This window comes from Mesorhizobium sp. W050, assembly GCF_054719535.1.
Window position 1 is genome coordinate 510451 of record NZ_JBTTIH010000001.1, and the last position, 112856, is coordinate 623306.

The 112856-nt window shown below is 58.9% G+C and carries 106 protein-coding genes and 1 pseudogene (1 of these 107 running past the window's edge); 70 read left to right on the forward strand and 37 right to left on the reverse strand.

The window, feature by feature from the left end; genetic code table 11:
- On the reverse strand, positions 1-68 hold the 5' end (the start) of the coding sequence (locus ACYG9Y_RS02395; RefSeq protein WP_023737703.1) for a VpsF family polysaccharide biosynthesis protein. The gene continues 1192 nt to the left of window position 1, outside the view; the window shows 68 of its 1260 coding nt (coding positions 1-68); it begins with the start codon at positions 66-68; the stop codon falls past the left edge of the window.
- 256 nt (positions 69-324) lie between these two features.
- On the opposite strand from ACYG9Y_RS02395, the gene ACYG9Y_RS02400 reads away from it, so the two are divergent.
- On the forward strand, positions 325-1428 hold the full coding sequence (locus ACYG9Y_RS02400) for an acyltransferase family protein (protein ID WP_196814872.1): 1104 nt from the start codon (positions 325-327) through the stop codon (positions 1426-1428).
- 42 nt (positions 1429-1470) lie between these two features.
- Here the strand turns inward: ACYG9Y_RS02400 and ACYG9Y_RS02405 are convergent, their stop codons facing one another.
- Entirely contained in the window at positions 1471-2511 is a 1041-nt protein-coding gene (locus tag ACYG9Y_RS02405; RefSeq protein WP_023686303.1) for a glucosamine inositolphosphorylceramide transferase family protein, read from the reverse strand.
- Positions 2512-3120: 609 nt separating this feature from the next.
- Between ACYG9Y_RS02405 and wecB (ACYG9Y_RS02410) the strand changes: the two genes are divergently transcribed.
- The 3 genes from wecB (ACYG9Y_RS02410) to ACYG9Y_RS02420 all read left to right on the forward strand — a co-directional run bounded on the left by wecB (ACYG9Y_RS02410) (position 3121) and on the right by ACYG9Y_RS02420 (position 6405).
- Entirely contained in the window at positions 3121-4275 is a 1155-nt protein-coding gene (wecB, locus tag ACYG9Y_RS02410; RefSeq protein WP_023737705.1) for a non-hydrolyzing UDP-N-acetylglucosamine 2-epimerase, read from the forward strand.
- Complete coding sequence (gene wecC / locus ACYG9Y_RS02415; RefSeq protein WP_023686301.1) at positions 4268-5605, forward strand: UDP-N-acetyl-D-mannosamine dehydrogenase; 1338 nt, start codon at positions 4268-4270, stop codon at positions 5603-5605. The genes wecB (ACYG9Y_RS02410) and wecC overlap by 8 nt, the downstream gene beginning before the upstream one ends.
- 86 nt (positions 5606-5691) lie before the next feature.
- Positions 5692-6405 carry a WecB/TagA/CpsF family glycosyltransferase gene (locus tag ACYG9Y_RS02420; protein WP_245260360.1) on the forward strand — a complete coding sequence of 238 codons (714 nt, stop codon included), beginning with the start codon at positions 5692-5694 and terminating at the stop codon, positions 6403-6405.
- Positions 6406-6445: 40 nt separating this feature from the next.
- Here ACYG9Y_RS02420 and ACYG9Y_RS02425 read toward each other — a convergent pair whose 3' ends face one another.
- Positions 6446-7885 carry a lipopolysaccharide biosynthesis protein gene (locus ACYG9Y_RS02425; protein ID WP_023737706.1) on the reverse strand — a complete coding sequence of 480 codons (1440 nt, stop codon included), beginning with the start codon at positions 7883-7885 and terminating at the stop codon, positions 6446-6448.
- Positions 7886-8052: 167 nt separating this feature from the next.
- Between ACYG9Y_RS02425 and ACYG9Y_RS02430 the strand changes: the two genes are divergently transcribed.
- Positions 8053-9171, forward strand: a complete 1119-nt coding sequence (locus tag ACYG9Y_RS02430; RefSeq protein WP_023737707.1) for a glycosyltransferase family 4 protein — start codon at positions 8053-8055, stop codon at positions 9169-9171.
- Positions 9172-9189: 18 nt separating this feature from the next.
- On the opposite strand, the gene asnB is transcribed toward ACYG9Y_RS02430, so the two are convergent.
- Positions 9190-11079, reverse strand: a complete 1890-nt coding sequence (asnB, locus tag ACYG9Y_RS02435) for an asparagine synthase (glutamine-hydrolyzing) (RefSeq protein WP_023737708.1) — start codon at positions 11077-11079, stop codon at positions 9190-9192.
- Between the two features lie 222 nt (positions 11080-11301).
- Positions 11302-12543, reverse strand: a complete 1242-nt coding sequence (locus ACYG9Y_RS02440) for a glycoside hydrolase family 5 protein (protein WP_031253214.1) — start codon at positions 12541-12543, stop codon at positions 11302-11304.
- Positions 12544-12559: 16 nt separating this feature from the next.
- Here ACYG9Y_RS02440 and ACYG9Y_RS02445 point away from each other — a divergent pair, with 16 nt between their 5' ends.
- From ACYG9Y_RS02445 to ACYG9Y_RS02455, 3 genes are all read left to right on the forward strand, one after another.
- Positions 12560-14566, forward strand: a complete 2007-nt coding sequence (locus tag ACYG9Y_RS02445; RefSeq protein WP_023737710.1) for a heparinase II/III family protein — start codon at positions 12560-12562, stop codon at positions 14564-14566.
- A 203-nt stretch (positions 14567-14769) separates the two neighbouring features.
- Positions 14770-15762 carry a sterol desaturase family protein gene (locus ACYG9Y_RS02450; protein ID WP_023737711.1) on the forward strand — a complete coding sequence of 331 codons (993 nt, stop codon included), beginning with the start codon at positions 14770-14772 and terminating at the stop codon, positions 15760-15762.
- Positions 15759-16913, forward strand: coding sequence for a GNAT family N-acetyltransferase (locus ACYG9Y_RS02455; RefSeq protein ID WP_023737712.1), 1155 nt, complete (start codon positions 15759-15761; stop codon positions 16911-16913). Before ACYG9Y_RS02450 ends, ACYG9Y_RS02455 begins: the two co-directional genes overlap by 4 nt.
- A 390-nt stretch (positions 16914-17303) precedes the next feature.
- Here the strand turns inward: ACYG9Y_RS02455 and ACYG9Y_RS02460 are convergent, their stop codons facing one another.
- On the reverse strand, positions 17304-18530 hold the full coding sequence (locus tag ACYG9Y_RS02460; protein ID WP_023737713.1) for a tyrosine-type recombinase/integrase: 1227 nt from the start codon (positions 18528-18530) through the stop codon (positions 17304-17306).
- A gap of 3 nt (positions 18531-18533) precedes the next feature.
- A complete protein-coding gene (locus tag ACYG9Y_RS02465) occupies positions 18534-19139 on the reverse strand; it encodes an Arc family DNA-binding protein (RefSeq protein ID WP_023737714.1) in 606 nt (201 codons plus the stop codon).
- Between the two features lie 110 nt (positions 19140-19249).
- On the opposite strand from ACYG9Y_RS02465, the gene ACYG9Y_RS02470 reads away from it, so the two are divergent.
- The 4 genes from ACYG9Y_RS02470 to ACYG9Y_RS02485 all read left to right on the forward strand — a co-directional run bounded on the left by ACYG9Y_RS02470 (position 19250) and on the right by ACYG9Y_RS02485 (position 21795).
- Complete coding sequence (locus tag ACYG9Y_RS02470) at positions 19250-19438, forward strand: hypothetical protein (RefSeq protein ID WP_023737715.1); 189 nt, start codon at positions 19250-19252, stop codon at positions 19436-19438.
- Positions 19435-19632, forward strand: a complete 198-nt coding sequence (locus ACYG9Y_RS02475; protein WP_031195418.1) for a hypothetical protein — start codon at positions 19435-19437, stop codon at positions 19630-19632. Before ACYG9Y_RS02470 ends, ACYG9Y_RS02475 begins: the two co-directional genes overlap by 4 nt.
- The gene (locus ACYG9Y_RS02480) at positions 19629-19964 is read left to right on the forward strand and encodes a hypothetical protein (protein ID WP_023737717.1); all 336 of its coding nucleotides are present in this window, start codon (positions 19629-19631) and stop codon (positions 19962-19964) included. Before ACYG9Y_RS02475 ends, ACYG9Y_RS02480 begins: the two co-directional genes overlap by 4 nt.
- Before the next feature lie 1342 nt (positions 19965-21306).
- Positions 21307-21795 (forward strand): terminase small subunit, encoded by a 489-nt coding sequence (locus ACYG9Y_RS02485; protein WP_460223100.1) that lies wholly within the window; start codon positions 21307-21309, stop codon positions 21793-21795.
- Positions 21796-21972: 177 nt separating this feature from the next.
- On the opposite strand, the gene ACYG9Y_RS02490 is transcribed toward ACYG9Y_RS02485, so the two are convergent.
- Positions 21973-22176: a hypothetical protein gene (locus tag ACYG9Y_RS02490; RefSeq protein ID WP_023707890.1), complete on the reverse strand. Its 204-nt coding sequence runs from the start codon at positions 22174-22176 to the stop codon at positions 21973-21975.
- A 141-nt stretch (positions 22177-22317) separates the two neighbouring features.
- Here ACYG9Y_RS02490 and ACYG9Y_RS02495 point away from each other — a divergent pair, with 141 nt between their 5' ends.
- Positions 22318-23919, forward strand: a complete 1602-nt coding sequence (locus tag ACYG9Y_RS02495) for a winged helix-turn-helix domain-containing tetratricopeptide repeat protein (protein WP_023737719.1) — start codon at positions 22318-22320, stop codon at positions 23917-23919.
- Positions 23920-24606: 687 nt separating this feature from the next.
- Here the strand turns inward: ACYG9Y_RS02495 and ACYG9Y_RS02500 are convergent.
- Positions 24607-24885 (reverse strand): DUF1127 domain-containing protein, encoded by a 279-nt coding sequence (locus tag ACYG9Y_RS02500; protein ID WP_023749096.1) that lies wholly within the window; start codon positions 24883-24885, stop codon positions 24607-24609.
- Between the two features lie 153 nt (positions 24886-25038).
- Between ACYG9Y_RS02500 and ACYG9Y_RS02505 the strand changes: the two genes are divergently transcribed.
- From ACYG9Y_RS02505 to ACYG9Y_RS02515, 3 genes are all read left to right on the forward strand, one after another.
- Entirely contained in the window at positions 25039-25746 is a 708-nt protein-coding gene (locus tag ACYG9Y_RS02505) for a winged helix-turn-helix transcriptional regulator (RefSeq protein WP_198018612.1), read from the forward strand.
- Between the two features lie 968 nt (positions 25747-26714).
- Positions 26715-28649, forward strand: a complete 1935-nt coding sequence (locus ACYG9Y_RS02510; protein WP_023737723.1) for a P-loop NTPase fold protein — start codon at positions 26715-26717, stop codon at positions 28647-28649.
- 512 nt (positions 28650-29161) lie between these two features.
- Positions 29162-29728 carry a recombinase family protein gene (locus ACYG9Y_RS02515; protein ID WP_023737724.1) on the forward strand — a complete coding sequence of 189 codons (567 nt, stop codon included), beginning with the start codon at positions 29162-29164 and terminating at the stop codon, positions 29726-29728.
- 47 nt (positions 29729-29775) lie between these two features.
- On the opposite strand, the gene ACYG9Y_RS02520 is transcribed toward ACYG9Y_RS02515, so the two are convergent.
- Positions 29776-30027 (reverse strand): helix-turn-helix domain-containing protein, encoded by a 252-nt coding sequence (locus ACYG9Y_RS02520; RefSeq protein WP_023737725.1) that lies wholly within the window; start codon positions 30025-30027, stop codon positions 29776-29778.
- Between the two features lie 286 nt (positions 30028-30313).
- Here ACYG9Y_RS02520 and ACYG9Y_RS02525 point away from each other — a divergent pair, with 286 nt between their 5' ends.
- Both ACYG9Y_RS02525 and ACYG9Y_RS02530 read left to right on the forward strand, forming a co-directional pair.
- Positions 30314-30649: a hypothetical protein gene (locus ACYG9Y_RS02525; protein WP_023737726.1), complete on the forward strand. Its 336-nt coding sequence runs from the start codon at positions 30314-30316 to the stop codon at positions 30647-30649.
- A 142-nt stretch (positions 30650-30791) separates the two neighbouring features.
- Entirely contained in the window at positions 30792-31244 is a 453-nt protein-coding gene (locus ACYG9Y_RS02530) for a hypothetical protein (RefSeq protein ID WP_023737727.1), read from the forward strand.
- 226 nt (positions 31245-31470) lie between these two features.
- Here the strand turns inward: ACYG9Y_RS02530 and ACYG9Y_RS02535 are convergent, their stop codons facing one another.
- Positions 31471-31947 (reverse strand): Lrp/AsnC family transcriptional regulator, encoded by a 477-nt coding sequence (locus ACYG9Y_RS02535; RefSeq protein ID WP_023715356.1) that lies wholly within the window; start codon positions 31945-31947, stop codon positions 31471-31473.
- Positions 31948-32080: 133 nt separating this feature from the next.
- On the opposite strand from ACYG9Y_RS02535, the gene ACYG9Y_RS02540 reads away from it, so the two are divergent.
- The 17 genes and pseudogenes from ACYG9Y_RS02540 (at position 32081) to ACYG9Y_RS02620 (ending at position 46991) form a co-directional block, all read left to right on the forward strand.
- Positions 32081-33568, forward strand: a complete 1488-nt coding sequence (locus tag ACYG9Y_RS02540; protein ID WP_023737728.1) for an NAD-dependent succinate-semialdehyde dehydrogenase — start codon at positions 32081-32083, stop codon at positions 33566-33568.
- A 12-nt stretch (positions 33569-33580) separates the two neighbouring features.
- Positions 33581-34981: an aspartate aminotransferase family protein gene (locus ACYG9Y_RS02545; RefSeq protein WP_023737729.1), complete on the forward strand. Its 1401-nt coding sequence runs from the start codon at positions 33581-33583 to the stop codon at positions 34979-34981.
- Position 34982: 1 nt separating this feature from the next.
- Positions 34983-35783: an amino acid ABC transporter ATP-binding protein gene (locus ACYG9Y_RS02550; RefSeq protein WP_031253221.1), complete on the forward strand. Its 801-nt coding sequence runs from the start codon at positions 34983-34985 to the stop codon at positions 35781-35783.
- 43 nt (positions 35784-35826) lie between these two features.
- Positions 35827-36645, forward strand: coding sequence for a transporter substrate-binding domain-containing protein (locus ACYG9Y_RS02555; protein ID WP_023737731.1), 819 nt, complete (start codon positions 35827-35829; stop codon positions 36643-36645).
- 80 nt (positions 36646-36725) lie between these two features.
- Positions 36726-37415 (forward strand): ABC transporter permease subunit, encoded by a 690-nt coding sequence (locus tag ACYG9Y_RS02560; protein ID WP_031253223.1) that lies wholly within the window; start codon positions 36726-36728, stop codon positions 37413-37415.
- Position 37416: 1 nt separating this feature from the next.
- Positions 37417-38097, forward strand: a complete 681-nt coding sequence (locus ACYG9Y_RS02565; protein ID WP_023737733.1) for an ABC transporter permease — start codon at positions 37417-37419, stop codon at positions 38095-38097.
- Positions 38098-38120: 23 nt separating this feature from the next.
- Positions 38121-38474, forward strand: coding sequence for a cupin domain-containing protein (locus ACYG9Y_RS02570; RefSeq protein WP_023737734.1), 354 nt, complete (start codon positions 38121-38123; stop codon positions 38472-38474).
- Positions 38475-38517: 43 nt separating this feature from the next.
- The gene (locus ACYG9Y_RS02575) at positions 38518-39837 is read left to right on the forward strand and encodes an NAD(P)/FAD-dependent oxidoreductase (RefSeq protein ID WP_023737735.1); all 1320 of its coding nucleotides are present in this window, start codon (positions 38518-38520) and stop codon (positions 39835-39837) included.
- Positions 39838-39843: 6 nt separating this feature from the next.
- Entirely contained in the window at positions 39844-40794 is a 951-nt protein-coding gene (locus ACYG9Y_RS02580) for a 2-hydroxyacid dehydrogenase (protein ID WP_023737736.1), read from the forward strand.
- Positions 40795-40810: 16 nt separating this feature from the next.
- On the forward strand, positions 40811-42283 hold the full coding sequence (locus tag ACYG9Y_RS02585; RefSeq protein ID WP_023737737.1) for an NAD-dependent succinate-semialdehyde dehydrogenase: 1473 nt from the start codon (positions 40811-40813) through the stop codon (positions 42281-42283).
- 145 nt (positions 42284-42428) lie between these two features.
- Positions 42429-43403, forward strand: a complete 975-nt coding sequence (gene eutB / locus ACYG9Y_RS02590; protein WP_031253225.1) for a hydroxyectoine utilization dehydratase EutB — start codon at positions 42429-42431, stop codon at positions 43401-43403.
- The gene (eutC, locus tag ACYG9Y_RS02595) at positions 43400-44401 is read left to right on the forward strand and encodes an ectoine utilization protein EutC (protein ID WP_031253226.1); all 1002 of its coding nucleotides are present in this window, start codon (positions 43400-43402) and stop codon (positions 44399-44401) included. Before eutB ends, eutC begins: the two co-directional genes overlap by 4 nt.
- Before the next feature lie 455 nt (positions 44402-44856).
- Positions 44857-45225 (forward strand): hypothetical protein, encoded by a 369-nt coding sequence (locus tag ACYG9Y_RS02600; RefSeq protein ID WP_156929736.1) that lies wholly within the window; start codon positions 44857-44859, stop codon positions 45223-45225.
- A gap of 195 nt (positions 45226-45420) precedes the next feature.
- Positions 45421-46296: pseudogene (locus ACYG9Y_RS02605) on the forward strand (ATP-dependent DNA ligase).
- Positions 46283-46519, forward strand: coding sequence for a hypothetical protein (locus ACYG9Y_RS02610; protein ID WP_023737743.1), 237 nt, complete (start codon positions 46283-46285; stop codon positions 46517-46519). Before ACYG9Y_RS02605 ends, ACYG9Y_RS02610 begins: the two are co-directional and overlap by 14 nt.
- A gap of 23 nt (positions 46520-46542) precedes the next feature.
- Positions 46543-46764: a DUF768 domain-containing protein gene (locus ACYG9Y_RS02615; protein WP_023737744.1), complete on the forward strand. Its 222-nt coding sequence runs from the start codon at positions 46543-46545 to the stop codon at positions 46762-46764.
- On the forward strand, positions 46761-46991 hold the full coding sequence (locus ACYG9Y_RS02620) for a DUF768 domain-containing protein (RefSeq protein WP_023737745.1): 231 nt from the start codon (positions 46761-46763) through the stop codon (positions 46989-46991). Before ACYG9Y_RS02615 ends, ACYG9Y_RS02620 begins: the two co-directional genes overlap by 4 nt.
- A gap of 2271 nt (positions 46992-49262) precedes the next feature.
- On the opposite strand, the gene ACYG9Y_RS02625 is transcribed toward ACYG9Y_RS02620, so the two are convergent.
- Positions 49263-49487, reverse strand: a complete 225-nt coding sequence (locus ACYG9Y_RS02625) for a hypothetical protein (protein WP_023737748.1) — start codon at positions 49485-49487, stop codon at positions 49263-49265.
- A gap of 85 nt (positions 49488-49572) precedes the next feature.
- Between ACYG9Y_RS02625 and ACYG9Y_RS02630 the strand changes: the two genes are divergently transcribed.
- A complete protein-coding gene (locus tag ACYG9Y_RS02630; RefSeq protein ID WP_023737749.1) occupies positions 49573-49785 on the forward strand; it encodes a hypothetical protein in 213 nt (70 codons plus the stop codon).
- Between the two features lie 110 nt (positions 49786-49895).
- Here ACYG9Y_RS02630 and ACYG9Y_RS02635 read toward each other — a convergent pair whose 3' ends face one another.
- Positions 49896-50429, reverse strand: a complete 534-nt coding sequence (locus tag ACYG9Y_RS02635) for a J domain-containing protein (RefSeq protein ID WP_023749100.1) — start codon at positions 50427-50429, stop codon at positions 49896-49898.
- Between the two features lie 313 nt (positions 50430-50742).
- On the opposite strand from ACYG9Y_RS02635, the gene ACYG9Y_RS02640 reads away from it, so the two are divergent.
- On the forward strand, positions 50743-51603 hold the full coding sequence (locus ACYG9Y_RS02640) for an ATP-dependent DNA ligase (protein ID WP_023737750.1): 861 nt from the start codon (positions 50743-50745) through the stop codon (positions 51601-51603).
- Here ACYG9Y_RS02640 and ACYG9Y_RS02645 read toward each other — a convergent pair.
- Entirely contained in the window at positions 51574-51843 is a 270-nt protein-coding gene (locus ACYG9Y_RS02645) for a hypothetical protein (RefSeq protein ID WP_245260362.1), read from the reverse strand. The two genes, ACYG9Y_RS02640 and ACYG9Y_RS02645, sit on opposite strands and share 30 nt — an antisense overlap.
- Positions 51844-52925: 1082 nt before the next feature.
- Between ACYG9Y_RS02645 and ACYG9Y_RS02650 the strand changes: the two genes are divergently transcribed.
- Genes ACYG9Y_RS02650 through wecB (ACYG9Y_RS02670) form a run of 5 tightly spaced genes read left to right on the forward strand, consistent with a single transcriptional unit; the run spans position 52926 to position 59260 of the window.
- Entirely contained in the window at positions 52926-54929 is a 2004-nt protein-coding gene (locus ACYG9Y_RS02650) for a polysaccharide biosynthesis protein (RefSeq protein WP_156929737.1), read from the forward strand.
- A complete protein-coding gene (locus ACYG9Y_RS02655; RefSeq protein WP_050593094.1) occupies positions 54926-56221 on the forward strand; it encodes a glycosyltransferase family 4 protein in 1296 nt (431 codons plus the stop codon). The genes ACYG9Y_RS02650 and ACYG9Y_RS02655 overlap by 4 nt, the downstream gene beginning before the upstream one ends.
- 17 nt (positions 56222-56238) lie before the next feature.
- A complete protein-coding gene (locus ACYG9Y_RS02660; protein WP_023737753.1) occupies positions 56239-57111 on the forward strand; it encodes a dTDP-4-dehydrorhamnose reductase family protein in 873 nt (290 codons plus the stop codon).
- Between the two features lie 21 nt (positions 57112-57132).
- Positions 57133-58143 (forward strand): polysaccharide biosynthesis protein, encoded by a 1011-nt coding sequence (locus tag ACYG9Y_RS02665; RefSeq protein WP_023737754.1) that lies wholly within the window; start codon positions 57133-57135, stop codon positions 58141-58143.
- On the forward strand, positions 58136-59260 hold the full coding sequence (wecB, locus tag ACYG9Y_RS02670) for a non-hydrolyzing UDP-N-acetylglucosamine 2-epimerase (protein WP_023737755.1): 1125 nt from the start codon (positions 58136-58138) through the stop codon (positions 59258-59260). The genes ACYG9Y_RS02665 and wecB (ACYG9Y_RS02670) overlap by 8 nt, the downstream gene beginning before the upstream one ends.
- A 54-nt stretch (positions 59261-59314) precedes the next feature.
- Here wecB (ACYG9Y_RS02670) and ACYG9Y_RS02675 read toward each other — a convergent pair whose 3' ends face one another.
- Positions 59315-60685, reverse strand: coding sequence for a hypothetical protein (locus tag ACYG9Y_RS02675; protein ID WP_023749101.1), 1371 nt, complete (start codon positions 60683-60685; stop codon positions 59315-59317).
- 322 nt (positions 60686-61007) lie between these two features.
- On the opposite strand from ACYG9Y_RS02675, the gene ACYG9Y_RS02680 reads away from it, so the two are divergent.
- The 3 genes from ACYG9Y_RS02680 to ACYG9Y_RS02690 all read left to right on the forward strand — a co-directional run bounded on the left by ACYG9Y_RS02680 (position 61008) and on the right by ACYG9Y_RS02690 (position 64068).
- Entirely contained in the window at positions 61008-61964 is a 957-nt protein-coding gene (locus tag ACYG9Y_RS02680) for an NAD-dependent epimerase/dehydratase family protein (protein ID WP_023749102.1), read from the forward strand.
- A complete protein-coding gene (locus ACYG9Y_RS02685) occupies positions 61961-63085 on the forward strand; it encodes a glycosyltransferase (protein WP_023737758.1) in 1125 nt (374 codons plus the stop codon). Before ACYG9Y_RS02680 ends, ACYG9Y_RS02685 begins: the two co-directional genes overlap by 4 nt.
- Before the next feature lie 65 nt (positions 63086-63150).
- Positions 63151-64068 carry a glycosyltransferase gene (locus ACYG9Y_RS02690; protein ID WP_023749104.1) on the forward strand — a complete coding sequence of 306 codons (918 nt, stop codon included), beginning with the start codon at positions 63151-63153 and terminating at the stop codon, positions 64066-64068.
- A gap of 10 nt (positions 64069-64078) precedes the next feature.
- Here the strand turns inward: ACYG9Y_RS02690 and ACYG9Y_RS02695 are convergent, their stop codons facing one another.
- Entirely contained in the window at positions 64079-64588 is a 510-nt protein-coding gene (locus tag ACYG9Y_RS02695; RefSeq protein WP_023737760.1) for a heme-degrading domain-containing protein, read from the reverse strand.
- A gap of 425 nt (positions 64589-65013) precedes the next feature.
- On the opposite strand from ACYG9Y_RS02695, the gene ACYG9Y_RS02700 reads away from it, so the two are divergent.
- Complete coding sequence (locus ACYG9Y_RS02700; protein WP_156929738.1) at positions 65014-65526, forward strand: hypothetical protein; 513 nt, start codon at positions 65014-65016, stop codon at positions 65524-65526.
- A gap of 433 nt (positions 65527-65959) precedes the next feature.
- Positions 65960-67021, forward strand: a complete 1062-nt coding sequence (locus tag ACYG9Y_RS02705; protein WP_156929739.1) for a lipopolysaccharide biosynthesis protein — start codon at positions 65960-65962, stop codon at positions 67019-67021.
- 1237 nt (positions 67022-68258) lie between these two features.
- Here the strand turns inward: ACYG9Y_RS02705 and darG are convergent.
- From darG to ACYG9Y_RS02745, 8 genes are all read right to left on the reverse strand, one after another.
- Positions 68259-69362: a type II toxin-antitoxin system antitoxin DNA ADP-ribosyl glycohydrolase DarG gene (darG, locus tag ACYG9Y_RS02710; protein WP_023737765.1), complete on the reverse strand. Its 1104-nt coding sequence runs from the start codon at positions 69360-69362 to the stop codon at positions 68259-68261.
- A gap of 10 nt (positions 69363-69372) precedes the next feature.
- On the reverse strand, positions 69373-70020 hold the full coding sequence (gene darT, locus ACYG9Y_RS02715) for a type II toxin-antitoxin system toxin DNA ADP-ribosyl transferase DarT (protein ID WP_023737766.1): 648 nt from the start codon (positions 70018-70020) through the stop codon (positions 69373-69375).
- Positions 70021-70445: 425 nt separating this feature from the next.
- Positions 70446-70808, reverse strand: coding sequence for an AraC family ligand binding domain-containing protein (locus ACYG9Y_RS02720; RefSeq protein WP_023671808.1), 363 nt, complete (start codon positions 70806-70808; stop codon positions 70446-70448).
- Between the two features lie 3 nt (positions 70809-70811).
- A complete protein-coding gene (locus ACYG9Y_RS02725) occupies positions 70812-72245 on the reverse strand; it encodes an NAD(P)/FAD-dependent oxidoreductase (protein WP_023804774.1) in 1434 nt (477 codons plus the stop codon).
- The gene (locus tag ACYG9Y_RS02730) at positions 72245-73423 is read right to left on the reverse strand and encodes a M20 aminoacylase family protein (RefSeq protein WP_023713984.1); all 1179 of its coding nucleotides are present in this window, start codon (positions 73421-73423) and stop codon (positions 72245-72247) included. The genes ACYG9Y_RS02725 and ACYG9Y_RS02730 overlap by 1 nt, the downstream gene beginning before the upstream one ends.
- On the reverse strand, positions 73420-74229 hold the full coding sequence (locus ACYG9Y_RS02735) for an ABC transporter permease (RefSeq protein WP_050588874.1): 810 nt from the start codon (positions 74227-74229) through the stop codon (positions 73420-73422). The genes ACYG9Y_RS02730 and ACYG9Y_RS02735 overlap by 4 nt, the downstream gene beginning before the upstream one ends.
- Positions 74226-75425, reverse strand: a complete 1200-nt coding sequence (locus ACYG9Y_RS02740; protein ID WP_023686279.1) for an ABC transporter permease — start codon at positions 75423-75425, stop codon at positions 74226-74228. Before ACYG9Y_RS02740 ends, ACYG9Y_RS02735 begins: the two co-directional genes overlap by 4 nt.
- A gap of 31 nt (positions 75426-75456) precedes the next feature.
- Positions 75457-76512 carry an ABC transporter substrate-binding protein gene (locus ACYG9Y_RS02745; protein WP_023696855.1) on the reverse strand — a complete coding sequence of 352 codons (1056 nt, stop codon included), beginning with the start codon at positions 76510-76512 and terminating at the stop codon, positions 75457-75459.
- Between the two features lie 121 nt (positions 76513-76633).
- Between ACYG9Y_RS02745 and ACYG9Y_RS02750 the strand changes: the two genes are divergently transcribed.
- From ACYG9Y_RS02750 to ACYG9Y_RS02775, 6 genes are all read left to right on the forward strand, one after another.
- Positions 76634-77968: an aspartate aminotransferase family protein gene (locus ACYG9Y_RS02750; protein WP_023713980.1), complete on the forward strand. Its 1335-nt coding sequence runs from the start codon at positions 76634-76636 to the stop codon at positions 77966-77968.
- The gene (locus ACYG9Y_RS02755) at positions 77968-78705 is read left to right on the forward strand and encodes a GntR family transcriptional regulator (RefSeq protein ID WP_023713979.1); all 738 of its coding nucleotides are present in this window, start codon (positions 77968-77970) and stop codon (positions 78703-78705) included. Before ACYG9Y_RS02750 ends, ACYG9Y_RS02755 begins: the two co-directional genes overlap by 1 nt.
- 77 nt (positions 78706-78782) lie before the next feature.
- Positions 78783-79811 (forward strand): ABC transporter ATP-binding protein, encoded by a 1029-nt coding sequence (locus ACYG9Y_RS02760; RefSeq protein WP_023713978.1) that lies wholly within the window; start codon positions 78783-78785, stop codon positions 79809-79811.
- Positions 79812-79842: 31 nt separating this feature from the next.
- Positions 79843-80778 (forward strand): beta-keto acid cleavage family enzyme, encoded by a 936-nt coding sequence (locus tag ACYG9Y_RS02765; RefSeq protein WP_023713977.1) that lies wholly within the window; start codon positions 79843-79845, stop codon positions 80776-80778.
- Positions 80775-81224, forward strand: a complete 450-nt coding sequence (locus tag ACYG9Y_RS02770; RefSeq protein ID WP_023669863.1) for an acyl-CoA thioesterase — start codon at positions 80775-80777, stop codon at positions 81222-81224. The genes ACYG9Y_RS02765 and ACYG9Y_RS02770 overlap by 4 nt, the downstream gene beginning before the upstream one ends.
- Complete coding sequence (locus ACYG9Y_RS02775; protein ID WP_050592897.1) at positions 81221-81658, forward strand: oligopeptide/dipeptide ABC transporter ATP-binding protein; 438 nt, start codon at positions 81221-81223, stop codon at positions 81656-81658. The genes ACYG9Y_RS02770 and ACYG9Y_RS02775 overlap by 4 nt, the downstream gene beginning before the upstream one ends.
- A gap of 277 nt (positions 81659-81935) precedes the next feature.
- On the opposite strand, the gene ACYG9Y_RS02780 is transcribed toward ACYG9Y_RS02775, so the two are convergent.
- The 8 genes from ACYG9Y_RS02780 to ACYG9Y_RS02815 all read right to left on the reverse strand — a co-directional run bounded on the left by ACYG9Y_RS02780 (position 81936) and on the right by ACYG9Y_RS02815 (position 88556).
- A complete protein-coding gene (locus ACYG9Y_RS02780; protein WP_023669865.1) occupies positions 81936-82628 on the reverse strand; it encodes an amino acid ABC transporter permease in 693 nt (230 codons plus the stop codon).
- Positions 82629-82645: 17 nt separating this feature from the next.
- Positions 82646-83362, reverse strand: coding sequence for an amino acid ABC transporter permease (locus ACYG9Y_RS02785; protein ID WP_023669866.1), 717 nt, complete (start codon positions 83360-83362; stop codon positions 82646-82648).
- A gap of 67 nt (positions 83363-83429) precedes the next feature.
- A complete protein-coding gene (locus ACYG9Y_RS02790) occupies positions 83430-84257 on the reverse strand; it encodes a transporter substrate-binding domain-containing protein (protein ID WP_023669867.1) in 828 nt (275 codons plus the stop codon).
- Positions 84258-84281: 24 nt separating this feature from the next.
- Entirely contained in the window at positions 84282-85022 is a 741-nt protein-coding gene (locus ACYG9Y_RS02795) for an amino acid ABC transporter ATP-binding protein (RefSeq protein WP_023669868.1), read from the reverse strand.
- Positions 85023-85079: 57 nt separating this feature from the next.
- A complete protein-coding gene (locus ACYG9Y_RS02800; RefSeq protein ID WP_023669869.1) occupies positions 85080-85643 on the reverse strand; it encodes a peroxidase-related enzyme in 564 nt (187 codons plus the stop codon).
- A complete protein-coding gene (locus tag ACYG9Y_RS02805) occupies positions 85640-86122 on the reverse strand; it encodes a CMD domain-containing protein (protein WP_023669870.1) in 483 nt (160 codons plus the stop codon). Before ACYG9Y_RS02805 ends, ACYG9Y_RS02800 begins: the two co-directional genes overlap by 4 nt.
- Complete coding sequence (locus tag ACYG9Y_RS02810) at positions 86119-87588, reverse strand: NAD(P)-binding domain-containing protein (protein ID WP_023804775.1); 1470 nt, start codon at positions 87586-87588, stop codon at positions 86119-86121. Before ACYG9Y_RS02810 ends, ACYG9Y_RS02805 begins: the two co-directional genes overlap by 4 nt.
- Positions 87585-88556 (reverse strand): LysR family transcriptional regulator, encoded by a 972-nt coding sequence (locus ACYG9Y_RS02815; protein WP_023669872.1) that lies wholly within the window; start codon positions 88554-88556, stop codon positions 87585-87587. The genes ACYG9Y_RS02810 and ACYG9Y_RS02815 overlap by 4 nt, the downstream gene beginning before the upstream one ends.
- A 231-nt stretch (positions 88557-88787) precedes the next feature.
- Between ACYG9Y_RS02815 and ACYG9Y_RS02820 the strand changes: the two genes are divergently transcribed.
- From ACYG9Y_RS02820 to ACYG9Y_RS02840, 5 genes are all read left to right on the forward strand, one after another.
- Positions 88788-89858, forward strand: a complete 1071-nt coding sequence (locus ACYG9Y_RS02820) for an NAD/NADP octopine/nopaline dehydrogenase family protein (RefSeq protein WP_031197587.1) — start codon at positions 88788-88790, stop codon at positions 89856-89858.
- Positions 89859-90027: 169 nt separating this feature from the next.
- On the forward strand, positions 90028-91839 hold the full coding sequence (gene uidA, locus ACYG9Y_RS02825) for a beta-glucuronidase (RefSeq protein WP_257825605.1): 1812 nt from the start codon (positions 90028-90030) through the stop codon (positions 91837-91839).
- 19 nt (positions 91840-91858) lie between these two features.
- The gene (sacB, locus tag ACYG9Y_RS02830) at positions 91859-93280 is read left to right on the forward strand and encodes a levansucrase (protein WP_001022105.1); all 1422 of its coding nucleotides are present in this window, start codon (positions 91859-91861) and stop codon (positions 93278-93280) included.
- A 178-nt stretch (positions 93281-93458) separates the two neighbouring features.
- Complete coding sequence (locus ACYG9Y_RS02835) at positions 93459-94253, forward strand: aminoglycoside O-phosphotransferase APH(3')-IIa (protein WP_000572405.1); 795 nt, start codon at positions 93459-93461, stop codon at positions 94251-94253.
- Between the two features lie 1251 nt (positions 94254-95504).
- On the forward strand, positions 95505-95897 hold the full coding sequence (locus ACYG9Y_RS02840) for an NAD/NADP octopine/nopaline dehydrogenase family protein (protein ID WP_460223147.1): 393 nt from the start codon (positions 95505-95507) through the stop codon (positions 95895-95897).
- Between the two features lie 210 nt (positions 95898-96107).
- On the opposite strand, the gene ACYG9Y_RS02845 is transcribed toward ACYG9Y_RS02840, so the two are convergent.
- From ACYG9Y_RS02845 to ACYG9Y_RS02855, 3 genes are read right to left on the reverse strand one after another with little or no spacing between them, the layout of a single operon-like run.
- Positions 96108-96755, reverse strand: coding sequence for a hypothetical protein (locus ACYG9Y_RS02845; RefSeq protein WP_023669873.1), 648 nt, complete (start codon positions 96753-96755; stop codon positions 96108-96110).
- Positions 96756-96790: 35 nt separating this feature from the next.
- Entirely contained in the window at positions 96791-97525 is a 735-nt protein-coding gene (locus tag ACYG9Y_RS02850; RefSeq protein ID WP_023713974.1) for a HupE/UreJ family protein, read from the reverse strand.
- Between the two features lie 48 nt (positions 97526-97573).
- A complete protein-coding gene (locus ACYG9Y_RS02855) occupies positions 97574-97963 on the reverse strand; it encodes a hypothetical protein (RefSeq protein ID WP_023696825.1) in 390 nt (129 codons plus the stop codon).
- 104 nt (positions 97964-98067) lie between these two features.
- Between ACYG9Y_RS02855 and ACYG9Y_RS02860 the strand changes: the two genes are divergently transcribed.
- From ACYG9Y_RS02860 to ACYG9Y_RS02900, 9 genes are all read left to right on the forward strand, one after another.
- Positions 98068-98349, forward strand: coding sequence for a metal-sensing transcriptional repressor (locus ACYG9Y_RS02860; protein ID WP_023669876.1), 282 nt, complete (start codon positions 98068-98070; stop codon positions 98347-98349).
- Between the two features lie 8 nt (positions 98350-98357).
- Complete coding sequence (locus ACYG9Y_RS02865; protein ID WP_023713973.1) at positions 98358-99698, forward strand: cation diffusion facilitator family transporter; 1341 nt, start codon at positions 98358-98360, stop codon at positions 99696-99698.
- Positions 99699-99762: 64 nt separating this feature from the next.
- The gene (locus ACYG9Y_RS02870; RefSeq protein WP_023804776.1) at positions 99763-101085 is read left to right on the forward strand and encodes an MFS transporter; all 1323 of its coding nucleotides are present in this window, start codon (positions 99763-99765) and stop codon (positions 101083-101085) included.
- Positions 101086-101094: 9 nt separating this feature from the next.
- The gene (locus ACYG9Y_RS02875; RefSeq protein ID WP_031197584.1) at positions 101095-101535 is read left to right on the forward strand and encodes a YqaA family protein; all 441 of its coding nucleotides are present in this window, start codon (positions 101095-101097) and stop codon (positions 101533-101535) included.
- Positions 101536-101665: 130 nt separating this feature from the next.
- Positions 101666-103228, forward strand: a complete 1563-nt coding sequence (locus ACYG9Y_RS02880; RefSeq protein ID WP_023804777.1) for an ABC transporter substrate-binding protein — start codon at positions 101666-101668, stop codon at positions 103226-103228.
- A 28-nt stretch (positions 103229-103256) separates the two neighbouring features.
- On the forward strand, positions 103257-104198 hold the full coding sequence (locus tag ACYG9Y_RS02885) for an ABC transporter permease (protein WP_023669881.1): 942 nt from the start codon (positions 103257-103259) through the stop codon (positions 104196-104198).
- Between the two features lie 4 nt (positions 104199-104202).
- Positions 104203-105114 carry an ABC transporter permease gene (locus ACYG9Y_RS02890; RefSeq protein ID WP_023669882.1) on the forward strand — a complete coding sequence of 304 codons (912 nt, stop codon included), beginning with the start codon at positions 104203-104205 and terminating at the stop codon, positions 105112-105114.
- Positions 105111-106121 carry an ABC transporter ATP-binding protein gene (locus tag ACYG9Y_RS02895; protein WP_023669883.1) on the forward strand — a complete coding sequence of 337 codons (1011 nt, stop codon included), beginning with the start codon at positions 105111-105113 and terminating at the stop codon, positions 106119-106121. The genes ACYG9Y_RS02890 and ACYG9Y_RS02895 overlap by 4 nt, the downstream gene beginning before the upstream one ends.
- On the forward strand, positions 106114-107097 hold the full coding sequence (locus ACYG9Y_RS02900) for an oligopeptide/dipeptide ABC transporter ATP-binding protein (protein WP_023804778.1): 984 nt from the start codon (positions 106114-106116) through the stop codon (positions 107095-107097). Before ACYG9Y_RS02895 ends, ACYG9Y_RS02900 begins: the two co-directional genes overlap by 8 nt.
- A 34-nt stretch (positions 107098-107131) precedes the next feature.
- Here the strand turns inward: ACYG9Y_RS02900 and ACYG9Y_RS02905 are convergent, their stop codons facing one another.
- Complete coding sequence (locus tag ACYG9Y_RS02905) at positions 107132-107602, reverse strand: chromate resistance protein ChrB domain-containing protein (protein ID WP_023669885.1); 471 nt, start codon at positions 107600-107602, stop codon at positions 107132-107134.
- Positions 107599-108573 carry a Fe-Mn family superoxide dismutase gene (locus tag ACYG9Y_RS02910; RefSeq protein WP_023804779.1) on the reverse strand — a complete coding sequence of 325 codons (975 nt, stop codon included), beginning with the start codon at positions 108571-108573 and terminating at the stop codon, positions 107599-107601. The genes ACYG9Y_RS02905 and ACYG9Y_RS02910 overlap by 4 nt, the downstream gene beginning before the upstream one ends.
- A 569-nt stretch (positions 108574-109142) precedes the next feature.
- On the opposite strand from ACYG9Y_RS02910, the gene ACYG9Y_RS02915 reads away from it, so the two are divergent.
- From ACYG9Y_RS02915 to ACYG9Y_RS02925, 3 genes are all read left to right on the forward strand, one after another.
- Positions 109143-110120 (forward strand): chromate resistance protein ChrB domain-containing protein, encoded by a 978-nt coding sequence (locus tag ACYG9Y_RS02915; protein ID WP_023669887.1) that lies wholly within the window; start codon positions 109143-109145, stop codon positions 110118-110120.
- Between the two features lie 17 nt (positions 110121-110137).
- Positions 110138-111553: a chromate efflux transporter gene (gene chrA / locus ACYG9Y_RS02920; protein WP_031197581.1), complete on the forward strand. Its 1416-nt coding sequence runs from the start codon at positions 110138-110140 to the stop codon at positions 111551-111553.
- 86 nt (positions 111554-111639) lie between these two features.
- Positions 111640-112677, forward strand: coding sequence for a Cj0069 family protein (locus ACYG9Y_RS02925; RefSeq protein WP_031201381.1), 1038 nt, complete (start codon positions 111640-111642; stop codon positions 112675-112677).
- The last annotated feature ends 179 nt before the right edge of the window (positions 112678-112856 follow it).

Genomic DNA, 112856 nt, shown 5'->3' on the forward strand with positions numbered 1-112856 from the left:
AAAGCGAAGGCCGCGAGGAGAAAGAACAGGAGTGTGAGGGCGTCTTGGCGGCTGGCCTGCGCGGTCACGAACTGTTGCTCTGTGGGGGTGACACTCACGATTATCTGACCAGCGTTGCGGCTTGCGATTGAGATGGCAGGGGACGAACGCATCCCCGGGTACATTTTCCTGCAAGAACGTAAAGGAATATGGATAACCCGATCTTAACAGTGGCGATGCCCGGCATGGGCTATTTCATGAAGTCGGTAACCCACACTTAATTGGCCGGTCGTATTGATGGCGATGCTTTGCACGGCGCCCGACGCGCTGCCTGTGGACGGCACAATGGCATCAGGCGCCGGCAAAGCGCAGGAGATCAAGGTGAAGAAGTTCTATTCGATTCAGTATCTTCGCGCCTGCGCCGCCTTGCTGGTTCTGTTCGCACACGCCTTTTCCTATCAGATTGGCGTGGACAATCTGATTATTGTGACGGCGGGCCGCCTGGGCGTCGTTCTGTTCTTTGTCATCAGCGGTTTCATAATGGTCCATATTACGGGAGATGGTCCGTTTTCCGCTGCCACCTTCCTGAAACGCCGAGCAATCCGGATCATCCCCCTTTACTGGCTTTTCACCAGCCTCGCCGCGGTTCTGGCGGCGCTCGCGCCAAGTCTCTTCCAGAAGACCGTCTTTACGTGGCCCCACTATCTTCAGTCGCTCCTCTTCATTGTTCACGAAGCGCCTGGACGGGATAGCGCCAGTCCAATCCTCTCACTCGGCTGGACGCTCAATTACGAGGTATTTTTCTATATCGCTTTTGCGGTGTTCGCATTCCTGTCCGTGACCTCGCGCGTATTTGTGCTGACGGTCTTTTTCATTGCGATGTGGATAGCCGGGCTGTGGCTGGCTCCCACCAACCCTGTTATCCAGTTCTATCTCAACCCTTCTCCGGTGGCATTCGTCATCGGTATGTGGATAGGGCGGCGCTATTTGGACGGTGATTTCACTTCCGACATACGCCATGCTTGGATATTCGGCGTAATGACCGCTGCGGGCGGGGTGCTTTCATTCGTCGATGACGGTACGCCGCTCTTGGGTCAGATCAGCTTCGCGGGACAAGCAATGTGGGCGGCGGGCCTACTTCATCTCAGCCTCATTCTGGAGCCGAAACTCAAGCACTGGAGCCTTCTCGAGCAGTTGGGCGACGCTTCCTACGCGCTTTATCTGTCGCATATCTTCGTGATCGGCGCTGTGGCGTACCTGGCCAGACGCACCGTCGGATACGAGCATCCGACAACGGTATTGTTGGTGTCGGTGGTCAGCATCGTGGCAGCCTGCCTCGTCAGTCTGGTGATTTACGAGATGATCGAGAAGCCGATTCTTCAGACCCTGAACGGCAAAAGGAAGACGAGAAACACACCGCTTCCTCATATTGCCACGGAGAACAAATAAGCAGGCCAAGCAACGGGACGGTCACGGCTTTCAGCGCTTCAGTCAGCCCGCGCTGTCCACGACCTCGACATTGCCGGCGCGGTTAAGCGTATGAATGCCCGTGCGTGCCCATGCCGGACCCGCGCCGATCGGCCGGGGCGAGGCAAAACGGACATCGGACGCGTCGAGTCGCTCAAGCCGCATCAGCCCCAGACCACCGCCATAGGCCCTCGATCCGTTCTGCACCGGCAGCACCAGGGCATCGTCGTGGCGGATAAAGGCGCCGCCCGGCCGGGTGGCCGAATGATCGACGGCAATGGGATTGAGCGGATGGGCGACCCATGGCCCGCGCAGCGAGGGTGCGCAATAGACCGCCATCGTGTCCGACGCGCTGCCGTAGCCGAACCGCTCCGTTCCAACCAGCCAGAAGCGACCGTCGGATTCGAGCAGCGTCGCGTCGTTGAAATCCCTGTCCGCCATCAGCACCGTGTCGCGGACCCAGCGGTCGGGAAACTGCGCGGCGCGATAGAGCACAAGTTCGCGAGCCGAACCACTTTCGGGGATCATGAAAATCTCGCCATCGTGTGCGAACACCTGCGGATAAGACAGGTGGTGCGCTTCCTCCAATACAACCCTTGGAACACCGAAAGTGCCATCGTCACCGAGCTCGGCGACGGAAATCACGCCGCGACTCGTCGCGTAGGGGAATTCCTCGACAAACAGATGATGGCGGCGGTCGGCCTCGAAGACGAACGGGTCGGCATAGAAGCGTTGGCCATCGTCCGGCAGGACTGTGAACGGTTTGCCGTCGAGTTGCCCGGTTTCGGCGATGCCTGGTCCGTCGATCACCCGATAGGCAACCTGCCAATAGAAGGGGCGTCGTCCCCGCCTGATTTTTTGCACGGCGCGATCGATCAAAGCCCTGCCGAAAAAGGGCACATAGTGTCGAACAAAACTGTCGTTCTTCAGGATCGGCACCGGGTTGTCGCTTACCGGCACAAGCTTGCCCGCAAAGAAGCGGGCGACGGTTTGCATGATCAGCGACATGGCGCCGGCGAGCAGGTCGTTGCAGCTTCGAGATAGCCAGAGCCTGTCTGCCAGCATCGGTCTAGCCTGGGCCACGACAACGCCATCGAGGCGAGCGCCAAGTTCAGGCAATTGTCCGCTCGCCAACATTGCGGCAACGCCGGCTGGAAAGCTGTTGCGACCGCAAAATTCGAGCCTCAGGACTGGCGCGTCTTGCCCCGTTGCGCTGGCAGTGAGATCTATGACGAGGTCCGGAGGGCCGCGATCGATGGGCGGCAACGGCTCGGACCGGCCCGCCAGCGAGGGACCGAAACGCCGGCTCTCGATCGCCAAGACAGTGTCCAGCCCCCGAGCGGTTGGCGCCGGCGCCGGCGCGTGGCAACTCGAGACCACATAACCTGCCGCACCCAACCGCATGAAAAGCTCATTTTCCCAGCGCCGGGATGCGACGGCGTGGCCGATGATTAAAATATTAGTCAACCCAAGTTATTCTCGTTAAAGCAAAAAATGGCTTTGCTCTGGTATCTTTCCCCACAGTTCCTGGCAAGGGTTGCCCAAGGGGGGCTGCGGACTCTAGCGTTAATCATACGTTAATTTTTTTGAATACGAAGGCGGTTCAGGGCGCTATTGTTAGGCTGAAAGCACATGTCAGCCGGGCGCCCACGCTTTCGGTGACCAGGGTCAACCATGAACGCCGTTTCACATCCGAACTTGCCCTCAAGGCGAAAACTGCTGATCGTGTTCGGCACGAGGCCGGAGGCGCTCAAATGTTTTCCGGTGGCGCGGGCCGCGCTCGCCCATCCAGGCTTCACCACGGAAATATGTGTGACGGGCCAGCATCGCGAGATGGTCAATCAGGTCATCGAACTGACGGGCCTGCCGGTGCACTACGATCTCAACATCATGCAGCCAGGTCAGACGTTGTTCGACGTGACCTCGCGCGTGCTCCTCGGAATGGCGGGGGTGCTGGAGAAGGCGAAGCCGGACATCGTCATCGTCCAGGGCGACACAACCACCGCGATGACCGCGGCTCTAGCTGCCTTCTACAAGCGCATTCCGGTTGCCCATATCGAGGCGGGATTGCGCAGCCACAACATCAACTCTCCCTTTCCGGAGGAACTGAACCGCAAGATTGCCGGCAACATCGCCACCTGGCATTTTGCGCCGACCACCGAGGCGCGCGACAATCTCATCGCCGAAGGAAAGGCTGCGAACACCATCTTCGTAACCGGCAATACCGTGATCGACACGCTGCTGCATTTCTCCAGCGAGATCGATGCCGACAAGTTGATGAACGCCAAGCTCGCCGCTCGTTTCCCCTTCATCGATCCGACCAAGAAAATGATACTCGTCACCGGTCATCGCCGTGAGAATTTCGATGGCGGCATCCAGAGAATCTGCACCGCGCTGAAGGCATTGTCGGCGCGCAGGGATGTGCAGATCATCTACCCGGTCCATCCCAACCCGAATGTGCGCTCCGTGGTCGAGGCCGAAATCGGGACGGTGCCGAACATCCACCTGATCGACCCGCAGGACTATTTGCCGTTCCTGTACCTGCAGAAACAGAGCTACCTGGTGTTGACCGACAGCGGCGGCGTGCAGGAAGAGGCGCCTTCACTCGGCAAGCCGGTGCTGGTGATGCGGGAAAACACGGAGCGACCCGAAGGGATCGCCGCTGGTACTGCCCGGCTGGTCGGCACCGATATCGAAAAAATTCTGGCCAATGCCAATAGCCTGCTCGATGATGAGAGCGTCTATCGCGGCATGGCGGAGAGGCACAATCCATACGGCAATGGCCAAGCTGCGAGCCGGATCGTTGAGGAATTGCTGAATCATGGCTGAAATCAAAACCGTTTCTGTTATCGGCATGGGCTATATCGGCCTGCCGACCTGTGCCATTTTTGCCAGCCGCGGACTCGATGTCATCGGTGTCGATATCAACGAGGCGGTGGTCGCGAAGGTCAACCGCGGCGAAATCCACATCATCGAACCGGACCTGGATGGTTTGATCCAGAAAGTTGTCGCCAATGGCAAGCTCAAGGCATTCAGCACGCCTCAGCCGGCCGATGCCTATATTATCGCCGTTCCAACTCCGATCACCCCGGACCGCAAGCCGGATGTCAGCTACGTGCTTGCGGCAGCGCGAAGCATCGCTCCGGTGCTAAAACGGGACGACCTGGTGGTGCTGGAATCAACATCGCCGGTCGGTACGACGCGTGTCATGACAGCGCTGCTCGCGGAACTGCGACCCGATCTCAAATTTCCCGTTGCGCATGGCGAGGAAGCTGACGTCCTGGTCGCCTACTCTCCCGAGCGCGTGCTGCCGGGAAAGGTGCTGACCGAGCTGATCAACAATGATCGCTCGATCGGCGGACTGTCCCGAAAGTCTTCGGAGCGGACAGCGGCACTCTATTCAAGCTTCGTCGCCGGCGACCTGTTCATAACCCAGGCCGAAAGCGCGGAACTGGTTAAGCTGACTGAAAATGCGTTCCGCGATGTCAATATCGCCTTCGCCAATGAGCTTGCGGCGGTGTGCCAGGATCTGTCGCTCAACGTCTGGGAGGTAATCGATCTCGCCAACCGGCATCCTCGCGTGAACATCCTGCAGCCGAGCCCGGGCGTGGGCGGCCACTGCATTGCGATCGATCCGTATTTTATCATCGACGCCGCACCGAACAATACGCGGCTGATCAGTTCGGCACGGCGCATCAATTCCGAGCGACCCTTGTCGGTGGTCAGGGACATCGAGGCATTGCTCGACCCGACCCGCAAGCAGACGATCGCCTGTCTTGGCCTCAGCTTCAAACCCAATATCGACGATATGCGCGAGAGCCCCGCTGTCGAGGTTGTTAAGCTTCTGTCCAAGATTCCCAATATCAAGATCGTCGCTGCCGAGCCCAATGCGCGTCAGTTGCCACACGAGCTCGAGGGCAGCGGCGTCATGTTCACCGATGCACTTTCCGCTATTGACCAATCCGATATCGTCGTCCTGCTGGTCGACCATCGACAATTCAATCTGATCGATCCCGAAGCGCTCAAGGACAAGAAGCTCGTCGACACACGGGGCCTGTGGACCTGGCGCAAGGCGCGCAAGCCCGACGCCCGCATCGAAGGCAAGAAATCCGAAATGGAACGCTCGCAGTCTCTCGCTCGCACCGGAGAAGCGGCATGAACTCGCATGACCCGGCATGGGCGCAACACTCTCTATTGGCATCACGCCGCCGCGAGTTTCTCGGTGCGACCATCCATGCGCTGACCATGGCCGAGACGCTGGCCATCGCAGACGAGGCGATGGCGACGCGGCGACCGCTTCATCATGTTGTCGTGAACGTCGCCAAGCTTGTGAACATGCGCAAGAATGCCGAACTGCGCGAGGATGTCGTCGGGGCGGATATGGTCAATGTCGACGGCAAAGGCGTGCTTTGGGGCGCGCGGCTCTGCGGCGTCGAGTTGCCGGAGCGTGTGACCGGCGTCGACGTCATGATCAACCTGCTTGCGCTGTGCGCCAAGCGTGGCTATCGCCCCTACCTTTTGGGCGCTGAACAGCACATTCTCGACGCTGTTGAAAGCCGACTTGCCAGAGATCATCCGAGCCTGGCCATTGCCGGCCGGCGCAATGGGTATTTCAAGGCGGAGGAAGAGGCCGCGATCGTCGAGGCCATCAACGCTTCAGGTGCCGACTGCCTGTTTGTGGCGATGCCGACGCCGAGCAAGGAGCGCTTTCTCAAGCGCTATCGCGACGTACTCGCTCCGAGTTTCGTCATGGGCGTGGGCGGCAGCTTCGACGTCTATGGTGGAAAGGTCGCCCGGGCACCGAAACTGGTTCAGGCGGCCGGCCTGGAGTGGCTGTTCCGCGTGGCGCAGGAGCCGCGACGCTTGTGGCGCCGCTACTACGATACCAACACCGCCTATGCACTGCTGCTGTGGCGTGAGTTCTGGTCTCGCCGGGGACGCCGAAACGTCAATCCGTAAGCTCGCGACTTTCAGACAAGCATGCCTCATAGCGCGGGATTTATGCGATCCGGAGCCGTGCCCTTAGCTTGCCGATGAACTGCGTCACGGCCGCGGGGTGAAACAACCAGGTCAGTCCCAGGAAAGCCGCAGCGCCGGCGACGCCGCCCGCCGCGAGCGGAAAGATCGCCGGCATATAGCCCAGCGCAGTGCTGGCGAGGCTGGCGGCCAATCCGGTGCAGATAGAAATTATGATTGAGACAGCGATGTCGCGCCAGGGCACCGGCACCGGCGTGAGCCTCTCGGCGATGACGATGCAGGCTGCAAGACCTGCCAGCGATCCGCCCGCCAACGCCAACGCCGCGCCAACCTCCGCCATGGTGGGAATCAATAGAAAAGACAGTGAAATCGTTGCCACCGAGCCGAAGGAATTGGCGATGATCAGCAACCACGGCCGCTTATGTGCGTGCACCACGACGCCATAAACGAAGCTTGTGAGATTGGCACAAAGAACGCTGAAGGCGATGATCGGGAACAGCAGGCCGAAGCGACCATGATATTCCGCGGGCAGCAGGAGTCGCGTGATGTCGCCGCTGAGCGCGATAAGCATTGCTGCGACCGGCAGGCAAAGGCGTATCATCAAGGCCATGAGTTGCGACAACAACCGCCCGGACGCCTCGGATCCCTCTTCGTCGAAGCGGCTGACCACTTCTGGAAATGCGCCCATGTTGATTGCGTTGGCGACCATATCGATCGGCTGCCGAGCCAATGCGTAGGCGGCTGCGAAGACGGCCACCGCGCCGGCATCGTAGTAGAGCTTGAGGAAGACGCGTTCAGCGCTGTTGAGACCGAAACCGACCAGCGCCATGATGACCAGGGGCACGCCGAGGGCAAAAAACTCCTTGTGGGTGAAGCGCGGCGGGCCGCCAATAACGCGCCCGGATGCCACCACGCACGCCACGATGCCGGCAATCAGCACGGCGAGGCTCGAGCCGAGCGATACCGTCAGAAACGAGCGTTGGAAGATAAGGATGGCGGCGATCGGCAAGGCGAGTTGCAGCAGGCCGCGCAGATATTCAAGCATCGAATAGAGGGAATGACGCTGCTGCATTTGCAGCACCGTCAACGCGAACCGGCTGATGGAGCCGGCAATCAGATAGCTGCAGACGGCGATTGCAAATTCGATCCAGCGCTCCGGCACGATCACCGCCGAGGCGATCACGGATATGATCAGGGCCAGCACCGTGGTGGCAAGCAATACCTGTCCGGCAAGCATCAGGCTGCCACGGCTGACGTCGCCTTTTCCACCAAGCCGCAGCAAGGCAATGCGCAGCCAGTTGGTAACGGCAACATCCGTCATTTCGCCCACGGTGACCACCAGGGTCAGCAGGCCATACTCGGTCTGGTCGATCAACCGCGTCATGACGACCAGCAGGAGCAGAGCGGAAACCCGCGTCAGCAGAATAGCTGGGCCATAGATGAGCGTGGAACGGAGCAGCAAAGGGTTGTCCCGGAAAATTTGCCGTCGATTAACCGTTGACCGACAGGAATTCCAGCATGATGACGGCAAAGGGTGAACGGATACAGTTTGAACCAAAAGATTTGTCGTAAACCTTTTTTGGAACCTTTGCTTTACGGTCACCCGGCATCCGCAATCCAAACGGTGTCATGTTGCAGCGTCTCGCCCACAATAGAAAAATACATGTCCTGGTCGCAACGCCCTCGGGCGTTTCGGGACAAGGCGGCATCGACCGGATCATGGGGGCGCTGAAGCAGGAGTTCGAACGGCAAGAGATCGCCGACATCGATCTGCGCTTTCTTTCCAGCCGTGGCCCGGGACATGTCGGGCTTTCGATCTTCTACATGCTTGGTTTTTGCGCGCGGATGGTTGCGGCCCGCCTCGACAGACGCGCCGACGTCATTCACATCAATATATCGGTCTCCGGCAGCACCTATCGCAAGATGATTATCGCCGCCTGCGCCAGGCTGTTGTCGATACCGTATGTCCTTCATCTGCATGGGGCGCAGTATCAGACATTCTGGAAAGATGATCATAGTTTCATGAGCCGCCGTATCAGGGCTCTGTTCGAGCATGCCGGCCGGGTGATTGTCCTGGGGGGGCTTTGGCGCGATTTCGTCGCCAGCCGGGCACCGGCGAGTGGCGGCAATATTGTCATCGTTCCCAACGCCACGGCAGTTCCTTCCCTGGCGCATGTCGGCGGAGGCGATCACGTGCACATCCTGTTCCTCGGCCGCATCGGCGAGCGAAAGGGCGTGCCGCAGTTGGGCGAGGCGCTGGAGCGGATGAAACATCTCAGGGGTTGGCGTGCCACGATCGCCGGCGATGGTGAGGTCGAGCCGGCACGAGCGAGGTCGGTCGCTCTAGGGATTGCCGACCGTGTTGCTTTTCCGGGCTGGGTGGGACCTGACGAGGTCGCATCACTGATCGCTTCGGCCGATATTCTGGTGCTCCCCTCGTTCGCCGAAAATCTGCCAATGTCGGTGATCGAAGGCATGGCGGCCGGCCTGGCTGTCGTGGCCACCCCGGTGGGCGCGGTCGAGGACATCATCACCCATGAACAATCCGGTCTGTTGGTGCCGCCCGGCGATGTGGCGGCGTTGACCGAGGCGTTAACTCGGCTGGTCGAGGATACGGCGCTGCGCGCGCGGCTTGGCGCCGCCGCCATGGCGGTGCACCGGGAAAGGCTTGAGCTTGCACCGTTTGTCGACGCGATCTGCGATGTCTGGAGATCGGTCGCGTCCGAGGCGCGATCGGTCAAGCGCTGACGCTGTCCTTCATTGTCGTCACTGCGGCGGGCCAAGCGCGAATTCGCGGTGGAATATCTCCAGGTTCAAAAGCGCCCATATCAGTTTTTCGTGGTCCGCGGCGCGCTCGGCGTGCTCCCTGACAATCTGGTCCAGCTTCTTGGCGCTCAAATAGCTACGGATGACCGAATGGGACGAACACAGATGGTCCCGTACATAATCGCTCATCGGCCCGCGGAACCATTCGGCGACGGGCACCTTGAAGCCGATCTTTGGGCGGTTGAGGACCTCGTCGGGAACCATGCCGGCCATGCAGTCGCGCAGGATCTGTTTGCTGTGCAGGAGGCCCAGCCTGTAACGATCGGGCAGTTGGCTGACGAAGGAAACCAGATCGCGATCGAGGAATGGCATTCGCCCCTCGATTGAACCGGCCATCATCACTCGGTCGCCCCGTTCCAAGAGGTTGTCGGGCAACCACGATGTCTGATCAAAAAACAACACACGGCGCAGATGAGATTCCGTCACACTCGAAGAGAACGGGAAATCATTGCGGTCATGGCCGCAAGTGGCCAATCCACCGAGGAGCGAATCGCGTTCCCGCGCCGTCATGGCTCCAAACCAGGAGATCATCCGGGTGGCAAAGTCCCGTTCACCCGCGCTTCGGGCAAATATGTCGAACTTGGCCGATGCGCCGGGCAATGCGCGCATCAAAGGGGCGAGGAGATTGTTGTGAAGCGACGCTGGAACAAGTGACCGGTAGACACCCGCCAGAGACTCTGCGCGATGTTTGGGGTAGCCGCCGAGAATCTCGTCCGCCCCTTCGCCCGTAAGCACCATCTTGACGTCCCGCGAGGCTCGAACCGACATCAGGTAAATTGGAATGTCCGTACTTTGTGAAACAGGTGCCCCCCGATGGCGGACCATCTTGGGCAGATGATTCATCAGGTCATCCGCCTGGATGACGATTTCGCAATGATCGGTCTTGAAATGATCGGCGACGCGCCGGGCGAATGGAAGCTCGCTGTAAGCCTGTTCGCTGAAACCGACCGAAAACGTACGAATGGGGTTGTCGCTGTGCCTGGTCATCAGGGCAACGATTGCCGACGAGTCGAGCCCCCCGGACAGAAAGGCGCCAAACGGCGCATCACTGCGCATCCTGATCTCGACAGAACGGTCGAGCAATTCCAGAAATCGTCGCTTGGCGGTTCCTGGATCGATATCCGCTGTCAGATCGGTCTGATCCGGGGGCGCATAATAGCGCGTTTCCGTTACTTCCCCTTGCGACCACACAGCGTAGCTTCCCGGGTTGAGCTTGCGGATCTGTTTAAAAAGCGTCCGCGGTCCAGGCACGTACCGCCAGGTCAGATACTCGCGCACTCCATCCAGATCGAGCTGCTGGCCATCTGGCTGCGCAGACAACAACGCGCTGATCTCCGAGGCAAACGACAGCAAATTTCTGCCTTGCATGAGGTAAAGGGGTTTTTTTCCAAAGGGGTCGCGGGCGAGGATCAATTCGCGCCGTTGAGCGTCCCACAGCGCAAAAGCGAACATCCCGCTCAACCGGTCGAACATGGCCAGGCGCCACTGGTCATAAGCCCTGAGCAGCACTTCCGTGTCGGAGCGTGTGCGAAAACGGTGACCGAGACCGATCAACTCCTCACGCAGCTCGATGTAGTTGTATATTTCGCCGTTGAAAATAATCCGGAGCCGTCCGTCCTCGGTCTGCATCGGCTGATTTGAATCGGCGTTTAAGTCAATAATCGCCAGGCGGCGATGCACCAATGCCAACTGGTCCTCGCCTGTATTCAGGTCCAAGAGTTCGATGCCTTCGGCATCGGGACCACGATGCTGCAAGGCATTCGACATCCCGGCGACCCGATCTTGTGGCTTCTCGACCCTGCGCCCAATCCAGCCGGCAATTCCGCACATTCTTTCCCTTGGCCCTCTTTCCCTTGTTTGCGTATGATTGAGGACACCAATCTACAGCGAATATATTAAATAGCTGCTCGGTGGAGTGATTTTAAAACTGAGCCTGATTTGGTTCGATCAGGCTCTCTCGGCTGCAACTGGAGACGACAGTCCTTGGGTTTCACGCGATTGATCGCCAGCAACCACGCAGACCGCTCGAGCCGATCCTGACGCGATGACGAGTTATGGCAGGCCCAGTGCCCGCAACATCTCCCGGTCCGGGATCGCAGGCCCCTTGGGTTGGATAACACTCATTCCGTAAGGATTGGAGAATTCCCAGGCCGACCACGGCATCGCGAAGCGTTCCGCCTCTCTGCGCACTGCCATGAGATAGCGCAGGCGATCAGCATCGAAAGCTCCCATGCGGCCATCCGCAGACATCAAGATAACGCCGAATTCGCCCACGAACAGGCGTCGGCTCGCTATGCCATGGGCTTCAGCCCAGTCGACCGCCTGACGGAAACCCGCTTCGAGCTGGCTCTGCCCCCAATTCTGCTCAAAGTATCGGGCGATCGTTTCACGCGCCGAGGCCATGTTCATCACCTCTTCGATCTGGCTCAAGCCGGCGGCGTCCATCTGCGCCTTGAGGGTTTCGGCGACCACTTCGGGCGTGCTGGCGTCGGCAGGCCAGGGAAGGCCGGAGGAGAAAGCGTTCTTGTCATCGGCCCGCTGGTGCGTGAAGCTGTGCGGATCATACATGTGGAAGCTGTAATAGACGTTGGGGTCGTCGAAGTTGGGGTCCAGGTTGACCAGTCCCGCGATGCTCCCGCCGCAGGCGCCGGTCGCGACGATGGTGAGTTCGCCGCTGACGGCGCGAATATCGCGAACCGTGCCTGCCATGATCCGCTGCCAGTCATCGCTGCCGCTTGAATCGCACGGGTAGTAGGCGGGCTCGTTATAGGGCTCGAGGGCGACCTTGTCGGCGCCAATTTTGATCAGCATGGCAGCCACCGCCACTACCATTTTGCGATAGCGGGCAACACCCTCGCTGTCGGCCCCGCCATAGATCATTTCCATGCTGTAGGCCGGAACCTGGCTGACGCCATGCAGATCGAAAACCACCTTGAGCCCGCTTGAAACGACCCGCTGCACCGCAGCGGCAAGCATGTCCAGCGCCTGTTGTCGTTTGGCGCCCTCGCTGGCAAGCAGAGGGCCAGGGTCGACACTCAGCCGGACAAAGTCGAAGCCCATGGATCGAATGCGATCAAACTGGTCGCCGTCCGGCCAATCGGTGAGCGGCCTGCCGCCCGCAAGCCATTCCTTCTCGCTGCGATAGGGCGGCCATTTGTAGGAACCATCTTTCTCCACCGGCGACCAGTTGAGCCATTCATGGACGCCGACGCCGCGCTCAAGCGGGATCGGCGCCGCCTCGGCTGACATAGCCATGCCAAGTGCGCACGCTATGACGTAGACAACTTTTCTCATCGCAAAACTCCGCGTCATGGCCGAAGATATTAACCGCGGGAACGGAAAAGAGGATGCCGCCACACGCTTTTTCGACGGGATGGTGTATGAGGATCAAAATCTTGGCGGAGCGCGGATGAGGGTCGGGTGGTATTTCAACCGATTGCGCAGCATGGAGTTGGCCGAGATATTGCATCGGTTGGACGAGCAGCGCCGGAGGACCGTTTCGCGCCGCCGCGACAACGGCTGGCAGCGCTATGCGTCGCCGCAGTTGCACCCGGTGCTGCACGGATTGCGGAATGCTGTGCCGGCCGCTGCGACACCAGCCCAGCGGCAAGCTATCGAGGCGGCTGCGCAAAACGCTCTTCGAGGCCAGTTTTCAGCACTTGGGCAGACCTGGCCACAGCGAGACCCCTATACTCTCTTTCCACCCGAGCTCTGGCGCCTTGATCCGGTGACCGGCCGGCTTTGGCCGGGCCCCAAGACCCATACTTTCGATATCGATTTTCGCCATGCCACCGGCCGTGGCGATGTAAAATATGTTTGGGAAATCAACCGGCTGCAGCAACTGCCGCCACTGGCTGCCCATCTGCTTCTCACCGGCGATGATCAATCCCGTGCGGCGATCGAGGCGGCGATCGAGAGCTGGCATTTCGCCAACCCACCATTTCGGGGCGTTGGCTGGGCCTCGGGCATCGAGGTCGCGCTACGAGCCATCAGCCTGATTGTCACGCTCGACCTCGTCGGCGAGCGGCTTGGCGCGGCGACGCGAGAAAAAGTCGGTGAAATACTGGCGGCAAGCGCCTATTGGCTGCCGCGGTTTCCCTCCCGTTTTTCGTCCGCCAACAACCATCTCGTCGCGGAACTGGCTGGCGAATATCTGATCGGTCTGGCTTTCGGGGCCGAGGTGGCTCGCGAGTCGCTCCTGGCTGAGGTGCTCAAACAGATCCTGGCCGATGGCGCCGGGGCCGAGCAGACCCCGACCTACGCCGCCTTCAGTGCCGAGCTTTTCCTGCTGTGCGCTGCGGCGGCGCGCCAGGCCGGACTGCCTTTTCCCCAGCCCGTCGAAGCGCGTTTGGCCGCTTTCGCCAATTTCGCAGGCTGGTTCCCGCCGAAAGCCAGCGGCTTCGGCGACAATGATGAAGGCCGCGTGATCACGCTGGGGGGCGAAACCGATTATGTCGGATCGGTCGCGGCCGCCATCCGTGGTTTTCTACGGATGGCGGGCAGCGCACCGGAGCCTGGCGATTTTCGTGCGCTTTTCTTCGGCGCGCCACCGCGGCCGGCGCCGGTGCCGAATGGATTGCATACATTCACGCAAGGCGGGCTCTCCGTCTGGCGCGGCGAGATGAATGGTCGCAACGTCCATCTGACATACGACCATGGCCCGCTGGGCTACCTTTCGATAGCGGCGCACGGTCATGCCGACGCGCTGTCGCTCACCCTGTGCATTGACGGCGATCCGGTGCTGGTCGACCCCGGCACATGGCTCTATGGTTCGGGGGGAGGCTGGCGCGACTGGTTCCGCTCGACGCCGGCGCACAACACGCTGAACCTAGAGGGTAAAAGCCAAAGCATCATCTCCGGGGCGTTCAACTGGTCGCACAAGGCGGTTGCGACATTGGTGGAGAGCGAGCCGGGGCCGCACTGGAGGCTGTGTGCCCGACATGACGGGTACAAAGGCCGCTTCGGCGTTGTGCATCAACGCGCCGTGACACGCGATGGCGACGGCATCCTCGTGACCGACCAACTGCTCGGCGGCAGCCGCGTCGCTGAGATCGTCTTCCAACTCGCCGCCGACCTCCAGGCCAACAGGGATGGAAACATTGTCACGATATTGCGCGGCGCTGAACCTTTGATGACTATCCACTTTCCAGACGCAGCGATCGACATCCGTTCCGGCGGCGACACACCGGGCCAAGGCGGCTGGGTTTCGCCGCGTTTTGGTGCAAGGCAGCCAGCCGAACGCCTCGCATGGCGTGGCCAAGTAGGCGAAAAGGGAGTAGTCATCCGGCTCGCGCCAAGTCCGCCGCAGACCCGATAACGGGCAGGTTGCAGGCGCAGTGTTCGACATTAATTACGTTCAGATATTTAGCGGTTTTGACACTGTTGATCTGCTAATTTGGCCATGATTGTTTTGCCAGTCGCACCCCGATACACAGTTGCCGGCAGCATATGATGGGCTTGGCAATATGTGCTTCGCGACGAGCCGGATCGCCATTTCACCACCTAGGAGCCACTGCATCGATGTTTTCGGAATTCGCCAGAGTGATCGTGGAAAAACTCTCACACATCGATCTGCTGACACTCGGTCTCCTGTTGCTCACGGCGCTGGGGAGCGCGGTGGTCGCCTACTGGCGAACGGTCGAACAGAAATCCTTCCGGGACTTTTTCGACTTCGCCTTTCCCGCGGAAGTCATCATGCACCCATCCGCGCGAGCGGACGCATTGTTCTGGATCACGAAAAGACTGGTGATGCCCTTCCTGCTCATTCCCGCCGGTGTCACCTTCGTTGCCGCCACGGGATATGCAACAAACCAGGCAGTCGGCTGGCTCTTCAGCATCTCGCAACCGCTGATACCCGGCCCCGCCGGCCCAGTGACGATCATCCTCTTCACCGCAACCATGCTCGTTGCTTACGATATCTCCTACTACCTATATCACGTTGCCCAGCACCGTTTTCCGTTCCTGTGGGAATTGCACAAGGTGCATCATTCGGCCGAAGTGATGGTTGGGATCACCAAGGACCGGGTTCACCCCCTGGACGATCTGATGAACCGGATCTGGGACGGCGTCATACCGGGGATCAGTTTCGGCTTGTGGAGCCTGATTGCGCTTAATCCGGTCGAGATCGCCATATTTGGCATCAACGTCTATGTCATTCGCAACATTCTCATGATGGACTTTGTTCGCCACACGCATCTGAAGATTTCCTTCGGCCGGTTGAACGGCGTCATCTTGTGTCCGCACTGGCACCAGGTGCATCACAGTGTCGACCCTCGCCACTACGACAAGAATTTCGGGCTGCTTTTTTCATTCTGGGATCGCATATTCGGAACGCAGTTCATCCCGGATCCGGACGAAGACCTCAAGTTTGGACTGATAGATCGCGACGTACGCGACTATCAGTCGCTTTTTGGACTTTACGTGCTGCCGCTCAGGAAAATGGCAAACCATATCGTGCGACTTTTTCAAAAGCGCATCGATGTCGCGCGGCCGCAGGACCGTCTCCAACCATGAACAAAATGGCTTCGATTGACGCTGTTGGTGCGGAGCGACTGGAAATCGTCAGTTCGACGGATCGCCTGGCCGCCATCGAAGCCGAATGGGTAGACCTATGGCATCGTACCCATGCACTGATCTTTCAGAGCCATGCCTGGGTTTCGGCATGGTGGAGCACCGTGTTCGACCGCGACCGGCGCTCGCTGCGGATCGGCCTGGTATGGCGCGATGACAGGCTGGTCGCTGTCATTCCCCTGGCGATCGGCAGACGAAAAGGACTTCGGCTCCTCGAATGGGCCGCCAATAGCTATACGGACTATGGTGATATTCTTGTCGCGCCGGAATGCTCCCTATCGGCCCTCCAGAACCTCTGGAACCGGATCTGTTCGGCGGGTGGCTTCGATCTTGCTTTTATCAATCGTCTGTCGCCGGATGCGGCAGCCCGCAGGATTTTTACACCGGGCTCTTCCAGCGGCGTCAAGCTTCGCGCCAATCACCGGGAGGAAGTCAGTTATCGCGTCGGTGGACAGTGGGCCAGCGGAGCAGCGTGGCTGGCGGACCAGTCGAAAAAGATGCGCCAGAACTATCGGCGCGGCATCAAGATACTGGAAGAAACAGGCGAAGTGAAATTCCGCCTCCTGTCGGCCGACGAGCCGCTGCAGCCATTGCTGGAGCGACTGTCGGCGCTGAAGCGCAGATGGCTGGAAAAGCACACGCGTGAATCCGACCTTTTCGAAGAGGGCGAGCCGGCTTTTGCCGCCCTGGTGGACGCGCTGTCACGCGCCGGTGTGCTGCGCATTTTCGTACTTGAATGCAATGGTGCGATGGTCGCGGTTTCCATCAACATCGTCCAGCACAACGTCATGATGGCATTCGTTACCACCTACGACCCTGATTTTAGCCGAGCGTCGCCGGGTGCGGTCCTGATTACGGAGTATATACAGTGGTCGTTTGATCACGGCTTGGGATTGGTCGATTTCCTCTGTGGCGGAGAGGCCTTCAAACATAGGTTTGCAACACAGGCCGTTACCCTCCAATCCGTTCTCGGGGCACGCACTGTGCAGGGCGCGCTCGCTTCTCTCGCTGATCGTATCTGTCAGACGATCCGCGTACGCTCACGCGGATTGGCGTCGGCGAATCCAGAGCGCCCGCCCGATGAGACTGCTTAATTTAGCTGGATAACTCGGGCAGAAGCCGCCGAGCGTCAGGGGCTTGGCGGGCGACACGGGCGCGCCATTCGAAAATCCGCGTCGATTGCGCCTCGGAATCGGGACCGAATGGGTCCGCAGGTGGAGACTTTCGAGGCGCAGTTTGTTGTCTGCGAAGCGTCGCAACACGTTCGTTGGCGTCACAATGGCAGCAGGCTAGGTCCTAAAATCATTGAAGACTTTTTCGGACAGGGCGCCTACCATAGGTCCGCGTCTTTGCTATTATTTCAATAGCTTAAGGTGGGCTGGTAGCGGGAGAGGGACTTGAACCCCCGACCCCAGGATTATGATGCTTGGTCCTGATGTTGATTTCGTTGCTGAAATCGTTCGTTTGTCACATCTATGTTGCGTTCAACCCAAAAGAGCCCGCTCTGCTGCGGCCATTTCGTCTGCATCATCGCCGCGCGGGAACAGGTGCCCGTAGACGTCCATGGTCATCACGATCGAGCTATGTCCGAGCCGTTCCTGGATGACTTTCGGAGGGAGACCGAGACCACCGTCCTGTGGCCGATTGATCAGCCATGACGCATAGAAGTGGCGGAGAGAATGCATCCCGCCATACTTGGCCAGCATGATGATGCTCCCGTTCTCGTCGGTCGCAACCGATACTCCGGCCGCAACTTGGGTCGGTAGGAAGCCTCGCTTGGTCATGTTCGAGCGGCTTTCAATGTTGCCGTTTCCGGTCGGGAATACATAGTGCAATTCCCTGATCGGATTGCCGTCGGGGTCATTGCCGGTCGTGCGACGCGGGCAGGCGAGCTTCCATTCGCGCAACGCACTGATCACCGCCGGCGGAACCGGAATCGTTCTCTCGCCGGCCTCGGACTTCGGACGACCGATTTCCCCATAGTCGTCGGCGCGCTGCTGGACGCTGATCAGAGCCCGCTCAAAATCGACGTCCTGCCATCGCAGCCCCCGCAGTTCGGACGAACGCATGCCAGTGAAGATCGCCGTTGTCAGGAGCGGACGCCAGCGGCCGGTCGCGGCGCGGACCATGGCCTTGATCTCCTCCCGGGTCGGTATGTCGACGCCCAACTTCAATTTGCCTTTCTGGCGCTTGTCCGCTTGCCGGTCCTTGCCCCTGCGGCGAGTGCCGCGCAGATCCTTGACCGGGTTGCGTGAAGCCAAGCCGCGTTCTTGGGAGTCAGACAGAAGGGCGCCGAGCGAACCGAGCACTTTTCGGATCATGGCTTGCGAGCGTCCATGCTCCCGCAACTTGTCGGAAAACTCGCGTACGGCAGGCACGGTGAGCTGCGAAAGGAGAGTTGTTCCGATGAACGGCTCGATGTGCAGTTTCAGATGGCGCTTGCGCTGATCGACCGATGAGCGCTCGAGCCCTTCATTTTCACCGGTCGCTATCCAGAAGGCTCCCGCTGTCTTCACTGTAACGCTGGCGGTGTCGGCAACGTGCGAGCCTTCCCGGACCTCGACCCTGGCCGTGGCCGCGAACTGGTCGGCATCCTTCTTTTTGCCGAAGGTCTTCAGGCGGCGGACGCCCTTGCCGTCGGGGTAGTCGACAACCCAGGCGGTCTTCTTCTCGCCCTTGCCGTTGGTCCATGTGCGCTTGCGGATGGACATAGGTCACGGCTCCCATTCGGGGAGCGGAAAATCCGATGACTTCGACTGCTCCCCCGTTTCATTTTCGCGTAAAAGCTGTTCCTTGATGTGGCGATCTTGCTCTTCTTCAGACATCTCGCCCCACTCTTTGCGACGAGGTGGCGGCAAGGCAAACTTCTCCGACCGTCCCGTCAACTCCAATGATCGTTGCTCCTCGTCGTCGTATTCCGTCATCGCCTCTTGGGCTGCTTCGTAGTTCTTCTCGTCCTCGCGTGAGCGATATGCTTGCCACATTCCCATGATGCTCTCGCGCGTCTCCAAATCCACGCCAGTGACACGCCCGGACACAATTCCTTCAACCGTCTCTTCGAATTTCGAAACGACCTCGTCGATGCGCGAGTCGGACGCCCCCGCCGAAAGAATCGCCATCATCTCTGCAAGGTCATTCAACCGCGTTTCTACAGGCCATTGCTCTGGAAACTCGCGCTCAAGGACGCGCACAATCTCCGTGTTCATGGATCGGCCATGGCGCTCGGCATACGCCTTGATCCTGTCTCGGAGGCCAACCGGCAACCGGACCTGAAAACGCTCGGCAAGTTGGCTCGGGTATTTCTGTTCATCGTCATCCATTCGCTATGGATGCGACTTGCACCCAACAAATGCAAGGGTGCAACTTGCACCTATCGAGTAGCCCATATATTGTGGGTGCGAGTTGCACCTATCGGAGCGAAGGACAGTGCATGGAAGCGATAACGGCAATCGATCTCGTGTGGGGCGCCGTAGAAATCGGAAAAGAGATCAAACGGAAGCCCAGGCAGACATTCCACATGCTGGAAAAGGGTCTCCTGCCGGCCAAGAAGGTCGGCAACCAATGGGTGGCTGAGCGGGGCAAACTGAGGGCGTTCTTCCTGAAGGATGAAGCCGCATGACCGCCGCCGACTTGACGCCGGCCGAGCACGAGCACTCGGCCGCCGTGGACCAAGCAATCGAGTGGTACGCGGCCAACTATGGCGCCTGCGAAAGGCCGATCGTGCCAGCGCTTCGGCGCCGATTCTTGCTGACGTCGCACCAGGCGATCATCGTCATACGTGAGATCACGTTGCGCCGGGCGCGCGCGGCATGAACGGCTTGCGCGGAGGCGATCGGCAACAATTCGAGGGAAGCATGAGCGATCGATACTTTGACGATCAGCTTGGCGCCTGGGTGACGGTCTGCCCGCTTGGGAAGGCATCGGCTGCCGACAATATCAAGAATCGGGGCTTCCCCCACAAAAAGGGCCTAGCTGGCTCCAATGGCTGGAAGGAGAGGCTCGTTGAAGAAAAGTGGACCGGGCGAACCCCGAGACGCCAGCCGCGCCAAAAGGCAACGCTGTCAATCGGGAATATTGGCAAGGGCAAAAGCAAGCGCCGACGCCCCGGAAAGAAACAACGCATGAAGTCTCGCGCCGCTTCCTGAGCGCAATCTAGCCCATAGGCCCAGCCCGTCCGTCGGGATACCGGAAGCGGCTAATACCGCATCAACGGTGAGGCACAATACACCTGGACCCTGGGCCACGAGCACCAGGAGCCCCTTCAATGTCTGTGGCATTGGCATTGCCGGGGTACCGCCAAAGAAGATGCAGTAGCGCCGACAGTATGACCCCGGCACGCCCGACCATTGGCAAAGCCTCTCCCGTCGGAATCTGCAAATGCCACTGTGTTGGGCTCCATACGCCGGCTCCATACCGTGCAAGCCTCACGCTTCACCCGGCTAGGGTGAAGTGTGTCCCACCACCGCCCCACCAACCATGCAAACCCCAAACCCTCCCCGACAGAAGTGAAGAGAAATGCGGAGGGCCGCCGTCAAGGCGGAAGGCAACGCTGATACAGCCCGCCGACGCTGGAGGTTGAGCACTACATCAGGCCGCTGAACCGAAATCTCTCCGTACATCGTGCATACATATTTGTACGCACCGTACATACGGTTCCGACGCATCCGGGGCGCGTCCGCGGCCGCGCTATCCGAAGGGCAGGGGAACTGCTCAAGCACATATCTCCGCATCAGGCGAGGCGATCCGCTTAGCCAATATTCCCACTGCCGATATCGAGCGCCAAGTCGAAAGCGGCAAGACCATCGGGTTGCCATGGACGAGAATGCGCCGCCAATCCTGGATTGCAGTGCGCAACGTGAACGCCCGTTCAAAGCGGCTCGGAAAATTTGAGCACCTGTCGCTAGCAGACCGGCATTTGCTTGGAAATTGGAATGAGGTCTGCGAACCCTTCTGCGATCCTTCTTCCAGAATGCAGCGCTCTTCGATCTCTGCCATGACCCGCAGCAGATTTCAGAAGGCGCCGCAGGCCAGCTATTCAATCCATTAGGCTGTGGCCACCGGCCTCTTTCGGCATCTTTGACATACTCTTCATGTCGGCGCGCGATTGGTTCGGCCTACAACTTCTTTCCCGCTGAATCATTGGGCACGTGTCGACGCCAATCAGCAACTAATTGTCGCGCGGTGGCTTCACCATCCTACTCGTTGCCGCGGCGCTCTGCAGCCCGTTCAGAATTTATGGGGCAGAATATGTGTACGTGGGTTCGTTTGGAGATCGGGAAACCATGAGCGACCAGGAAGCAAAGTTAGATCCCTCAAGCTTTGCATCACCCAAAAGGTGGAACGCACTTGGGCGGCCGTCCCGCACGGTCGCAAATGGTCATTGCCTACGCCGCTTCGCTTGGAAGCGGGTTTTCAGATTGAGCGGGAGGAGGTCGCGGGATGCCACCTTTAGCTCAGCGACGTGGCTGATTTGCCTGAGGAAATGCAATGAGAGCACCACTTAGAAATCCGCGTCACGAAGCGTTCGTGCGAGGCTACGTGGAAGGCCTGCCCGCCTATAAGGCATACCTCGAAGCGGGCTACAAATGTACTATCCGAGCAGCTGCTGTCGAGTCCTCAAAACTCCTGACAAAGCCTGACATCCAGAATCGGCGGCGGCATCTGCTCGAAGGTCTTGCGGAAAGTCTCATGGTCAGCAAGGAATCACTTTGCGCAGAGCTCGAACAAGCCCGTGCCTTGGCTCATGAGCATGGCCAGTCAGCGGCGGCGACCGCCGCCAGCATAGCCAAAGCGCGTCTGCTCGGGATCGAAGCTCCGAAGGAGCTCAACGTCAATCTCACTGCGACGGTCAACCAGATGACAAACTCGGAGCTTCATTTCGAGATCGCTGCCATGATCAATGAAATAAGGGCAGCGAAGGGGATACGCCCGGTGCCCGCACAAGAGGGCGCAGATTGCAACGAGATGGAGCACTGATGGAGAGGCCGGCTGCGATAAGCGGGCAATGCCGGACCCATCCAAAGCTCTCCGAATTCCGGCGGGTCGAGCACTTCTTGGCCAAGGCGACTTGACGTGGCTGCTTTGCGCCTCAACTCCGGCCGCAAGAGATCAGTTTGCGACTTCCCGAAAGCAGACCTTCGTCCCTAATGCCCTTTACCAATTCGGATCGCGACGCTGAAGATCAGATGGGTCCGCGAGAGGTGGCCGGCGCGCAATAGCAATGGTCTCATAAGGCATCACGTACGCCATCTCGAAGGCTCCGCCCAGAACCTTGGTCATTGCAAGCAGTGCGGTGCCGAAACCGAGTTTGGGAAGCAGTCTTGAATGGGTGACTCGGTGGGTGGCGATATCGACCATGGCGTCCTCCTGTAGCCACGAGCTTCGCCTAGGTTTACGCACAGGTCCTTGGCGCGAACCTGAAAAATCCTGAACAACACTGAAGTTCGCTTTCGCCGTCGCTTCAGCTAAGCTGCTGTCCTCGGACGGGGCACCTCTCGAATGGATATCCACTTCGGACATTACCGGCTGAAACGCGCGAAACGGCAATTGCTCGGCCCGAACGGACTGGTAGAGCTTCCAGCGCGTTGCTTCGATATCCTCGGCACTTTGCTGAACAAGGCTGAATCTGTGGTCGGGAAGACCGAGCTCTTCGACAGCGTCTGGCCAGACATGGTGGTAGGGGACAATACCCTGCAGGTACAAGTGTCTGCGCTGCGCAAGGCGCTTGACCCCGGCATGATAGTGACCGTTCATGGCCGGGGCTACAAATATGCCGGGCCGCGGCCTGTGGAGGTTGATACCGATGACTTCGATGGATCTGAGCTGCATGGGAGCCTGACCACCGACATTCGGCCTGCCGACCGCAAGACCACAATTGCCGTACTCTCGTTCAGCAACATGAGTGGTGATCCGGATCAGGAATATTTCAGTGACGGGATCACCGAGGATCTAATCACCGAATTGTCGCGATACCGTCCCCTTGCCGTCGTCTCGCGCCACTCCTCTGCCTGCTTCAAGGGGACAACAGTCGACATCAAGGAGATCGGGAGCAGGCTCGGAGCGCACTACGTCGTTGAGGGCAGCGTGCGCAAGATAGGCGCAAGCGTCAGGGTAACTGCCCAGCTTATCGAAACCGTGACCGCCAGGCACGTTTGGGCAGAACGATATGACAGGATGGCTCAGGATTTCTTTGCCGTGAACGACGAGTTGGTCCGAAGGCTTGTCAGCGCCATAGTTGGACAAGTGGAGCAACACACGGAAACCCGGGCGAAGACAAAACGAACTGAAAGCCTTGATGCATATGATCTCTGGTTGCGCGCGATGCATGGGTCCGATGTCTGGACACTCGATGGCAACGCTGCCTGCGAGCGGTTGCTCGAAGAGGCGATAAATAAGGATCCGATGTTCGCGCGAGCGCATGCAAGCCTGGCCTTTTGCCACATACGCACCTCTCAGATGTCACCGGGTTCTCCAAACATCCGCAAAATCGAGGAGGCAGCGCTTCGAAGCGCGGAACAGGCTGTCCGGCTCGATGCAGCGGAGGCGCGAGCACACCATGCGCTGGGATGGAGTCACCTCTATCTTGGTGAGTTCGAACGCGCCCGGTCGAGGTTCGCCATATCAGCTTCGCTCAATCCGAACGACGCAAGCCTCTGTATCGATCGTGCGCTCGCACTGGCGTTTCTCGGCGAGCAAAACGCGGCTGATGAAGCAGCCGAGATCGCTTCGATTCTGCATCCTCTCGGCGGCGATTGGTTCTCCGCCGTGCGAGCAATTGTTCACGTCACTGCCAGGCGTTACGACGCCGCTGAAGAGTACTTCGCATTGGCGCCGAGAACCTGGCCTGACATCCTGGCATTTCATGCCGCGAACCTGACCTACCTCGGCGATCGGCAACGGGCTTCGGAACTCATGCGCCAGGCTCTCGAGAGATTTGACCTGCTGTGGTGCGGATCCTCGCCAGCTGTGCAATACGAAGATTTCATCGGCTGGTTCTTCCACGTCAACATGTTCCGGCGTCGGGAAGATCGAGAGCATGTCGACGCAGGCCTGCCGAAGGCGTATCTAATTGCAGCCGCCAGGCACGATGCGCAAGGTTAGCTACAAAGCAGCCGCCCGCCCACAGTCCCATGCCGGGCGATCGCCGCGCGGCGAGGCGGTAGGTCGACGCGCAAGCGTGCGGGGAATTGCCCGGCAAATGGACGATGGGTGGCCCCGATGTGCGCCGAATGGACAGGATCGCAAAACGCTGATGTCCAAGAGCAGCCAGATGCCTGATGGCCGCCAGCGCCCCGCTCCTGCCTTCTATCCGGATAGAATTGACGTCCGGACCGGCATCGCTCTCGAGGATGACGAAGGGCAGCCGCCGGCAAACGCGTGGCCGAAAAACCCATCTGTGACTGGTCACCCGCCATGACCGATCGGCGCTCCACTGAGGGAGAAGACGCAAGCACGCCGGGCAGCCCGCTCGCTTCCATCGCGCCATGCTCTTCAAATATCAGGCCGGAGCCGACCACGAGATCACGCACCGTCCGGGACACGATGATCACGCCCGACCTTTGCACCTTGTTCTACAACCAGTCGATCAGCTTTCGGCTCAAAAAATCTACCGGTCAGCAATGCGCCTTAACTCGACCAGAGAGTTCAATTTTGCTGCGGATGGAGACATCGCCGGCAACCACGCCGGACGCCGCGGTTGCGCCTCAAAATCGTTGTTAAAAAATGGGCCCTAATTCGGCTGATCAATTGCCGCCCTCAAGCGGCCTCAGCCCGCGGGGCTTTCCCTTCTCACCAATTTCCCGTCTGGTTCTGCGCTGCACTCTTAAGCGCGAGAGAGGCGGATGTATCGAAACTGTCGGCGCAGGCCGCCTCGACGTCTGCTTTGGTCAAGCCAACGTCGCGCAGAAGGAAGTTGGACAGGTGACCAAGCCCACGCTTTATGTTGCGGCGGGTCCGCCACTCACGGACAAGGGCCAGCAGCCGTTCGAGCGGAGGGTCAAGAAAAGTGCCCGGCAAGCGCCGTGCGGTCTGGCCTGGTGTCGTTTGCGTCATGTTACGCCAAGTCATGGTGAACCTCCGTTGATCGGGAATGCGAATGACGATCACGTGACGGCAGAAGGCGAGAAGGCACCAGGGTAACTTCGGAAGCGTTCCGCTTCAGATTGTGAACTGGCCTCAGACCTCCGAAAGGCCTAACCTGCGGCAAAGGAGCGGTCAGCCATGACGCGACGGCCTTACGGACTGGTCTGCCCGATCTCGCACGCCTGCGAGTTCCTGGAGCCACGCTGGACAATTCAAATCCTGACCGAGCTCTGGAACGGCTCGACCCGCTTTAATGACATTCGCAAGGGGGTGGGCAACGTCTCGTCCGCCCTCTTGTCGAGGCGGCTCAAGGAAATGGAAGCGTTGGGCCTGGTCGAGCGCGTTGAGGACGAGGCGACGGGCACCATCAGCTATTTCCGTACCGAAAAGTCGATAAGGCTCGAGCCGGCGATGAACGCGCTGGCGGAATGGGCGCAATGCAACATCGAGGCGGAGATCGCGCTCGGCGACGTGGATGTTTCGACCCTCATGTGGGCTGTGCGGCGAAAGATTGACCTCGCTGAACTGCCGCGGCGGCGCGCCGTCATCCGCTTTCATTTCCGCGACGATCCCCCACCGAAGTGTCCCCATTACTGGTTTGTGGTCGAGCCAGGCGCGGACTTGCCCGAGCTCTGCTCGCTCGACCCCCGCCGGGACGTCGATCTTTACGTTGAGACCGGCGTTGTTTCACTGGGAGCCATCCTGGAGGGCCGCTCCAGCATTGAGCGTGAGAAAGAAAGGGGCGGCCTTTTCCTCAGCGGCGACCCCGGCCTTGCCCGCAGTATGGATCGTTGGCTGCGAACCTCGGTCTATGCGGCGCTTGAAGGAATCGTCCAGCTTTCTTGAAAGCCATGTTTGGAGTGCAGCCTTACGCAACCCGGCCCGAAAGAGAAAGCCGTTTGGGCTTGCCTCAAAAGCTATAACGCTATCATCCGTTGTTTATTGCTGTGCACTGAAAGCCGCCAGTCCGCATTCGGCCCCCATTCTAGACCTTTCCTGGCGTCCGCTTTGCGCCCCATTTCGGTCGCTCATTTGCGCTGCTGCCGCACCCGAAAGCTGCCTCTACGGTTTCGCTTTTGCACGGATTAGCGCATGGCACTCTCATTCGTGACTTGGCGACCCCAGAAAACGAAAGCGTCGTGGAGCACTTGTTCCATATCGGTGATTGATCCATTTGAGTGTTGGATAATTGCACGAGCGACCAATTGCTTACCGGGTCCGCGCTCGTTCGGATCTGGCGTGTCCATCTCGGTGCGCATGGACTTGTCGGATATGACGTGTTTGGATCCGTTACAAATCGATCTGCAGATCGAGAGTGATGGGCACTCTCTCTCCGCCCAGTCTTGAATATCGCCACGTTCCATCGGACGGCCGACAATCCCTAGAAATGCTTTTATGTTCGTGCTGTTCCGGTCGAAAGTAGCTATGCCCGTCCATACCCATTCGCACATGTGCCAAGCGGTGACAGCTCCGTTAATTGCTGCGTCCCTTCGGTCATCAGTCGACGTCGCGTTGCGATACCTCTGATAGTCACGATAAAGTTTGTGCGCCATCGCCGCAGCGGTATTGAGTCCAAAACTGGAGGAAGCACCCCAGATCGTAGTGTGAATCGCTGTCATGATGCCATTTTACATAGATCGAGATTGACCGCCATGCGCGCTCAATCGGGCGTAGAGGCTCCGGAATGGATTCCGCGAAAGCAGACACCTCACTCTCGAATTGAAGCCAAGTCGCCGCAAGAACCTTCGGTATAGGGAGCGCGCTGGACAAGCTTTTCGAAGCCGATCTTACTGTAGGAAAAGGAGACGCCCGACTTGAAGAACGAACACGCGACCGCAGTCATAGATGCCTACCTTGAAGCGGACGTCCACCCGGTTCCCCATGCGATATTGGTCGAAGGTCCCTGGGGAAGCGGCAAGACCTATTTCCTCGAGAAGATCTACGAAGTCGACCGGCAGGCGAGCGCCAAAGCGAGGCGGTTCTATAAGGCGCCCTTTCTCTTCGTGAGCCTCTTTGGCGTAAAGACGGCCGCCGATGTCGAGAAGCGGATGCACCGTGCGGCGAGCCCTGGCGAGGTCGCGGTCGGCAAGACTGTTGGGACACTCATCTCAGGCGTTCTGGAAGCCCTTAAAATAAAGGACGCTACCAAGACGACTTTCGACGCCGTCGAGAAGCGTGCTGCACGGCGACACGTCGACTACATCCTCGTCTTCGACGATCTCGAACGCGTCGAGAAGGGCGCCTTCGGCGAGATCATGGGCCTCGTAAACACCCTGATCACGACGGGAGAACGCCGTGTCATTCTGGTCGGAGACGAAGCGAAGCTGCTTGAGATCCATATAGATGCGAACTGGGACGAGCAGAACGAGAAGATCGTCGGTCGAAGAGCCCGCATCGAGGCAGACGTCGAAAGCCTGGTCCGACGTTCGGTCGAGGAAGTCTCCGATGGCCCTACGAAGTCGTTCATGAAGGAACGTGTTGACGTCCTGATCGATCTTGCCGGCCGTTCTCATGTCGAGAACCTCCGCAATCATTCCTGGGCCATCGTCAACGGTGCGCGGTTCGTCCGCAGCCTACTTACCGATCCCGAGATACCTGCAGATCACGTTGCCAGAACCATGCTTGTCGTGGTGGCGACGACCCTCTGGTATCGGTCCAAGAAGCTGAGCGCAGAGGCCTTGAACAAATTACCCAGCCTGTCCATGACGCTCGCGGTCCGTTCCATGGGCCGGCATGAACAGAAGGAGCAAGAGGATCCGAAGACGACGGCCGCGAAGCAGTTCTCGGAAACCTTCGCGGACGTAGCAGTAGAGTCGCCGCCTCTGGAATATGGACGCATCATCGACTTCGAAGCCAGCGGCATCCTGAACGACGCCGAGTTCACAATGTGGACCAAGTCTCAGTTCGGCTTCGGCGAAGGGCGATCCGAGCCATCGTGGCGGCGGTTGTGGCACAGCTACGAGAGGCCGATGGCTGACACCGATATGGCTGTGGAGGAGCTGAAGGAAGAGCTTGCCAAGCGCGTACATAATAAGCGCGGGCAGATCCTTCATGCCGCCGGTCTGGCCATCAAACATGGCAGGGCGGGGGACACTCGTCTGACAAACGGTGCGGAAACGGTGTCGTTCTTCAAGTCCTACGTTGATGATTTGGTCGCAAACGGATCACTTGAAGCAAACGAGATTGACACCCTGTCAATCGAATACGAGTCGGCTAATGGGCTGGGGTTCAACTCGAAGGACACTCCGGAGTTCGAGGAAATCTACCGATACCTGACCGCCAAGCAGGCGGATGTTGGAAAGGTTGACTTGGAGAATCGCGCCGACGAGATAGTCAAGGAAGCCGAGGCCGGCGATCTTGACGCACTCCATAAGCTCAACATGATAAACGATGATCTGTCGAGGAACCCAGTACTACTCGGCATCGACGTCGACAGGATGGCAAACCTGATAGCAAGCGACGTTCCCGCACTAAACGTGGGCTCGAGACTTCTGGCTTACCGTTATAGTCACGGGAGGCATGGGGAGCCGCTCATGACAGAGATACCTTGGGCCCGGAAGGTCTATCAAGCCGTGATCGGCAAGGTCGACCAGTGGCACGAGCCGCACCGCTCCATGTCGAAAGAGACGATGCTGGGATTGATTCGCCACTACGAGAGGGGACGCGATCCAAAAGATCGGATCTTACCTACACAGGAAGGCTGGGAAGTCGATGCCGGGGAAGCAGACGGATCAGCAAAGACAGCCTAAACAGCCGGCCGCTTGAGCACCGATCTGTCGACGCGTCTCGACCGGGCCAATTTGCGCTTGTACGCTTCTTTCTCGTCCGCCACGGGTCATGTAGTCGGGCCGCATGGCGCGCTGAACCGGACCAGTTTGAATGTCCGCTTTCACGAGCGCCGTCCAGGCCGCGAACGTCGAAGAAGAGTCAGATGGTGACCGGCATATTTCCCCCACCTTTCCCCGTAACCGGACTGACGGCTGTCGGCCCCAAAGAAGGAATGCCTGCACCGCGCCTCAATGCCGTCGGACAGTGAGATCCTCCGATCATCCTGAAACCCGCAAACTGTTCATCGGGTCGACCCGCTGGCCGAGCGCCGTGCGCGATCCCAGGATTTATTAGAAAGCTCGCAACACGTCCATATGGGCAGGGTCTACCGGACGCCCTGCAACAAGCCCTAGCGCCGTCCAATAAGGTTCCTATTGACTTTTGGACGGCTCTGACTCAAAAGCTTAGAGGCTACTGGACATGGGAGAGTTGGATGCAGGTCGGCTACGCACGAACTTCAACAGAAGAGCAGGTCGCGGGACTCGAGGCCCAGATACGTGATCTCAAAGCCGCCGGTTGCGAGGAAGTCTTTTCGGAGCAGGTCTCAGCCCTGGGGGATCGGCAGGAGCTCGATCGTACGCTCAAGTTTCTGCGCAAGGGCGATACGTTGGTGATCACCAAGATCGATCGCCTGGCGCGTAATACGCGGACCCTAGGTGATATTGTCGATGGCCTGCATGGACGTGGTGTAGGTCTGAAGGTCTTACAGTTCGGTAGGGAGACGCTGGACACGACCGGAGCGTTCGGTCGGCTTATGCTGAACATGTTCGCCGCTTTCGCGGAGTTCGAGCGGGGCCTGATGAAGGAGCGACAGAAGGAAGGCATCGCGAAGGCGAAGGCAGACAAGAAATACAAGGGGCGGAAGCCTACGGCGCGAGCAAAGGCCGGTGAAGCAGTCGTCTTGTTTCAGCAACAGAAGTCCGTGTCAGAGATCGCCGCGTCCCTCGGCATCGGTCGGGGGTCAGTCTACCGAGCGCTTACGGCTGCTGGCCTCAGGTAGCTCACGGTCTGCAAGCGTGTCGCGGAACTTCCGGGGCCTAGTAACTGCTAATCCGTCAGCGGATCGACGGCCTCGATCTGTTGCAAGACTTCATATGGATCGAACCCTACGACCTTCGCCAGATCGAGGAATTCAATGAGATCCACGCGACGATCGGCGTTTTCTATGTTGGCAATGAAAGGTTGATGTCGATCGAGAGCTTTGGCGACAGCTGCCTGCGTCAATCCTGCCTGCTTTCGCTTCTCGGTCAGCAGCTGAGCAAGTCGCCGATGGCGGTCCGAATGCAGTGTTTTGGCCATCCGCTCGTCGAGCAAGTTTCGCTTCGACCTTGCGGTAATCCGATTTTCGTATTATCCAAAAAGTGGATTTTCTTCTTTTTCTTTGAATTGGATCGGGGACGGTATATCCGGCCAGAGGCAAAGCTAACTGCACTTAACCAACCCGCCTCGGCATAGGGCTGACTTGTTCGGCTTTTGAGTTGATACGCGGCTTGGGGCCCTGCCGAAATCCGTTTGGCGCAGCTGGGTAGGCGATGATCGACTGACGGCTGATTTCTTCCAAGAATGATCACGAAATGGGATCGTTATGAAAGCTCTGATCATTGCTCCCGCCACCGCAATTCTCGCCGCAATCATCCCCGGGCCAGCATTGGCGGGGTGCGCCAATTACACGGACGGCTCGCTCGATGTATTAGCGCCCGAGGCAACGATCTGCTTCCGGCGAGTATGTGAAAAAACCACCGTCGAGTTTGATTGCGCCAACATTCACGGGTCTCAGAAGGGTTACGCTAACGGGTGGCGGGTGTACGTTGACGCCGATCATAAGCCCGCCGTCGTTCATGTCTTCCGGCCCGTGCTCATCCCAAAACCCGACCTGGGCAAAATTACCTGTGAGGGAGACTGCTTCACACTTCCGCAATGATCCGTGCTCGTCGTGATTGTATTTCTGGACCAGTGTCCCTGAGTTGCGGCTTCGCTCGCGCAAGTGTTCAATCGAACAATAGCGGCGATCCTAGATTTAAAGATGAGGGGCTCGGGCCTCGAACCGCGCGAAAGGTGTATGGATGCCCCGCCTGACTCCGCAGCAAAGGATTGCACTGGCTCGGACGCTTGAGGCTCGCGCTGCGACCGGGGAAGGACTGACCCCAGAGAAAAGAATAGAGCTTAGCCGCGCGGCGAAGAACCTGCTCGCGTTGAACGCTATGGAAGAGCGAAGGAACCAGTCGAAGTCCTCGGCCGATGGTCTCGCACGCATATTCGATCAAGCTGCAGAGCTACGCTGGTCGGAGGACCTGCGCGAGGAGCTCGGCTATCGTCATATGATTCACTTGGCTGACGTGTTCGAGGGTTGGTCTTTCGACAGCCGCATGACGCCTGAATGGACAGCAAAGCTTTCGGGATGGGCAGGGTCAATGCGCACCTTGGCGGAGGAAGTCGGGGCGACATGGGATCCGCCAAGGCCAGCGGGTAAAATCTCCCTTGTCGGATTTATTGGTCGTAGCCTGATGGACGAGTAGAGTAACCGGTTCAAACGTATGCCTTCGGCCTGCCTGGTAGCGGCAGAGGTTCCGTGGCTGCTTTGCGCCTCATGGCAGTCATTCCTGCGCTCAATCCACTAACCAAAAGCCGACATAGAATGCCCAACGCACATACAGCTTCGCGCTCAAAGTTGCCATTGCTGCCAGCTGCCGCTCCCTACGTTTCGACTCGCTAATTTCGAGGCAGAAGGCCTTTGATTTGACATCATGAGAAATCAGCAGCGTCGATCGGCACTGAGAAGCCGACCTTGACGCGGTCCATGATCACCATTGTCTTGAAACCTTTAATGTCAGGGTTCTCGTAGAAGAATTTTCGCGTAAAAACTTCGTAGTCCTCCATGCTCCGGGCTGTCACGATCAGCACGAAGTCCGCATCCCCTGTCACATAGTATCCGTTCATAACCTCCGCCGTCTGGCGGATGGACTGCTTGAAGCGGTCTACGATATCCACCCGCTCGCGTTCCAGGGACACCGAAACCAGCATGGCGATTGGCCGGCCGATGGCCTTCGGCTTCACGACGGAGATGTCGGCCTCGATCACCCCCTCGTCTCGCAAGCGCTTGACGCGCCTCTGTACCGCGGTGGCGGAAAGGCCGACCATCTCACCGAGTTCTTCGCTCGTGTGGCGGTTGTGCGCCTGCACGATGCTCAGCAGACGCGCGTCTAATCGATCAAGCCGCATAAGGCTTCCCGCATAATTTCTTTGATCTGGTCAAAATAAGACAGGAATCCTGCGTCTATGCAATCGTTTCATCACAAAATCTGCTGACTTGCTCCATTAGGCTTCGTTGAAATAACAACGGCAAGGGGCCGATATGTTGAACACGATCATGACGGCACGGCAGGCCCTCGCTGGTCTCAGCGATACGGAGTTGCTGCGTGCAGGGTCCTATGTCGACGGCGAATGGCAAGCGCATAGCAGTGTTAGCGCGGTCACCGATCCGGCGACTGGCGATGTCATAGCCCATGTAGGAGACTGTGACGCGGCGCTCGTCAATCGGGCGATCGATGCCGCCGATACCGCCTTTGGCGGTTGGCGCGACAGGCTCGCACGCGATCGCGGAAAAATACTCTTGTCGTGGGCGGAGCTGATCAGACGCCATAGCCATGACCTTTCCATCATCCTGACGGCCGAGCAGGGCAAGCCTTTGGCCGAAGCCGAGGCCGAGATTCTTTATGGCGTCGGCTTTATCGAATGGTTTGCCGCCGAAGGCGAGCGTGCCTACGGCGAGACGATACCCGGGCACAAGCCGGGGAGCCGCCTGTTCGTTTCCATGCAGCCGATCGGCGTCAGCGCCGCGGTCACCCCGTGGAATTTTCCGAGCGCCATGATCGCCCGGAAGGCAGCCGCCGCCCTTGCAGCTGGCTGCCCGGTCATCGTCAAGCCGGCCGTTGAAACGCCGCTCTCAGCCCTCGCCTTGGCGGAACTGGCGCATCGCGCAGGCCTGCCACGGGGCGTCTTCCAGGTCCTAACCGGCGACCCGACACGTCTGACGGACAGCCTGCTCGCCGATGAACGGGTGCGTGCGTTCTCCTTCACGGGTTCCACCGAGGTCGGCAGGCTTCTGCTCGCCAAGGCCGCGGTAGCGATCAAGAAGGTTTCTATGGAGCTCGGCGGGCACGCACCCTTCATCGTGTTCGACGATGCCGACCTGGACGAGGCGTTGGAAGGCTGCGTCGCCGCCAAATTCACCACCTCGGGCCAGGACTGCCTTGCTGCCAACCGGATCTATGTCCAGGAAGGCATCCACGATGTCTTCGTGGCAAGACTGAAGACTCGGATCGAAGCGCTGCGCGTGGGCTCCGGCTTCCAGCATGGGGTTGACATCGGGCCGATGACGAAGACGACCGTCGTCGAGAAGTGCCGCGCCCACATGGCAGACGCAGTCAGCAAAGGTGCCCGATTGCTGATGGGTTCGATACCAGGCCCGGAGGCCGGAAACTTCGTCGCGCCCGCTCTTCTGGTCGATGTCCGCCACGACATGCTTATTACCTCGGAAGAGACTTTCGGTCCGGTCGCGCCCGTCCTGCGCTTCGTCGATGAGGACGACGTGCGCACCGCGGCCAACGCCAGCGAGATGGGCCTGGCCGCCTATGTCTATACCCGGGACCTGAAGCGCGCGATGCGCCTTTCGGATGCGCTCGAATACGGCATGGTCGGGATCAACACGGCGTCGTTTACGGGTGCGCCTATCCCCTTCGGCGGGTGGAAGCAGTCGGGGCTCGGGCGGGAAGGATCGCGCCACGGGCTGCAGGAATTTATGGAACTTAAGTATGTCTGCTTCGGCGGCTTGGCCGCGTAAGGGCGAACGAAGATGGTAAATATTGCTGAAATCGCGGAGATGGACCGCAGGACGGTCCTTCATCCCTTCACCTATTTGAAGGATTATGCATCCGGCAACGTTGATCCGACGATCGTCGAGACGGGAAAGGGCGTCAGGATTCAAGACGCTACCGGCCGGGAATATATCGATGGCTTTGCCGGCCTTTACTGCGTCAACATAGGTTATGGCCGTACCGAGGTTGCAGAGGCTATCGCGCGACAGGCCTACAAACTCGCCTATTATCATTCCTATGCTGCACACACGACGGAAGAACTCGCGCGTCTTTCGGACCGGCTCGTCCGAATGGCACCGGGCAAGATGTCAAAAGTCTTCTATGGCCTGTCAGGGTCGGACGCCAACGAGACCCAAGCGAAGATCGTCTGGTACTACAACAACCTGAGGGGCAAGACGCGTAAGAAGAAGATAATCGCGCGCGAGCGCGGATATCATGGATGTTCCGTGGTTTCCGGCTCAATGACAGGCATGAGTTTCTATCACGACCACATGGATCTGCCGGTCTCTGGCATTCTCCGTACCGGCGTCCCGCATTTCTATCGCGGTGCGCATCCGGGAGAAACCGAGCAGGACTTTTCGGTGCGGCGCGCCGATGAACTGGAGGCGCTCATCCTGAGTGAAGGCCCCGATACCGTGGGCGCGTTCATCGCCGAACCCGTGCTGGGCACCGGCGGCATAACGCCACCGCCGATCGGATACTGGCCGAAGATCCAGGCTGTGCTTCGCAAATACGATGTCTTGTTGATCGCCGACGAGGTAATCTGCGGCTTCGGGCGCACCGGCGCCATGTTCGGATCGGACCTCTACGGCATCGAGCCCGACCTGGTAACCGTCGCCAAGGGCCTGACATCGGGTTATGCGCCTCTTTCGGCGGCTATTGTGTCACAGAAAGTCTACGAGGTAATGGAGGAAGCGACGCCACGCGTCGGCTCCTTCTCACATGGCTATACCTATTCTGGACATCCTATCAGCGCGGCAGCGGCGAACGCCGTCCTCGACATCGTCGAACGCGAGGATCTTGCCGGTCAGTCCGCCAGGAAAGGTGCTTACCTTCTTGCCCGGTTGAAGGCGGAATTCGCACAGAATCCTATCGTTGGCGAGGTTCGCGGCATAGGTATGCTGGCAGCCTTGGAGTTCGTCGCCGACCGCGGAACAAAGGCCAGTTTCGATCCAGACCTAAAGGTTGGCGCACGCATCTCGCAGGCAGCCCGCGACCGAGGACTCATTGCCCGCGCCATGCCGCATGGAGACATTCTGGGGTTCGCGCCGCCGCTGGTGATGACCGAGGCGGAGATCGATGAGATGGTCGGTATTGCCAAGGCGGCTGTAGATAGCGTGCTCGCAGACATGGATGCGCAAGGCGCGGTGGCCGGTTAGCATGCAGCATAGCAAGATCTCACGCCCGGCCGAAGTCCTGAAGGTCAAAGATCTCGCAAAGGTGTTCGGCTCCACCAAGGTGCTGGACGGAGTTAGCTTCAGCGTTAGGCAGGGCGAGGTCGTCTCGCTGATCGGATCGTCGGGGTGCGGGAAAAGCACCGCGCTTCGCTGCACTAACTTTTTGGAGACGCCGACTTCCGGGCAGATTGAATTCATGGGAGAGGCCATCTCGGTAACCACCGACGCGCGCGGAGAGCCGAAGATTGTCAACGCAGCTGCGGTCAGAGAGCTTCGACGCCACGTCGGAATGGTATTCCAGAACTTCAATCTCTGGCCGCATCGCACCGTTCTCGGCAACGTGACCGAGGCGCTCGTTTACGTGCTCAAGCAGTCTCGGAAAGAGGCAGAAGAGATTGCGGTGTGGGCGTTGTCGAAGGTCGGCATGGAAACCTTCCGCGACCGCTACCCGCAGCAGCTTTCGGGCGGTCAGCAGCAACGTGTCGCCTTCGCGCGTGTCCTGGCAATGCGCCCGAAATTGATGCTGTGCGATGAACCGACCTCCGCACTCGATCCGGAACTGGTCGGAGAGGTCTTGAAGATCATACGCAAACTCGCAGAGGAAGGTGCGACAATCCTCCTCGTGACGCACGAAATGCGGTTCGCAAGGGAGCTGTCGAACCGAATGTTATTCCTGCAAAGGGGCCGCCTCGAGCAGGATGATACGCCGGAAGAACTGTTTCGAAACCCCGCGAGCGAAGCGGTAAAGCGGTTTCTTTCGAGCGTGATGCCGGCCAATGCCTGAAGGCAGGCACTGGACAATCAAGAACCAAACAAGGGGAACTGAGATGAAAATCAGCAAGCTAATCAAGTCCGCATTCGCATCCGGCCTGCTCGTTGCCGGGGCGGCGAACATGGCCTCGGCCGAGGAAGGTGTTTTGCGAATCGGCACCGAAGGCGACGCGCCAAAATTCAGCATGGCCGACCCAAGCGGCAACGTCACCGGCTTCGACGCTGACATCGCCAATGGGATCTGCGCCGAAATGAAGGTCCAGTGTAAGTTCGTCGTCCAGACGTTCAGTTCGCTTGTGCCCTCAATGGACAGCAACCGATTTGACGTCATCATCTCAGGTCTTGGCATTACGGCCGAGCGAGAAAAAAAGATCGACTATTCGATCCCTTACGCAACTACACCTCTTTACTTCGTCGTTGCAAAGGATTCGCCGCTGGCCGGCCTGAAAAGCCTTGACGAAATCAAGAAGGCGATCGTGGGCAAGAGTGTCGGTGTCCCCACAGGCACTACTTATGCCAGGTTCATAGAGAAGCGGATGACGGGCGTCGATCTGAAAACGTACGACGCCGTCACCCAGTTGACGGCCGATCTCGCTAGCGGTCGCATCGACGTAGCTTTCGGAGATTCACCGACGTGGGTCGATTTCCTGGCAACGCCGGACGGCGCGAACTTCGCGAAAGTCGACGTCAAGATAATTTCCACGGATGACCCGGAAGTCCTCGGCCGAGGCATGGGCGTCGGGATGCGCAAAGGCAACACCGATCTCAAGGCGAAGATCGACGCGGCCCTGTGCAAGATGATCAACGACGGCACGGTCAAAAAAGCTTCCATGCAGTGGTTCCAGGACGACTACACCATTCCCTGCAAGCAGTGATCCTTCGATAGTAGCGGCCTGCCTTGGCGTTGCCCAAGGCAGGCGGATGGGAGGCGTCTATGCAGGATTTCTGGGTTCTGATGGTGGAGCATGGCTGGGCGCTGGCTCTCCTGCGCGGCAGCGCAGTGACAATTGTGATCGGGTTGCTCGGCATGCTGCTCGGTTTCGTGGTGGCGACGCCACTGGCCATCCTGCGCTGGCAGAAGGTGGTGGTCGTCTCACAGATGGTGGATGCTTACAGCATCCTGATCCGCGGAATTCCGGGACTGCTGGTGATTTACCTGCTGTTCTACGGCTCCTTGGACTGGGTAAGAACCGTTGCTGGCACGTTCGGCTACGAGCAGGCTGCCGAGAATGCCTATCCGATGATCGTCGGCGTCATAGCGATTGCCGCGATATCCTGCGCCTACTCGATCGAGGTGATCCGCGGCGCTCTCCAAGCCGTGCCCCTCGGCATGCTCGAAGCCGCCCGCTCCTTGGCACTCCCGAGAATGGTGACATTCTTTCGCATTACCTTTCCGCTCGCCTTGCGGCTCGCACTCGGCGGCATCAACAATGTGTGGCAGATGACGATCAAGGATACGTCGCTGATCTCCGTCGTTGGCCTGCAGGAACTGATGCGGACCGCGGCGATCGCCGCCGGCATTACGAGGTCGCCGCTGTTTTTCTACTGCATTGCCGCATCCTTGTTCTTCGCCATGACGCTCGCCAGCCAAACCGCATTCTCGAGGATCGAACGGGTCCTCAATCGCGGCTTCGGAGGGATGTGACATGGATTTGGGCATCGTGGCGTATGCGTTCCCGTTTCTGCTTGAGGGCGTCAAGATCACGCTTCTCATCGCAGTCTTCGGCATTGTTCTGGGTCTGCCGCTGGGAGTCCTGGTCGGCCTTGCGCGCGGATCGAAGAACCCGGTGCTTCGCGGTTTTTGCGACGCCTATTGCGCGATATTTCGTGGCACGCCAATGCTGGTGCAGATCTTCGTGATCTACTACGGCTTGGCCCAGGTGAGTTTCATACGCCACAACCCGGTTCTGTGGTGGATGATCGGCGATGGGCTTCATGCAGCCATCCTCGCCGTCGTACTGAACTCCGGCGCTTACACCGCAGAGACATTCCGATCGGCTTTCAAGTCGCTGCCCAAGGGCTTGATCGAAGCCGCCGAAGCTTGCGGCATGAAGCCATGGCACATCTTCCTTCGTATCAAGTTCCCGCTCGCGCTGCGACAGGCACTTCCCGCCTACAGCAGCGAGGTGGCCATCATTGTCAAGGAATCGAGCTTGGCTTCCGCGATCACGGTCCTAGAGATCACCGGCTACGCCAAGCGCCTGATGAGCGAAACCTTCGCGGTGATGGATATCTTCCTCATAACCGCCGCCTTTTACCTCGTGATCAGCGTCATTGCGCTGATGGCGATGAAACTTCTTGAACGCCGTTTAGCCATCCCGGCTTGAAACCAGTCCTGAAAGGAAAGACCATGTCCAACCTCACTTTCATCGACCAGAATAACCTGCCCAAACCCCGCGAAGGCAAGCCTGCTCCAGACAGGCTGATCGAAGGCGATCCGCGCTTTCTTAGTTGGGACATCGCACAGACGGCCGACGGAATAGTTCAGTCCGGCGTGTGGGAGGCGACGCCTGGAGCCTATCGCTCGATAAGGGGCAAGACTTTCGAGGTCTGCGTTATCCTGTCAGGAGTATCCGAACTGATAGAGGACGGGAAGGAGCCGCGTCGCATCACGGCCGGCGACGCCTTTGTCATGCATCCGGGTTTCACCGGCGTCTGGAAGGTCATCGAAACCACACGCAAGCTCTGGGTTAGTCGCGACTAGTGGCGTCCCAGCTTTCCTTGCAACCCAGCAGCAGTATCGCCCCATGACACAGACGCTTTCCATATCGATCAAATCGACACCATACTGGTGGGAGGACTGCGCCTTTCCGCCTTTGCCCGTCAGCAAGCTCGATGGGAGCTGCGACGTGGTGATCGTTGGCGGCGGCTATACGGGCCTTTCCGCCGCGATTGAGCTGGCGCGGGCCGGCAAGCACGTCCAGCTGTTCGACCGCCAGTCGCTCGGCCAGGCTGCTTCCAGCCGTAACGGTGGTATGGCGAGCGGCAGCATCAGGCCTAGCCGCAAGGAACTGATCCGCCGCTTCGGTCTGGACAGGGCGAACGGCATCCTCCTGGAAGGCCAGGCCGCGCGGCAGGACCTTTGGCGGTTCCTCGAGGCGGAGAATGTTGACGCCAACTTCTTGCTGTCCGGCTTGTTCGAGGGAGCGATGACAGTCGAGGAGACGGAAGAGCTTCGGCGTCATGCCGGATTTCTGGGTGACAGCCTTGGCATCGAGACCTTCGCCGTCAAGGGATCGGACGTCCGAAAATATATCGGAACCGACCTCTATGTTGGTGGCATGGTCCGTATGGATATTGGCGGTCTACAGCCCGCGAAGCTGCTGGCCGGCATGATCCGCGTCGCGCGCGCGACCAACGCCGTTCTTCACGAGAACACCGCGGTCCTGCGATCGGCCAGCGATAAGGCAGGCGTGCGGGTCACCACCGAGCGCGGCGACGTTACGGCGAAGAAACTCCTTGTATGCACCGACGGATACACCGACGGGTTTGATCCATGGCTACGCCGCCGCCTGGTGCCGGTTCGCAGCCGGATCATAGCCACCGAACCGCTGGAAAAGCAGGTCATGGACCGGCTGATGCCCGCGCGCATGATGTATGGCGACATGCGTAGACTGAGCTACTACTACCGCCCGACGCCCGACGGGTCGCGTATCCTGTTCGGCGGGCGCGACGGTACGACCGCCGGCGATCCGCTCACGCCGACCGTCCATTTGCGAACGGAACTCGCCAGACTTTTCCCGGAACTGAACAATATCGGCATCACGCATAGCTGGTTCGGGAATGTCGCCATGCACCGGGATATGATCCCGCGCATCTTTTCGCGGGGCAACACCACTTACGCGACCGGCTATTGCGGTTCCGGCATCGTGTGGGCGCGGTGGCTCGGCAAGAAGGCGGCGCTCAAGATCCTCGAAGACACGGAGCAGCCACGCTCGGCTTTCGATTTCGATCAGGCTCCCAAGGCCGTACCGTTTTTCCGCGGTCGTCCATGGTTCATTCCGCTCGTGTACTGGATGTATGAGCACCATGATCGGAAGACGCTGCGCCGTCGCAAGGATGCATGAGGCGGCATGACGTTCCTGTTCCTCTGTGACGCGACGCGAGGGACCGTGTTCGCCGAGGTGTTCTCAAGGCACCTGCCGGACGTTCGGTTCTGCATGGAACCGGAGGCCGTCGACGACGACGACATCCGCTTCATCATGACCTGGAACGTGCCGGAAAACCTTCGGCGATATCCCAACCTTGAGGCTGTGTTCTGCATCGGCGCGGGAGTCGATCAGTTTGCCGGGGCCACGATTCCTCCAGGTGTGAAGCTCATTCGCATGGTGGATCAGGGCATTACCGGGATGGTCGTCGAATATGTCGCTATGGCTGTCCTTTCGCTTCATCGAAACCTGCATCTCTACATCGATCAGCAGCGGCGTAGAGTCTGGGAGGAGTTGGAGCAACATCCGCAGGCCGTCGACCGCAGGGTGTCCGTTCTGGGTATGGGCGTGCTGGGTGAAGCCGCCCTTCGCGGGCTGCAGCCCTTCGGTTTCCAACTCTCGGGATGGAGCCGGTCGCTGCGATTCATAGGCGGCGTGACTTGCCATAGGGGCGAAGCCGGGTTGCGGGAGATGCTTGCAAGGACGGACATACTTGTCTGCTTGTTGCCGCTAACTCGGAATACGATCGGAATTCTGAACGATGACCTGTTCAGCGCCCTTCCGCACGGGGCCTGCCTCGTTCACGCCGGCAGGGGACGTCAGCTCGATGCCGACGCGCTGGTGTCGTCGTTGGATAGCGGCAGGCTGTCGGGCGCGTTCCTCGACGTGACCGATCCCGAGCCGCTGCCACCAGAGCATCCTCTGTGGGCGCATCCGCGGTTGGTCATCACACCGCATATCGCGGCAAGCACGCAGGCGGAAAGCGCGGCGTTAACGACCGTGCAGAACGTCAAGCGTCTTCTCGTCGGCGCTGATCCAACGGGACTGGTGGATCTCGCGGAACTCTCCGAATCCAATTTCTCCGATCAAAGATAACGAAAGGCTGGCGGACATGAACGTTGCCGCAAAATTCTCTTCGCCCCTAGACGTCGCTTCTCTACCCACCGGCCTTTTCATTGACGGACAATGGAGACGCGGTACGGAGGGGAAGACCATAGACGTCATTGATCCATCCAACGGAAACGTCATCGTGTCCGTTGCGGATGCGAGTGTCGACGACGCGATGGAGGCGATTGCCAGCGCCGACAGAGCAGCGAAGAACTGGGCGGCCACCGCTCCGCGCAAGCGTTCAGAGATCCTGCGCCGCTGCTTCGAGCTGATGATCGAAAACAGGGATATGTTGGCCGAACTCATCAGCCTGGAAAACGGCAAGACCTTGAACGACGCGCAGGGAGAGGTGGCCTACGCGGCGGAGTTCTTTCGCTGGTTTGCGGAGGAGGCCGTTCGTCTCAATGGCGAGATATCGACAGCGCCGGGCGGTGCAAACAAGATCATCGTTCAACACCAGCCAATCGGGATCGCTGTTCTCGTCACCCCTTGGAATTTTCCGGCTGCCATGGCCACGCGCAAGATTGGACCGGCGCTGGCGGCGGGCTGCACATGCGTCTTGAAGCCTGCTACGGAGACGCCGCTGACCGCGCTCGTGCTGGCCAACCTTTACAAGCAAGCCGGAGTGCCTGACGGCGTGGTCAATGTCGTAACCACCTCGCAGTCCGGCCCAGTCGTCAGCGCCATGCTGAACGATCCCCGTGTGCGCAAGCTTTCATTCACGGGTTCGACCGAGGTCGGCCGGACACTGCTGTGTGCAGCAGCTGGAACCGTCGTGTCGTGCTCTATGGAACTTGGCGGAAATGCCCCCTTCATCATTTTCGACGATGCCGACCTGGATGCGGCCATCGAGGGCGCAATGGTGGCGAAAATGCGCAACGGCGGGGAGGCCTGTACGGCGGCGAACCGCTTCTACGTCCAGTCCGGGATCGCCGAAGCATTTTCCGCCGGGCTAGTCGAGCAGATGAAGTTGATGGAGGTCGGGGCCGGTTACGATCCCAAATCGCAATGCGGTCCGTTGATCAACTGGAAGGCCGTCGAGCGCCTCACTGAATTGGTAACCGACGCCACAGCGAGAGGCGCCAAGGTGCTTGTCGGCGGCGGACCGCTCGACGGTCAAGGATACTTCTTTGCTCCAACCGTGTTGTCCGGCGTCTTGCCGGACTCGAGGATTTCGGCTGAGGAGATTTTCGGCCCGGTTGCCGCACTCACAACTTTCGATACCGAAGACGAGGTTATCGAACTGGCCAATGCCACGGAATACGGTCTCATATCGTATGTCTACACCCGAGATTTGGCGCGCGGGATGCGCGTCTCGGAACAAATGGACTGTGGCATGGTCGGGCTGAATCGCGGTCTTGTATCTGACCCCGCAGCGCCATTCGGCGGAATGAAGCAGAGCGGGCTCGGCCGCGAGGGCGCCCACCTTGGGATTCTCGAGTTCTGCGAGACCAAATACATCGCGGTTAGCTGGTAGGGCGATCGATCTGCGTGGGGCTGGGGACTGCCAGGTGTCCACGTCGGACAGACCTCGGACCACAGTCATTGATGAGCTTGGGTTATGGATCTCTCAAATACCGCAGGCGAATCCGCTGCATCGATGTCGATCAAGGTACGGTTGAATGGTTGATTTAGAAGACATCGAAAGGGCCCGCGATCGGATCGGCGGCTGCATTTTTCCGACCCCGCTCATGCCGTCGCGTTCGCTATCGGAACTCTGTGGTGTGCCCGTCCACCACAAGTTCGAACATCATCAGGCTACGGGAAGCTTTAAGCTGCGAGGCGCCTTCAACGCGCTTCTTCAATTGACCGACGAGGAGCGCGCGCGAGGCGTCATCGCTGCTTCTACAGGCAATCATGGAAGAGCGTTGTCATTCGCAGCGCAAGCGTGTGGCGTGAAGGCGACGATATGTATGTCGAGCCTGGTGCCGGACAACAAGATTGTCGAGATTCGCCGCCTTGGCGCCGATGTCCACATTGTAGGACGGTCACAGGATGAGGCGCAGGAAGAGGCCGAGCGGCTCGTCTTGAGCGAGGGATTTAATCCGATTCCGCCCTTCGATCATCCAGCGGTCATTGCCGGCCAAGGGACGTTAGGTTTGGAAATCATCGATGCCCTGCCGGATGTCGCGACCGTACTCATTCAGCTCTCCGGTGGTGGCCTCGCCTCGGGTGTCGCACGCGCGATCAAATCCAAGCGGCCCGAAGCGCGCGTTATTGGGGTCACGATGGAGCGTGGCGCGGCGATGAAAGCCAGCCTGGATGCTGGTCACCCGATCCAAGTGGAAGAATTCGAGAGCCTCGCGGATTCCCTGGGTGGCGGCATTGGTCTTCGCAACAGGCTGACCTTTGCCATGTGCGGAGATCTCCTGGACGATGTCGTTGTCTTGAGCGAGGCCGAGATCGCCGTCGGTATCCGACACGCTTACCTGCAAGAGCACGAGATTGTCGAAGGCGCTGGTGCCGTTGGGATAGCAGCTTTATTGGCGAACAAGGTCAGCAGCCTGCGAGGTCCCACCGTGACGGTTCTGTCAGGCCGCAACATAGATATGCAACTGCATCGCCGTATCATAACAGACGAAGCGAGCCCCAAATGAATTTCGCAAAACCGAAGATCTTGACCGAGCCTCAACTGAGGGGCTTGGTGAAGTTAGATCTCGACATCGTCCGCTGCGTGGAGGAGGCATTTCGCACCTTGGCCGCGGGAAAGGTTGTCATGCCGCCCATCCTGCGGCTCGATATTCCCGAGCATCGCGGGGAAGTCGACGTCAAGACGGCGTATGTGCCAGGCCTGGACGGCTTCGCCATCAAGATCAGTCCGGGTTTCTTCGGCAATCCCGAGATCGGCTTGGCGAGCACAAATGGCTTGATGATATTGCTCTCTAGCACGACGGGTTTGGTGCAGGCGCTTCTGCTGGACAACGGTTATCTGACCGATCTGCGCACGGCCGCCGCCGGCGCGGTCGCCGCCAAGTACCTCGCCCGCAAAGACGCCTCGATTGCCGCCATCCTGGGCGCGGGACTGCAAGCCCGTCTTCAGTTGCAAGCACTCATGCTTGTCCGCCCGATCCGTTCGGCCCGAATATGGGCACGCGGGGGAGTCAAAGCCCACCTTGCCGCGCGAGAACTGTCCGACGAGTTGGAGATCGACGTTGTCGCTTGCCCGACCCAGGAGGAGGCTGTTGCAGGCGCGCATATCATTGTCACGACGACGCCGGCTGTGAGCCCGATCTTTTTATCGCGCTGGCTTGCACCCGGACAGCACATAACAGCAATGGGCTCAGATGCTGAACACAAGAATGAGATCGAGCCTCAGGTGATCGCCATTGCCGACATCTATGTGGCCGACAGCCTGGCACAAACGAGACGTCTCGGCGAACTGCATCACGCCATCAATGCGGGTGTCGTTGACGAGAACGCGCGCTTTGCCGAACTCGGACAGATCATTGCCGGTGAGATGGCGGGGCGCACCAGTGCCGACCAGATTACGATCGCGGATCTCACCGGAACAGGGATTCAAGACACCGCTATCGCTAACTTCGCATTCGCGCGGTCACGTCAACTGACAGAAGGAACGACCAACGAGCCCTGGTAGCCTTCGTTCGATCAACGTGTTCCTACTTGAGGAGACGCTAACCGACGGCCTGCTGTCCATTATCGGGAGCTAAGAACACCCCTCGGAAATTGGCAGAGCAGAATGAAGCCGAGTTCCGTTCTTAGTCTAAGTTGGCTGTTTGCCCGATGCTTCGGGTTCGAGACCGTCAAGGACTGGCGCAAAGTTTTCCAGGAGCACATCCGCTCACGCGGGTAGGACGTTGTCTGCAGCGCCCCACATGCTGAAATTCCCTGAACCACTCTGAATCTAGCTTGCTCCTAAACGGCAGCTTGCTGACAGAACTCTGCCTTAGCGGACAGTCCCCTCTCGGCCCCAAATCAGACGCTAGACCATTGAGGGCAGGGGGCAGTTCAGGGCGCAAATGAGAATAGAGGCTCCGACGAGTTATCGATTTGGTTGCACGCCACTCGCGCTTGGCAACCAGGGCGCAAACGGTGACCGGGCTTGAGTGGGCTGACGATTATAACCCTGAAGGCCCGGCAGCGGGCTTTTTTATCTCGATAAAGCGCACGGTATTGCTCGCTGACGTGCTTTTTCTGTCATTGATCATTCAGTTCGTTGAAATCGCATGCTTTGCAGCGGTACGCATGATTCGGCTCATCTTCGGGACGGAGAATCCTGACAGTGCCGCGTTCCACCCAACAGATTGGGCAAGTGAAATTGCCTCCATAGTGCGGCCGGTACATTTTCAGGCGCCCGTCCGCAAGATCTGCGGCCTTGAGTATTTCGGACATCTCAGCCAGGCTTTTGTAGGCTTCGGCGATTTGGTTTCGCAGGGTTTCCCGCTCGTGCACTTGTGCTAGCGCTTGTTCCTTCGCGCGAAGAGTGAGTTTCTTGGCAAACCGCTCCATCGGCTCGGCGCCGTGTCGCTTAACCGGGACGGGCGGGCCGGGGTCTGATAGCTTCGACATCGCTATCGAACAATTTCCAGTCGATTAAAATGTTCCGGAACTATTTTCAGCTCATGCTAATTGAATCGCCGGGTGGTGGGTCAGTGCATGCGTTTGAAGTTTGTCGAACCGTTGATGCCGACTCTCGTGGAGAAGCCTCCCGAGGGCGATGGCTGGTCGCACGAGGTGAAGTTCGACGGCTACCGCCCTCAGATGATAATCGACGAGGACGGTACGCGCATCTACACCCGCCGCGGGCTCGACTGGACAGCCAACTATCGCGACCTCGTCAAAGAGGCTGCCAAGCTCGGCGCCGAGAGTGCGATCATCGATGGCGAGATCATCGTGCTCAACGATGCCGGTCTGTCCGACTTCGGCGAACTGCGCTCGGCGATCACCCTGCCGGCAGCACGGCCTTTATTTCGTCGCCTTTGATTTGCTGCACCTCAACGGCCACGATTTGCGCGATATGGCGTTGGAAGAGCGTCGCGAGATCCTGGCCAGCATGATCGAGCCGGGTAGCCGTATGCAGTTCAGCGAGCCTCTGCCTGGGGAAGCGAAGGCCATCTTTCACCTCGTCGACAAGGCTGACCTCGAGGGCATCGTCTCGAAGCGCCGAGACAGCAAATATCGCAGCGGCCGATCGACGGCATGGCTGAAGATCAAGAGCTACATGGTGGACGAATTCGACCTGCTCGCGTCGAGCGAGAGCCGGGCAAGCCAGCCTTCGCCCTGATGGCCGATCGGGCCACCGGGCAATATGTGGGCTCGGCTTTCATCAACTCGCGCGGTGCGATCCGCGACCGATTATGGAAGCGGGTCCAGGAACACGGTGGGCCGGCACCCAAGGGCATGAAGCGGCCGGCGACACAATGGGTCAAGCCGGGACTGATCGGACGAGTGAAGCACTTGCGCGGCGAGGAAGATTTGCGGCACGCCTCTCTGCAAGATTTTCGAGAGGACGACACAGATGGCCGTGGCTAAGAAGGATCAGGAGCGTGCCACCTATGCGTGGATGTACGGTGCTCAAGCGCAGAAGGATGGCAAGGAGCGCGCGGTGCCGCCTTACTGGGAAGAGCATGCCGACGTGTGGCTGCAAGGCTTCGACGGTGTGCCCATGGCCGGCATGGGTAAGACTAGGGCTGTCAACGACGAGATGGAAGCCGAGGTCGACGAAGCCGCCGTCGAGCGCCCTGCTGGAACCTAAGCGCTAGATCGAGCTTAGGCTTCATGAGCACACGCGGCGTCAACTTTCTCGATCGCTGGATCGGCAACAATCTCCCCGAAACGGCTAAGACCGACGCCGTTTCGATAAGTGAGTACACACACAAATTGTATGCCGACGCTAAAGCCCTGAGGATCAAGCGCGAAGAGATCGACGAAGAAGTTGACAGCCTATATCGGACGCTGGTCGATGCCGTCGTGCACTTTGCCCCAGGTGTTCCCGAATGAGCAAGCCGGCCGTTCTCTTCTTGAACCAATGGATAAAAAAACACGATCTGTCCGACGCTGGTGCGCCGAAAGAGCGAGCGGAGATCGAGCAGCTCGCAAAACGCCTAGTCGCCGACGCGGAGGCAGAGGGGATCGCGGAAAGCGAGCTGACCGAGGCGTTCGATGACAAGGAGGTCGACAGCCTTTATCGTACGCTCCTCGATGCTAATTCTGGGCTACCGGAATGAGTGTTCGCGGCCTGAAGTTTCTGGACAGATGGGTGGCCGAGCAACTCCCCTTTGTGGCGCGGGGCGATCCCATCGCGGCCAATTGACGACAGCGGCCGAGAAGGCGGACATCCCTGCCGACGAAATCAACGGTAGGTCGAAAGCGTCTTCGAAGCCTAGAGGTGATGCGGCGGCGAGAGGTGCGCGAAGCTTCGCATTAGCCCGGAGGCTTCTCCGCGGCTGTGCCGATCCTGTCCCGTTCCATTAGATGAACTGCGCCTTCTGGCCGGTGATGGTCTCAATCGACTTCAACAGGGGTCCATGGACCTCACGCAGAGCTTGGTAGTGCTCGCTGTGGTACGCCAGGAGCAGCCCGAACGATGCTCTTGTGCAGCGCTCCGTTCTGATGGGATCGCCGCAACGAGGACTTTAATCCTACATGTCAAGCCGCGTGGCAAGCGCGTCGCTGGCCTTAACCCGAAGGAAGAGGTAGGCCACGGCGCCAAGCGCAGCCATCAGGAGCAAACACCTGCAAAGATTAGCAACGGCAGGCCCGGCGACCTCCTTTGGACACACACAACGGGGACGGAAAGGAGGGCGTCGAGCCTTACCGGCGTTGCTTTGTGAGGGAGACGACGCCGGATGCGGTGAGAATATGCGATCATGCTAATCTCCGCGAACCATGCGAATGAAGGAAAGCCGTGTGGCAGCCGCCATCAGCGATGTTGAAGCAAAGTCGGCGGTGCGCTAGCTCGTACCATGATGACGGGCTGACGGGCCTGCACGTGGTGGTGTCTACCGTGCTACCGCCTCGCTTTGCGCCAGCCGGCGGCCCATGCCTCCGCCTCGCTGCAGAACCAGCGCTCGCCGTACTACAACCGCCGCCGCTTGGCGTTCTTGCGCCAGCGGTCGGCCTGGTTAGCCCCTCCATGACGCTGGACTTTGCCCACGCCCTCTCTCCCCCGTGCAAAGAATGCGTCCATTCCACGCTTGAGTCCATACATCAGGAGCCGCTAAACTTCGGGTGTTGTTCACGATCCGGGCTAGGCCATGAAAATACTTCGACCGAGATCCAAGCCTAAGAAGGCTTACCCGAACAGCGATAGGTTCGGTGACGACGGGCGGCGAATTTACAGCGCATACGCGGGTGCGGACGGGAAGAAGCCTGCCAATCGGCGCAAACAGCACCGCCGCCTCATGCTCCTAGCCGGGGCATCAGTCGCTGCGGTTCTTAGCGCATTGTTTTACCTGATCGGGGCCGGCTAACCCGCGATTGCCATTCCAAAGCCAACACCCAGGCCTATAGCGAGGCCTAGGAACAGCTTCCCGGCAAGATCGAGGGCGAAGGCGCGGACAGGGCGCCACGCGTCCTGGCGGGGCTCTCTCAGGGCTTGGGAGAGATCGTCAAAGATCGTTTCCATCGGTCGAGTCTAGATCGAAGCGCCGAATCTGTGAATCCCCTGTTTGTTCCGCCAAAGTCTAACGATCAGGGAAGCGCAATGGAAAGCACGTGCAGTAACGGTTGATTCAACCATTGCTGGTAAATTGTGGAATGTGGGTGGCGGCTCCGACAGTTCGGGGTGGAACTCGATGCCAGAGCCGCCTGCGCAGCCAAGGTTGGGGTTTGACCGCGCCGTCCTATTCTGGGACAGCGCGGTCAACGATTCGTTAAAACGCGCCGGAACTAATTAAGCACGCGCTAATTGACTCGCGGTCTCGGGAGTCAGTGCATGCGTGAAGTTCATTCCTCCGATGATGAAGCCGATTTTGGCGGGACAAGCCTCCCGAGCGTCACGTACCGGCCGCCTTCTTCGTCTTCCCTCTTCCTAGAGATCGGCCATTCGTTGGGCGAGTGGGTTGTTCGCATCGTAGGCAGGAACGGTGAAACGTATTCCCGAGCATTCGAAAATGAGGCAGATGCCGTCGCTTTCGCTGGCGATCAGTCTTCTCGTCTAGGTTTGGAAGCTCCCCCGAAGCGAGCAACTTGCCGCCCTTCGCTGAACATCAAAAGCGCGAATCTGTGAATCCCCCTGGAACATCGTCGCCTCGAAACACTTCGGGCGGTCGCACTGTTCCCATATCAGTGTCTCCCAAAACTGCCTACTACCTCAACGGTTGGTGGGCTTTTTTGTGCATAAGCGGAACCTGAAATTTGGGGGCTTGTTGATAAAACGGCAGCGAGTGGGTGATCGCTGCTGGTCGAGGTCCCGCAAGACTCGGCCGGGCTCGCATCACCTGCCCGGTCGGTGCGAGCCCACCGTCGCGCCGAAGCGAACTTCCCTGTGTCGGTGTCTATTTGATACTTGGGGACGGTGGTTTCACCATCACGCGCAGTTGCATCTGGTCGATTGTTGCGACGATGGCAGCAACCAGCGCTTCCGCCTCATCCATGAGCCCCGGCCCATAGAGACCGTTCACAGCTTCCTCGCTGGGCAGCACGCCGGGCGGGCAGTGGTCCTCGATTGTGCGCCGGATGAGCGTCAACGCTGCCCGGCATTCAGCGGCTTCGATCTTCATAAAATTGAAACATTCACTTTAGCTAAAATGTTCCGGAACCGATTTCAGGTTGGCGGCTTGAGACTGTGAGGGAAGAACACTAGTCATGCCCATCAGACGAAAAGCCGTGGATGCCGGGATTTTTAAGCCTGCCGAATTGGCCTTGCTAGGGCGCGTTTTCGAGCAGCTTAAACTGGTCGACGACCAATCACCTGATGGGCAGAGCCGGTTGGCTTCTCGGATCATTGCCAACTACATGGCCGGGATAAAAGATGAGGCCGAACTTCTCTCGCTTTCGAAGCAGCCGTTAGGGCGGTAAGGTCGGGAAAGCTAGACCTTCACCAGCCGCACAACATCAGGCGCGACCGTCACCACCGGGCCACCCAGGCTGACCGTTACGGCGTCCTTCTCGACCCGTGTGACGGCTTTCTAGTCTCTACTCAGGAGCCGAGTGCTGGTATCGCGACGCAGTTCGGAATCGGCGCGATCGACGCCTTCAACCGTGATCGCGATTGTCCCGTTCTCAATTCTTGCAATCCACCCCTTTGCCTTCATGTACCAGAGATGAAACTCCAGATGCTCTGGTGGACAGCCTAACAACCGTTCGATTTCGACGTCGCCAATGCCCGGATTGCCGACATCCTGGCGGCGCTTCACATAGAGCAGCGAAAGCAGTTTGGCCTGGACCAAAGCGTCCTTCTCGACCCCTTTGGGGTCGCTTGCCTCCTCGACCAATTTAAGCCGCTCACCGGCATGCTCTCGATAGGAGATATCGTACTGGGCGCGCTTAACGGGATCCCTCAAGACGTTGTGTGCTTCTACTATTTCGCTGAAGCGGGCTTCGTTTCCAGTTTGCTGATTGTCGGGATGATAGCGCATCGCAAAGTAGCGGAATATTCGCTCAAGTGTCTCCGAGTTGGCGTTTGGGCTGATCTCCAAGAGTTCGTAGTAATCAACGAACAATGCGCTGCTCCCTCAAACATCGCTCGACAGCCGCGGGGGCCGGCCACCTACATGGCGATGCAGTGCCCTCACTCGTCGAGTTCATATACGGACAATACATTGCACCCGGGGTCAAGATGAGCGGGAGCTAATGGACGTCAGCCAAGGCGGCTCCCGCGCGGGGTGCAATGAAAAGGCCGGCGCCGAAGTGGGAGGTTGCCTGACCGGCATTCGTCGGCTTCAATCTTCATAACTCTTCAAACATGCAATTCGTCTAAAATGTTCCGGAACCGATTTCGGGCTCGCGGCTTAAATCGCCGGGTGGGGTCAGTGCATGCGTTTGAAGTTCATCGAGCCTTTGATGCCGATCTTGGTGGAGAAGCCTCCCGAGGGCGATGGATGGACTCACGAGGTGAAGTTTGACGGCTACCGTTCCCAGATGGTCATCGATGAGGACGGGACGCGGATCTACACCCGCCGCGGGCTCGACTGGACAACCAAATACCGCGACATCGTGGCCGCAAGCGCAGAGCTCGGAGCCGAGAGCGCAATCTTAGACGGAGAAATGATCGTCCTGAACGAAGCCGGCCTTTCCGACTTCGCCGCGCTGCGCAAGGCGATCACACGCCGGCAGCACGACCTCTATTTCGTTGCCTTTGATCTCCTTCACCTCAACGGCCACGATCTGCGCGACATGGCCCTGGAGGAACGGCGTGAGATCCTTGAAAGCATGATCCCCGCCAACATTCGCATCCAATTCAGCCAGGCGCTGCCCGGCGACGCTAAAGCCATATTCCACCTGATCGATGAAGCCGGCCTTGAAGGCATGGTTTCGAAGCGCCGCGACAGCAAGTACCGCAGCGGCCGGTCGACAGCCTGGCTGAAGACCAAGAGCTACATGGTGGAGGAATACGACCTGCTCGGCGTCGAGCGGGAGCCGGGCAAGCCTGCCTTCGCTCTGATGGCCGATCGGAAGACCGGGCAGTATGTCGGGTCGGCGTTCATCAACTCCAGCCGGCCGATCCGCGAACGTCTATGGGAGCGGGTCCAGGAGCACGCTGGGCCGGCGCCAAAGGGCATGAAGCGACCGGCCACGCAATGGGTCAAGCCGGGCCTGATCGGCCGTGTGAAGCACCTGCGCGGCGAGGAGGACCTCCGCCACGCCTCACTGCAGGACTTCCGCGAGGAGAACTAGCCCGGCGGCTTCTCCCGCGGCTGTGCCGGCCCTGTCATGTTCGGCTGGATGAATGGCGCCCTCTTGCCGGTAATCAATCGACTTCAACAGCGGTCCGTGGACATCACGTAGAGATTGGTAGTGTTCGCTGTGGTACGCGAGGAGCGGCCCGACGATGCTCTTGTGCAGCACTTCGGCTGCCGCCAGGAAGCGCTCAATTTCAGCCCGGGAAAGCTGTTCGGAAGGTTTGGTTCTGGCCATTTGGCGATCTCCGTTTTGATGGGACCGCCGCAACGAGGACTATAATCCTACATGCCGGACTGCCTGACAAGAGGGCTCGCTGGCCTTGCCCGAAGAAAGCAGTAGGGCCACGGCGCCGAGCCCAGCCGTCAGGAGCAACCGCAAGATGAGCAATGGTCGGGTAGGCTTGGCTAGGACGCTAGCGCCAGACAATCCGGGCTAATCATGCCGTCGTCAGGTGCGCTGTCGGTGAATTTCCGTAGGTGCAAGAGCGTTCAAAAGCAATTGGCCAACGCCGCCCGATCGTTCCACAACGTGTTGCTAATATGCAGCACCGACTGAATCTCCGATCAGCGGCACTTGTAGTTGGTTCCAACAGATGCACGGTGACGGCAAGATGCCAATGCCAACGGCCTAGGCGTGATAGCGTCGAGCCGAATATGGCAGGTGCAGTTGCACAACCGCCGAAATGCTTCATCTCTTCCAATTGAACGAACCCTGACCACGCTGGGCCAACGCCACGGTTTGGTTTTCGGCAAGCTTTTAAAGGCGCGTGGCTTCGGAGATCGCTTCCTGATAATAACTTTGACGAAGCCGATCGGCACACCGCCTCGTTTCAGTTTTTGCGCGAGCTCGAAAGCGCTGGCCTTGGAAGTTTGATGCCGACCTTCGCGTAGACTCCCGAGCCTTCCCACCCTCTGAGCCCTCGCAGTTTCGCTCGCCACGTGATAGCGGCCCTTAAGACTGCTCATTCAGATGGACGTTCCAGGGAGGATTGTCGCGTCAAACGCAGCTTCACAGAAACAAAATTGTGCCGGTGATGCTCCTGCCATTGTGGCGAACGTCGGGAATTAAGTATTGGATGACCACGTCATTTGCGGTACAGAATCAGAGCATCTGCTTTGGTGCCAAACTTACGTGTCGCTAAGAAGAAAATACTAGGACAAATTGCTTACGATGGAACCGCCCCATTTGACGCTTTCCTTTTTTTGGCCGCAGCAGCCAACGTCTCAGGCACCGCTGCCGGCCCGGACACAGCGTGAGCGATCGAGCTTGAGATCAATCGACAGAGCTCGCAACTTGAGCCTTCAGGAAGTGATCTAGTGCATCGCCCTGTTCTCGACGGGATTGAAGCTGCCTCTTCAGGTACGAGATCCAAGACCTCTCACGTGATCTCGCGGCTGTTGACGTTGCGAGGACTGGCCCTGCTGCACGACGGCTTGATGGGGGCAGCCGCGTTGTTGCTTTCATTCGCGTTGAGGCTGGATATTACCGGATTTTCGGCAAACGTTTGGAGCTTCGTCGCTGCTGCCGCCCTGTTTGGATGCGTAGTCAGCACCACTGGATTTTTCCTTGGATTGAATCGCGGTATATGGCGTTACGCGTCGCTTTCAGATTTCCTGGCAATTGCGGGTGTCGCCACCGCATCTATCGCCATCTTCTCGGTCCTAGAGTTTTTGGTGAACCGACTGAATTCAATTCCGCGTTCCTCGATTCTCATTGCATGGGCCTTTACAATCGTGCTTCTGGCCGGACCGCGCGCTGTGTACCGAGCCTATCGGAATCAGCACGACGTAAGAAGGGGAAAGGTTGCGAAGGGAAGCGCTAAAAACGTTCTACTCATCGGAGCAACGGATAACGCCGAAGCTTTCATAAGAACAAACAATGAGAGGCAACGTGCCTCTTTCCAGGTACTAGCAATTCTCGATGAACGCGGCCGAAGAACTGGTAGGGCCATACGTGGTGTCCCAGTGGTGGGCCCGTTAGAAAAGCTGCCGCAAATATTGGAGCGGTTCGAGGCGCGGGGCCGCCGGGTTGAATCGATAATCCTTACTCGATCACGAGATGAATATCAGCAATACGCCAAACTAGAGGAGTTGGTAGACGTCGCGGCGCAGCATAAGATTGAGTTGCTGACACTCCCTAACATGCTCGACATGAAAAGCATCGACGCAGAAATCGAACTCAGGCCTATAAAGTTGGAGGATCTTCTGCAGCGGGCGCCCGTCGGGTCAGACACGCAAAAAATCGCCGCCATGATAGGTGGCTTAAACGTGATGATCACTGGAGCCGGGGGTTCAATAGGGTCAGAGTTAGCGCGGCAGGTAGCCGATCTCGCCCCGCTAAACCTCGTACTTGTGGATGCCAATGAATACGCGCTCTACTGCATCAAATCCGAGCTGAGCCAAAAACATCCCGCTTCACGAATCCATGCAGTACTCTGCAATGTACGTGAGAGGGAGGCTACAAGCAGCGTTGTTGAAGCCCATGCCCCCAATCTTATCTTTCATGCTGCTGCTTTGAAGCACGTACCGATGGTTGAGGCTCAACCGATCGAGGGCATTTATACCAACGTCATCGGTACGCGGAACGTGGCCGATGCGGCGCTGCGCTGGAACGTCTCTAAGATGATCATGGTCTCGACGGACAAGGCGGTGAACCCTGCGAACGTTATGGGTGCCACCAAGCGCATGGCGGAAATGTATTGCCAGGCGATGGACCTCGCCCAGGCGACCTTATCCACCCGTTTCATGACTGTGCGATTCGGCAATGTCTTGGGATCGGCTGGGTCGGTCGTCCCTCTGTTTGAACAGCAGATAAAAGCCGGCGGGCCTTTAACCGTAACTCATCCGGAGATCGTGCGCTTCTTCATGACCATCCCGGAAGCATGCATGCTGGTGCTGCAAGCGGCCGCAGCTCATGAACCGGACATAATTCACGAGCGCGGCAGAATCTTTGTGCTCGACATGGGCTCACCAGTGAAAATTGCCGACTTAGCAAAGAACCTGATCCGTCTGTCTGGGCGGCGTCCAGATGTCGACATTCAAATTGCTTACACCGGGCTACGTCCTGGGGAAAAACTCTACGAGGAGTTATTCGACTGCAATGAAAAGTTGAGTGAGACGGGCTCGCCAGGAATCTTGGCCGCGTCTGCGCGATCGATCGAGCGGGCCGTGATCGAGCGCATTTTCGATGAGATGCAACGCATGATAAATGACCTGAATGTAGAGGGCGCGCTGCGTCTTCTCCAATCAACGGTACCAGAGTTCACTCCGGGATCCGAAATTCAAGCGACAATGAGCAGCGTCCGCTCGCTTCGGCAATGAAGCACGCCCAGCTGGTACCAGAGGATGTTGAGATAGCAGGTGGCGGGCTTGGTAAAGGCCTGCGCGTGCTGGTCGTCAGCCAACACTATTGGCCCGAGAACTTCAGAATCAACGAGGTGGTGGATTCACTACGCTCCGAAGGCTGCGACGTTGAAGTTCTGTCTGGGCAGCCGAACTACCCCCATGGCATGATATTTAAAGGGTACAGTGCTTTCGGATTGGGCACCGAACTGCACCCATCGGGTTATATGATTCACAGGGTTCCGTTGGTGCTTCGAGGCCGCGGAGGAGGATTTCGGCGCATTTGGAACTACCTCTCGTTCGTGATGTTTGGAGTGGTGCTGGGCCCATATCTCACACGAGGGAGGCCGTGCGACGTTGTGTTTGTTTACGCGATCTCGCCCATCCTGCAAGGGTTGGTAGGGGCCGTTTTCCGCCAAATCAAAGGTGCAGCGCATGTCATTTGGGTACAAGATTTGTGGCCGGAGAGTCTTGAAGTAACGGGCTTTGTCAGAAACAGGTTGGCGCTAGCGGCGGTTGAGCGGCTCACAAGCTTCATATACCGGCGAGCCGACCTTCTTTTGGTGCAATCTCGCGGGTTTATAGGGAAAATCAAGGCCGTTGCGGGAGACAACATCCCAATCGCGTATCATCCAAATCCGGGCGATCTGCCGCCGGTGCGAGGTGATATCGAGGAAATCCCTCCGTTGAGCCTGCCAGCAGGGTTTAATATCGTATTCGCGGGTAACTTAGGCGCAGCCCAGGCCTTGGAAACCGTGCTAGACGCAGCCAGTCACGTTCAAGATCCAGATATACGGGTAGTTTTCGTCGGGAGTGGCATCCGGTCTGAATGGCTTAGACAGCAGATCGAGAAACGTCGGTTGACTAACGTGGTGTTGGCCGGGCGATTTCCCTCTGCGGTGATGCCGAGCATCTTCGCCCAGGCATCTGCCCTGCTTGTTACACTCAATCGGTCGAAAGCCCTCAGCCTGACGATACCAAGCAAAATTCCGACCTATCTTGGCGCGGGGCGCCCAATCCTGGCCTGTTTAGATGGTGAGGCCGCAGAGCTCATTCAGGACTCCAACGCGGGCCTTGCGGTTCCCGCGGAAGATTCTATCGGACTTGCAGAGGCGATGGTGCGGCTAAAAAACATGCCGGAGGAAGCAAGGGAATGCATGGGAAAGGCCGGACGCCATTATTACGACGCGCACCTAGCTCCGGCACCCCTTGCACGTGAACTCATTAACCACTTTCGGTATGCAGTTGACCGGCGTACCCGCTTGCGGTGACGAAGTAGGAATAGGCGATGGACAAGCGAAATCCTCTCAAAGTGCTAGTGCTTGGCGCCTCGGGTATGCTCGGCAATGCGGTCTTCAGGTTTTTCTTAAGCAGCCCTGGTTACCGGGCTTTTGGCTCAACCCGCTCGCAATCGCATCACCGCCTATTTGCGGAGGAAACCAGAGGAAATTTAGTTACTCTCCCCGATGCCGAAAACCACGACGCACTCGCTAAACTGTTCGCTGAGGTCGGCCCTGATGTCGTGGTAAACTGCATTGGTGTAGTCAAGCAGCTTTCCTCCGCGAGCGACCCTTTGGCGGCGATACCCATAAACTCGATCTTTCCCCATCGGGTGGCGCGCCTCTGTCAGATCGCAGGAGCTCGTCTCGTTCACGTAAGCACCGACTGTGTGTTTGATGGCGCAGACGGAAGTTACAGTGAGAACTCCCGCCCCAATGCATATGACCTCTATGGAAAGAGCAAGCTTCTCGGAGAGGTGGACTACGTTAACGCCGTCACGTTGCGGACCTCGATTATCGGCCGCGAGCTAGGTAGCGCACATAGCCTGATCGATTGGTTTCTCGCTCAGGAAGGAACTGTTAGAGGCTTTACGCGAGCAATCTTCTCTGGTCTGCCCACGGTGGAGCTCGCCAGAATCATCCGGGATTTCGTTGTTCCGCGTCCTGACCTCAGAGGCCTCTACCATGTCTCCGCGCAAGCAATCAGCAAGTACGATCTCCTCAGGCTAGTGGCCGAAATTTACGCCAAGCAAATTCGGATCGAGCCTGATGAGGGATTGTCAATTGATCGATCGCTTAACTCATCGCGGTTCCGCAAGGCCACGGGCTACGATCCCCCGGAATGGCCTGAACTTATTCGGGCAATGCATGAATTCGGCTAATCCAAATTGAGAACAAAGAGTATGTTTTCTAACAAAACGCTGCTCATAACCGGAGGCACTGGTTCTTTCGGAAACGCGGTGCTTTCAAGGTTTCTGGCGAGTGATTTCGCGGAAATCCGCATATTCAGCCGCGATGAGAAGAAGCAGGAGGATATGCGGTTGGCGCTCAGAGACGATCGCCTCAAGTTCTACATTGGAGATGTTCGCGACTATCATGCCGTCGACGATGCAGTCCGCGGTGCTGATTACATCTTTCATGCCGCAGCGCTGAAGCAAGTTCCTTCCTGCGAGTTCTATCCGATGGAAGCGATCAAAACGAACGTCCACGGGGCGGAGAATGTGCTGCGTGCAGCGGTAAGCCATGGTGTGCAGAGGTGTGTTGTTCTTAGCACCGATAAAGCGGTGTATCCGGTCAATGCTATGGGCATGTCCAAGGCTCTGATGGAAAAAGTTATGATCGCCAAATCCCGGCTCAGCGAATCCGTCGGAACGGTCGTCTGCGCTACCCGCTACGGGAACGTTATGGCTTCCCGCGGGTCGGTTATCCCTCTGTTCTTGGATCAACTGCTGCGCGGTCAACCACTCACAGTGACCGATCCGAACATGACTCGTTTCCTGATGTCTCTGAGCGAATCCGTGGACCTGGTACTCTATGCCTTCGAGCATGCTCGGTCTGGCGACACCTTCGTTCAGAAGGCGCCGGCATCCACCGTCGGGATTTTGGCCAACGCGATGCGAGAAGTCCTTGGGCGCGACAATCCCATCAAGATCATCGGCACGCGGCATGGGGAAAAATTGTTCGAGTCTCTTGTGTCTCGAGAAGAAATGGTTCGGGCGGAAGACCTCGGCAGTTACTACAGAATCCCAGCCGACTCACGGGATTTGAACTACGACAAATATTTTGTCGAGGGGGAAAAAGAGCTGTCGACACTGGAAGATTACACATCTCACAACACCGAGCGTTTGAATATTGAGCAGGTAAAGAAACTGTTGAGCCAGCTTGACCTCATAAAGGAGGCCATCAGTGCTTAAAGTGATGACAGTCGTTGGGACACGCCCCGAAATCATAAGGCTGTCGCGAGTTATCGCCAAGTTTGATACGAATTTCGAGCACACGTTGGTACATACAGGACAAAACTACGACCACGAACTGAATGAAGTGTTCTTCTCGGAGCTTGGTATCCGAACACCAGATAGTTTCCTCAATGCAGCCGGCAGATCAGCCGCCGAAACGATAGGTCAGGTGATTATTGCCGCTGACGAAGCCCTGGTTAAACACAATTCGGATGCGTTGCTGATCCTAGGCGACACGAATAGCTGTCTTGCTGCGATCGCAGCGAAACGACGCAAAATCCCAGTGTTCCACATGGAAGCGGGGAACCGGTGTTTCGATTTCCGGGTGCCCGAGGAGATCAATCGCCGAATCGTTGATCACATTTCCGATATCAATTTGCCGTATAGCCAAATTGCTCGCGACTACCTGTTGCGGGAAGGGATTCCACCTGACCAGATAATCGTCACCGGAAGTCCGATGCGTGAAGTTCTGGAGTACTATCATGCGGCGATCGACAGCTCGAATGTGCTCAGCCGCCTTGGGCTTACCGGGGGGAATTTCTTCGTCGTCAGCGCACATCGCGAAGAGAACGTTGACGATCCGGAACGGCTAGAACGACTTCTAGAGATCATCAACGGCATTGCGGAACGGTACGATGTACCCGTGATAGTGTCGACCCACCCCCGAACGAGAAAGCGACTTGATGCGCTTGGTGGCGATCGCAATCCGAAGGCCAGATTTGAAAAGCCTTTTGGTTTCCTTGATTACGTGAAACTCCAAAGCTCTGCGCGCGCTGTGTTATCGGATAGCGGGACCATTACGGAAGAGAGCGCGATCCTCAACTTCGCCGCTCTGAATCTGCGAGAAGTGCATGAACGTCCGGAAGGTTTCGAAGAAGCCTCTGTTATGATGGTGGGGCTGGAACTCGAGCGGGTTTATGACGGACTTCGCATCCTCGAAACCCAGCCGCGCGGTGCGGATCGGCTATTGCGTTTGCCAAGCGATTACCAACCCGACAACGTGTCTGACAAGGTGATGCGAATTGTCCTAAGCTATACCGGTTTCGTAAATAGACGAGTTTGGAGAAAACAATAGCGGCTAGGTTGGTGTTTTCGGGGTTTCAACTCATTGCAGCGCACGCGCGCGCTCTCAACCTGACCTAGCTGACGTCAGCCCTCTTGTGACCCACCACACGACCCCAACGAACGTAACCGAAAGGAGGAGTTCGATGGCATAAATCAGTAACGTCCACGGGAACCCCATCTGGACGGTTAGATATGCCAGTGACACTCCTGTCACAGCCGCGGTTGCCAGATTTTGAGTCAAGCGAGCAGCTACCCATTCGATCAAGTGGCCCAACAGCGTCAGTGCAAACAAAAATGCCATCACAATCAGCGGCGATCCAGACAGGCTTCCTATACCGATAGGGCCAGGAAGGGTCAGGAACGTGTAGTACTCGACTTTTCCGTAACGATCTCCGGACATCTTTTGGTAGATTGCGTGAGAGCCCGCAGCGGGATCCTCAGACATGACTTTCAAGAACAAGTCGAAGCTGAGTTGCTCAGGATTTGCCGCTGCTGTCATAACGCCTTCCAGCCCGACCCATCTCATGACCGCTAGGTTGCGGAGTTGGTGAAATAAACCTTGGAGGGCAAAGCGGTCCCTTGTGACGGCCTCCACCTTGTCGCTCAATGATGTCGTTTGGGATGCCAGCGGGGGAGCGAGGGATTGTAGGGCCGGGGGTGCGGACTGGAACGAGGGCGCAGTCTGCCCAAAATCGAACGTGCGCTCGAAACTGACCACCGCAAGTGAGCCTGCAAAAACAATCGCGGCCAAACACATCGCCAGGGCAATCGCGATCCAGTCCCGAACTTGCTGGCGGCGGAACACGATGACTGCAACTGCAGCTAGGACGTAGAGGAGAAGCTGGATTCGGCTGCCCATCGACAACGCGGCAAGCACACCAAGAAACGTGGCCGTAGCTACCAAGGAAGCATACGGCCATCTTCTGAGCTCTATGAGCCAGAGGACTGCGGTAAGTCCGCCGACAAGGGCACCCCACGTGATGATGAAGGCGGCGACCGCATAGACCCGAGCATCTATGCCGATGCCGAGGGGGTAGCCGATTCGGAGGATATGGAACGAGTAATTGGCCCAATATACGACGATCGAGATGACTAGGAGGGACGCAAAAGCAACGAGGACGCAGTTAGCGAGACGAGCAGGTCCCGAAGCCATCGACGTGTTGGAGAAAGAGGGAAAAAGAGCGGCCAGAAGGTTGGCCAAGCACACGCCCGACAAGCCGCTGGCGGCAAAAGTCAGAGCCTGATCCCACTGCGAAGTGAAAGTGCTAATGGGCTCTATTAGCGCAACGCCATATACGAAGTTTGCAATTGCCTTGGCTATGAACCCTACGAAGAGGAACAAAGACAATAAGAAAACGAAAAAAGAGGAGGGGAATGCAAGCGATACGACGAGAGCGGCGCAACCGGAAGCATAGAACCACAGGATGATAGGCACCGAGGGACCGGGATTGCTCGCTAAAAGCAATGAGCACAGAGGGAGGGCTACGATTGCTCCTGTCGCCAGTGCGAAACCTACGATCCTAGAGGATTGGAATTTTGGCAGAGACTCAGTCATGCTCATGTTTATAGGCTGAAATAAACGTGCGGCCCAAGAGAGACTTTCCTTTTCCCCAATTGGCTTAATGGGCGCGCTGCGGCCCTCGTTGCGCAAAGCGTCAGCCTTATGCTATTGGCCATATGCGGATTGGCTTGGTTGCCGTAACCGGACACAATCAACGCGATGACACTCGCACATCAAATCCTGAAGAAGCCCCTTCATGAAGGACGACCGATTCGAAGACGAGCCACGCGTGGTCGTGCTCGGAGGGACTGGTTTCGTCGGTGAGGCATTTGCTAGGTGTTGGACTGAGTCATCCGCGGCTCGTCCCAGCCGATATCTTTTGCACAGGTCGCGGCCAAAATGGCTCGGCTTGCGGGGGATTGAACTAAACGACGTCAATCTTGCTAACCCAGCTCAAGTGCTGAGCGCGCTTCGCGGCCATGATGTTCTGGTGAACCTTCTGCGCCCCGATGGCAGCGGCTGGTATCGCGGTGCGATGGAAAGCCTGAAGTCGGTCTTTCGGGAATCCGGGATCTATCGCTGCATCCACGCGAGCAGCATTGATGTCTATGCGGGCGTAAAAGACCACTTCATTGACGAGAGTACGAATCCCCAGCCGCTGTCGCCTTATGAGACCGAACATATTGCTGTGGAATCGGTGATAAGGGGGTCATTCCCCGAGACAATCGTGTTGCGATTGGGGGCGGTGTTTGGCCGCGGTGGCCGCAATCTGGTCAGCTTGGCCGAAGAAATGAGCCAGGCGCCGCAGTGGAAAATCGCGCTTCGCCGCTCACTCTATGGCACCAGACGAATGCACCTTGTGAGCGTCGAGACTGTAGCCCGGACACTGGTTCAATTGTCGCTTGACCAAAAGCGCCTTGGCCCTCAAGTGGTGCTCGTTACGGACGACCACGACCCTAAAAACAATTTTGCCTTCGTTCAGGATAGTCTTGCGGCGGCGTTTCATCGTGACCTACCCAAGATTGGCGCTACAGCGCCGAGATCGTTACTGAGGTTGCTCCTTCGTATGCGAGGCCTGCCGGATCGGAACATTGACCGGCGTTTTTCACACAGAAAGGCCTCCGAGCTCGGGTTGCCTTCCGAGGCATTCGCGGACCGATTGGAGCAATATGCTCAGCATCTGGCCGGCGAGATCGGAAGGCGCGCCGAATGAACATACTTCTCACCACCATATCCCTCGATTCCCAAAAAGGCGGAGGAACCGCAGAACGAACGCGGCGCCTGGCGGCTCACTTAGCGGCGAAGGGATGTCGGTGTGAGATCGCTACCATGCAGGACGGTGACTTGGCGGAAAACCTTCGCCAGCGCGGCATCCGGGTATACGCGACGGGTTCAGTTCGCCTGCGTTTCACGGTGCCGTTTATCAACCCTCTTCGGCTCGCCCAAAGCGTGCGCCGAGCAGATGCTGTACACATTCTTGGCTATTGGAACCTTCTTTCGGTCGCCACCGCGTTTTTGGCATCGCAGTTCGGCAAGCCCTACGCATTCTCCGCTGCTGGCGAGTTCGTTGGCCTCGAGCACCCGCGCCCGATAGCGCGTCTTTTTCACATCCTCTTTGGAAAGCGGGTAATTCGCCATGCCAGCTTGCTGGTTGCGGTTACTCCGCTAGAGCGAGGCCAAATTCTTGAACGATTTCGGCTTGCAGAAGACCGTGTAGCCGTCGTCCCCAACGGGGTGGAGGAGGATGCCGAGGCAGTCTCCCATTCGCCTTCTAGACTGGAAGCACCTTACATCCTGTTCATGGGACGTCTTGCCGAGGTGAAGGGCCCAGACCTACTTGTCCAAGCCTTCGCAGATGTGGCGTCGGAATACGGCGATGTACGGTTGGTGATAGCAGGACCTGACTTTGGAATGCGCTCCAGCCTGGAGACCTTCGTCAGCGAGAGGCGACTTGGTGATCGGGTCGTCTTCACGGGGTACCTGGGCGAGATTGAACGAAGCGAACTTTATAGGCGAGCTCTGTTGCTTGCCGTGCCATCGCGCGCCGAGGCTATGTCGCTTGTCGCGCTGGAGGCTGGTGTTGCTGGAACGCCGGTGTTGCTTACCGATCAATGTGGGTTTGACGAAGTTGAGCGCATCGGTGGTGGCCTCGTCGTACCGGCGACTGTGGAGGGGCTCCGAGGTGGCCTCCGGTCGATGTTGGCGGATCGTCATTCTCTAGACGAGAAGGGACGAAGCCTTCAAACCTACGTTCGCGGAGAGTTTACGTGGCCATTGATCGTGGATCGCCTAATTTCACACTTCCGAAGCATGCTCGCGAATCTCCTAGATTAGGAATTTTCTCGTCGGGGCATGACAACGCTTAGAGAAGAAGAAGAAACGAAAAGCAATTTCTTAAAATGAGCACACCAAGACAGAATCTCTATACAACGCCCCGCGTTTCTTTAGTGGTCCCGGCGTACAATGCGATGGGATATATCGGGGAGACCATCGAAAGTCTCTTGATCCAAGACTACCCGAACTTTGAGATCATCGTGGTGGATGACGGCTCCACTGACGGCACAAGCGATGTCGTGGCCAGCTTCGGCGCGAAAGTGAAATCGCACAGGCAAGCCAACGCTGGCCAGAGTGCAGCCATGACGGAAGGATGGGCGATGAGCACCGGGGAGGTGCTTGGCTATGTTAGCGCAGACGACCGTCTTCTCCCTGCCGCTATTCGGCGATGTGTCGAGGAGTTGATGGCACGTCCTGAAATCGTGCTCGTTTACCCTGACTTTCACATCATAGACGAACGTTCGGTGTTTCGCTCGACGCTGCGACCTCCAGATTATTCGCGACGCGCTCTCTACGCGAGGCTCCATTGCCTGCCCGGCCCTGGTGCGCTCTTTCGGCGCCGCGCCTATGAAAGAGCTGGAGCTTGGCGTTCGGATCTACGTCAGATACCCGATCTCGATTTTTTCCTCCGGATGGGGTTGGAAGGCAGCTTCTATCATCTTCCGGAGGTGCTCGCTGAATTTAGAATGCATAGCGCATCAACGACCTACAGTTCTGTTTCATTCGAGAGAGGAAACGAACCTCAACTGATGATTGATGCCTTCTTTCTGCGGAAAGACTTACCCGACGACATTCGGAGGTGGGAGCGCGAGACCAGGGCAAACGCCAGTCTTCTTTCAGCAGCGATCCATGGCCGTTCCGGTCGAACAGGAGTTGCCCTGCGCCGGCTCGCCGCGGCTTCCTTGCATCCACCGACGCTGGCGTCGCTGAAGGCACTGAAACATATCTTGTTAATAGCGCGCGGCGCGTTTTCCGCGAAGTAAATCCTGTCGCCTATTCAGGATCTAGCGCCAACGAACTCCTTTCCTTACCGAGATGTGCGCCGAGAGCAGACACTGCACACTCGTGGTCGGCGCGTTGACTTAGACCTGAGACTGAAATGGCGCCGATCACGCCCACCGCTCGGACACGAATCGGAAAAGCTCCGCCGGCCAAAACATAGTCAGCCGGATCAAGGCCATATCCTGGCGGAAAGGTCCGGTCGGCACGCTGTTGCTCAAGAGCTAAGCGATACGAACTCTTGTGAAACATTCTGACGCTATTGAGCTTGCGTCGCGCCCATTCCGCAGTGAATTGGGCTGCCCCCGGAAGAGCGGCATAGAACAAACCCCGGTCCCACAATCGGAGCTCCACGACGATGGGTTGCTTCTCGACAAGAGCGTCGGCTCGGATTGCGCAGCCGATCTCAAACGCAATAATTTCGTCGAAACGTTCGAAAATAAGAGCCGTTTCCTGGTCGACGATTCTTGCGATGTCCCGTGCAACTCCTGGATCTGGTTCCATAGCCTCATCTCCATCCAATGCAACTCGCCGTTATTTGACATCATTCCGATGCACAATGCCCGCTACAAACGCACGGCCTCGCGACACCTTCATATATTTGAAGCTTGCAGACATTTGTGGGTAAAGCCACGCGACCCCTTTGACTGTCAATGAGGCTGTTAAAAGCCCATGGCGATTGCTAAACGTTGTTAAAGATCGACCGCATCATAAATTCGAATCGCACGGCGATGGGCACCCAAACATTCTTTGCAATAGTTTTCGTTGGCAGACAGGGTTCCAGCTATTTGCAGGGCCTAATCGACTCTCACCCGGACGCAACTTGCGAGGGTGAGTTATTCTCTCCCACCGTTCGCTTGCTAGCGGATTTGGTAAGGCGTCGCACGATATCGTATAGAAATTCTCGACAACGAGACGTCGCGGCATATTTGAGTCGAAAGCTGCACAAGAAAAAAAGCGCCGCAATCGGCTTCAAAATGCCGTATCTGTCACTGGTCGAGCATCCTGAAGCGAGAGAAGCGTTTGAGGCGTTTGGGTACAAAGTTATCCGCCTCTCACGAGACAATCTCTTGGACCAATACATATCATTCAAGCTAGCACAGATTAACAACGCCTGGAGGTCCGACCGCGGTTCAATGAAGATCACCCATTTTGCGGCCGAACCGGAAGATGTGGCGGAAGCGTTTCAAAAATGGACAGAGTGGGATTCGAGACTCGCGCAGTTAGTAGAGACTCTGCCCAACCTGCATGTTACCTACGAAGAGTTGGTCGACGGGTCGGGTGTGTTTCGCTCGCTGGAGTTCCTCAATTTGCGCAAAGTTCCGCTGCATAGCCCTTTCAGGAGGCAGCGTTCCGGTTCTCAATCCGATATCCTCGAGAACTACGCGGAGTTGAAGGACCATTTCGCCCGGACGCAATGGGCTAGGTTTTTCGTTGGATGATCGCTGTTCCGAATTGGAGTACCGAACCCTGCATTGTGTGCCAAGGTCTGCCGCTACGGACGTCGGGTCACTCTTTTCCGCTAACGATTTCACCCTGTCAATTTTGCATCGTTTCAGGCCATGTGGCAACTGAATGAACGGCCGGCAGACCGACCCAATCTCTGCCCCGCTTAGAAGAGCAAATTTGCCTTCCATGTTGAGGGCCAGTGGGGCCGCGGCTGCAGGCCGCGTAGCAATACTGGCGGCAGGGCTAGGCAGTTCGCTTCTTCTCCCCCTCGGCCTATCGCAAGACAAGGTCGGCATATACTTCATCGCTCAGATTCTCACATCTGGGTTCGCAATTCTGGCGATGATGGGTCTTACGTTTACGGCCCCAGCACTCGTTTCAGCCGCTGCAGCTCAAGGCGATTTTGGGCGTGCGCGAGACGTCATCATGAAGATCCAAGGCATCGTAGGCGGATTTGGCCTCCTGGTCGCATGCGCTTTTTGGCTTGCCGATCCATGGATTGCATTCGGGAAAGACGCCGCGATTTGGCACGGGGTCCTGGCGATAGTTGCGTTGCAGGTCCCATGCGCCGCACTTGGAGCTGTGCAAGTGGAATTGCTCAGAGCAGTTCATTCGATCAGGAGTTCAGCCTTTCTTATGGCGTTTCCGAGCACGGTGGTCGCTCTCTTCCTGGCTTTCGCCCTAACGACTCGCCTGCAACCAGATTTGCATCAGGTGCTCCTGTGCAGCCTTGCCGGATATGCGATTGCTGCGGGAGTTGGAGCCTTCAGCATTTCTTCGTCTTGCCGACGTTGGAGCGAGTCAGCCAAAGAACCCATTGGCGCGGGAGCAATCATCCACCGGACCCTGCCCAATCTAGCGACCACCTTAGTGTTGTTTGGGCTGTCTCAGGTGGACATGATCCTATTGGCGCTGTTCAGCAGTCTTCAGGAGATCGCGCAATACGGCATCGCCCTGCGGATTTCGACAGTGCTCATCATGCCGTTGAGCATCGCCAATTCGGCCTTTGCACCCACAGCCGTTCACCTCTGGACGCTTAACGATCACACGGGTCTCCAGAAAGCGCTGCGGCCCTTGGTTTCAGTGGCGACCCTACTAACTTTTCTAATGTATGCCGGCCTTGCAACTCTTGGCTACACCCTGGTCCATCTTTGGAATCCACATTATGAAAATTCTCTCTGGCTCGCACTGATACTAGGCGCCGGCCAACTCGGGCACGTTCTCGGCGGTTCCTCAGGTATTTTGCTAATGGTCCTGGGCGACGAAAGGGTCGCCTTTCGCATCACCCTTGTCACGGGTGTCGCAACTGTTGCTCTATGTTGCCTGGGCATTTTGGCTGGAGGCCCTTTTTGGCTCGCCGCTGCAGCGGCGGTGTGCAACGTGCTCCAAGTCTATTTCTTCGCCAAGCGGGTTCGGGAAAGGTTCAACGTGGACGCTACAGTCTTGGCGCTGTTGCGCACGAAACCTGTTCCGCACCCACACACATAGGCAATATGAACCTTAAGCCGAGAGAACCAAAGCGTCATCTTCATCGCCGATGTTCATCTTCGGACGGCAGTTCATTGAAGCGATGAGCGCCCGGCTCATCGCCGACGTGACTCAAACTCGCCAAGAGAACGACTGCTAAGCCGATCACGATAACAAAGCCCAGTATAACCAATAACATCCCATTACATCCCCACCCCCGAACGTATTACTGGGCCGCTGACAAACTGGCAAGCCGAATACCAACTTGGGGTCGAGCCGACGGTTCCGTTGCGGACTTGGTCAAGCCAGAAGAGAGGCATGCAGTTGACTTGCAGTCACTGTTGGCGCTGGCCCGCCCGTACGTCGATGCTGCGGTCGGCCGACATCAAACGATGTCACAAGCCCTCCCCAACGAGAGACGCGCGCCGGCCGAGACTGTTGCCCAAATCCTGGTCTATTCCCGCGTCAGCGCTGCCCCGCTGGGCCGAATAGAGTCCCGCCGGTCTAGCGCCAGTACGCACCAAAGCAACACGAAAATCGGTCCGAAGCCGCGGCCGTTTGCACCTCGAATGAACTCGACTGATCGGTGGGCTATTCGACAAATGTGATAGTCTCTGCTAGTGTCGGCCATGGGGCTGACTATCATTCTCTGGGCGCTCGGCGCCGTCCTGCTGATCCTGTTCTTCGGAATGCTGCTCAGTGCGCCACGAGGCATCAGCGCACTGGTAGAACACGGTCTTCGTCGGAAACCGCCCGAATCCCCGCTAGCCCGCCTCGTTGAAGAACACCGACGTCATCGCGATCCCCGCGGATCCTGAAGCGTCTGTCCGCTCTCGAACAACGTGCGCAGCCCCGCCTCAGGGTAGCTGATGCGCGGCCGGCGGTCGGCAGCCGACCGTGTACGCTGCACCGCGTTCGGCCCTGTCATGATACCAGCCATAATATAAGAAAGCCCATTTCTACATCCCCCTAGATTAGCATCGCGCAACTAGAGGGCACGCGCAAGCGGGCTCCCTGGCGAGAGAAACCAAGCAAAGCCCGAGCCACTTTGAGCACGCTGCCGTGGCAGGTCGAAGATACTGGCGACGATTGCGAGGGCGACGACGAGCGGGAAGCCATCGACGAGCGCGAGTTCGACCATTGCGACTATAATCACCCGGGCTTAATATCGTCCGGGCAAGGGCTCTAATCATTCCGCGCGCGAAACGCATAATAGCCCGCTGCCCTATGGTGGCGGGCTTTCGTCGCGCCTAGAGATTTAACTCGATAAACGAGGCCCCGCTTTCGGGGTGGAGATGCTGCGTGGGACGATCAACGGCGGCATCTTGGCATTCAGCCACCCGCGCTCGATCAACGTCCGATATGCCAGTTTAATCTCTTCGGATGCAAATTGGCGCTTCCGCTCGCTCCATCCATGAACCGCATCACGGACCTCACTGAAGTTACTAGCTCCCTCGCGCTGCGCTGCCCAATAGACGGTAGCCAGAAGCTCCATTCCATAAGGCGTTTCGAATCCGTCGATCAGCTTCGCAACACGATCAAATCGCTCCCTAGTCGCAGCATCACTGACGACGACGCGCGCTGCTTCTTCATAGGCGCCTGGAATAATGCTCAGCGCCTTCGTAGGATTATCCCCGCCGTCGCCATACCCAGCAATCAGATGACCTTCCACCTCGTTCAGAACGTGCCGAAGGTTTTCCGCATACGGACCATAAGTTGCCTTACGGAACATCAGGCGCAAGGGCTGCCCGGCTTCCTGCATGAAGAACAAAAGTTTATGGGCCTCGAGCAGCGTCACGAACGGATCCATCAGTCCGTTCAGATATCGCTGGAGAAGGACGACAAGCGCGGCTCGCCCTTCGGTCATCTTGGGGACTGGGCGGTTGCGAGCTAACGTAGCGGAGTCTCGAGTGCCAGCAGGTTCATAGATAATCGACCTAACGTCGGGCAGTGGGGCAACGGCTGCTACAATGAGCGGGCGAACGTCAGACCAGAGCAGGCCGCCCAGACCAGAACCAAGAGGAGGTATCGCGACCGACTTAATCATACGAGAGCGTAGGACGTCGACGAAATCGATCAAGCCGCTTTCGATGTCTTCGATGCGGCTTTTTCCTCGCCAGTGGCGCTTGGTCGGGAAGTTTATGATGAATCGCGGCGATAGGCGTCCAGTCTCGACAACGAACATCTGCCCGGGTTTGACAAGCCCGCGGTTGCACGCAGCCTCATAGGCCTTGAAGTTGTCTGGGTAGGCGTTCTTGAACTGGAGGGCAATGCCACGGCCCATCACACCCACGCAATTGACGGTATTCACCAATGCGTCGACGTCTGCGTCAAGGATATTGCCGGTGCGGAATTCGACCATTCTCCCCTCCTCAGTAGTACCAGTTCGTCTCTATAGCGACCGTTGGCTTGTGCGCGGCTTGCGCAAGCGCATTCGTAGCGGCATTGAACGTGGCCTGATTCTGCACCCCAACTCGATCCACAAGACGCCAAGGAAATTTCTTATACACTAGGAATTCGGCCTGTTTGGCGTTCATCACCGTAGGTTCCTGCCAATATTTAGCACCAATGTGACCCCATTCGATCTGATTGAGCTTGCTGGCATCATTCCAGAAGCTCGAATAGACCGCTCCGGCATTCGATGCACTGAAAGCCCAGCTGTGCTTCACCTTGTCCAACTCCGCAATGACTTTGTTCAAGTCACACTGCAGATGAATGATCGACCCCTGGCCGCCCTTATAGGCCAACTCAGGGTTGTTTGCCTTGTGGATCACATAGAGCATCACTGAACGCGGGCAAAAGTAGAAGGGTACGAACTCGCCAACCTTAGCCTTCGAATAGCACTTCACAGGAAGCTCAAGGCGCCTAGCCTTGATAGCGCCCATACCGATAGTAGTCCCCGGGAGGTCGCGTTTGACGATCTCGGAGTCACTGAGAAGTCCGCCGGTTTTGACTATCGACGCCAATCGGTCGACATTCACGATATGGTAGATTTTTGGGCTGGGGGGCGGCTTCGCCATCGGCGCATTATCACTTCTACTGAGGGCCGGGCGATGAGGCGACGCATGTCGCATCCCATGTCGCACGGACCTGCCGATAGTCGCAGGAAACCCTTGGAAATCAACGGTAGTGGTTTGCAACATGCCGCAACAAGAAATCAGCCACTCAGATGCCAACGATTGCACCTAAGTTGCTGAGTTAGTGTGGATAAATTTGGTAGCGGGAGAGCGCTACCGCCTTTCCGCCCACTCGTCGAACTACCGGTTCCTGCTTAGGTGCTGCGGCTGAGCTGTGTCGCTGCAATCTCCCGCCAGACATGCGCGCCAGCATGACATATGATGAACGTGACAACCCAAGGAGTGTGAGCCGGAGTCGATGTCTGGACGCCCCGGGTTCGGAACTGCGCTGCGGATGGCCAACGCATGGAAAAGGAGTGCCTGTCAGTTCAGGGTTCTACCGTTCCCTGCCGCGCTGCCCAGTCGAACGGGTAAAGGCAATAGAAATAGCCGGTACGCTCGGTGGCGATGTATTTCAGGTGGGTGGCGTTTGGCAGCCAGACGATATCGCCGGGATTGCACTCATGGCGACCGTCGTCCAGTTCGATCGTCAAGGTGCCCTCGTGGATGAACAGCACCTCGTCGTAGGTCACGGTCCAGTCGATCGAGGCGTTCTCGAGATACTCGATGCCGCCGCCCATGGTCCGACTTATATCGGCATTGATGACGCGGGCAATCGAGGATGTGCCAGTCGGTGTGACCGACGGCTTCAGGGTCAATTCGCTGTGCTTGAAGATCTTGGCCTTGGACACCGTTTATCCTTTCCTTGCGCGGAGGTTGGCTTTCGAAGGGGTGACGCCGGACGGGGCCAGTCCCGCGAGCCATCTGGTCAAGAGGTCGGGTTTTCGGCCGGCATGTTCGAGATCGTCGCGCCGCCGCACCGCGCCACGAACGAAATGCGCGCCGACGAACCGGAATGGTTCGGATGGGAAGCCTCGCGTCACTGGGCGCACGAGCGCCGAATGGGTGAGCTCGGATTCGCCGCCGGTCAACAGGCCGGTCAGGATCTTGCCGCCGAGATAGGCCATCGTCGTGCCGTTGCCGGAGAAGCCGTAGCCGTAGACGATGTCGCGGTTGGCGGGCAGGGCGCCGAACAGTGGCACGCCGCTGACGGTCCGATCGATCGGGCCGTTCCATGATGTATCGAGCGGAAAGTCGGCGAGCGCCGGGTGACCATCCCGCAACGCGCGGCGCATGTCGGCGACCCGTGGCGATAGACCATGAAACCGCCTGTCGACGATGCCGCCGAGGCCGATGACGCCGCCACTGACGCCGACAGACAGCCGACCATCGCGCGTCGGCGACCAACCGCCGACGAAAACGCGGGAATCGATCATCAGCGGCGCGCGGCGGTAGCCGATCTTGTCGAGAAGGTCTGGAATGGGTTTTGACATGGCGTCGTCGCTGGAGATGTTGAAGATTGCCGGCGCCAGTTCTCGAATGGCGCCGGACCATGCATTCATGGCAAGCACAATCTTGCCGCAGGACACAGTGCCTCTCCCCGTCTCCACCTTGAGCGTGCCGTCGCGCGAAAACCGCGTCATCGGCGACTTTTCATAGATGCGCACGCCGCGTGTTAGTGCTGCCCGGCGCAGGCCGCGCACGAGGAAACCGGGATGCACGGTTGCCGACGACGCATCGAACGCGCCGCCGAGGTGGCTCGTCGTGCCGGCTATCGCTGCGATCTCGTCGCGCGAAACTCGTCGCGCCGGCACGTAGCCATGCGCCGCCAGCTTGTTCAACGCGTCGTCCCAGGCGCCAAGCTGGGCTTCGCACGTCGCACCCCAGATCCAGCCGATGCGATCAAACCAGCTGTCTATTCCCTCGGCCTTGCAGAAAGCCTCGATGCCGCGGATTGCGGCTTCGGATGCCTTGATGATCGAAAGTGCATCGTTTCCGTCGCGCAGCGCGGCGAGCGCGCTGTATTTCGTCCATGCCGAGAGCACCATGCCGGAGTTGCGGCCGCTCGGGCCACCGCCGCAAATGTCGCGCTCGACGATGACAACATCGAAGGCGGGATTGTGCTCCTTGAGGCGTATAGCGGTCCACAGGCCCAGATAGCCGCCGCCGACGATGCAGATGTCAGCCTGCGTCGCCTCTTCGAGCGGAGGCGCAAGGTCTGGGTCCTCGGGCAGGGCCTGCCGCAGCCAATGGCTTCGCCAGACGATGTCCTTTTCCGTCAGTTGCATCACGATGCGCCTCTGGCTGATAGGCGGCGCTCCACGAGCCTGACCCAAAGGCTCGCGCCAATCGGCAGGATTGCGTCGTTGAAATCGTAGTTGGTGTCGTGAGCCGCGGCCTGGTGCGCATCGTCGGCCTGGCCGAGCAGGAAATAGCAGCCGGGCCGCTGTTCCAGCATGTAGCAGAAATCTTCAGAACCCATCTCGGGAGGCGGATCGATGACGAGACTTGCCGGTCCCATCACCTCGTTCACAATCGCGATCATCGCGTCGGCTTGCGCCGCAGTGTTTATCGTCGGTGCGAAGGGCGTTTCGTAGCGGAGGTCGACGCCGGCGCCAAAAGCTTCAGCTTCGTTTTTCGCGATGCGGCGGATTGCCGTCTCCAGCGCCTTTTGAACCTGGTGGTCGAAGGTGCGCACGGTGCCGGTCAGAAACGCCGTATCGGGGATGGTGTTGAAGGCTTCGCCTGCGCGCAGGCTGCCAACGGTGACGATTGCGGGAGAATGCACATCGGTGACGCGGCCGGGCAGGGCTTCGATTGCCAGCAGGATGCGCGCGGCGATGGGGAGTGGATTGATCGCCAGATGCGGCATCGCCGCATGGCCGCCCCTTCCGTGGACGACGATCTCGAAGCGATCGGCCCCCGCGGCCACCGTTCCGCGGTGGACGGCGATCTCGCCGAGCGGCCGTTCGCAATTGTGCAGCGCGTAGACTTCATCGCAGGGGAAACGCTCGAAAAGGCCCTCGTTCAGCATGGCAAGCGCCCCACCTCGACCCTCCTCGGCCGGCTGGAAGATGAAATGCACCGTGCCGGCGAAGTCGGGCGAGCGAACAAGCGCCGAGGCTGCGCCGAGCAGCATAGTGGTATGGCCGTCATGGCCGCAGCCATGCATCCGCCCGGGGGTGCGGGACGCATGCGCCAGCGGCCGTGCCTCAGTCATCGGCAGGGCATCCATGTCGGCGCGGATGCCAAGGCTGCGACCAGCGCCAAGCCTGCCCCTGAGCGTGCCGACGACACCTGTGCGTCCGACGCCTTCGGTCGTCTCGATGCCCCACGCGCGCAGTTTGTCCGCCACGAAACGGGCCGTCTCGAACTCTTCGAAACCGAGCTCGGGATTGGCATGGAGATGCCGCCGCCACGCCGTCATCTCGGTCTCGAGTTGCTGCACCGGCGGAACCAGTTTCATGCCGATGCCTTTGCGCGGAGAGCTTGCGAGCGGCTCTGCAGGATAGCGATGAGCCCAAGCAGGATCGCCGAGAAAGCCATCAGCAGCACGGCGACAGCCGCGATGGCAGGGCTGATGGACTCGCGCACCCCGGAGAATATCATGCGGGGCAAGGTTCGCTCCGCGCCCGTCGAGAGGAAGCTTGCGACGACGACTTCGTCGAAAGAAATGATGAAGGCGATGATGGCCCCTGTAACGACGCCCGGCGCTATCAGCGGCAGCACCACCTTGAAGAAGGTGCGCATGGCGCCGGCGCCCAGCGATGCCGCCGCACGAACCAACGTCCGGTCGAAGGTCGAAAGACTGGCGACGACGGTGGTTAGCATCACAGGCACGGCCATCGCCGTGTGCACCAGAATGATTGATAGCTTGTTGCCAACGAGTCCCAGCGTGGCGAAGAATGAAAAGGCCGCGACGCCGACGATGACGACCGGCGTCACCAAAGGCGCGGCGATGATCGCGTAGAGGATCCGTTTCCCGGCAAAATCACCCCAGGCGAGCCCGATCGCCGCAGGTATTCCGAGCAGCAAAGCCAGAACCGTGGTGGATAGCCCGATGACGACCGAGTTCCACAGCGCGTTCGGCCAGCGCTCGTCGATCCACAGTTCGGCATACCAGCGCAACGACCAGCCCGGCGTCGGAAATGCCAGCGAATTGCTCGAGGTCAGCGACATGGGGACCACGATCAGCAGGGGCAGGATCATGAAAGCCAGCAACGTCGCCGCATAGGCATACATCAGCCCTTTCCGGAAGCGGTCGGCGCTCATGCGACATGCGCCTTGCTGCGGAAGAGGACGGATGCCGTCCAGAACAGGAACGCAAACAATACGAGGATCATCAGCAGTTGCAGGGAAAGCGCTGCGCCCATGCCCCAGTTCAGCGTGCTGTTGGTGTAGAAGGCTATGTAGCTGGAGATCATCTGGTCTGTCGGCCCGCCGACAAGCGTCGGGGTGATGTAATAGCCGAGCGCGAAGACAAAAACGATCGCCCCGCCGGACAGGATCCCGGGCAGGATCAACGGCAACTGGACGCGGCGCCACGCCGTGAGCCACGGCGCCCCCAACGACAGCGCCGCGCGCATGTAGGTGGTCGGAACCCGCCGCATGACGGCGACGACGGAGAGGACCATCATGGGCAGCAGAACCTGAACCATCGCCAGATACAGCGAAAAGCGGGTGTAGATGAGGTCGAGGGGTTCGCTGACGATACCCAATCCGAGCAGTGTGGAATTCACGGGACCGTTCTTCTGCAGCACGATGATCCAGATGACGGTGCGCACCAGCAGCGATGTCCAGAGCGGAAACAGGATCAGCGCGAACATCAGCTTCGACCAGGCAGGCGGCGCGCTGACGATCGCCTGCGCCAGCGGCACGGCGAGCACCGCGCAGATGACCGTCACCACGATGCTGATCCAGATCGTACGCAGCAGCGCGTCGACGAAGATGGCGCGGTCGGCCGAAACGGCTTCGATCGAATTGTCCGCGCCGCGCTTCAGGTCGAGGCTCGCAAGCAGATAATAGTCCGTTCGCGCGCTTTGCTGACGCGCTATGACCTGCCAGAGATCGATGTTTTTCCAGCCGGCCTGTTTGGCGAGCACCTCGTCGCGCACGGGGCGCATGCCGAGCTTGCCGTCGGCCGCATCCTTTGCCGTCTTGATGACGAGGAAACGGCTACCGACAACGCGCTGGTTCACGAGTTGCGCCAGGACGCCTTCCTTCCCGGCGCGCCGCGCGTCGGCCAGGTCCTCGACGAGTGCTGCAAAGACGGGTTCGCCAGGCAGGCCGCTCTCTGCTTTCCAGCCGGCAAGAGCGGCAATGGTGCGCGGCAGGTTGTTCGAGAAATCCGAGTTGTCGACGGCCAGAGCGAGGAAGCGCGCCACCGGCCACAGAAACAGAATGACGACGAATAATATAAGCGGAGCCGTCAACAGGGCGAGCATGCCGCCCCGTTGGCGTCGCTTCATAGCCGGTTTTGTCCCGACCAACATGCCCAAGTTACTTCGCGAGCCAGGCCTTGAAGCGTTCTTCCAACGCTTCCTTGTGCTCGGTCCAGAAGTCGTTGTCATAGGCGGCGCCGTACTGGAGGTGCTCCGGCGACGTCGGCAGGTTGGCCTTCCAGTCCGCGGGAATGAGGTCGGCGGCTTCCTTGCGGCCGGTGCCATAGGCATAGAGCTTGGAGAAGCCGGCCTGGTTTTCAGGGATGGAGAACCACTTGAGGAGATCCAGCCCGCCTTGCTGGTGCGGTGCGCCCTTCACCACGGCCCAGTAGTCGGTGCCGTAGAAGAAGCCGGCGTCCCACGCGATGGCGTAGGGCTTCTTCTCGTTGATGGCTTCGTTGGTGATGCGTGCATTGAACGCGTCGCTGAGCGTCACTTCGCCGCTGTCGAGGTTCTGGATGCCCTGCGTCGTGGTGGACCACCAGACGACGTTCGGCTTGATCTTGTCGAGCATGGCGAAAGCCCGGTCGACACCTTCCGGCGTGGCCAACACCTTGTACATGTCCTCGCGTTTCACGCCGTCGGCCATGAGCGCGTTTTCCAGCGTGAACTGCGCTTGCTGGTAGAGGCCGCGCTTTCCTGGAAATTTCTCGACGTTCCAGAAGTCCGCCCAACTCTTTGGCGCGGCGTCGCCCTTATAGACATCGGTGTTGTAGGCAAGAACCGTTGCCCATGTGTCGGACGCGACACCGCATTCATGCAGGGTGCCTGGGAGATAATTCGCCGCGTCGCCGGTGATCTCGGGCGTCAGCGGGACGAACAGGCCTTCGGCGCAGCCGACCTCCATGGCGGGCGCTTCCACCGAGACGACGTCGTAGGTAATGTTGCCCGCCTGCACTTGGGCACGCACCTTGGCGACCTCGCCGCCCCACTCTTCCATGATGATCGGGACGCCCGTCTTTTCGGTATACTTGTCCCAGACTCCATCCTTGTAGGCCTTGTCCCATGTACCACCCCAGCCGACCACCGTGACGGGATCGGCCGCGGACGCGGCAAAAGTCGAGGTCGCGAGGCAGATAGCGGCGGCAGATACGGCTTGCAGATAAGTCCTCATCGCAGTTCCCCTTTCTTATCGTTGCGGATTTGATCAAATTTCAAACGCAAAATGGATTGATTAGCAACAGGAATTTGCGATAGGGTGCAAAAAAGTTAAAAAGACAAGGGGATTTGATCGAATGCTGCAAGGCACTAGAGACGTGCGCGCCAATGTCAGTCTCGCTGCTGTTCTGGACGAGGCGCGACAGTGTTTCGCTGACGCCAACCCAAACAGCCTGGCGCGTCAGAACGAGGCCGCGGCATCGTTGCCGGGCGGCAATACGAGGGCTGTACTTTGGTACCCGCCATTCCCTGTTTCGTTCGTCTCCGGCGAGGGCTGCAGGGTGACCGATCTGGACGGCCATACCTATGTCGACCTGGTCTCGGAATACAGCGCCGGCTTCTACGGCCACTCCGACAAGGCGATTTCGGCGGCCCTTGTGGACGTCATACAGGGCGGCATCATGCTGGGTGCACCCAACCGCTACGAGGCGCGCCTGGCAGCGGCGGTGGTCGAGCGTTTTCCAGCCATCGAGCGCGTGCGCTTCTGCAACTCGGGCACCGAGGCGAACATCATGGCGATTTCCGCCGCTCGCGCCATCACGAAGCGTTCGAAGATACTCGCCTTCCGGGAAGGCTATCACGGCGGCGTACTGACTTTTGCGCATGGCGGCTCACCGCTCAATTTGCCTTTCCCCTTTGTTTTCGCCGACTACAACGATAGTGCAGGCGCCGTGGCGCTCATCAAGGAACAGGGCGACGAGCTTGCCGCCGTCATCGTCGAACCGATGATGGGCGGCGGCGGCTGCATCCCGGCGACACGCGAGTTCCTGCAGGCGCTGCGCACAGCGACGAAGGAGACCGGCGCGCTGCTGATCTTCGACGAGGTCATGACCTCGCGCCTCGACTATCGAGCGCTCCATGGTGCGCATGAAATTTTTCCCGATTTCGTGACGCTCGGAAAGTACATCGGCGGCGGTGCGAGTTTTGGCGCATTCGGTGGACGCGCCGACCTCGTCGACCGCTTCGATCCGGCTTTGCCTGGTGCGTTCTCGCATGGCGGGACGTTCAACAACAATATTCTCAGCATGGCTGCTGGTTTCACCGGTCTGACGCAGGTGCTGACGCAAGAGGCGAGCCGCGCCATCAATGCGCGCGGCGATCGCTTGCGTGAAGCGATGAACGTCTCCCTTGAACGACATGGCGTCGAGGGCATCGTCATAGGGCGCGGGTCGTTGATGAACCTGCATTTCGTCAGGGGGCCGGTGGACAAGCCGGCGCGGCTCGACGATGCCGATCCATCGGTGATTGCGCTGTGGCATATCGAGATGCTGTTGCGAGGGTACTACGTGACGCCGCGCGGCATGCTGGCGTTGTCACTGCCATTTGGCGACGCCGAACTCGACGGCTTCGCCGCCGCATTCGACGATTTCCTGTCGAGCAACCTCAAAATACTGCCCCGCCGGACAAACTGATGCTCGATCGCAAGGATGCCACCGCCGGCTCGGCCGCGCAAAAGACAGCTCATGTTCGTGTCCATACGGGCTTGAAGGAAGCACTGATGAACGGTGACTTCCTGCCCGGCCAAAGACTGGTCGTGCGACAGCTTGCCGAACAGTACCGGACCAGCGCCATGCCGGTGCGCGAGGCCTTGCGGCAACTCGTCAGCGACGAGGCGATGTTCGACCACCCAAACCGGGGCGTCATCGTCCCCGAGGCCACGGTGGCGCGTATTTCGGATCTCGTGCGTGTGCGCTGCAGCGTCGAAGGGACCGCGGCCGAATGGGCTGCGACGACCATCACGCCCGAAGAACTCGATGAATTGGCGAAGCTGAACAGCCTGATGCGCGAGTGCGTCGAGAGCAACGTCATGGCTAACTATCTCGGCCTGAACAGGCGGTTCCATTTCACGATGTACCATGCCGCGCGGTCACCTCTCATCCAGCAGATCATCGAGAAATTGTGGCTGCAGGCAGGACCGTTTTTGAACATCGTCCGCTCGGACGTGACCTACGGCCTGGGCCTGGACCATCACGACGAAATGCTCGCGGCGCTGCGTCGCGCCGATGGCGCGGCTGCGCGCAAGGCCTTGGTGGCCGATCTGCGCGAGGCCGCCGACATCATTCTTCGCGCCGCGGCGGCGGCTGAGGCGCAGCCTGCTCGAAAGCGCTCGACTTCGGTGCGCCGTGATCCGAAGGCGCAGGCTCGGTGATGGGCGGATCTCCGCGTGGGCCGGTTCACGTCGAGTTTCGCGGCGTCAGCAAGCGCTACGGGCATGCGGTCCAAGCGGTGCGCCAGCTCGACCTGGAAATCATGCGCGGCGAATTCCTGACGCTGCTAGGCCCTTCCGGGTCCGGCAAGACGACGGCGTTGATGATGCTGGCAGGATTCGAAGATACGACCGAGGGCGAAATTCTCATTGACGGTCAGCGCATCGACAACGTTCCCGCCAATCGTCGCGGCATCGGCATGGTGTTCCAGAACTACGCGCTTTTCCCGCACATGACGGTCGCCGAAAATCTGGCTTTCCCGCTCGAGGTCCGCAAACTTGGCCGCGAGGAGGTCAGGCGACGTGTCGGGAACGTTCTCGACATGGTCCAGTTGCCCGAATTCGGCAATCGGCGGCCAGCGCAGCTTTCGGGCGGGCAGCAACAACGCGTGGCGGTTGCCCGGGCCCTGATTTTCGAACCAAATCTTGTCTTGATGGACGAACCGCTTGGCGCCCTCGACAAGCAGCTGCGCGAGCAGATGCAGTTCGAGATCAAGGATATTCACGCCCGGCTGGGCGTGACCTTCGTCTACGTCACGCACGACCAGACTGAAGCGCTGACCATGTCGGACCGGATCGCAGTGTTCAGCGCCGGCCGCATCGAGCAACTGTCGACGCCGCGCGAACTGTACGAGCGTCCCGCGGCGAGCTTTGTCGCAAGTTTCATCGGCGAGAGCAACCGCATGTTGGGTGCCGTGCTGGCCGGGAGCGAGGATGGCGGCGTATCCGTCCGCCTCGACGACGGCGACGTTGTGTTGAACGCCATGTCCTGCGGTGCTGCGCTTTCTGCGGGTGTCAGGGTGACGCTGTCGATAAGGCCCGAGCGCCTGTCCGTTCTGCAGGACGGCGTCACGGCGCTCAACGAGATTCCGGCGACGGTCGTTCAATCAATCTACGTCGGCGATCATGTCCGGCTCGTCGCCGCGACCGCGAGCGGCCAGAAATTCATCGTCAAGCTAGCCACTTCATCGTCTCAGCCGAAGCTCGATCCAGGTACGGCGATCCGGCTGGGCTGTGGTCGTGAGGATTGCCTCGCGCTCGATAGATAACAACAAAAGGCAGACAAGGGAGACTCTAACCATGAAGAAATCGCCGAAAGTCGTCATCACCTGTGCGGTCACCGGCTCGATCCACACGCCGACGATGAGCCCGCATCTGCCCATAACGCCGTCAGAGATCGTCGATGCCGCCGTCGGCGCAGCCGAAGCTGGCGCCTCGGTGATCCATCTGCATGCCCGCGACCCCGAGACGGGCAAACCGACCCCCGATCCCAAGCTCTTCATGGACTTCCTGCCGCGCATCAAGCAGCAAACCAACGCGGTGATGAACATTTCTACCGGCGGCGGCCTCAAGATGACGCTCGACGAACGTCTCGAAGCCGCTCATGCCGCCAAGCCCGAACTCTGCTCGCTCAACATGGGGTCGATGAATTTTGCCTTGCACCACATCGCGCCAAAATACACCGAATGGAAGTTCGACTGGGAAAAGCCTTATCTCGAGGACACCAAGAACGGCATCGTCTCCAACACGTTCCAGCAGATCGAGCGCATCATCGTCGAGGTCGGCCAGGCCTATGGGACGAAGTTCGAGTTCGAGTGCTATGATGTCAGTCACCTCTACACGCTGGCGCACTTTCTCGACCGCAAGCTGCTGAAGCCACCGCTTTTCGTCCAGACGATCTTCGGACTTCTAGGTGGAATCGGCTCTGACCCCGAAGACATGATGCATATGCGCAGGACGGCGGAGCGACTGTTCGGAGACGACTATCTCTGGTCGATCCTTGCAGCCGGCAAGCATCAGATGAACCTTTGCACGATGGGAGCGATCATGGGCGGCAATGTGCGGGTTGGGCTGGAAGACAGTCTCTATGTCGGCAAGGGCGCGCTTGCCAAGAGCAATGCCGAGCAGGTCGCCAAGATCAAGCGAATCCTTGGCGAACTCTCGCTTGAAATAGCGACGCCCGAAGAGGCGCGGCAGCTGCTGGATCTCAAGGGTGGCAACGAGGTCGGGTTTTGACCGCGCCCGGCATTGAAACCTATGTCGGCGTCGTGCACCCTTGGATGTGCGACGCGATGGGCCATCTCAACGTTCGTCACTACGTCGCCATGTTCGATGATGCCAGCTTTCAACTGCTGGGCAGGATTGCCGCTCCCAATCTAACGCCGACTCTCGGCTGGGCGGACGTCAGGATGGAGATCGACTATGCGCACGAAACCGCGGTTGGAACCTTGGTCACCATTCGCTCGGTTGTCGAAAAGGTTGGGAAGTCGTCTCTGACCTATCTGCATGAAATGCGCGGCACGCTGGACGATGTGCTGCATGCACGCATGCGCACCGTAACGGTGCGCTTCGATCTTCAAGCGCGGAGCAAGATCGAGATCGAAGGCAAGGCCCGACAAGCGAGCGCAAATCTCCCGAGGGGTGAAGCCGATGCGCATGCGTGGTCAGAGCGCAGATCATGAACCTGTTTCTGAAGCTGCGCGATGATTTCGGAATGTCATGTCTTCTCATTGCGCACGATCTGGCCATCGTTCGCCAGGCCGCACAGCGCGTCTACGTGATGTATCTCGGCCGCGTCATGGAAGAAGGTGAGAGCGGCGCGCTCTATAGCCAGCCCGCACATCCGTATACACAGGCGCTGCTCAGCGCGGTCCCGTCGACAAATCCAGTTGAGGAGCGCGAACGTCAGCGGATCATTCTAAAGGGAGATGTGCCAAGCCCTGTGAATCCGCCGACCGGATGCCGTTTTCGTACGCGCTGCCCTGCCGTGCAAAGTGTTTGTGAGACATCGCCTCCGGTCAACAGCTTGTCGGAATCGAATCTCGCAAGTTGTCATTTCGCTGGTCGGATCAAAGCGGGTATCCTGCAGGAATACGACGTGAGACAAGTCGGATAAACCGGCGTGGGAGACGGAGAGGCCCAGGTTCTCCAATATTGATGCGTACTCGCGGCGCCGAATACGGCTTGGGGATCTCCATGCCAGTAGCCGGAGACCGGATTCCTCTGGTCGGCACAGTCGCAACGTTGCGTCGGCGCGATCGGTGCTTCAGTCGGCATTCAGCGGTACATGCATCGGCTACTTGGGTTTCTCCTCAAGCTTTTCATCCCCGAAAGAATTGCCTCCCAGGTGCGGCTCGATATCCGAAGCTTGACGATTCTATCCCACATTCGCCTCACGTCCGCACCCTCAACGCCTGCTCCAGCCTGTCGGCAATCTGTGTGACGATATAGGCAATCACCATGTAGATCACGACGGCAATCACGAAGGCTTCGAGGTAGTAGTAGTTCAGGGCGGCGGTCAGCTGGGACTGGGCGAAGATATCGACGACCTCGATGGCGAATCCGAGAGAAAGCGCCTTCATGATGACCATCATCGAAGTCGTCAGGTCGGGAATTGCCGTGAGGGCCACCTGGGGAAACAGGATACGTCGAAACAGTTGGCCGCCCGTATAGCCGAGCGAATGGGCCGCGTCCGACTGACCGGTGTCGAATGCATTCAGGGCTCCCTTGATAATCTCGGATTGGAACGCGGCGACACAGCCGGTAATCGCAACGACAAGAATGACCCAATTGGGGGTTTCGTGAGCGTTGAAGTTGATCCCGAGCAACGAGAACAGGAACTGGAATGCGGGCGGCAGACCGAAATAGGCGAGGAAAATCACGATGACCATTGGAACGCCCTTGAAGACGATCTTGTAAGTCATGATGAGCTCTCGCAGAACCGGCACCCGTCTGTATTCGATCAGCGCGAATATGCTGCCGACTATCGTCGACAGGACGAAAATCAAGAGTGCCATTCCAACGGTCACGGGTACGGCACTCAGAATTTCCTGCGTGTCCTGGAGCAAAATATCGGTATCAAACATGGTTGAATACCCTTACGTCAGACGCTCGCGAGGAGCTCGTTCTTGATCTGAGTTGTTGTCGTTGCCTCTGGCGCTTGCATCGGTGATCGAAGCTCGAAGAAGCGCACGATGAGCCATGCGACCAGGCACATCAGCGAATAGATGACCGCCAGGACGAGGTAGGTTTCGAACTGGAACTGGTTGTAGTCGCGCTCCATGATCAAATGCGCAGTCGCCATGACGTCGGCGGCGCCGATGTACATGACCAGCGCAACGTTATGGATCAGGTAGATGACGGAGTTCCCGTAGCCCGGTAGTGCGAAGTGCACCCCTTGCGGGCCGACGACGCGAGTAATTTTCTGCCGGAACGTATATCCAAGGCTATCGGCCGCATCGTGCTGGCCGCGATCGACGGCAAGATATGCAGGCCGCATGACTTCCGACAGATATCCTCCATGGTAGAGGCTCAACCCCACCATGGCAGCCATCGTCGGCGAAATAAAATCTTTGGCGCCGAACAGGATCACCAACAGCGGAAGCCCATAAAACGCGACGAACAGCTGCAGGACGACAGGAACGCTCCGGGCATAGGACACGTAGAGGTCCACCAGGTGACTGATCAGTGGCACCCTGCGAACACGGAGTGTTGTCGCGATGAGAGCCAGACAGAACCCGGAAATGAGGGCCGTAAACGTGATGGCGAGCGTCAGCGGCAGTGCCGTTAGCAACTCGGGAATCATAGCAGATACATCCACTTTGAAACGCTCCTTCTTGCAATTCAGCCTTGCCGCTGACTAGCGAATATGGCCCTCAACGGCCGTGCTATTTCATGTACTGGACGATGCCCTCGCCGAACCACTTCTGCGAGAGCTTCTCGATCGTGCCGTCGTCTTTCAATTCCTTGAGAACCTTGTTCACATCGTCAGCCAGAACCTTGTTCTCGTCTGATCTGTGGATCAGCATGTAGGTGTTGTTGCTGAACACTGGTTCGGACGCCACGATATCGAGTTTCTTTTGCTCGATGACGGTCTGCTCACCGAGATTGGACGGCAAGACGAGAGCGTCGAACTTGCCGTTCTGAACTTCGTCCAGCCGGTTCGGGTAGGGAATGCCTGCACTCGATGCCGTGACATCGAGCTTGTATTGCGGGTTTTCTTTCTGCCAGTTCATGATGAACTTGTAGGTTCCACCGCCGGCCGTGGTCGGAACGATCCTCTTGCCGACCAGGTCTTTCATTTCCTTGATGCCGCTGTCTTTCTTGCTGTAGATCTTCATCAGGCTGGCGCCCATGGGATTTTCCGGAATGAAGAACTGCTTGGAGCGCTCGGGCGACTTGTAGTAGCCACCCACCGCGATGTCGTACTTGCCCGTGGCGAGGCCAGTTTCCTGCGCGATGTCAGAGACACCTTCCATCTCGAACTTGTATTGCGGCAGCTTTGCGTTGATCGCCCTCAGGAGATCGGGCTCATAGCCTTGCGGCTCGACGCCGATCGCGCCCCATGCCAGCGGCTTGGATTCGGCAGACGTCGCGATCTTGATTGTCCGAACGGTCTGACCATAACTGACTCCTGCGGTTGCAAGGGCTATTGCGATGCCGCCGACGACAGCCAGGGCATGACGACGGGAAAAGCGGGATGTGATTACAGACATTTCTTAGGTTCCCTTGTTGTTGGATTATTGAAAAGCGAGTTCTGACTGCAGGAATTGAGCAAGTCGTGGGCTGGAAGGCGCGTCGAAGATATCAGCCGGGCTGCCATCGGCGGCGACCACGCCACGGTCCATGAAGACGATCCGGTTGGAGATGTTCCTTGCGAATTGCATCTCGTGGGTCACAAGCAGCGAAGTGATCCCTGACGAGGTGACGTCCTTGATCACCTTCAGGACTTCACCGACGAGTTCTGGATCCAGCGATGACGTAGGCTCATCGAAGAGTATCACGTCGGGACGAACTGCCAGGGCGCGCGCAATGCCGGTGCGCTGGAGCTGGCCGCCCGACAGTTGGGAGGGATAGCTGTCTCGCTTCGGGGTGAGGCCGACCCGCTCGAGCTCCCGCAAGGCGATCTCCCGCGCCTCGTCCGCGGACTTGCGCTGCACGACGACCAGTGGATCCATCACGTTCTGCAGGACCGTCATGTTCTTGAAGACGTTGAATTGTTGAAAGACCATCGCCGTTCGCAACCGGATCGCCTGGACAGCGACCTTGTCGGCACGCTGGTAATCCATCCGGATCTGATCGAACGCGATGGTTCCTGACGACGGCTTGGCCAGGTAGTTGATGCATTTCAGCAACGTGGTCTTGCCGGTGCCGCTGGGGCCGATGATCGAAACCACGTCACCCCGCTTTACCGAGAGATTGACGCCGTTCAGAACCTGCGTGCTTCCGTAAGACAGCTTTACATCTTTGAGTTCAAGCATTGCTGGTTGTCCCTTCGGAAAGTGTGAGACGGACTGCTTCGACCGCATGCGACATCATCACCCGCTCTCCGCATGGCCGAGAACGTGCATCAGCCGGTTTGCCCAGCCGAAGATCGATATGGCGTGGATCAGGTCGATAATCTCGCGGTCGTCCATGCCGACTGATCGAAGCGCGGCGATATCGTCTGCCGTCGCTTCCGACGGGGCCGCCGACAGGCGGCGGGCAAAACTGTAGATTGCCGCATCGCGTGGGCCGAGCGCTTCAGGTTTATCGAGATAGAGCGCGGTGACCACTTCGTCGTTCTTGGTCAGCTCTGCATGCCTGCGGGCGTGAACAACGGCGCAGAATTTGCAGCCATTGACGATGGACGCACCTAATGCACCAAGCTCGCGGTCAGGGCGGGCAAGCCCGCCTTCGACATACATGATGGCGTTGAACAAGATGGTGCGGGCAAGGTAGCTCTCAGGGTCATGCGCAAGGGTGCGCACATATTCCGAAACTTTCTTGGCTGATGGCGTGACCTTCATCGCTTCAAGCTGTTCCGGCGTGGCCTCGGATAGCTCGACCGGCGCTATGTACGGATGCCAATTCAATGGCTTCAGGCGCACCGCGGAAATCATGCCGTCCTCAACAATCGCAGGCCGGTTGCCACCCGCGTCTGGAAATTGACGAAGGCGATGAGCTCGGAAAGGGCGACGATCTGAGGATTGTTCAATCCAGCTTGGGCGAGCAGGGCGATGTGGCCCGCTTCCGCCTTTTTCGGTGTCAGCGTAATCAGGTCCACATGACGTGCGATGGTCGCCAATGGCTCTTCCAAATCCGTTTCCCCCTGGGCTAAGGCCAGAAGCTGCTCAGTCGGATCGAGCTGAGCCAGCTGCACATCAAATTCGGCCATCAGGACCGGATCGGCATTCAGAGCGGCCATGCGACGGGCCAGAGCAACCCGCAAATTAGGCGCAAGCCCTTGGTCGTTTGCTGGCTGCAGGACGGAGAGGCGACATTCCTCGGCCCCCAGCACGAATTCAGGCCGAAACCGACGCGCGCTGAAAAGCGCATCGTGCGGTGATAGACCGGCGGCCTTGTCCATTGCGTCGATCACAGCGCGGCCTCCTTCTCCAACAAGGGTGTTGAATCGACCCATTCGTCGCCCAGAAGTTCGGGCGTGTCGTAAGCGATCAGGTTGGCGAAGTGGGTTTCGACATCTTCGGCAAACAGCGATGCGGCAATGCCGCGGACCAAACGGTCGGCACCCGCGCTGACGGCTGGGATATCACCGGAGACCTTGCCGTGCGTCAGCATGGCGGCGTCGTTGAAGCAGTGGATATGCGACAGCATCGGGCAGGAGCCGGGGACGCGCTCACGAAACTCGAAGGCGGGACCTAGGTCCGGTGCATCGGACATGCCTGCACGCGCCGGCCCCATGTCCGGTGTATATCGGCCATCCGACCAGGTGCGGATATGTGGCGCGATGGCTGCAAATTCCGGGCGGCCGTTGAAGTCGTTTGAAAAGCCGGTTGCCGCGATCAGGAAGTCGTAGCGCATCAGCCCCTGGGTGGTTTCGATAAGCAGGCCTCCCGCATCTTCCGTGACCGCGACGATGCCGCAGTCGAGAAAGAACCGGGCATTGGGGTGGCGAGAAACGCGAAGCGTCGATGAACGCGGCGGCGGCGTCTGGGTTGAGGCGGTGTAGTCGAAGAACTTCCACTTCCAGGCATCGGGCAATTGATGCATGCCGAGTACAATACCCGGACTGCCGATTCCGGTCAGCTTGTTGATGCGCGGCATTTCCTTGCGCCGGATCAACATGTCCACAGATCCGGCGCCCGCCTCGAGTGCGGTTGCGGCATTGTCCATGGACGAGGCACCGGCGCCGATGACCGCCACACGCTTACCTTGCAGCGCGTCGAAATCGATCTCGTCCGCAGAATGGGCCCAATAAGCGCGATCGATGCCCCTGAGGAAATCGGGCACGGCAAAACCGCCCAGACCAGAGCGGCCGGTGGCCAGAACGAGATGACGGGTGAGAACCCGGCCGGATTCCGCGCCTTCGATATCGATCGCAATCAGATCACCAACCGGTGCGACGCCGGTCATGCGCACGCCGTTGCGCACAGGCAGAGCAAGAACCTTGCGGTACCAGACCAGGTAATCCATCCACTGGCCCTTGGGGATTTTGTCCAGCGACCGCCAGGCGTCGACGCCCCATTGCGCCGTGAACCAGGCGCGGAACGTCAATTGCGGCAAGCCGAGCGACGGACCGTGCAGGGTCTTCGGCGACCGGAGTGTTTGCATGCGGGCAAACGTTATCCACGGTCCTTCGAGCCCAGCCGGCGCCGCATCATAGGCGACGACATTGGTGATCCCTGCCAGCACCAGCTTTGCCGTGGCAGCAAGTCCGCACATGCCAGCGCCAATGACCACGACATCACGGACCGGGGCGCCCTCATGCATGCGTGTGGGGACCCAGGGCTTGGCGGGCAGCTCGACAAAGTCGAGATCCTGCGCAAGCTGGGCTTCCAACGCGGCAAGGCCCGTCGATGCTGCCGGGGTGGGAGTATGCTTCATATTCCAGTTCCGTTATTTGTGCCCGACGCGGGATCGTTCACCAATTGGCTGGCCAAAGCTGGATCGAGCTTCTTGAAACCGACGATCGACCGTTCAGCCACCGCTTCGACCGCATCCATCAGCGCCTGCGCGACTGGGCGAAGGGGACGTTTTGAGGCAGCCACAACGCCCCAATAAAAGAGAACGGTTACATCGATCGGGCGAATGACGACCCCAGGCAGGGCGACGCCATAGGCCGTGAGGGGATCGATGACGGCCGCGACACCAGTATGGCGCACGATCTGCAACGCGCCGTAGGCAGTATTGGTCCGGATCACCGGGCCGGTGTCGATGCCCCGGGCAGCGAGTGCCTTGGCGACATGCAACTGAAACCGCAGCGGATTGAGCAACGTAGCCACGCGACGACCCGCAAAAGCCGAAAGCGGTATGACATCAAGTTCAGCCAGCGCATCGTCCTCCCGCACGGCAGCAACATCAGGCGCCGAATAGAGCCGTAGGACATCCAGACCGGGCGTATCGAGCGGCAGGCTTGAAAACCCGATCTCGGCACGTCCGCTGCGCACTTCCTGGGCGACGATCGAGGGAAGAAACTGCCCGAGATGCGTCTCGTGCGGAAGCTCGACACCCTTGAGCTCGGCCAGGGCCGCCGGGATCAAGCCGGTGCCGATCGCGGAGGTTGTGACAATCTGCAGGATCCGCCCACGGCCGGCGGCGATCATCTTGGCCCGCGCTGCAAGTTCGGTGAAAGACATCAACAATCGCCGCGCTTCCTCCTCGAATGCGACACCCTCTTCAGACAGCTGCACCCGTCGACCGATCCGATGCAGCAATTCGAAGCCAAGTTCGGCCTCGAGCTCCTGAATGGTGCGTGTCACCGAAGGTTGGGAACGCCCGAGCATGTCAGCCGCCTTGGTGATGCTGCCGCTGGCAGCAACCGCAAGGAAGGTCTGAAGGTCCCGGGTTTCCATGTTCTCCCTACATGCGTAATTCGTATGATTGACATCGTCTCATTCATTTTTGATATATGTCAAGCGGAAACTAATAGTCGTTGCGGCGTTTGCCGGCTCAGAGCCGGAGTCCTGATCGAAACGGCTGATGGCAACCGACGTGACTTCAATTCGGATCCTCCCGATGAAAAAACTTGTAGGCGGGGACGGCAAGGATTCTCGAACCATAAAGCCGGCGACAGGAGGAATGTTATGCGCGTGAGTATTCTGGGCGCTGGAGCAATTGCCTATGGCCTTGCGGCCTATTTGGCACAATCGGGACATACGCCAACACTTTGGTCACCGTCGGGAGACCGCACCAGAACGTTGGCGACTGGCGAATTATTGAAGGCGACGGGGGATATCGAGGCGACGGTGCCGGTGCGTATTGCCAATGATTGTAAAGATGCCATCGATCACGCGGATGTGGTGGTGATCGCGCTTCCCGCTTACGGCCACAAGATGGTGATGGATGCCGCGGTCCCTCACCTGGCAGATGGTATTCCTGTCATCGTCAGTTCGCACAGTTCGTTCGGCGCGCTGTATCTCTCCAAGCGGTTAGCCGAGCGCAAGGTCAGGTTGCCGATCGTCGTTTGGGGCACAACGCTCTTGACCGGCCGCCAGCTCGGACCAACAGAAGTCCAGGTCACTTCCATTCGCCAGAAGCTTGATGTTGCGACGCTGCCTTTCGATGCGCTCGATCAAGGGTACAAGCTTTGCACGGCCTTGTTCGGCGATCGTTTCGTCAAGCGCGATGGTCTGCTGGCAATTGCGCTCAGCAACCTCAATCCGCAGAACCATCTGGGAATTGCCCTTCTCAATCTCACACGAATGGAGAGGGCCGAGCGATGGAGCCAGGGGGGAAATGTCACTCCTGCCGTTGGTCGCTTCATCGAGGCTCTGGATGCCGAACGATTGGCCATAGCTGGCAATTTCGGTATCGCGGTTCGTACCGTCCAGGAACATTTTTCATTGTCGTTCCACGTCCCCATGAGCACCGTTTCGGAAATGAACCTGGAGATGGATCGCCAAGGTCGTGGCGGCTTTGGCCCGACGACTATCGAGAGCCGCTATATTCTCGAGGACGTTCCGTTCGGCCTGTTACCAACCGCAGTCCTGGGGAAGATCAGCGGAAATCCGGCGGTTCTCCATGAATCCGGAATTTCCATATTGTCGGCGGCTTATGGCCGGGATCTCAAGGGAGATAATGATATTCTTCCTGGGCTCGGCATCGAGAACATGACAAAGACGGATCTTGAAGCCCTTTGCCGCAAGGGGTTTTGAGCGCGCTCGCGGCCAATGCGGCGTGATTACGCTTTGAGGAAGCTAGCGCGACGCTCCTGTTACATCATTGCGAGCTGATTCTAACCAACGACATCCGAAGGTCGACTTACTTGACTTGTGAGCGGATAACTTCTATATGATGTGGACACTTTAAGAAGGAGGTATAACCATGGTCCGTCCTGTAGAAACCCCAACCCGTGAAATCAAAAAACTCGACGGCCTGTGGGCATTCAGTCTGGATCGCGAAAACTGTGGAATTGATCAGCGTTGGTGGGAAAGCGCGTTACAAGAAAGCCGGGCAATTGCTGTGCCAGGCAGTTTTAACGATCAGTTCGCCGATGCAGATATTCGTAATTATGCGGGCAACGTCTGGTATCAGCGCGAAGTCTTTATACCGAAAGGTTGGGCAGGCCAGCGTATCGTGCTGCGTTTCGATGCGGTCACTCATTACGGCAAAGTGTGGGTCAATAATCAGGAAGTGATGGAGCATCAGGGCGGCTATACGCCATTTGAAGCCGATGTCACGCCGTATGTTATTGCCGGGAAAAGTGTACGTATCACCGTTTGTGTGAACAACGAACTGAACTGGCAGACTATCCCGCCGGGAATGGTGATTACCGACGAAAACGGCAAGAAAAAGCAGTCTTACTTCCATGATTTCTTTAACTATGCCGGAATCCATCGCAGCGTAATGCTCTACACCACGCCGAACACCTGGGTGGACGATATCACCGTGGTGACGCATGTCGCGCAAGACTGTAACCACGCGTCTGTTGACTGGCAGGTGGTGGCCAATGGTGATGTCAGCGTTGAACTGCGTGATGCGGATCAACAGGTGGTTGCAACTGGACAAGGCACTAGCGGGACTTTGCAAGTGGTGAATCCGCACCTCTGGCAACCGGGTGAAGGTTATCTCTATGAACTGTGCGTCACAGCCAAAAGCCAGACAGAGTGTGATATCTACCCGCTTCGCGTCGGCATCCGGTCAGTGGCAGTGAAGGGCGAACAGTTCCTGATTAACCACAAACCGTTCTACTTTACTGGCTTTGGTCGTCATGAAGATGCGGACTTGCGTGGCAAAGGATTCGATAACGTGCTGATGGTGCACGACCACGCATTAATGGACTGGATTGGGGCCAACTCCTACCGTACCTCGCATTACCCTTACGCTGAAGAGATGCTCGACTGGGCAGATGAACATGGCATCGTGGTGATTGATGAAACTGCTGCTGTCGGCTTTAACCTCTCTTTAGGCATTGGTTTCGAAGCGGGCAACAAGCCGAAAGAACTGTACAGCGAAGAGGCAGTCAACGGGGAAACTCAGCAAGCGCACTTACAGGCGATTAAAGAGCTGATAGCGCGTGACAAAAACCACCCAAGCGTGGTGATGTGGAGTATTGCCAACGAACCGGATACCCGTCCGCAAGGTGCACGGGAATATTTCGCGCCACTGGCGGAAGCAACGCGTAAACTCGACCCGACGCGTCCGATCACCTGCGTCAATGTAATGTTCTGCGACGCTCACACCGATACCATCAGCGATCTCTTTGATGTGCTGTGCCTGAACCGTTATTACGGATGGTATGTCCAAAGCGGCGATTTGGAAACGGCAGAGAAGGTACTGGAAAAAGAACTTCTGGCCTGGCAGGAGAAACTGCATCAGCCGATTATCATCACCGAATACGGCGTGGATACGTTAGCCGGGCTGCACTCAATGTACACCGACATGTGGAGTGAAGAGTATCAGTGTGCATGGCTGGATATGTATCACCGCGTCTTTGATCGCGTCAGCGCCGTCGTCGGTGAACAGGTATGGAATTTCGCCGATTTTGCGACCTCGCAAGGCATATTGCGCGTTGGCGGTAACAAGAAAGGGATCTTCACTCGCGACCGCAAACCGAAGTCGGCGGCTTTTCTGCTGCAAAAACGCTGGACTGGCATGAACTTCGGTGAAAAACCGCAGCAGGGAGGCAAACAATGAGCTCAAGGAGACATGAACGATGAACATCAAAAAGTTTGCAAAACAAGCAACAGTATTAACCTTTACTACCGCACTGCTGGCAGGAGGCGCAACTCAAGCGTTTGCGAAAGAAACGAACCAAAAGCCATATAAGGAAACATACGGCATTTCCCATATTACACGCCATGATATGCTGCAAATCCCTGAACAGCAAAAAAATGAAAAATATCAAGTTCCTGAATTCGATTCGTCCACAATTAAAAATATCTCTTCTGCAAAAGGCCTGGACGTTTGGGACAGCTGGCCATTACAAAACGCTGACGGCACTGTCGCAAACTATCACGGCTACCACATCGTCTTTGCATTAGCCGGAGATCCTAAAAATGCGGATGACACATCGATTTACATGTTCTATCAAAAAGTCGGCGAAACTTCTATTGACAGCTGGAAAAACGCTGGCCGCGTCTTTAAAGACAGCGACAAATTCGATGCAAATGATTCTATCCTAAAAGACCAAACACAAGAATGGTCAGGTTCAGCCACATTTACATCTGACGGAAAAATCCGTTTATTCTACACTGATTTCTCCGGTAAACATTACGGCAAACAAACACTGACAACTGCACAAGTTAACGTATCAGCATCAGACAGCTCTTTGAACATCAACGGTGTAGAGGATTATAAATCAATCTTTGACGGTGACGGAAAAACGTATCAAAATGTACAGCAGTTCATCGATGAAGGCAACTACAGCTCAGGCGACAACCATACGCTGAGAGATCCTCACTACGTAGAAGATAAAGGCCACAAATACTTAGTATTTGAAGCAAACACTGGAACTGAAGATGGCTACCAAGGCGAAGAATCTTTATTTAACAAAGCATACTATGGCAAAAGCACATCATTCTTCCGTCAAGAAAGTCAAAAACTTCTGCAAAGCGATAAAAAACGCACGGCTGAGTTAGCAAACGGCGCTCTCGGTATGATTGAGCTAAACGATGATTACACACTGAAAAAAGTGATGAAACCGCTGATTGCATCTAACACAGTAACAGATGAAATTGAACGCGCGAACGTCTTTAAAATGAACGGCAAATGGTACCTGTTCACTGACTCCCGCGGATCAAAAATGACGATTGACGGCATTACGTCTAACGATATTTACATGCTTGGTTATGTTTCTAATTCTTTAACTGGCCCATACAAGCCGCTGAACAAAACTGGCCTTGTGTTAAAAATGGATCTTGATCCTAACGATGTAACCTTTACTTACTCACACTTCGCTGTACCTCAAGCGAAAGGAAACAATGTCGTGATTACAAGCTATATGACAAACAGAGGATTCTACGCAGACAAACAATCAACGTTTGCGCCAAGCTTCCTGCTGAACATCAAAGGCAAGAAAACATCTGTTGTCAAAGACAGCATCCTTGAACAAGGACAATTAACAGTTAACAAATAAAAACGCAAAAGAAAATGCCGATGGATCCACAGCAAGCGAACCGGAATTGCCAGCTGGGGCGCCCTCTGGTAAGGTTGGGAAGCCCTGCAAAGTAAACTGGATGGCTTTCTTGCCGCCAAGGATCTGATGGCGCAGGGGATCAAGATCTGATCAAGAGACAGGATGAGGATCGTTTCGCATGATTGAACAAGATGGATTGCACGCAGGTTCTCCGGCCGCTTGGGTGGAGAGGCTATTCGGCTATGACTGGGCACAACAGACAATCGGCTGCTCTGATGCCGCCGTGTTCCGGCTGTCAGCGCAGGGGCGCCCGGTTCTTTTTGTCAAGACCGACCTGTCCGGTGCCCTGAATGAACTGCAGGACGAGGCAGCGCGGCTATCGTGGCTGGCCACGACGGGCGTTCCTTGCGCAGCTGTGCTCGACGTTGTCACTGAAGCGGGAAGGGACTGGCTGCTATTGGGCGAAGTGCCGGGGCAGGATCTCCTGTCATCTCACCTTGCTCCTGCCGAGAAAGTATCCATCATGGCTGATGCAATGCGGCGGCTGCATACGCTTGATCCGGCTACCTGCCCATTCGACCACCAAGCGAAACATCGCATCGAGCGAGCACGTACTCGGATGGAAGCCGGTCTTGTCGATCAGGATGATCTGGACGAAGAGCATCAGGGGCTCGCGCCAGCCGAACTGTTCGCCAGGCTCAAGGCGCGCATGCCCGACGGCGAGGATCTCGTCGTGACCCATGGCGATGCCTGCTTGCCGAATATCATGGTGGAAAATGGCCGCTTTTCTGGATTCATCGACTGTGGCCGGCTGGGTGTGGCGGACCGCTATCAGGACATAGCGTTGGCTACCCGTGATATTGCTGAAGAGCTTGGCGGCGAATGGGCTGACCGCTTCCTCGTGCTTTACGGTATCGCCGCTCCCGATTCGCAGCGCATCGCCTTCTATCGCCTTCTTGACGAGTTCTTCTGACCCGGTACCTCAGCGCTAGCGGAGTGTATACTGGCTTACTATGTTGGCACTGATGAGGGTGTCAGTGAAGTGCTTCATGTGGCAGGAGAAAAAAGGCTGCACCGGTGCGTCAGCAGAATATGTGATACAGGATATATTCCGCTTCCTCGCTCACTGACTCGCTACGCTCGGTCGTTCGACTGCGGCGAGCGGAAATGGCTTACGAACGGGGCGGAGATTTCCTGGAAGATGCCAGGAAGATACTTAACAGGGAAGTGAGAGGGCCGCGGCAAAGCCGTTTTTCCATAGGCTCCGCCCCCCTGACAAGCATCACGAAATCTGACGCTCAAATCAGTGGTGGCGAAACCCGACAGGACTATAAAGATACCAGGCGTTTCCCCCTGGCGGCTCCCTCGTGCGCTCTCCTGTTCCTGCCTTTCGGTTTACCGGTGTCATTCCGCTGTTATGGCCGCGTTTGTCTCATTCCACGCCTGACACTCAGTTCCGGGTAGGCAGTTCGCTCCAAGCTGGACTGTATGCACGAACCCCCCGTTCAGTCCGACCGCTGCGCCTTATCCGGTAACTATCGTCTTGAGTCCAACCCGGAAAGACATGCAAAAGCACCACTGGCAGCAGCCACTGGTAATTGATTTAGAGGAGTTAGTCTTGAAGTCATGCGCCGGTTAAGGCTAAACTGAAAGGACAAGTTTTGGTGACTGCGCTCCTCCAAGCCAGTTACCTCGGTTCAAAGAGTTGGTAGCTCAGAGAACCTTCGAAAAACCGCCCTGCAAGGCGGTTTTTTCGTTTTCAGAGCAAGAGATTACGCGCAGACCAAAACGATCTCAAGAAGATCATCTTATTAAGGGGTCTGACGCTCAGTGGAACGAAAACTCACGTTAAGGGATTTTGGTCATGAGATTATCAAAAAGGATCTTCACCTAGATCCTTTTAAATTAAAAATGAAGTTTTAAATCAATCTAAAGTATATATGAGTAAACTTGGTCTGACAGTTACCAATGCTTAATCAGACTAGAGCTTCCATCCGCTTGCCCTCATCTGTTACGCCGGCGGTAGCCGGCCAGCCTCGCAGAGCAGGATTCCCGTTGAGCACCGCCAGGTGCGAATAAGGGACAGTGAAGAAGGAACACCCGCTCGCGGGTGGGCCTACTTCACCTATCCTGCCCGGCTGACGCCGTTGGATACACCAAGGAAAGTCTACACGAACCCTTTGGCAAAATCCTGTATATCGTGCGAATTGTCTAGATTCGCTTCATCGAGGCTCTGGATGCCGAACGATTGGCCATAGCTGGCAATTTCGGTATCGCGGTTCGTACCGTCCAGGAACATTTTTCATTGTCGTTCCACGTCCCCATGAGCACCGTTTCGGAAATGAACCTGGAGATGGATCGCCAAGGTCGTGGCGGCTTTGGCCCGACGACTATCGAGAGCCGCTATATTCTCGAGGACGTTCCGTTCGGCCTGTTACCAACCGCAGTCCTGGGGAAGATCAGCGGAAATCCGGCGGTTCTCCATGAATCCGGAATTTCCATATTGTCGGCGGCTTATGGCCGGGATCTCAAGGGAGATAATGATATTCTTCCTGGGCTCGGCATCGAGAACATGACAAAGACGGATCTTGAAGCCCTTTGCCGCAAGGGGTTTTGAGCGCGCTCGCGGCCAATGCGGCGTGATTACGCTTTGAGGAAGCTAGCGCGACGCTCCTGTTACATCATTGCGAGCTGATTCTAACCAACGACATCCGAAGGGGACCAACACAGGTTGGATATTATCAAACTGTGTTGGTCCGAGTTGGCTATTTCACCTGCTTGATCTCCCCCGGCGCCAAACGGCGCCGGATAAGACGTGCCGTATCGATCACATCATGCGTTTGATGTCGGTGTACGCGCCATTCGTCTTCAGCGTCACGGTGACGTCGGCACCGGTGCGGTTGCGCCAGAACCAACCGTGATTGCCGTCAAAGGCTGCCTCAAGTACGCCCTCGTCCTCTGCAGCACCGCGTCCCTTCTCGTATGAGATGTTTTCGCCGCCGCCGTCACCATGGGTGTCGAAGTTCACCGCCGCGCCATTGGCTGTCCAAGAGTAGTTTGCCTTTGCGCCCTTGGCCATGACGAGCTTGATCTCAGCTCCTTCGCCGGGCTTGAGGGTGACCGACATTTCGTCCGTCCGCAGTTCCTGGGCAGAGGCGGAACCAATCACCAGTTCAGCGAAGACGCGCTCCAGAAGACTCGACTGCTGATCTTGGCCTGGCACTGCGGTCGGCGTGCCGTTTTGCAATTCGCGAAGGCGGTCTTGCTCGGCCTCTTCGGCGAGTTGTGTCTTGATCTCGCCCATCTCGGTGAGCTCGAGCGCTCGCCCAACGCCGGTGGGATCGATGGCGTATTCGGCCGGCAGCACGATGGTCACAAGGATGGCCGCTGCCGCGACAATGGCGATGAGGGTAGATCGGAGGAGCTGCATGGATGTCGGCAGTTCAGCGCGGGTCGGGATGTCTGTGTTGTACATGGGAGAATTCCTTTTTTTGATCTTTACTTGGAGGTTCAGGAGACGACCCAGCCGGTGAGTTGATAGCCGATCAGCACAAACCCGGCGGTCATCATGATGGTGTTGGCGGTGTATGCGTGGCGCCAGAAACTGTCGGTCCGGCGCCAGTAGCCCATGACGATAAGGATAGCAGCGAGCGCCAGAAGCTGACCGACCTCAACGCCGACGTTGAAGGCAAGTAGGTTGGGCACGAGCCCGTCGGGCGAGATGTTGTATTCGATGATCTTCGTCGACAGGCCGAAGCCGTGGAAAAAGCCGAAGATCAGCGTCGCGATCTTGGTGTTCGGCTGGAAGCCGAGCCACCTCTGGAAGGCACCCATATTGTCGAGCGCCTTGTAGACGACCGACAGGCCGATGATCGCGTCGATGATGTAGCTGTTGATGCCAACGTTGAAATAGACGCCAAGCAGCATGGTCGTGGAATGGCCGAGCGCGAACAGGCTCACATAGATGCCAATGTGCTTCATCCGGTAGAGGAAGAAGATCACGCCGAACAGGAACAGGACGTGGTCGTATCCCGTCACCATGTGCTTGGCGCCGAGATAGATGAAGGGCAGCAGATTGATGCCCGTGATCTCCTGGATATAGCCCTTGTCGCCTTCGGCAACGGCATGGGCGAGGGCAGTCCACCCAAGCAATGGGAGGGTCAGGAGAGCAATGAGCACAGGAAGGGCAAACCGCCAGCGCGCGCAAGGCGTGCGTGGCGGACCCTTGTAGAAGGATCCTTGCATGAGAATTCCAATCGTCGTCGTTGAGGATGGCCGCGCGTGCGGCCGCGATCATGCGATGACGATCTGCCTGGGAGGGCGCTCAAGCCGGAAACGGATTTCTAGGTCGGCAAACGAAGGCGGGTAAACCAGCCAGCTCCGGCCTATCGGCGGTGCTGGCTGCGCGAAGCCCGGAAGCGTGCTCGCCGTTTCATGGGTGTGGTCGGCCGGATTGTGGCCGTGGGTATGACCAAAGCTCTGCTCATCGGCTTCGCCATCGTCATGGCTGTGGCCGTGTTTTCCGATCTGTGCTGTCAGCTCTGCGTGACGCGCTGCCTCGGCGGCAGCGAGCGCAATCGGGCTATGCGAGGCCGAACTACCCACTGGGGAGAGCAGCACGCCGAGAGTCATCGCGAACGCGACGATGAGACGAAAGGCTGTGCTAGGGATCCAATTCGGCATGCTTAACGATTATTCTCTAAAATCCTAACGAATGGTGGCATGCACCAGAATCGAGGCCACTTTGAGGCTTGGAATATCCTCTCGGGGGGGATAGCATCAAGGGCATGAATGAGCGTCCCCACGTCCACGAAACCCATCCTGCCATCATCAAGCGGCTGAAGCGCGCCGACGGCCATCTGCGCGGGATCGTCGAGATGATCGAGGCCGGGCGACCGTGCCTCGACATCGCCCAGCAACTTCATGCCGTGGAGAAGGCCATCGCCCAGGCCAAGAAGACGCTGATCCAGGACCACCTCAACCACTGCCTTGAAGACGTCGTCGGACCGCTGGCGCTCGAGCAGCGCCGCTCGATCGACGAGTTCAAGGATATCACCAAGTACCTGTGAGAAGCGCCATGATGGACAAAGTTCGCGATTGGTTCGGGTTCGGCCCGATGACGCAAGGCATGGGCGGCCACGGACATGATCACGGCGAGGGCGGCCATGGCCACACGCATGGCGTCATCGACCCGACGATCGCCACGACGACGCGCGGCATCTGGGCGATTAAATGGTCATTCGTCGTTCTGGCCATCACGGCGGCGCTGCAGTTGGTGGTTGTGTTCCTCTCCGGCAGCGTGGCGCTGCTGGCCGACACGATCCACAATGTCGGCGACGCGGTCACCGCCATCCCATTGTGGGTCGCCTTCATGCTGGCCCGTCGCAAACCGAGCAAGACGTTCACCTACGGGCTGGGTCGCGTCGAAGATCTGGCCGGCATTCTGATTGTCCTCATCATCTTGTTCAGCGCCATCGTTGCCGGCTACGAGGCGATCGACCGGTTGATCAATCCGCAGCCGATCGCATTTCTTGGCTGGGTCGCCATAGCCGGCATTATAGGTTTCTTAGGCAACGAGGCCGTTGCAGTGTTCCGTATCCGGGTCGGCCGCGAGATCAACAGCGCGGCGCTGATCGCCGACGGCTACCATGCGCGCACCGACGGCTTTACCAGTCTGGCGGTTGTGCTGGGTGCTATCGGCGTATGGCTGGGGTTTCCGCTGGCCGATCCGATCATCGGGCTCTTGATCACGGTGGCCATCTTCGCGATCGTCTGGCAGTCTTCGAAGGCAGTCCTCACGCGCATGCTCGACGGTGTCGAGCCCGGCATCGTCGATGAAATCCATCATGCCGCCGAGCATGTGTCCGGTATCGAACGTGTCCAAAGCGTGCAGGCGCGCTGGATCGGCCATCGCCTGCATGCCGACGTCGCCATCAGTGTCGCCGACGCGGCGACGGCCAAGGACGTGATGGGCGTCACCGAAGCCCTCAAGGAGGAACTGTTCGCCCACTTGCCGGCGTTGGCTGAAGCGAATGTTCGTCTGGAGAGTTCGGCCGGGTCTGCCGCGACGGGCACGGAACCCTCTCACTCACATGGTCATCATGCGCCGGAGCCCTTCAAGGTCGACTGCGATCTGGCTGCCGGGACATTGGAAATCGTCGACACGCCGGCTGGCGAGCGGATGCGGCTGACCATCGACCGGCATGCCGACGATCTGATGGCAACGGTGATCATCGATAGGCCTGGCGGGCCGGAGACGCTTCGCCTCGAACCCATCGCCGACAACCATCATCGCCTTGAGAGCACCGTGGCTCCTGCTGAGCCGCATGAGTTCCAGGCGAGGCTGGTCTTGGCCGCGAAGGGTCGCGAGCAGGTGCTGCCGTTCAAAATGGTCGAGCCGGAAGGCCACCATCACTGAGATCAGGCCCGCCATTCAATCGCCACGGATCAACGACCCATCGCTCCTCCAAGAAGACAGACATATGCTGCAAGTCCTTGCCAATCGCACTTATCGCCATCTTTTCCTGGCCCAGGTCATCGCCCTGATTGGCACTGGCCTTGCCACCGTGGCGCTCGGGCTGCTTGCCTATGACCTTGCCGGCGCCGATGCCGGCGCGGTGCTCGGCACGGCGCTTGCCATCAAGATGATCGCCTATGTCGGCGTGGCGCCCGTTGCCGCCGCGTTCGCCGAGCGCCTACCACGCCGTACCATGCTGGTTTCGCTCGACCTCATCAGGGCAGGGGTTGCCGTATTCCTGCCCTTCGTCACCGAAGTCTGGCAGATATATCTTCTCATCTTCATCCTGCAGTCGGCGTCAGCCGGCTTCACCCCGACCTTCCAGGCTTCGATCCCTGACGTGCTGCCCGAAGAGAAGGACTACACACGGGCCTTGTCGCTCTCGCGACTGGCCTACGACCTGGAAAGCGTCGTCAGCCCCCTCCTCGCGGCGGCGCTGCTTTCGGTCATAAGCTTCCATAGCCTGTTCGCCGGCACGGTTGTCGGGTTCCTGGCGTCAGCGGCGCTGGTCGTCTCCGTGGTGCTGCCCAGCCCGCAGCCCTCCGAGCCGCGCGGCATCTATGAACGCACGACGGGCGGGATCCGCATCTATCTGACGACGCCGCGTTTGCGCGGTTTGCTGGCCCTTAATCTTGCCGTCGCGGCGGCCAGCGCCATGGTGATCGTCAACACGGTGGTCCTGGTGCAGGCAAAATTCGACCTCTCCCAGAGCGACACGGCATTTGCCCTTGCCGCCTTCGGGGGCGGCTCGATGATCGCGGCGCTGGTCCTGCCGCGGCTGCTGGACGGCATCCCGGATCGGGTTGCGATGTTGTCAGGCGCCGGCCTGCTGGTTGCCGGCTTGTTCGCAGGGCCGTTTGCCATCAGCTATCAGCTGCTCTTGCCGCTCTGGTTCGTGCTCGGGCTCGGCTATTCGCTGGCGCAGACCCCGTCTGGGCGGCTGATCAAGCGCTCGGCCGATCCCGTCGACCGGCCGGCATTGTTTGCCGCGCAATTCGCGCTTTCGCACGCCTGCTGGCTCATCACCTATCCGATCGCCGGACTCGTCGGCGCGGCGATGGGCCTGCCCTTCACCTTTATCCTGCTTGGCGTCATTGGCGCCGCGGCACTCTTTGCCGCGATGTGGTTGTGGCCGCGTCACGATCCCGACGTTCTCAGCCACGCCCATGACGATCTGTCTGACGGGCATTCGCACCTCGAGGACGCCGTCTGGACCGAAGCAGGCTTCGAGCATGCGCATGGTTATGTCGTTAACGATAGGCACCCAAAATGGCCGAAAGCGAGCTGAGCGGCCCCAATGCTGGGAGATGTTGGTGCCTTCGGCGCGCTGTTCCTCACCGCGTTCGCCGCAGCGACAATTCTGCCGCTGCAGTCAGAGGCGGTGCTGGCCGGCCTGCTGCTGACCGGAAGCCAGTCACCGGCGGCGCTGATCCTGGTCGCGACGATCGGCAACGTGCTTGGTTCGGTTGTCAACTGGCTGCTCGGCCGCTGCATCGACCGCTTTCGCGACCGCAAATGGTTTCCGGTCAAGCCCACTGCGCTCGATCGCGCCGCGGCGCGCTACCGCCGTTGCGGACGATGGAGCCTGTTGCTGAGCTGGGTTCCCGTCATCGGCGATCCGCTGACGATGATGGCCGGTGTTCTGCGCGAGCCGCTCTGGAGCTTCGTTGCGATCGTCACGATGGCGAAAGCCGGCCGCTATCTCGCGCTCTCGGCGGCGGCGCTGAACTGGCTGTAGGCCGCAACCGCGACCAAGTGGGTCGCTGGGGTAAAACTCTCAAACGGTTTTCCGACTTTATGTCTTATGTCTATACAAATTAGCAAGCGTGCACATGATCGTTGCCAATCAAACAAAAAGGGGAACTAACATGATGACTCTCGACCGCCGCAATTTCCTGGCCTCCACAGCCGGCCTGGCCTTCATTGCCGCGTTTCCACGCGCCGCGTACTCGGAGGGGCATGAAACGTTGAAGGTCGCCATTGCCGCCGAAACCGGCGATCTCGACCTGCTGCAAAACGTCTCCACGCTGAGTTCCTACACGGTCGTGTTCGACGCCCTCATACACTATGGCCAGGACGGCGCGCTCGAGCCCGGGCTCGCCACCAAGTGGGCTGTCGCCGGCGACCAGCTTTCGATCGCCTTCGACCTGCGCGAAGGTGTTGCCTTCAGTGACGGCACGCCCTTCGATTCGACCGCCGCGGAATGGAATCTCAAACGCTGGCTGGGCGTCGCGGATTTCTCATGGATCGGTGTGTCCGACGCATTCGACAGCATCGTCACCGATGGACCCAGCAAGTTGACGATCAAGCTAAAGCGTCCGGTGCCCGCCGCCTTGCTGGAGCTCACCATAGTGCGTCCGGTGCGCTTCCTGTCGCCGAAGGCGGTCGACGCCGGCGGCAAGCAGACCGCTCCGGTCGGCACCGGACCGTGGATCGTCGAAAGCTACGATTCCTCCGGCACCGTGCTGGTGCGCAACGACAAATACTGGGGCGAGAAGCCACTGTTTGCTCGCATGGAACTGAAGGTGGTTCCCGACGAACTCGCCCGCGCCAACGCGCTGCGTTCCGGCGACCTCGACGTGATCGGCGGCGACTGGGTGGCGACGCTGTCGCCGCGCCGCGCCCGCGCGCTTGAAAAGGACGGCATGAAAGTGGTGGCCGAGGCCGGCACCGCAACCATGCTGCTCGGTTATTCGCCGAAGGCCAAGATGATGGCCGACAAGGCCGTGCGCGAGGCCATCTATGTCTCGGTCGACCGCGCCGCGATCGCCAAGGTGTTGTTCGAAGGCTACGCAGATCCGGCGGCGGATCTCTTTCCGACCAACGTGCCTTCCTCGGGCAAGCGGCATAACGTGCCGGTACGCGACGTCGCCGCGGCCAGGAAAATCCTTGCCGATGGCGGTTGGAGCGAAAGCGGAGGCGCCTGGAGCAAGGAGGGCGCGCCGCTGGCGATCGATTTCCTCGTATCGGAGGAATCGCTGCCGGGTTCGCGCCGCATCGCCGAGATGATCCAGGGTCAGCTGTCCGAGGTCGGCTTCCAGGTTCAGGTCTCGTCAGTCGACAACGCCACCATGCACGACCGTCGCCCGGCGTTCGAATATGATCTTGCCTTCTTCACCACCTATGGCGCGCCCTATGATCCGCACGGCACGCTCGGCAACGCGTTCGTATCCACCGCCGACAGCGGGCCGGACGGCAAGATCTATGTTTCCCCGGAGCTTGATGGCGTGGTCAAGGCCGCGCTCGAAGCGAGCGGCGACGAACGCGAAGCCAAGATGCAGGCGCTCTACGACTGGCTGCACGACAACCGGGCGATCTGCCCGCTCGTTGTCAGCCAGCGGCTGTGGGCGCACAATCCTCGCGTCGAGAACTTCGCGCTTCCCGCGACGGACTACGACCTGCCGTTCAAGGCGATCACGCTGAAGGCCTGAACGCCTCGAATCTCCTGGGGGAGTTCCGATGAGACGCACGATTCTGCGAAGGATGTTGCTTGCCTGTCTGCTTGTCGTGGCGGCATCGGCATTGACCTTTACCCTGGTTGCCGCGGCGCCGGGCAACGTCGCCGCGCTCATGGCCGAGCGTGCGGCAGGCCCGGGCGCGGATGCCGAAATGATCAAGAAGATCGGCGAGGACCTCGGGCTCTATGATCCGCTGCCGGTCCGCTACGGCCGATGGCTTTTCAGCGCTATCACCGGCGATCTCGGCGTCTCGCTGCGCACCGGCAAGCCGATCGCGCAGGAATTCGCCGCCAGAATCCCGATGACGGCGGCGCTGCTTGCGGGCGGCGGCATTCTCGCCTTTTTCCTGTCGCTGGCGCTCGGCGTTGCCGGTGCGGTCAGCAATGGTGGCGCGTTGGACCGGTTCCTCCACGCCTTCTCGCTGGTCGGCGCCTCGACGCCGAACTTCTTCGTGGCGGCGCTGCTGGTCATCGTCTTTTCGGTGATGCTGGGCTGGCTGCCCACCTTCGGCGTCGGCGGCTTCACCTCGTGGCTCTTGCCGTGGGTGACAATCGCCCTGTTTCCGGCATCGGTGCTGAGCCGCGTCGTCCGCGTCAACCTCCAGGAGGCCATGTCGCGACCCTTCGCCACGACGGGCTTCGCGAAGGGCTACACGAGGACACAGGTGCTGATGCGCGAGGCTCTGCCCAACATCGCCATCCCGTTCCTGACCACCTTCGGCGCCCAGTTCACGCTGATGATCATCGGTTCGATCGTGGTTGAAACGGTGTTTGCGCTGCGCGGCGTCGGCGCCTTCTTTATCGATGCAATCCGCTTCCGCGACTTCGTCGGCATGCAGTCGGTTCTGTTGCTGTTCGTGGTGTTCTTCGTTGTCGTCAACCTGATGGTTGACGTGATCTGCATGTTTGTCGACCCGCGCATGCGTAGGGCGAGAGGAGCTTGATCCGATGAACACTTCCTTGTTCAGGAGCATGAAGGACTGGCCCTGGCTGGTGCTGCTGCCAGTCGTCTTCTTTGTCGCGGTCGGTGTGCTCGGTCCCTCGATCATGCCTTACGATCCCGGCGCGCAAGACTACGACGTCACGCTTGCGGGACCGAGCTGGGCTCACTGGCTGGGCACCGACTATCTCGGCCGCGATATTCTGAGCCGCATCATCGGCGGCGCCCGCATATCGCTGGTGGCGATGGTGATCGTGCTGGTGGCCGCACTTGCCATCGGCGTCAGCATCGGTTCGTTCGCCGGTTATGTCGGCGGGCGCGTCGAGCTGGTGTTGATCAGCCTCATCGACATCGCGCTGGCGCTGCCAAGCTTGGTGATCGCGCTGGCGCTGATCGGCATTCTCGGCACCGGCTACTGGTCGATGATCACGGCGCTGACGCTGGCGTGGTGGGCGAACTATGCCCGCATGAGCCGCGCCGTGGTCACCGCCGAATTGCAACAGCCCTATATCGAAGCGGCAAGGGTGATGGGCGCCAGCCATCTGTGGATCTTTGTGCGCCATATCCTGCCGCATGTCCTGGCCCTCGTCGTGGTCTATGCCAGCGCCGATGCTGGCGCCCTTGTCCTGGCCATCGCGACGCTGAGCTTCCTCGGCCTGGGCGTCGCGCCGCCGGCGCCGGAATGGGGCCAGATGCTGGTCGACGGCATGAGCTACATTGAGGAATACCCGAGGCTGGTCGTCCTTCCGGGCCTTGCGCTCACTTTGGTGGTGGTCAGCTTCAATCTGCTGGGCGAGACCTTCGCGTTGCAAAAGGTGCCGAGGCCGGTGCGCGGCGGTTTGCTGCGCAAGCGTCGCAAGGCGCGCGCCGTTGAGGAAGCGGAGCGGAACGCCGTCGAAACGGGAACAGCCGCGCCATGAGCGACGAGCCGATCTACTCCATAGAAAACATGGTCATTGATCTCTACGCCACGACCGTTTCCGTGCGCGCGGTCGATGGGGTGTCGTTCAACGTCCGTCCCGGCGAGACAGTCGCCGTCGTCGGCGAGAGCGGTTCGGGCAAGACCGTCATGACGCTTGGGCCGCTCGGCCTGCTGCCCGAGGGCGTCACCGTCGACATCAAGGGATCGGCCCGAGCCGAAGCGAGCGAACTGGTCGGAATGGAGTCCAGGCGCTTGTCTGACCTTCGCGGCCGCTATTTCGGCGTCATTTTCCAGGACCCGATGAGCGCGCTGAACCCGATGCTGAAGATCGGACCGCAACTGGCGCGCCAGGCGCGCCGCTTTGCCAATCTCTCGCATGCGGATGCCCGCAAGGAAGCGGTCTCGCTGCTCGCCCGCACCGGCATCCCTGACCCGGAAGACCGCTACGATCGCTATCCGCATGAAATGTCTGGCGGCATGCTGCAGCGCGCCATGATCGCACTGGCCCTGGCAAGCCGGCCGCGCGTGCTGATCGCCGACGAGCCGACCACTGCGCTGGACGCCACGGTGCAGGCGCAGATCCTGGAGCTCATCCGCCAGATCCAGCGCGAGGAAGGCATCGCGGTCGTGCTGATCACGCACGACATCGGCGTCGTCGCCTCGGTCGCGGACCGGGTCATGGTGCTCTATGCCGGGCAGGTGGCGGAGGAGGGGACCGCGATGGATGTGCTGACGCGGCCGACGCATCCCTATACACGCGGGCTGCTTGCCTCTGTACCGGATTTCCGCGCCGACGAACGCGCCGCGACCAAGGAAATACCAGGTTTGCCGCCGAACCAGATCAGGCTGGAGCCGGGCTGCCGTTTCGCTGCCCGCTGCGAACTGGTTGAGCCCGAATGCCGCGTGCATCGGCCGCCGCTCCAGACGATCTCGACGGGCGGGACGCCGCACAAGGTGGGATGCCCGGTGGTGCTGAGGCGGGAAGGGATAGCAATCCATGGCTGACATTGCGGCGATTGAGGTCAAGGGCCTGAAGGTCCATTTCGCCAACCGCTCCGGAACAGGCGCCGTGCGGGCGGTCGACGGCATCGACCTGACCATTCCGCGTGGTGCCTTCCATGGCATCGTTGGCGAATCCGGTTGTGGCAAGACCACGCTGGCTCGCAGCGTCGTCGGCCTGCAGAAGGAGACTGAGGGTACGGTGCTGATCTCGGGGCGGGATCGCGCCCAGTGGCTGAAGTCGGACCGCAAATCGTTCAGCCGCGAGGTCCAGTTCGTCTTCCAGGATCCGCTGGGCTCGATGAGCCGTCGCCAGACCGTCTACCAGACGCTGGAAGAGCCGCTGCAGATCCATCGCCTCGGATCTCCGGCCGAGCGCCGGCGCCGTATTGGCGAGCTGCTGGATCTGGTGGCGCTGCCAGCGACCGTGCTCGACCGCCTGCCGCGTTCGCTTTCCGGCGGCCAGCGCCAGCGCGTTTCGATCGCTCGCGCGCTTGCGCTGAAGCCATCGATCCTGGTTTGCGACGAACCGCTCAGCGCGCTTGACGTTTCGATCCGGGCGCAGATCGTCAACCTGTTCACATCATTGCAGAAACAGCTTGGCCTTACCATCGTCATCGTTGCGCATGACCTGGCGATCGTGCGCGAGGTCTGCTCAAACGTGACGGTGATGTATCTTGGCCGCATCGCGGAAGCCGGCGTGACGCGGCCGCTGTTTCGCGAGCCGGCCCATCCCTACAGCCAGGCACTGCTTTCGGCGGTTCCTTCGCCGGATGCTCGTATCGAGGCCGGCCGTCGCCGAATCATCCTCGCGGGCGACCCTCCAAGCCCCAGCGCGCCGCCACCGGGATGCCGCTTCAACACCCGCTGTCCTGTGGCGATCGATGTCTGCCGGACCGAGGAGCCGATGTTGCGCTCGGTGCCGCATGGCGGGGTCGCGGCCTGCCACCTGGCCGACGGCGAGCGGCGGCCGGTGATTTGAGTGCCGACTTGATCTGCCCTCGTTGCCCGCTACTTCAGGCCGCCGCCGGCTTCGTGACGGGTGGCCAGCTATGGGTCTCCGCCTTGCGTCGTGAGGCCCAGGCATAAAGCGCATCGTAAATGACGAAGCCGTGCTTCAGGATCTCGTGGTCGTCGGGCGTCACGTCCCGCAGCCCCATGGAGATCGCGAGCAGTCCTGCAGACTGTGGCGTGAGATCGTGCCGATCCGTGTCGGCGCCGCGCACGATCGCGGCAATGGTCACGATCGCCGGGTCGCGATCGAGGCCGAATTTCGAGACGAAGGTGTCGAAGCTGCAACCGTCGCCGACATGGGTGAATTCGACGCCGGGCACGTCGTAGGGTGTCGCGCCCGCTTCCTGGGCAACACGGATCACCTGATCAGGTGCCGCGAACAGGAAATCAGGTTCCTTGTCGATGAAGCGTGCAATCAGCCAGGGGCAGGCGATGCGGTCGATGACCGGGCGTTCACGGGTAACCCATTTCATGACGCAATCCTTTCTTCGCTCATCACCAGAGGGACGGTTGGCGCGCCGATGGCGTGCCAGGCGGCGATGCCGCCTGAGAGCGCCGTTGCATCGACGCCGCGGCGACGCAGTTCGGCGACTGCGTCGCCGCTGACCTGGAAGCCGTAGACGCAATAGACGATGACAGGCCTGTCCCTCGGCAGTTCATCGGCCCAATCGGCAATGGTCTCGGGAGCGCGGAGCTTGGCGCCCGGCAGCATATCGCTGCGTTTTGCCAGATCGTCGGCCAGGCAGACGTCGAGCACGACCAGATCTTCGCCCTGGTCGAGTCGGGCCCGCAGTTCCTCTGGCGCAACAGTTGGAACCTTATTGTCCGATGCAGGTCCTGTTGAAGGATCGCGCTGCGCGACAGCCCGCCGGTGGCGGGCGGCAACCCGCTCCCAATGGATGTTCTTCATGAACGCGTCGACATAGGCGCCAGCCTTGGCGCCAAAATCGAGGTGGTAGGCATGATCGTACATGTCGAGCGCGAGGATCGGCATGCCGCCGGCGAGACAATTGGTGTGATCCGCCGCCCATTGAATCGTCAGCCGATCGCGGCGCTCCGACCAGGTCAGCAGCGTCCATCCCGAGCCTCCGGCCTGCGCCTTAGCACAAGCCATGAACTTGGCGCGCCATGCCGCCACGCTGCCGAAGTCGCGCTCCAGTGCTGCGGCAAGATCGCCTCCGGCATCGCCGGAACCACCGAGCCCATCGAAATAGATCTCGTGCAGGATCGCCGAATTTGCCGCGACCAGCTCTTCGCGCTTCAACCCGTTGATGTCGAAGACGGGTGCTGCGCCCCAGTCGAGTTCATCGAGCCGCTGTTCGATAGCGTTGAGGCGGCGAACCGCACCGCCGTAATTGTTTTCATAATGGCTGGCCAGCAGGCGTTCGGACAGTCCGACGAGCCTGGGCGGCTTGAACGGCAGCGGCATGATCTGGTGCGGCATTGGATTTCCTCGCTCGGCGGCACGGCCATCCGTGAGCAGGCGCACGTTATGCCCAAACGAGAAATGATACAAGTGTTGCATCTTGCTCAGACGTTTGATACCGGTCACTTATGGGCGAGAGGGGATCGATCCCAGCTGCGCCGGGTATTCCACCAAGGACGAGGAGCGAACCATCTGCGGCTGAACCGCAGTCCTCAGGGGCGGCACGCCTTGGGTGGTTGCCACCACCGATGTCGCTTCCGAAAGGCCCGCGGTCACCTCGACGCGACCGTTGTCGGTGACACCAGCCTTGATGGCGAGGCGTGTGATGCGATTGTCCGTAACTGTGTACACGAAGGTGCCGTCGCCACTACTTCCGGGGCCTCCATTCCTGCCGGACGACGTTCGAGGGGCGCCAGATGAGCTTTCTTTCTTCGCCCGGAAGTGCGCTGGGGCGCTTCGACAACCGACGATGAGCTTCGCCCGCATTGAAGTATGGTGTCTCTGCGGATTTTGGCCATTTAGTATGGTTTGCGCATGAGTCATGATACAAGTGTTGCATCTAATTCAGTCCATGATACGGTTCACTTATGAGTGAGGGGCAATCGCAGGAGCAGCGCTGGCTGCTCCTGATTTATCAGCTGCCAAGCAAGCCCGCCTATTTCCGGGTGAAGATCTGGCGACGGTTGCAAGGCATCGGCGCGGTCGCAGTCAAAAGCACCGTTTACGCCCTGCCGGCGAATGCCGAGATGCAGGAGGATTTCGAATGGCTTCTGAAGGAGATCGTCGCCGGCGGCGGCGAGGCCATGATTTGCGAGGCGCGCCTTGTCGACGGTCTGTCGGACGCGCAGGTGCGGGCGATGTTCGACGCGGCCCGTGATGCCGACTATGCGGAGATCGCTGGGGAAGCGCGCGAGCTGGCTGCAGCGATTGGGGCCGACGCGACATCGGAAAAACACGCAGAAGCGCGTCCGCAACTTGGTCGCTTGCGCAAGCGGCTCACTGAAGTGGTGATGATCGACTTTTTTGGTGCCAGCGGTCGCCTCACGATCGAGGGACTGATCGCCGAACTTGAAACACAGCTTACAGAGGACAAGGCCATGACCAAGGAACCGAAGAAGGCCGCCGAGCCGAGCGAGCTCAAGGGCCGAATCTGGGTCACGCGCCGGGACGTGCATGTCGACCGCATCGCCTGCAGTTGGCTGATCCGCCGGTTCATCGATGCTGACGCGATCATCCGCTTCGTAGCGGGCAAGGGATACGTGCCAAAGGAGGGGGAATTGCGCTTCGACATGTTCGAAGGCGAAATCACCCATGAGGGCGATCGCTGCAGCTTCGAAGTTCTGCTTACCCGCGCCGGCATCAATGATCCGGCACTCCAGGCCATCGCCGAGATCGTCCATGACATCGACCTCAAGGACAACAAGTTCGGTCGCGAGGAGGCGACTGGGATTGCCAGTCTGATTGCAGGCATCGCCATGGCGAACGAGAGCGACGAACAGCGGATCGCGCAGGGCGCTCCTGTCTTCGACAACCTCTATCAGTATTTCCGCAAGAAACGCGGATGACCGCAGGGACTCAAACTATGGCCAATCTGGAGCAGTCCGTCACGACGCCGCCATCTCTGGCCGAAACCCACGACCATGACATTTCGTTTGCGGACGCCATGCGAGTATGGGCCCGCGTTGCAATGCTCAGCTTCGGCGGCCCGGCCGGCCAGATCGCCATGATGCATCGGATCGTCGTTGAGGAAAAGCGCTGGATCGGCGAGACGAGATTCCTGCATGCGCTCAACTACTGCACGCTGCTGCCCGGTCCGGAGGCGCAGCAATTGGCCATCTATATTGGCTGGCTCATGCACAAGACCAAAGGCGGCCTCGTCGCGGGAATCCTGTTCGTGCTGCCAGGCGCGGTCGCCATCATGGTCCTGAGCTGGATCTACGCCATCTTCGGCAACGTTGGCGCTATCCAGGCGCTCTTCTTCGGCCTGAAGGCGGCGGTTCTGGCCATCGTGCTCGAAGCGGTCCTGCGGATCGGCAGGAGGGCGCTCAGGAACAATGTGATGGTCGGCCTCGCTGCGGCAGCCTTCATCGCCCTGTTCTTCTTCCATGCACCGTTCCCGCTGGTCATCCTGGTTGCGGCCGTGATCGGCTACGTCGGGGGCAAGATGGGTTGGGCCGCATTCCAGCCAGGCAATGGACATGGCAAGCTTGGTGGCAAGCAGGTCGATGATGTCGACTCGGCGCTTGGCGAAGGGATGCCGGCGCATGCCCGGCCATCCATCGAATGGTCGCTGAAGATTGCGGCGGTGTTTCTGCTGCTATGGTTCGTTCCGGTCCTTTTCTTGTTGCTGTTTCTTGGGCAAGGCAATGTCTTCACCGACATCGCCATCTTCTTTTCCAAGATGGCGGTGGTGACGTTCGGCGGGGCCTATGCGGTGCTTGCCTATGTCGCCCAGCAAGGAGTCGAGCACTATGGCTGGCTGAAGCCTGGAGAAATGCTGGATGGCCTCGGCATGGCCGAAACAACGCCGGGTCCGCTGATCATGGTCACTCAATTCGTTGGTTTCATGGGAGCATTCCGGGAGCCGGGGGTTCTTAACGCGTTGGTCGCTGGAACGCTCGGCGGCCTTCTGACGACGTGGGTGACCTTCGTCCCGTGCTTCCTGTGGATATTTCTCGGCGCGCCGTACATAGAGACGATGCGCAGCAACAAGGCCCTGTCAGCCGCACTGTCGACCATCACGGCAGCGGTGGTTGGAGTGATCCTGAACCTCGCGGTGTGGTTCGCGCTTCATGTCCTGTTTCGCGATTTGCATGAGATCGGCTTGCTGGGCATGAGGCTCGACGTGCCAGTCCTCGGTTCCCTCAACATTCCGTCTCTCGTACTGACCCTCGGTGCGATGCTGGCGGTATTCCGCTTCAAGGTCGGCGTGATCCCGATGCTAGCGGCATGTTCGATCCTGGGCGTGCTTTTCGGCGTCGCGGCGGGCTCGGTCTAGGGCGATCTTTCTGCTCGGATGCGAGCATCGCAGTCTATTTCGTATCGGGGCTGCCTGATGGGCGAGCAAGTAGGAGGCGAGGTATAATGGGCACGAGGCGAGTGGCTTTGGTCTGGCGCGGTGACCGGGAGGCGCGTCGCACGGCGACACCGCAGAACAACCGGTTTCATCGCGTGTTCGAGGAACTCGCTGCGATCGGTGTTCACGCCGAACCGGCCGTTTATGACGAAGAGTTTGCCGAGGAGGTTCGGACCCAGCTCCTGGCGACGGACGGCGTGCTGGTCTGGGTCGATCCCTTGCACGAGGGAAAAACCCGTGCGGTGCTTGACCCGCTGCTGCGCGACGTGGCGGCACGCGGCCCCTGGGTGAGTGCACATCCAGACGTGATCCTGAAAATGGGCGTGAAGGAAGTTCTGCACCGTACGAAGCATCTCGGATGGGGAACCGATACTTACCTCTACGGCTCCGCCGAGGCTTTTCGCGAGGCGTTTCCGGAGCGGCTTCGAACGGCCGGTCCACGGGTGCTGAAGCAGAACCGCGGCAATGGCGGCCAGGGAGTATGGAAGGTCGAGCTGATCGGTTCGCTTCCTGGCGGAGAGCCGGCGGTTCGGGTGCTGCACGCGCGACGCGGCAGTACGCCGGAAGAACTCGCACTGCCGGATTTCATGGCGCGCTGCGAGGTGTATTTGACACCCGATGGCTGCATCGTGGATCAGCCATTCCAACCGCGTTTACCCGACGGGATGATCCGCTGTTACATGGGCGCCGACAAGGTGGTCGGCTTTGGCCACCAGTTCATCAAGGCCCTAATCCCGCCACCTCCTGAAGGGCCAGATTCCGAGGCTGCGCAACCAGGGCCGCGGATAATGCATCCCGCCACGGCCGAACCGTTTCAGTCGCTGCGGACCAATATGGAAACCGGGTGGACGCCGCAAATGATGGCTGTGCTAGGCGTCGATGCCAGGTCGCTGCCGATCATTTGGGATGCCGATTTTCTCTACGGACCACGGACTGTGTCAGGTGAAGACACGTATGTGCTTTGTGAGATCAACGTCAGCTCGGTCTTTGCCATCCCCGATCAAGCGCCGGCCGAAATAGCTCGACTCGTTGCCATGCGATTTTGAATCGACGAAGATTGGCGGTCCGAGTGAGGCTCTGGCCGAACGCGGTTCGGCGGTCAGTCCGATGGTCGCCGGACCCCTGCTTGCCGTTTCCGGTTTCGGCTGACCAATTCTCGTCGCCGGTGGCTTGAACACCATCTACGAAATCCTTTGCTCATGACGTTTCGCAAGATTCGGCCGCC

What these genes read in the sequence shown, in the direction of transcription:
- ACYG9Y_RS02480 (WP_023737717.1), top strand. Translation starts at nt 19,629, where the DNA reads ATGAACGGCTTGCGCGGAGGCGATCGGCAACAATTCGAGGGAAGCATG.
- ACYG9Y_RS02845 (WP_023669873.1), bottom strand. Translation starts at nt 96,755, where the DNA reads ATGTACAACACAGACATCCCGACCCGCGCTGAACTGCCGACATCCATG.
- ACYG9Y_RS02530 (WP_023737727.1), top strand. Translation starts at nt 30,792, where the DNA reads ATGCCCCGCCTGACTCCGCAGCAAAGGATTGCACTGGCTCGGACGCTT.
- ACYG9Y_RS02755 (WP_023713979.1), top strand. Translation starts at nt 77,968, where the DNA reads ATGCTCGATCGCAAGGATGCCACCGCCGGCTCGGCCGCGCAAAAGACA.
- ACYG9Y_RS02630 (WP_023737749.1), top strand. Translation starts at nt 49,573, where the DNA reads ATGCCCATCAGACGAAAAGCCGTGGATGCCGGGATTTTTAAGCCTGCC.
- ACYG9Y_RS02460 (WP_023737713.1), bottom strand. Translation starts at nt 18,530, where the DNA reads ATGTCCATCCGCAAGCGCACATGGACCAACGGCAAGGGCGAGAAGAAG.
- ACYG9Y_RS02795 (WP_023669868.1), bottom strand. Translation starts at nt 85,022, where the DNA reads ATGCTTGAACTCAAAGATGTAAAGCTGTCTTACGGAAGCACGCAGGTT.
- ACYG9Y_RS02645 (WP_245260362.1), bottom strand. Translation starts at nt 51,843, where the DNA reads ATGGCCAGAACCAAACCTTCCGAACAGCTTTCCCGGGCTGAAATTGAG.
- ACYG9Y_RS02705 (WP_156929739.1), top strand. Translation starts at nt 65,960, where the DNA reads ATGAAGATCCAAGGCATCGTAGGCGGATTTGGCCTCCTGGTCGCATGC.
- ACYG9Y_RS02560 (WP_031253223.1), top strand. Translation starts at nt 36,726, where the DNA reads ATGGTGGAGCATGGCTGGGCGCTGGCTCTCCTGCGCGGCAGCGCAGTG.
- ACYG9Y_RS02565 (WP_023737733.1), top strand. Translation starts at nt 37,417, where the DNA reads ATGGATTTGGGCATCGTGGCGTATGCGTTCCCGTTTCTGCTTGAGGGC.
- ACYG9Y_RS02890 (WP_023669882.1), top strand. Translation starts at nt 104,203, where the DNA reads ATGAACACTTCCTTGTTCAGGAGCATGAAGGACTGGCCCTGGCTGGTG.
- ACYG9Y_RS02465 (WP_023737714.1), bottom strand. Translation starts at nt 19,139, where the DNA reads ATGGATGACGATGAACAGAAATACCCGAGCCAACTTGCCGAGCGTTTT.
- ACYG9Y_RS02665 (WP_023737754.1), top strand. Translation starts at nt 57,133, where the DNA reads ATGTTTTCTAACAAAACGCTGCTCATAACCGGAGGCACTGGTTCTTTC.
- ACYG9Y_RS02740 (WP_023686279.1), bottom strand. Translation starts at nt 75,425, where the DNA reads ATGAAGCGACGCCAACGGGGCGGCATGCTCGCCCTGTTGACGGCTCCG.
- ACYG9Y_RS02640 (WP_023737750.1), top strand. Translation starts at nt 50,743, where the DNA reads ATGCGTTTGAAGTTCATCGAGCCTTTGATGCCGATCTTGGTGGAGAAG.
- ACYG9Y_RS02660 (WP_023737753.1), top strand. Translation starts at nt 56,239, where the DNA reads ATGGACAAGCGAAATCCTCTCAAAGTGCTAGTGCTTGGCGCCTCGGGT.
- ACYG9Y_RS02445 (WP_023737710.1), top strand. Translation starts at nt 12,560, where the DNA reads ATGGCCGAAGATATTAACCGCGGGAACGGAAAAGAGGATGCCGCCACA.
- sacB (WP_001022105.1), top strand. Translation starts at nt 91,859, where the DNA reads ATGAACATCAAAAAGTTTGCAAAACAAGCAACAGTATTAACCTTTACT.
- eutC (WP_031253226.1), top strand. Translation starts at nt 43,400, where the DNA reads ATGAATTTCGCAAAACCGAAGATCTTGACCGAGCCTCAACTGAGGGGC.
- ACYG9Y_RS02865 (WP_023713973.1), top strand. Translation starts at nt 98,358, where the DNA reads ATGATGGACAAAGTTCGCGATTGGTTCGGGTTCGGCCCGATGACGCAA.
- ACYG9Y_RS02505 (WP_198018612.1), top strand. Translation starts at nt 25,039, where the DNA reads ATGACGCGACGGCCTTACGGACTGGTCTGCCCGATCTCGCACGCCTGC.
- asnB (WP_023737708.1), bottom strand. Translation starts at nt 11,079, where the DNA reads ATGTGCGGAATTGCCGGCTGGATTGGGCGCAGGGTCGAGAAGCCACAA.
- ACYG9Y_RS02725 (WP_023804774.1), bottom strand. Translation starts at nt 72,245, where the DNA reads ATGCAACTGACGGAAAAGGACATCGTCTGGCGAAGCCATTGGCTGCGG.
- ACYG9Y_RS02525 (WP_023737726.1), top strand. Translation starts at nt 30,314, where the DNA reads ATGAAAGCTCTGATCATTGCTCCCGCCACCGCAATTCTCGCCGCAATC.
- ACYG9Y_RS02475 (WP_031195418.1), top strand. Translation starts at nt 19,435, where the DNA reads ATGACCGCCGCCGACTTGACGCCGGCCGAGCACGAGCACTCGGCCGCC.
- ACYG9Y_RS02585 (WP_023737737.1), top strand. Translation starts at nt 40,811, where the DNA reads ATGAACGTTGCCGCAAAATTCTCTTCGCCCCTAGACGTCGCTTCTCTA.
- ACYG9Y_RS02730 (WP_023713984.1), bottom strand. Translation starts at nt 73,423, where the DNA reads ATGAAACTGGTTCCGCCGGTGCAGCAACTCGAGACCGAGATGACGGCG.
- eutB (WP_031253225.1), top strand. Translation starts at nt 42,429, where the DNA reads ATGGTTGATTTAGAAGACATCGAAAGGGCCCGCGATCGGATCGGCGGC.
- ACYG9Y_RS02815 (WP_023669872.1), bottom strand. Translation starts at nt 88,556, where the DNA reads ATGGAAACCCGGGACCTTCAGACCTTCCTTGCGGTTGCTGCCAGCGGC.
- darT (WP_023737766.1), bottom strand. Translation starts at nt 70,020, where the DNA reads ATGGCGAAGCCGCCCCCCAGCCCAAAAATCTACCATATCGTGAATGTC.
- ACYG9Y_RS02695 (WP_023737760.1), bottom strand. Translation starts at nt 64,588, where the DNA reads ATGGAACCAGATCCAGGAGTTGCACGGGACATCGCAAGAATCGTCGAC.
- ACYG9Y_RS02520 (WP_023737725.1), bottom strand. Translation starts at nt 30,027, where the DNA reads ATGGCCAAAACACTGCATTCGGACCGCCATCGGCGACTTGCTCAGCTG.
- ACYG9Y_RS02875 (WP_031197584.1), top strand. Translation starts at nt 101,095, where the DNA reads ATGCTGGGAGATGTTGGTGCCTTCGGCGCGCTGTTCCTCACCGCGTTC.
- ACYG9Y_RS02655 (WP_050593094.1), top strand. Translation starts at nt 54,926, where the DNA reads ATGAAGCACGCCCAGCTGGTACCAGAGGATGTTGAGATAGCAGGTGGC.
- ACYG9Y_RS02780 (WP_023669865.1), bottom strand. Translation starts at nt 82,628, where the DNA reads ATGTTTGATACCGATATTTTGCTCCAGGACACGCAGGAAATTCTGAGT.
- ACYG9Y_RS02895 (WP_023669883.1), top strand. Translation starts at nt 105,111, where the DNA reads ATGAGCGACGAGCCGATCTACTCCATAGAAAACATGGTCATTGATCTC.
- ACYG9Y_RS02905 (WP_023669885.1), bottom strand. Translation starts at nt 107,602, where the DNA reads ATGAAATGGGTTACCCGTGAACGCCCGGTCATCGACCGCATCGCCTGC.
- ACYG9Y_RS02745 (WP_023696855.1), bottom strand. Translation starts at nt 76,512, where the DNA reads ATGAGGACTTATCTGCAAGCCGTATCTGCCGCCGCTATCTGCCTCGCG.
- ACYG9Y_RS02545 (WP_023737729.1), top strand. Translation starts at nt 33,581, where the DNA reads ATGGTAAATATTGCTGAAATCGCGGAGATGGACCGCAGGACGGTCCTT.
- darG (WP_023737765.1), bottom strand. Translation starts at nt 69,362, where the DNA reads ATGGTCGAATTCCGCACCGGCAATATCCTTGACGCAGACGTCGACGCA.
- ACYG9Y_RS02615 (WP_023737744.1), top strand. Translation starts at nt 46,543, where the DNA reads ATGAGCACACGCGGCGTCAACTTTCTCGATCGCTGGATCGGCAACAAT.
- ACYG9Y_RS02900 (WP_023804778.1), top strand. Translation starts at nt 106,114, where the DNA reads ATGGCTGACATTGCGGCGATTGAGGTCAAGGGCCTGAAGGTCCATTTC.
- ACYG9Y_RS02685 (WP_023737758.1), top strand. Translation starts at nt 61,961, where the DNA reads ATGAACATACTTCTCACCACCATATCCCTCGATTCCCAAAAAGGCGGA.
- ACYG9Y_RS02575 (WP_023737735.1), top strand. Translation starts at nt 38,518, where the DNA reads ATGACACAGACGCTTTCCATATCGATCAAATCGACACCATACTGGTGG.
- ACYG9Y_RS02420 (WP_245260360.1), top strand. Translation starts at nt 5,692, where the DNA reads ATGGCCGAGACGCTGGCCATCGCAGACGAGGCGATGGCGACGCGGCGA.
- ACYG9Y_RS02440 (WP_031253214.1), bottom strand. Translation starts at nt 12,543, where the DNA reads ATGAGAAAAGTTGTCTACGTCATAGCGTGCGCACTTGGCATGGCTATG.
- ACYG9Y_RS02880 (WP_023804777.1), top strand. Translation starts at nt 101,666, where the DNA reads ATGATGACTCTCGACCGCCGCAATTTCCTGGCCTCCACAGCCGGCCTG.
- ACYG9Y_RS02430 (WP_023737707.1), top strand. Translation starts at nt 8,053, where the DNA reads ATGTTGCAGCGTCTCGCCCACAATAGAAAAATACATGTCCTGGTCGCA.
- ACYG9Y_RS02775 (WP_050592897.1), top strand. Translation starts at nt 81,221, where the DNA reads ATGAACCTGTTTCTGAAGCTGCGCGATGATTTCGGAATGTCATGTCTT.
- uidA (WP_257825605.1), top strand. Translation starts at nt 90,028, where the DNA reads ATGGTCCGTCCTGTAGAAACCCCAACCCGTGAAATCAAAAAACTCGAC.
- ACYG9Y_RS02680 (WP_023749102.1), top strand. Translation starts at nt 61,008, where the DNA reads ATGAAGGACGACCGATTCGAAGACGAGCCACGCGTGGTCGTGCTCGGA.
- ACYG9Y_RS02490 (WP_023707890.1), bottom strand. Translation starts at nt 22,176, where the DNA reads ATGGTCGATATCGCCACCCACCGAGTCACCCATTCAAGACTGCTTCCC.
- ACYG9Y_RS02765 (WP_023713977.1), top strand. Translation starts at nt 79,843, where the DNA reads ATGAAGAAATCGCCGAAAGTCGTCATCACCTGTGCGGTCACCGGCTCG.
- ACYG9Y_RS02870 (WP_023804776.1), top strand. Translation starts at nt 99,763, where the DNA reads ATGCTGCAAGTCCTTGCCAATCGCACTTATCGCCATCTTTTCCTGGCC.
- ACYG9Y_RS02455 (WP_023737712.1), top strand. Translation starts at nt 15,759, where the DNA reads ATGAACAAAATGGCTTCGATTGACGCTGTTGGTGCGGAGCGACTGGAA.
- ACYG9Y_RS02800 (WP_023669869.1), bottom strand. Translation starts at nt 85,643, where the DNA reads ATGATTTCCGCGGTGCGCCTGAAGCCATTGAATTGGCATCCGTACATA.
- ACYG9Y_RS02400 (WP_196814872.1), top strand. Translation starts at nt 325, where the DNA reads ATGGCATCAGGCGCCGGCAAAGCGCAGGAGATCAAGGTGAAGAAGTTC.
- ACYG9Y_RS02610 (WP_023737743.1), top strand. Translation starts at nt 46,283, where the DNA reads ATGGCCGTGGCTAAGAAGGATCAGGAGCGTGCCACCTATGCGTGGATG.
- ACYG9Y_RS02810 (WP_023804775.1), bottom strand. Translation starts at nt 87,588, where the DNA reads ATGAAGCATACTCCCACCCCGGCAGCATCGACGGGCCTTGCCGCGTTG.
- ACYG9Y_RS02405 (WP_023686303.1), bottom strand. Translation starts at nt 2,511, where the DNA reads ATGCTGGCAGACAGGCTCTGGCTATCTCGAAGCTGCAACGACCTGCTC.
- ACYG9Y_RS02500 (WP_023749096.1), bottom strand. Translation starts at nt 24,885, where the DNA reads ATGACTTGGCGTAACATGACGCAAACGACACCAGGCCAGACCGCACGG.
- ACYG9Y_RS02790 (WP_023669867.1), bottom strand. Translation starts at nt 84,257, where the DNA reads ATGTCTGTAATCACATCCCGCTTTTCCCGTCGTCATGCCCTGGCTGTC.
- ACYG9Y_RS02735 (WP_050588874.1), bottom strand. Translation starts at nt 74,229, where the DNA reads ATGAGCGCCGACCGCTTCCGGAAAGGGCTGATGTATGCCTATGCGGCG.
- ACYG9Y_RS02540 (WP_023737728.1), top strand. Translation starts at nt 32,081, where the DNA reads ATGTTGAACACGATCATGACGGCACGGCAGGCCCTCGCTGGTCTCAGC.
- wecC (WP_023686301.1), top strand. Translation starts at nt 4,268, where the DNA reads ATGGCTGAAATCAAAACCGTTTCTGTTATCGGCATGGGCTATATCGGC.
- ACYG9Y_RS02835 (WP_000572405.1), top strand. Translation starts at nt 93,459, where the DNA reads ATGATTGAACAAGATGGATTGCACGCAGGTTCTCCGGCCGCTTGGGTG.
- ACYG9Y_RS02690 (WP_023749104.1), top strand. Translation starts at nt 63,151, where the DNA reads ATGAGCACACCAAGACAGAATCTCTATACAACGCCCCGCGTTTCTTTA.
- ACYG9Y_RS02580 (WP_023737736.1), top strand. Translation starts at nt 39,844, where the DNA reads ATGACGTTCCTGTTCCTCTGTGACGCGACGCGAGGGACCGTGTTCGCC.
- ACYG9Y_RS02820 (WP_031197587.1), top strand. Translation starts at nt 88,788, where the DNA reads ATGCGCGTGAGTATTCTGGGCGCTGGAGCAATTGCCTATGGCCTTGCG.
- ACYG9Y_RS02915 (WP_023669887.1), top strand. Translation starts at nt 109,143, where the DNA reads ATGAGTGAGGGGCAATCGCAGGAGCAGCGCTGGCTGCTCCTGATTTAT.
- ACYG9Y_RS02555 (WP_023737731.1), top strand. Translation starts at nt 35,827, where the DNA reads ATGAAAATCAGCAAGCTAATCAAGTCCGCATTCGCATCCGGCCTGCTC.
- wecB (WP_023737705.1), top strand. Translation starts at nt 3,121, where the DNA reads ATGAACGCCGTTTCACATCCGAACTTGCCCTCAAGGCGAAAACTGCTG.
- ACYG9Y_RS02515 (WP_023737724.1), top strand. Translation starts at nt 29,162, where the DNA reads ATGCAGGTCGGCTACGCACGAACTTCAACAGAAGAGCAGGTCGCGGGA.
- ACYG9Y_RS02570 (WP_023737734.1), top strand. Translation starts at nt 38,121, where the DNA reads ATGTCCAACCTCACTTTCATCGACCAGAATAACCTGCCCAAACCCCGC.
- ACYG9Y_RS02450 (WP_023737711.1), top strand. Translation starts at nt 14,770, where the DNA reads ATGTTTTCGGAATTCGCCAGAGTGATCGTGGAAAAACTCTCACACATC.
- ACYG9Y_RS02885 (WP_023669881.1), top strand. Translation starts at nt 103,257, where the DNA reads ATGAGACGCACGATTCTGCGAAGGATGTTGCTTGCCTGTCTGCTTGTC.
- ACYG9Y_RS02625 (WP_023737748.1), bottom strand. Translation starts at nt 49,487, where the DNA reads ATGAAGATCGAAGCCGCTGAATGCCGGGCAGCGTTGACGCTCATCCGG.
- ACYG9Y_RS02910 (WP_023804779.1), bottom strand. Translation starts at nt 108,573, where the DNA reads ATGCCGCACCAGATCATGCCGCTGCCGTTCAAGCCGCCCAGGCTCGTC.
- ACYG9Y_RS02925 (WP_031201381.1), top strand. Translation starts at nt 111,640, where the DNA reads ATGGGCACGAGGCGAGTGGCTTTGGTCTGGCGCGGTGACCGGGAGGCG.
- ACYG9Y_RS02470 (WP_023737715.1), top strand. Translation starts at nt 19,250, where the DNA reads ATGGAAGCGATAACGGCAATCGATCTCGTGTGGGGCGCCGTAGAAATC.
- ACYG9Y_RS02850 (WP_023713974.1), bottom strand. Translation starts at nt 97,525, where the DNA reads ATGCAAGGATCCTTCTACAAGGGTCCGCCACGCACGCCTTGCGCGCGC.
- ACYG9Y_RS02860 (WP_023669876.1), top strand. Translation starts at nt 98,068, where the DNA reads ATGAATGAGCGTCCCCACGTCCACGAAACCCATCCTGCCATCATCAAG.
- ACYG9Y_RS02550 (WP_031253221.1), top strand. Translation starts at nt 34,983, where the DNA reads ATGCAGCATAGCAAGATCTCACGCCCGGCCGAAGTCCTGAAGGTCAAA.
- ACYG9Y_RS02750 (WP_023713980.1), top strand. Translation starts at nt 76,634, where the DNA reads ATGCTGCAAGGCACTAGAGACGTGCGCGCCAATGTCAGTCTCGCTGCT.
- ACYG9Y_RS02485 (WP_460223100.1), top strand. Translation starts at nt 21,307, where the DNA reads ATGAGAGCACCACTTAGAAATCCGCGTCACGAAGCGTTCGTGCGAGGC.
- ACYG9Y_RS02620 (WP_023737745.1), top strand. Translation starts at nt 46,761, where the DNA reads ATGAGCAAGCCGGCCGTTCTCTTCTTGAACCAATGGATAAAAAAACAC.
- ACYG9Y_RS02535 (WP_023715356.1), bottom strand. Translation starts at nt 31,947, where the DNA reads ATGCGGCTTGATCGATTAGACGCGCGTCTGCTGAGCATCGTGCAGGCG.
- chrA (WP_031197581.1), top strand. Translation starts at nt 110,138, where the DNA reads ATGGCCAATCTGGAGCAGTCCGTCACGACGCCGCCATCTCTGGCCGAA.
- ACYG9Y_RS02855 (WP_023696825.1), bottom strand. Translation starts at nt 97,963, where the DNA reads ATGCCGAATTGGATCCCTAGCACAGCCTTTCGTCTCATCGTCGCGTTC.
- ACYG9Y_RS02495 (WP_023737719.1), top strand. Translation starts at nt 22,318, where the DNA reads ATGGATATCCACTTCGGACATTACCGGCTGAAACGCGCGAAACGGCAA.